The sequence below is a fragment of the Agaribacterium haliotis genome (assembly GCF_002312815.1).
Lineage (GTDB): Bacteria > Pseudomonadota > Gammaproteobacteria > Pseudomonadales > Cellvibrionaceae > Agaribacterium > Agaribacterium haliotis.
In genome coordinates this window covers 518,922-632,999 of record NZ_NKQJ01000001.1, presented here as the reverse complement: position 1 = coordinate 632,999, position 114,078 = coordinate 518,922, and the positions used below count along the sequence as shown (strand labels likewise).

At 52.6% G+C, this 114,078-nt stretch carries 106 protein-coding genes (2 of these 106 running past the window's edge); 55 read left to right on the top strand and 51 right to left on the bottom strand.

Going from position 1 to position 114,078, the window contains the following annotated elements; all coding sequences use genetic code 11:
• On the top strand, positions 1–375 hold the 3' portion of the coding sequence (locus CFK45_RS02835) for a DUF5946 family protein (RefSeq protein WP_143247460.1). The gene continues 138 nt to the left of window position 1, outside the view; only the last 375 of its 513 coding nucleotides appear in the window; its start codon lies off the left edge, out of view; the stop codon is at positions 373–375.
• 69 nt (positions 376–444) lie between these two features.
• Here the strand turns inward: CFK45_RS02835 and CFK45_RS02830 are convergent, their stop codons facing one another.
• The gene (locus tag CFK45_RS02830; RefSeq protein ID WP_096084865.1) at positions 445–1,206 is read right to left on the bottom strand and encodes an SDR family NAD(P)-dependent oxidoreductase; all 762 of its coding nucleotides are present in this window, start codon (positions 1,204–1,206) and stop codon (positions 445–447) included.
• A 100-nt stretch (positions 1,207–1,306) separates the two neighbouring features.
• On the opposite strand from CFK45_RS02830, the gene CFK45_RS02825 reads away from it, so the two are divergent.
• From CFK45_RS02825 to CFK45_RS02805, 4 genes are all read left to right on the top strand, one after another.
• Positions 1,307–1,654 carry a winged helix-turn-helix transcriptional regulator gene (locus tag CFK45_RS02825; RefSeq protein WP_204378397.1) on the top strand — a complete coding sequence of 116 codons (348 nt, stop codon included), beginning with the start codon at positions 1,307–1,309 and terminating at the stop codon, positions 1,652–1,654.
• Between the two features lie 190 nt (positions 1,655–1,844).
• Positions 1,845–2,297, top strand: coding sequence for a pyridoxamine 5'-phosphate oxidase family protein (locus tag CFK45_RS02820; RefSeq protein WP_096084863.1), 453 nt, complete (start codon positions 1,845–1,847; stop codon positions 2,295–2,297).
• A gap of 79 nt (positions 2,298–2,376) precedes the next feature.
• Positions 2,377–3,270 (top strand): hypothetical protein, encoded by an 894-nt coding sequence (locus tag CFK45_RS02815; RefSeq protein ID WP_143247458.1) that lies wholly within the window; start codon positions 2,377–2,379, stop codon positions 3,268–3,270.
• A gap of 415 nt (positions 3,271–3,685) precedes the next feature.
• Positions 3,686–7,771 carry an Ig-like domain-containing protein gene (locus CFK45_RS02805; RefSeq protein ID WP_096084860.1) on the top strand — a complete coding sequence of 1,362 codons (4,086 nt, stop codon included), beginning with the start codon at positions 3,686–3,688 and terminating at the stop codon, positions 7,769–7,771.
• Between the two features lie 164 nt (positions 7,772–7,935).
• Here CFK45_RS02805 and CFK45_RS02800 read toward each other — a convergent pair whose 3' ends face one another.
• Positions 7,936–8,424, bottom strand: coding sequence for a TlpA disulfide reductase family protein (locus CFK45_RS02800; protein ID WP_096084859.1), 489 nt, complete (start codon positions 8,422–8,424; stop codon positions 7,936–7,938).
• 206 nt (positions 8,425–8,630) lie between these two features.
• Here CFK45_RS02800 and CFK45_RS02795 point away from each other — a divergent pair, with 206 nt between their 5' ends.
• From CFK45_RS02795 to CFK45_RS02760, 7 genes are all read left to right on the top strand, one after another.
• Positions 8,631–9,128 carry a TlpA disulfide reductase family protein gene (locus CFK45_RS02795; RefSeq protein WP_096084858.1) on the top strand — a complete coding sequence of 166 codons (498 nt, stop codon included), beginning with the start codon at positions 8,631–8,633 and terminating at the stop codon, positions 9,126–9,128.
• Positions 9,128–9,349 carry a DUF4266 domain-containing protein gene (locus tag CFK45_RS02790; protein ID WP_239923515.1) on the top strand — a complete coding sequence of 74 codons (222 nt, stop codon included), beginning with the start codon at positions 9,128–9,130 and terminating at the stop codon, positions 9,347–9,349. The genes CFK45_RS02795 and CFK45_RS02790 overlap by 1 nt, the downstream gene beginning before the upstream one ends.
• Before the next feature lie 11 nt (positions 9,350–9,360).
• Entirely contained in the window at positions 9,361–10,563 is a 1,203-nt protein-coding gene (locus tag CFK45_RS02785; protein WP_096084857.1) for a DUF3570 domain-containing protein, read from the top strand.
• Positions 10,564–10,576: 13 nt separating this feature from the next.
• A complete protein-coding gene (locus CFK45_RS02780; protein ID WP_096084856.1) occupies positions 10,577–11,488 on the top strand; it encodes an FAD:protein FMN transferase in 912 nt (303 codons plus the stop codon).
• A 155-nt stretch (positions 11,489–11,643) separates the two neighbouring features.
• Positions 11,644–14,592: an Ig-like domain-containing protein gene (locus CFK45_RS02770; protein ID WP_143247457.1), complete on the top strand. Its 2,949-nt coding sequence runs from the start codon at positions 11,644–11,646 to the stop codon at positions 14,590–14,592.
• A gap of 11 nt (positions 14,593–14,603) precedes the next feature.
• Positions 14,604–15,977, top strand: coding sequence for a DUF1501 domain-containing protein (locus tag CFK45_RS02765; RefSeq protein WP_096084853.1), 1,374 nt, complete (start codon positions 14,604–14,606; stop codon positions 15,975–15,977).
• A 112-nt stretch (positions 15,978–16,089) separates the two neighbouring features.
• On the top strand, positions 16,090–17,187 hold the full coding sequence (locus CFK45_RS02760) for a BamA/TamA family outer membrane protein (RefSeq protein ID WP_158224580.1): 1,098 nt from the start codon (positions 16,090–16,092) through the stop codon (positions 17,185–17,187).
• 79 nt (positions 17,188–17,266) lie between these two features.
• Here CFK45_RS02760 and CFK45_RS02755 read toward each other — a convergent pair whose 3' ends face one another.
• Entirely contained in the window at positions 17,267–17,839 is a 573-nt protein-coding gene (locus tag CFK45_RS02755) for a VC2662 family protein (protein ID WP_096084851.1), read from the bottom strand.
• Positions 17,840–18,047: 208 nt separating this feature from the next.
• Between CFK45_RS02755 and CFK45_RS02750 the strand changes: the two genes are divergently transcribed.
• A complete protein-coding gene (locus CFK45_RS02750; protein WP_096084850.1) occupies positions 18,048–19,094 on the top strand; it encodes an AraC family transcriptional regulator in 1,047 nt (348 codons plus the stop codon).
• A 34-nt stretch (positions 19,095–19,128) separates the two neighbouring features.
• Here the strand turns inward: CFK45_RS02750 and CFK45_RS02745 are convergent, their stop codons facing one another.
• Positions 19,129–20,247 (bottom strand): DUF481 domain-containing protein, encoded by a 1,119-nt coding sequence (locus CFK45_RS02745; protein WP_096084849.1) that lies wholly within the window; start codon positions 20,245–20,247, stop codon positions 19,129–19,131.
• 18 nt (positions 20,248–20,265) lie between these two features.
• Positions 20,266–20,874, bottom strand: a complete 609-nt coding sequence (locus tag CFK45_RS02740; RefSeq protein WP_096084848.1) for a hypothetical protein — start codon at positions 20,872–20,874, stop codon at positions 20,266–20,268.
• A 469-nt stretch (positions 20,875–21,343) separates the two neighbouring features.
• Between CFK45_RS02740 and CFK45_RS02735 the strand changes: the two genes are divergently transcribed.
• Positions 21,344–22,180, top strand: a complete 837-nt coding sequence (locus tag CFK45_RS02735; RefSeq protein ID WP_239923513.1) for a mechanosensitive ion channel family protein — start codon at positions 21,344–21,346, stop codon at positions 22,178–22,180.
• 87 nt (positions 22,181–22,267) lie between these two features.
• On the opposite strand, the gene CFK45_RS02730 is transcribed toward CFK45_RS02735, so the two are convergent.
• From CFK45_RS02730 to CFK45_RS02710, 5 genes are all read right to left on the bottom strand, one after another.
• Positions 22,268–22,486 carry a hypothetical protein gene (locus CFK45_RS02730; RefSeq protein ID WP_096084847.1) on the bottom strand — a complete coding sequence of 73 codons (219 nt, stop codon included), beginning with the start codon at positions 22,484–22,486 and terminating at the stop codon, positions 22,268–22,270.
• A gap of 75 nt (positions 22,487–22,561) precedes the next feature.
• On the bottom strand, positions 22,562–23,842 hold the full coding sequence (locus tag CFK45_RS02725) for a ribonucleotide-diphosphate reductase subunit beta (RefSeq protein ID WP_096084846.1): 1,281 nt from the start codon (positions 23,840–23,842) through the stop codon (positions 22,562–22,564).
• 174 nt (positions 23,843–24,016) lie between these two features.
• A complete protein-coding gene (locus CFK45_RS02720) occupies positions 24,017–26,950 on the bottom strand; it encodes a ribonucleoside-diphosphate reductase subunit alpha (protein WP_096084845.1) in 2,934 nt (977 codons plus the stop codon).
• Between the two features lie 556 nt (positions 26,951–27,506).
• Entirely contained in the window at positions 27,507–28,424 is a 918-nt protein-coding gene (gene argF / locus CFK45_RS02715; RefSeq protein ID WP_096084844.1) for an ornithine carbamoyltransferase, read from the bottom strand.
• 22 nt (positions 28,425–28,446) lie between these two features.
• On the bottom strand, positions 28,447–29,625 hold the full coding sequence (locus CFK45_RS02710; RefSeq protein ID WP_096084843.1) for an aspartate aminotransferase family protein: 1,179 nt from the start codon (positions 29,623–29,625) through the stop codon (positions 28,447–28,449).
• 348 nt (positions 29,626–29,973) lie between these two features.
• Here CFK45_RS02710 and grxD point away from each other — a divergent pair, with 348 nt between their 5' ends.
• The 6 genes from grxD to CFK45_RS02680 all read left to right on the top strand — a co-directional run bounded on the left by grxD (position 29,974) and on the right by CFK45_RS02680 (position 35,550).
• On the top strand, positions 29,974–30,297 hold the full coding sequence (gene grxD, locus CFK45_RS02705) for a Grx4 family monothiol glutaredoxin (RefSeq protein ID WP_096084842.1): 324 nt from the start codon (positions 29,974–29,976) through the stop codon (positions 30,295–30,297).
• Between the two features lie 157 nt (positions 30,298–30,454).
• Positions 30,455–31,630 carry a porin gene (locus tag CFK45_RS02700; protein WP_096084841.1) on the top strand — a complete coding sequence of 392 codons (1,176 nt, stop codon included), beginning with the start codon at positions 30,455–30,457 and terminating at the stop codon, positions 31,628–31,630.
• Positions 31,631–32,152: an FMN-binding protein gene (locus CFK45_RS02695; protein ID WP_096084840.1), complete on the top strand. Its 522-nt coding sequence runs from the start codon at positions 31,631–31,633 to the stop codon at positions 32,150–32,152.
• A complete protein-coding gene (locus CFK45_RS02690; RefSeq protein WP_096084839.1) occupies positions 32,153–32,926 on the top strand; it encodes a PepSY-associated TM helix domain-containing protein in 774 nt (257 codons plus the stop codon).
• Positions 32,927–33,044: 118 nt separating this feature from the next.
• Positions 33,045–34,199, top strand: a complete 1,155-nt coding sequence (locus CFK45_RS02685) for a serine/threonine-protein kinase (RefSeq protein WP_096084838.1) — start codon at positions 33,045–33,047, stop codon at positions 34,197–34,199.
• Positions 34,200–34,377: 178 nt separating this feature from the next.
• Positions 34,378–35,550, top strand: coding sequence for a cyclic di-GMP phosphodiesterase (locus CFK45_RS02680; protein WP_096084837.1), 1,173 nt, complete (start codon positions 34,378–34,380; stop codon positions 35,548–35,550).
• Positions 35,551–35,647: 97 nt separating this feature from the next.
• Here the strand turns inward: CFK45_RS02680 and CFK45_RS02675 are convergent, their stop codons facing one another.
• Both CFK45_RS02675 and CFK45_RS02670 read right to left on the bottom strand, forming a co-directional pair.
• Positions 35,648–36,226 carry a lytic transglycosylase domain-containing protein gene (locus CFK45_RS02675; RefSeq protein ID WP_096084836.1) on the bottom strand — a complete coding sequence of 193 codons (579 nt, stop codon included), beginning with the start codon at positions 36,224–36,226 and terminating at the stop codon, positions 35,648–35,650.
• Complete coding sequence (locus CFK45_RS02670) at positions 36,193–37,950, bottom strand: proline--tRNA ligase (RefSeq protein WP_096084910.1); 1,758 nt, start codon at positions 37,948–37,950, stop codon at positions 36,193–36,195. Before CFK45_RS02670 ends, CFK45_RS02675 begins: the two co-directional genes overlap by 34 nt.
• Positions 37,951–38,055: 105 nt before the next feature.
• Here CFK45_RS02670 and CFK45_RS02665 point away from each other — a divergent pair, with 105 nt between their 5' ends.
• Entirely contained in the window at positions 38,056–38,523 is a 468-nt protein-coding gene (locus tag CFK45_RS02665) for an HIT domain-containing protein (RefSeq protein WP_096084835.1), read from the top strand.
• Positions 38,524–38,617: 94 nt separating this feature from the next.
• Here CFK45_RS02665 and CFK45_RS02660 read toward each other — a convergent pair whose 3' ends face one another.
• Together CFK45_RS02660 and CFK45_RS18600 are read right to left on the bottom strand one after the other, a co-directional pair.
• The gene (locus CFK45_RS02660; protein ID WP_096084909.1) at positions 38,618–39,010 is read right to left on the bottom strand and encodes an HU family DNA-binding protein; all 393 of its coding nucleotides are present in this window, start codon (positions 39,008–39,010) and stop codon (positions 38,618–38,620) included.
• Between the two features lie 293 nt (positions 39,011–39,303).
• Entirely contained in the window at positions 39,304–40,134 is an 831-nt protein-coding gene (locus tag CFK45_RS18600; RefSeq protein WP_096084834.1) for an FHA domain-containing protein, read from the bottom strand.
• Positions 40,135–40,347: 213 nt separating this feature from the next.
• On the opposite strand from CFK45_RS18600, the gene CFK45_RS02650 reads away from it, so the two are divergent.
• Positions 40,348–40,596, top strand: coding sequence for an FmdB family zinc ribbon protein (locus tag CFK45_RS02650; protein WP_096084833.1), 249 nt, complete (start codon positions 40,348–40,350; stop codon positions 40,594–40,596).
• Between the two features lie 50 nt (positions 40,597–40,646).
• Positions 40,647–42,434, top strand: a complete 1,788-nt coding sequence (gene aspS, locus CFK45_RS02645) for an aspartate--tRNA ligase (RefSeq protein ID WP_096084832.1) — start codon at positions 40,647–40,649, stop codon at positions 42,432–42,434.
• A gap of 248 nt (positions 42,435–42,682) precedes the next feature.
• Here the strand turns inward: aspS and CFK45_RS02640 are convergent, their stop codons facing one another.
• Both CFK45_RS02640 and CFK45_RS02635 read right to left on the bottom strand, forming a co-directional pair.
• Positions 42,683–42,946: a DUF4404 family protein gene (locus CFK45_RS02640; protein WP_096084831.1), complete on the bottom strand. Its 264-nt coding sequence runs from the start codon at positions 42,944–42,946 to the stop codon at positions 42,683–42,685.
• A 146-nt stretch (positions 42,947–43,092) separates the two neighbouring features.
• Positions 43,093–43,296 carry a (2Fe-2S)-binding protein gene (locus CFK45_RS02635; RefSeq protein ID WP_096084830.1) on the bottom strand — a complete coding sequence of 68 codons (204 nt, stop codon included), beginning with the start codon at positions 43,294–43,296 and terminating at the stop codon, positions 43,093–43,095.
• Between the two features lie 168 nt (positions 43,297–43,464).
• Between CFK45_RS02635 and CFK45_RS02630 the strand changes: the two genes are divergently transcribed.
• Positions 43,465–43,791, top strand: a complete 327-nt coding sequence (locus CFK45_RS02630) for a cupin domain-containing protein (protein WP_204378396.1) — start codon at positions 43,465–43,467, stop codon at positions 43,789–43,791.
• 59 nt (positions 43,792–43,850) lie between these two features.
• Here CFK45_RS02630 and CFK45_RS02625 read toward each other — a convergent pair whose 3' ends face one another.
• Entirely contained in the window at positions 43,851–44,423 is a 573-nt protein-coding gene (locus CFK45_RS02625; RefSeq protein ID WP_158224579.1) for a DTW domain-containing protein, read from the bottom strand.
• 301 nt (positions 44,424–44,724) lie between these two features.
• On the opposite strand from CFK45_RS02625, the gene adk reads away from it, so the two are divergent.
• Genes adk through CFK45_RS02605 form a run of 4 tightly spaced genes read left to right on the top strand, consistent with a single transcriptional unit; the run spans position 44,725 to position 48,223 of the window.
• Positions 44,725–45,375, top strand: a complete 651-nt coding sequence (adk, locus tag CFK45_RS02620; protein ID WP_096084828.1) for an adenylate kinase — start codon at positions 44,725–44,727, stop codon at positions 45,373–45,375.
• A gap of 19 nt (positions 45,376–45,394) precedes the next feature.
• On the top strand, positions 45,395–46,108 hold the full coding sequence (gene tsaB / locus CFK45_RS02615) for a tRNA (adenosine(37)-N6)-threonylcarbamoyltransferase complex dimerization subunit type 1 TsaB (protein WP_096084827.1): 714 nt from the start codon (positions 45,395–45,397) through the stop codon (positions 46,106–46,108).
• A 16-nt stretch (positions 46,109–46,124) separates the two neighbouring features.
• A complete protein-coding gene (locus CFK45_RS02610) occupies positions 46,125–46,922 on the top strand; it encodes an undecaprenyl-diphosphate phosphatase (RefSeq protein WP_096084826.1) in 798 nt (265 codons plus the stop codon).
• The gene (locus CFK45_RS02605; RefSeq protein WP_096084825.1) at positions 46,922–48,223 is read left to right on the top strand and encodes a M18 family aminopeptidase; all 1,302 of its coding nucleotides are present in this window, start codon (positions 46,922–46,924) and stop codon (positions 48,221–48,223) included. The genes CFK45_RS02610 and CFK45_RS02605 overlap by 1 nt, the downstream gene beginning before the upstream one ends.
• 57 nt (positions 48,224–48,280) lie before the next feature.
• Here CFK45_RS02605 and CFK45_RS02600 read toward each other — a convergent pair whose 3' ends face one another.
• The 3 genes from CFK45_RS02600 to CFK45_RS02590 all read right to left on the bottom strand — a co-directional run bounded on the left by CFK45_RS02600 (position 48,281) and on the right by CFK45_RS02590 (position 51,044).
• Positions 48,281–49,306, bottom strand: coding sequence for a phospholipase A (locus CFK45_RS02600; RefSeq protein ID WP_096084824.1), 1,026 nt, complete (start codon positions 49,304–49,306; stop codon positions 48,281–48,283).
• Positions 49,307–49,397: 91 nt separating this feature from the next.
• A complete protein-coding gene (locus CFK45_RS02595; protein WP_096084907.1) occupies positions 49,398–50,366 on the bottom strand; it encodes an ion channel in 969 nt (322 codons plus the stop codon).
• A gap of 111 nt (positions 50,367–50,477) precedes the next feature.
• Positions 50,478–51,044 (bottom strand): heme-binding beta-barrel domain-containing protein, encoded by a 567-nt coding sequence (locus CFK45_RS02590; protein WP_096084823.1) that lies wholly within the window; start codon positions 51,042–51,044, stop codon positions 50,478–50,480.
• A gap of 86 nt (positions 51,045–51,130) precedes the next feature.
• Here CFK45_RS02590 and glpX point away from each other — a divergent pair, with 86 nt between their 5' ends.
• The 4 genes from glpX (at position 51,131) to CFK45_RS02570 (ending at position 56,073) form a co-directional block, all read left to right on the top strand.
• Positions 51,131–52,138 (top strand): class II fructose-bisphosphatase, encoded by a 1,008-nt coding sequence (gene glpX, locus CFK45_RS02585; RefSeq protein ID WP_096084822.1) that lies wholly within the window; start codon positions 51,131–51,133, stop codon positions 52,136–52,138.
• Between the two features lie 174 nt (positions 52,139–52,312).
• Positions 52,313–54,073 carry an FGGY family carbohydrate kinase gene (locus CFK45_RS02580; protein WP_158224578.1) on the top strand — a complete coding sequence of 587 codons (1,761 nt, stop codon included), beginning with the start codon at positions 52,313–52,315 and terminating at the stop codon, positions 54,071–54,073.
• A gap of 82 nt (positions 54,074–54,155) precedes the next feature.
• Positions 54,156–54,899, top strand: coding sequence for a glycerophosphodiester phosphodiesterase family protein (locus CFK45_RS02575; protein ID WP_096084820.1), 744 nt, complete (start codon positions 54,156–54,158; stop codon positions 54,897–54,899).
• Entirely contained in the window at positions 54,889–56,073 is a 1,185-nt protein-coding gene (locus tag CFK45_RS02570; RefSeq protein WP_096084819.1) for an FAD-dependent oxidoreductase, read from the top strand. Before CFK45_RS02575 ends, CFK45_RS02570 begins: the two co-directional genes overlap by 11 nt.
• Before the next feature lie 221 nt (positions 56,074–56,294).
• Here the strand turns inward: CFK45_RS02570 and uvrA are convergent, their stop codons facing one another.
• Together uvrA and CFK45_RS02560 are read right to left on the bottom strand one after the other, a co-directional pair.
• Positions 56,295–59,117, bottom strand: a complete 2,823-nt coding sequence (gene uvrA, locus CFK45_RS02565) for an excinuclease ABC subunit UvrA (protein WP_096084818.1) — start codon at positions 59,115–59,117, stop codon at positions 56,295–56,297.
• Positions 59,118–59,230: 113 nt separating this feature from the next.
• Complete coding sequence (locus CFK45_RS02560; protein ID WP_096084817.1) at positions 59,231–59,896, bottom strand: LuxR C-terminal-related transcriptional regulator; 666 nt, start codon at positions 59,894–59,896, stop codon at positions 59,231–59,233.
• A 322-nt stretch (positions 59,897–60,218) separates the two neighbouring features.
• On the opposite strand from CFK45_RS02560, the gene CFK45_RS02555 reads away from it, so the two are divergent.
• The 3 genes from CFK45_RS02555 to CFK45_RS02545 all read left to right on the top strand — a co-directional run bounded on the left by CFK45_RS02555 (position 60,219) and on the right by CFK45_RS02545 (position 63,067).
• Positions 60,219–61,520: an MFS transporter gene (locus tag CFK45_RS02555; RefSeq protein ID WP_275655670.1), complete on the top strand. Its 1,302-nt coding sequence runs from the start codon at positions 60,219–60,221 to the stop codon at positions 61,518–61,520.
• Between the two features lie 75 nt (positions 61,521–61,595).
• Positions 61,596–62,156, top strand: a complete 561-nt coding sequence (ssb, locus tag CFK45_RS02550; protein WP_096084816.1) for a single-stranded DNA-binding protein — start codon at positions 61,596–61,598, stop codon at positions 62,154–62,156.
• Between the two features lie 50 nt (positions 62,157–62,206).
• Positions 62,207–63,067, top strand: coding sequence for a sugar nucleotide-binding protein (locus tag CFK45_RS02545; RefSeq protein WP_143247455.1), 861 nt, complete (start codon positions 62,207–62,209; stop codon positions 63,065–63,067).
• A gap of 114 nt (positions 63,068–63,181) precedes the next feature.
• Here the strand turns inward: CFK45_RS02545 and fabB are convergent, their stop codons facing one another.
• Positions 63,182–64,396, bottom strand: a complete 1,215-nt coding sequence (fabB, locus tag CFK45_RS02540) for a beta-ketoacyl-ACP synthase I (RefSeq protein ID WP_096084814.1) — start codon at positions 64,394–64,396, stop codon at positions 63,182–63,184.
• Between the two features lie 99 nt (positions 64,397–64,495).
• Positions 64,496–65,023 (bottom strand): 3-hydroxyacyl-[acyl-carrier-protein] dehydratase FabA, encoded by a 528-nt coding sequence (gene fabA / locus CFK45_RS02535; protein ID WP_414630742.1) that lies wholly within the window; start codon positions 65,021–65,023, stop codon positions 64,496–64,498.
• A 198-nt stretch (positions 65,024–65,221) separates the two neighbouring features.
• Here fabA and galU point away from each other — a divergent pair, with 198 nt between their 5' ends.
• Together galU and CFK45_RS02525 are read left to right on the top strand one after the other, a co-directional pair.
• Positions 65,222–66,043 carry a UTP--glucose-1-phosphate uridylyltransferase GalU gene (gene galU, locus CFK45_RS02530; protein ID WP_096084904.1) on the top strand — a complete coding sequence of 274 codons (822 nt, stop codon included), beginning with the start codon at positions 65,222–65,224 and terminating at the stop codon, positions 66,041–66,043.
• A gap of 13 nt (positions 66,044–66,056) precedes the next feature.
• Positions 66,057–67,424: a phosphohexomutase domain-containing protein gene (locus CFK45_RS02525; RefSeq protein WP_096084813.1), complete on the top strand. Its 1,368-nt coding sequence runs from the start codon at positions 66,057–66,059 to the stop codon at positions 67,422–67,424.
• Between the two features lie 65 nt (positions 67,425–67,489).
• Here the strand turns inward: CFK45_RS02525 and CFK45_RS02520 are convergent, their stop codons facing one another.
• The 3 genes from CFK45_RS02520 to CFK45_RS02510 form a co-directional block, all read right to left on the bottom strand.
• Positions 67,490–68,437 carry a type 2 periplasmic-binding domain-containing protein gene (locus CFK45_RS02520; protein ID WP_096084812.1) on the bottom strand — a complete coding sequence of 316 codons (948 nt, stop codon included), beginning with the start codon at positions 68,435–68,437 and terminating at the stop codon, positions 67,490–67,492.
• A gap of 120 nt (positions 68,438–68,557) precedes the next feature.
• Entirely contained in the window at positions 68,558–70,195 is a 1,638-nt protein-coding gene (pgi, locus tag CFK45_RS02515) for a glucose-6-phosphate isomerase (protein WP_096084811.1), read from the bottom strand.
• Between the two features lie 53 nt (positions 70,196–70,248).
• Positions 70,249–71,223 carry a polyprenyl synthetase family protein gene (locus CFK45_RS02510; protein ID WP_096084810.1) on the bottom strand — a complete coding sequence of 325 codons (975 nt, stop codon included), beginning with the start codon at positions 71,221–71,223 and terminating at the stop codon, positions 70,249–70,251.
• Between the two features lie 523 nt (positions 71,224–71,746).
• Between CFK45_RS02510 and rplU the strand changes: the two genes are divergently transcribed.
• The 5 genes from rplU to CFK45_RS02485 all read left to right on the top strand — a co-directional run bounded on the left by rplU (position 71,747) and on the right by CFK45_RS02485 (position 76,121).
• The gene (gene rplU, locus CFK45_RS02505; RefSeq protein ID WP_096084809.1) at positions 71,747–72,058 is read left to right on the top strand and encodes a 50S ribosomal protein L21; all 312 of its coding nucleotides are present in this window, start codon (positions 71,747–71,749) and stop codon (positions 72,056–72,058) included.
• A 14-nt stretch (positions 72,059–72,072) separates the two neighbouring features.
• Positions 72,073–72,330, top strand: coding sequence for a 50S ribosomal protein L27 (gene rpmA / locus CFK45_RS02500; RefSeq protein ID WP_096084808.1), 258 nt, complete (start codon positions 72,073–72,075; stop codon positions 72,328–72,330).
• Positions 72,331–72,676: 346 nt separating this feature from the next.
• Positions 72,677–73,864, top strand: a complete 1,188-nt coding sequence (gene cgtA, locus CFK45_RS02495) for an Obg family GTPase CgtA (RefSeq protein WP_096084807.1) — start codon at positions 72,677–72,679, stop codon at positions 73,862–73,864.
• Between the two features lie 80 nt (positions 73,865–73,944).
• Entirely contained in the window at positions 73,945–75,066 is a 1,122-nt protein-coding gene (gene proB, locus CFK45_RS02490) for a glutamate 5-kinase (RefSeq protein WP_096084806.1), read from the top strand.
• Positions 75,066–76,121, top strand: coding sequence for a pyridoxal phosphate-dependent aminotransferase (locus CFK45_RS02485; RefSeq protein WP_096084805.1), 1,056 nt, complete (start codon positions 75,066–75,068; stop codon positions 76,119–76,121). The genes proB and CFK45_RS02485 overlap by 1 nt, the downstream gene beginning before the upstream one ends.
• Positions 76,122–76,197: 76 nt before the next feature.
• Here CFK45_RS02485 and rpsT read toward each other — a convergent pair whose 3' ends face one another.
• A complete protein-coding gene (gene rpsT / locus CFK45_RS02480) occupies positions 76,198–76,464 on the bottom strand; it encodes a 30S ribosomal protein S20 (RefSeq protein WP_096084804.1) in 267 nt (88 codons plus the stop codon).
• 250 nt (positions 76,465–76,714) lie between these two features.
• On the opposite strand from rpsT, the gene glk reads away from it, so the two are divergent.
• The 3 genes from glk (at position 76,715) to CFK45_RS02465 (ending at position 80,142) form a co-directional block, all read left to right on the top strand.
• Positions 76,715–77,686 carry a glucokinase gene (gene glk, locus CFK45_RS02475; RefSeq protein ID WP_096084803.1) on the top strand — a complete coding sequence of 324 codons (972 nt, stop codon included), beginning with the start codon at positions 76,715–76,717 and terminating at the stop codon, positions 77,684–77,686.
• A gap of 62 nt (positions 77,687–77,748) precedes the next feature.
• Positions 77,749–78,630 (top strand): DMT family transporter, encoded by an 882-nt coding sequence (locus tag CFK45_RS02470; RefSeq protein WP_096084802.1) that lies wholly within the window; start codon positions 77,749–77,751, stop codon positions 78,628–78,630.
• A gap of 156 nt (positions 78,631–78,786) precedes the next feature.
• The gene (locus tag CFK45_RS02465) at positions 78,787–80,142 is read left to right on the top strand and encodes a DegQ family serine endoprotease (RefSeq protein ID WP_096084801.1); all 1,356 of its coding nucleotides are present in this window, start codon (positions 78,787–78,789) and stop codon (positions 80,140–80,142) included.
• Positions 80,143–80,178: 36 nt separating this feature from the next.
• Here the strand turns inward: CFK45_RS02465 and CFK45_RS02460 are convergent, their stop codons facing one another.
• Positions 80,179–80,865 carry an SCO family protein gene (locus CFK45_RS02460; protein WP_096084800.1) on the bottom strand — a complete coding sequence of 229 codons (687 nt, stop codon included), beginning with the start codon at positions 80,863–80,865 and terminating at the stop codon, positions 80,179–80,181.
• Between the two features lie 13 nt (positions 80,866–80,878).
• Positions 80,879–81,766, bottom strand: a complete 888-nt coding sequence (gene cyoE, locus CFK45_RS02455; RefSeq protein ID WP_096084799.1) for a heme o synthase — start codon at positions 81,764–81,766, stop codon at positions 80,879–80,881.
• 165 nt (positions 81,767–81,931) lie between these two features.
• On the opposite strand from cyoE, the gene CFK45_RS18425 reads away from it, so the two are divergent.
• Positions 81,932–82,081 carry a hypothetical protein gene (locus CFK45_RS18425; protein ID WP_158224577.1) on the top strand — a complete coding sequence of 50 codons (150 nt, stop codon included), beginning with the start codon at positions 81,932–81,934 and terminating at the stop codon, positions 82,079–82,081.
• Between the two features lie 188 nt (positions 82,082–82,269).
• The gene (locus CFK45_RS02450) at positions 82,270–82,929 is read left to right on the top strand and encodes a substrate-binding periplasmic protein (RefSeq protein ID WP_158224576.1); all 660 of its coding nucleotides are present in this window, start codon (positions 82,270–82,272) and stop codon (positions 82,927–82,929) included.
• Positions 82,930–83,088: 159 nt separating this feature from the next.
• Here the strand turns inward: CFK45_RS02450 and CFK45_RS02445 are convergent, their stop codons facing one another.
• The 10 genes from CFK45_RS02445 to CFK45_RS02400 all read right to left on the bottom strand — a co-directional run bounded on the left by CFK45_RS02445 (position 83,089) and on the right by CFK45_RS02400 (position 96,166).
• Positions 83,089–86,898, bottom strand: coding sequence for a PKD domain-containing protein (locus CFK45_RS02445; protein ID WP_096084797.1), 3,810 nt, complete (start codon positions 86,896–86,898; stop codon positions 83,089–83,091).
• A 272-nt stretch (positions 86,899–87,170) separates the two neighbouring features.
• A complete protein-coding gene (locus tag CFK45_RS02440) occupies positions 87,171–88,115 on the bottom strand; it encodes an AgmX/PglI C-terminal domain-containing protein (RefSeq protein ID WP_096084796.1) in 945 nt (314 codons plus the stop codon).
• Positions 88,115–88,675: an ExbD/TolR family protein gene (locus CFK45_RS02435; protein WP_096084795.1), complete on the bottom strand. Its 561-nt coding sequence runs from the start codon at positions 88,673–88,675 to the stop codon at positions 88,115–88,117. Before CFK45_RS02435 ends, CFK45_RS02440 begins: the two co-directional genes overlap by 1 nt.
• Positions 88,672–89,169 carry an ExbD/TolR family protein gene (locus tag CFK45_RS02430; protein ID WP_096084794.1) on the bottom strand — a complete coding sequence of 166 codons (498 nt, stop codon included), beginning with the start codon at positions 89,167–89,169 and terminating at the stop codon, positions 88,672–88,674. Before CFK45_RS02430 ends, CFK45_RS02435 begins: the two co-directional genes overlap by 4 nt.
• A 14-nt stretch (positions 89,170–89,183) precedes the next feature.
• Positions 89,184–89,939, bottom strand: a complete 756-nt coding sequence (locus CFK45_RS02425; protein WP_096084793.1) for a MotA/TolQ/ExbB proton channel family protein — start codon at positions 89,937–89,939, stop codon at positions 89,184–89,186.
• 38 nt (positions 89,940–89,977) lie between these two features.
• The gene (locus CFK45_RS02420; protein ID WP_096084792.1) at positions 89,978–90,277 is read right to left on the bottom strand and encodes a hypothetical protein; all 300 of its coding nucleotides are present in this window, start codon (positions 90,275–90,277) and stop codon (positions 89,978–89,980) included.
• Positions 90,270–91,031, bottom strand: coding sequence for a tetratricopeptide repeat protein (locus CFK45_RS02415; RefSeq protein WP_143247454.1), 762 nt, complete (start codon positions 91,029–91,031; stop codon positions 90,270–90,272). The genes CFK45_RS02420 and CFK45_RS02415 overlap by 8 nt, the downstream gene beginning before the upstream one ends.
• Positions 91,012–93,849 carry a tetratricopeptide repeat protein gene (locus CFK45_RS02410; protein ID WP_096084790.1) on the bottom strand — a complete coding sequence of 946 codons (2,838 nt, stop codon included), beginning with the start codon at positions 93,847–93,849 and terminating at the stop codon, positions 91,012–91,014. Before CFK45_RS02410 ends, CFK45_RS02415 begins: the two co-directional genes overlap by 20 nt.
• Positions 93,849–95,579: a tetratricopeptide repeat protein gene (locus tag CFK45_RS02405; protein ID WP_143247453.1), complete on the bottom strand. Its 1,731-nt coding sequence runs from the start codon at positions 95,577–95,579 to the stop codon at positions 93,849–93,851. Before CFK45_RS02405 ends, CFK45_RS02410 begins: the two co-directional genes overlap by 1 nt.
• A gap of 14 nt (positions 95,580–95,593) precedes the next feature.
• Complete coding sequence (locus CFK45_RS02400) at positions 95,594–96,166, bottom strand: AraC family transcriptional regulator (RefSeq protein ID WP_096084788.1); 573 nt, start codon at positions 96,164–96,166, stop codon at positions 95,594–95,596.
• A 374-nt stretch (positions 96,167–96,540) separates the two neighbouring features.
• On the opposite strand from CFK45_RS02400, the gene CFK45_RS02395 reads away from it, so the two are divergent.
• Complete coding sequence (locus tag CFK45_RS02395; protein ID WP_096084787.1) at positions 96,541–97,185, top strand: outer membrane beta-barrel domain-containing protein; 645 nt, start codon at positions 96,541–96,543, stop codon at positions 97,183–97,185.
• A gap of 176 nt (positions 97,186–97,361) precedes the next feature.
• Here CFK45_RS02395 and CFK45_RS02390 read toward each other — a convergent pair whose 3' ends face one another.
• The 3 genes from CFK45_RS02390 to fusA all read right to left on the bottom strand — a co-directional run bounded on the left by CFK45_RS02390 (position 97,362) and on the right by fusA (position 101,014).
• Complete coding sequence (locus tag CFK45_RS02390; RefSeq protein WP_096084786.1) at positions 97,362–97,940, bottom strand: outer membrane beta-barrel domain-containing protein; 579 nt, start codon at positions 97,938–97,940, stop codon at positions 97,362–97,364.
• A complete protein-coding gene (locus tag CFK45_RS02385) occupies positions 97,910–98,701 on the bottom strand; it encodes an SH3 domain-containing protein (protein ID WP_096084785.1) in 792 nt (263 codons plus the stop codon). Before CFK45_RS02385 ends, CFK45_RS02390 begins: the two co-directional genes overlap by 31 nt.
• A gap of 225 nt (positions 98,702–98,926) precedes the next feature.
• Positions 98,927–101,014 carry an elongation factor G gene (fusA, locus tag CFK45_RS02380; RefSeq protein WP_096084784.1) on the bottom strand — a complete coding sequence of 696 codons (2,088 nt, stop codon included), beginning with the start codon at positions 101,012–101,014 and terminating at the stop codon, positions 98,927–98,929.
• A 320-nt stretch (positions 101,015–101,334) separates the two neighbouring features.
• Here fusA and CFK45_RS02375 point away from each other — a divergent pair, with 320 nt between their 5' ends.
• Complete coding sequence (locus tag CFK45_RS02375; protein WP_096084783.1) at positions 101,335–102,573, top strand: ABC transporter substrate-binding protein; 1,239 nt, start codon at positions 101,335–101,337, stop codon at positions 102,571–102,573.
• A gap of 3 nt (positions 102,574–102,576) precedes the next feature.
• On the top strand, positions 102,577–103,809 hold the full coding sequence (locus CFK45_RS02370; protein WP_096084782.1) for an ABC transporter substrate-binding protein: 1,233 nt from the start codon (positions 102,577–102,579) through the stop codon (positions 103,807–103,809).
• Between the two features lie 43 nt (positions 103,810–103,852).
• Here the strand turns inward: CFK45_RS02370 and CFK45_RS02365 are convergent, their stop codons facing one another.
• Together CFK45_RS02365 and CFK45_RS02360 are read right to left on the bottom strand one after the other, a co-directional pair.
• Positions 103,853–104,587, bottom strand: coding sequence for an oxygen-binding di-iron domain-containing protein (locus tag CFK45_RS02365; RefSeq protein WP_096084781.1), 735 nt, complete (start codon positions 104,585–104,587; stop codon positions 103,853–103,855).
• A gap of 12 nt (positions 104,588–104,599) precedes the next feature.
• Positions 104,600–105,214, bottom strand: a complete 615-nt coding sequence (locus CFK45_RS02360) for a chemotaxis protein (RefSeq protein WP_143247452.1) — start codon at positions 105,212–105,214, stop codon at positions 104,600–104,602.
• A 145-nt stretch (positions 105,215–105,359) separates the two neighbouring features.
• Here CFK45_RS02360 and CFK45_RS02355 point away from each other — a divergent pair, with 145 nt between their 5' ends.
• The 4 genes from CFK45_RS02355 (at position 105,360) to CFK45_RS02340 (ending at position 109,450) form a co-directional block, all read left to right on the top strand.
• Complete coding sequence (locus tag CFK45_RS02355) at positions 105,360–106,514, top strand: mandelate racemase/muconate lactonizing enzyme family protein (protein ID WP_096084779.1); 1,155 nt, start codon at positions 105,360–105,362, stop codon at positions 106,512–106,514.
• A 99-nt stretch (positions 106,515–106,613) separates the two neighbouring features.
• Positions 106,614–107,867, top strand: coding sequence for an MFS transporter (locus CFK45_RS02350; RefSeq protein ID WP_096084778.1), 1,254 nt, complete (start codon positions 106,614–106,616; stop codon positions 107,865–107,867).
• Positions 107,868–107,962: 95 nt separating this feature from the next.
• Positions 107,963–108,319 (top strand): PA2779 family protein, encoded by a 357-nt coding sequence (locus CFK45_RS02345; protein ID WP_143247451.1) that lies wholly within the window; start codon positions 107,963–107,965, stop codon positions 108,317–108,319.
• 183 nt (positions 108,320–108,502) lie between these two features.
• Entirely contained in the window at positions 108,503–109,450 is a 948-nt protein-coding gene (locus tag CFK45_RS02340; protein ID WP_158224575.1) for a PA2778 family cysteine peptidase, read from the top strand.
• 241 nt (positions 109,451–109,691) lie between these two features.
• On the opposite strand, the gene CFK45_RS02335 is transcribed toward CFK45_RS02340, so the two are convergent.
• The 6 genes from CFK45_RS02335 to CFK45_RS02310 all read right to left on the bottom strand — a co-directional run bounded on the left by CFK45_RS02335 (position 109,692) and on the right by CFK45_RS02310 (position 113,823).
• Complete coding sequence (locus CFK45_RS02335; protein WP_096084775.1) at positions 109,692–110,753, bottom strand: magnesium transporter; 1,062 nt, start codon at positions 110,751–110,753, stop codon at positions 109,692–109,694.
• Positions 110,754–110,913: 160 nt separating this feature from the next.
• On the bottom strand, positions 110,914–111,570 hold the full coding sequence (locus CFK45_RS02330; protein WP_096084774.1) for a hypothetical protein: 657 nt from the start codon (positions 111,568–111,570) through the stop codon (positions 110,914–110,916).
• Positions 111,570–112,046 (bottom strand): RNA polymerase sigma factor, encoded by a 477-nt coding sequence (locus CFK45_RS02325; protein ID WP_096084773.1) that lies wholly within the window; start codon positions 112,044–112,046, stop codon positions 111,570–111,572. The genes CFK45_RS02330 and CFK45_RS02325 overlap by 1 nt, the downstream gene beginning before the upstream one ends.
• 2 nt (positions 112,047–112,048) lie before the next feature.
• Entirely contained in the window at positions 112,049–112,660 is a 612-nt protein-coding gene (locus CFK45_RS02320; protein WP_096084772.1) for an HvfC/BufC family peptide modification chaperone, read from the bottom strand.
• Positions 112,650–113,516 carry an MbnB/TglH/ChrH family RiPP precursor modification enzyme gene (locus tag CFK45_RS02315; RefSeq protein ID WP_096084771.1) on the bottom strand — a complete coding sequence of 289 codons (867 nt, stop codon included), beginning with the start codon at positions 113,514–113,516 and terminating at the stop codon, positions 112,650–112,652. Before CFK45_RS02315 ends, CFK45_RS02320 begins: the two co-directional genes overlap by 11 nt.
• 4 nt (positions 113,517–113,520) lie before the next feature.
• Positions 113,521–113,823, bottom strand: a complete 303-nt coding sequence (locus CFK45_RS02310) for a BufA1 family periplasmic bufferin-type metallophore (protein ID WP_096084770.1) — start codon at positions 113,821–113,823, stop codon at positions 113,521–113,523.
• 126 nt (positions 113,824–113,949) lie between these two features.
• Here CFK45_RS02310 and ald point away from each other — a divergent pair, with 126 nt between their 5' ends.
• On the top strand, positions 113,950–114,078 hold the beginning of the coding sequence (gene ald, locus CFK45_RS02305; RefSeq protein WP_096084769.1) for an alanine dehydrogenase. The gene runs 987 nt beyond the window's last position; only the first 129 of its 1,116 coding nucleotides appear in the window; it begins with the start codon at positions 113,950–113,952; the stop codon falls past the right edge of the window.

Genomic DNA, 114,078 nt, shown 5'->3' with positions numbered 1-114,078 from the left:
TATTTTGATGTGCATCGTTTGAGCGTAGATGCCTACGCTGTGCAGCACCCAGGTTCAGATGATCGCCAGAGTATACAGTCGGTTGCTGTGCACCTGATCCGGCTATGTCTGTTCTTAGAGCATGGGCTAGCGGCGGAGCATGCCAATACCGCCATGCTTGAAGCCGGAAAGGATAAACATTCGTTTATTTATCTTGAGCCCCCAACAAGCTTTGGTTTAATTACTGCCGCTGATGTTTATCGGGCTAAATCAGTCAAAGCGCATAAAGCAGTTGTCAAAGAATGGGCCCGAACTGCATGGGATGCGTGGTCAATGCATCACAATACAATCAGGGCATGGTTGCCGAGCAATGCATTCGGCCGGATAAATCGGTGAAGGCAATGTTGTGGGCGCTCTGCTAGGAGCGCCTCTTTTATACCGGTGCCTCTTTTGTTCTTTTTTGCTTTAGTTTCTTCCCGCTATTACACCGCCGTCGACGTCCCAGATGGCTCCTGTTACCCAGCTTGATTTTTCACTTAATAAAAAGCTCACGCTGTTGGCGATGTCGTCGACGCTGCCTATGCGCCCTATCGGGTGGAAATCGTTAAATCCTTGCAGGGCTTGCTCGACGTCTTCCGGTTTAATAAAGGCCTCGTAAATCGGTGTTTTAACTACCGCTGGAGAAACCGCATTCACACGGATATTAAAATCGGCAAGCTCCATGGCCATATGTTGGGTCAATGCGTGCAGGCCGGCTTTGGCCATGGAGTAGGCGGATGAGGGCGTGGCTTTGATGGCCTGTTTGGCCCACATGGAGCCGATGTGTACGATGGCGCCGCCGCCGTTTTCTTTCATGTTTTGTGCTACGGCTTGTGTAATAAAAAAGGCGGCGCGGTTGAGCTGGGCGTATTTGTCGTAGTCCTGCTTGCTGTGCTCTAAAAATGCTTTGGGGTTAAAATAACCTGCGGCGTTGACCAGGTATTTTATGTGCCTATTATCGCTGTGTATTAAATCGACAACCCGGTCTACGTCTTTTTCTTCATAGAGATCGGCCTGCAGGGTTTCAAGCTTGGCTGGGCTTTGTTGTTTTTGTTTGGCCTGTTCGAGTTTTTGCTTGTTGCTGCCAAGTACGATGCAGTCGATGCCTTGCTGGTTGAGCTGTTCTGCACATGCTAGGCCTATTCCGCTGGAGCCACCAATAATCAGCGCTGTGATACTTTTGTTCATTTTCTTCCTCTCGGGTGTGTTAACGTTGAGCGCTAAGTTAACGAACAGTAGGTGGGCGAAAAAGTAAGTACTTTTACGTACGCTAGGTACTTTTTGGTACATGTTGATGAAAACACAGGAAAAAAAAGTTTCGAGAAAAATTGCGCCCGATAAAAGTACGCGCATGCTTGAGACGATCTATGGCTGTAAGTGGTCGCTGACGGTCTATCAATTGCTGGCCAGAGGTATTAATCGGCCAGGTGAAATGGTGCGCAATGTCGAAGGCTTGAGCACAAAGGTGCTCAATGAGTGTCTGCGTAAAAACACCCGCTTTGGTATTTTAGAGCGCCTTTCATACAATGAGGTGCCGCCGCGTGTGGAATATCGTGTGACGGAATTTGGGACAAAGTTTATGCGTGTGCTCGATGAGCTTGAAAAGCTGCAAGCCGAGATCGACGATGAACTCTAAGCTTGTCGGGCAGGTTTAGCGGCGCGGCCGGCTTGAAGTAAACTTCTGTCTTAGCTCAAATTTTACTGAGTTTTGTTGTTGTTAGCCGCCATCTATGTTGCCTCTGCGCGCAGTTGTTGAGGTATAGCAAGCTTGCCTACGGGCCGCTGCGCTAAGTTCGCTTTTTGTAAATAGGGGCGGCTTGCTAACGATGATATTGGGCTTTAGGGAAAAATCCGCTATTAAGGCCAGCCGCTTGTGCTGGTTGGTGACGGTGGATGAGCACGGGGCGCAGCACTGCCTGCCAAAAGCGCGCTTTAGTTATTTTGGCGACAACCAATTGTTGATTGCGGATTTGGCAATTTCTGAATGTGTCGACAACCTTGCTGATAATCCGCGGGTTTGCGTCAGCTTTGCCGATGTGCATAAACGCCACGGTTATAAATTCACCGGCCTTGCCGAATTTGTAATGTTTGGCAGCGAACGTTTGCGCAGACAGCAGCGTGTTTTTGCTGCCAGCCTTGGTTCGAGTATCGCTCGCATGGGCTTGATTGTTGTGACGCTGGATTCGGCTACCGAGATTCAAGCGCCGTCTTACTTGTTGTATCCCGAAACACTGGAAACCGAGAAAATCGCCGAGATTCTGCGCAGCTATGGGCTTTAGCTGAGTCTTGGGCTTGGGCGCTTTTGCTTTTGTTTGGCGCTCGTTATGATGACGTGCCCTGATTATTACATGGATGTTTATGCTGTCCGATACCTTTCTTGCCGCGGCATTTGCCGAAACGCCAAATAGCGAGCGACCGAGCCTGCATTTAAAAGCGGGGGAGACTCTCGAGCTGGCCGCGCGCGCTTATCATTTTCAAAATGTGTTGATTGAGCCCGGCGCGGCGCTTGTGCTTTTGCCTGAGGCCTGCGATTGGCTGTCACTAAAAGTTGATAACAACTGCATTGTGCACGGCGATTTAATCTGCCGGCAGTTTATGGATGTGATGCAGGCGCCGACGCTGGATATCGATGCTGGCTTGACCTTGTCTTATGCCTACAACCTTCGCCTTCGCAGCGGCGCTGGTGGTGGCGGTGGTGCTTTACAGGCGCCAAGCGGTGAGCTCGCCGGTGGTCGCGGGGCGCCGGGTTCGCGCTACGCCGGCGGTGGCGGAGGAGCGGGGGCTTTTGTTCGCGGTGCGCAGCACCAAGTCGGCGCCAGCGCAACGGCTGCTCGCGGCGCGCGCAGTCAGCAGAGTTTGGCAGGCCACGGTGGTGATGGCGCTTCGCAAGTTCGCGCAATGAACGGCGCGTTGCTGTATCTGCAGGTGGGAGCTGTGCTCGATATGTCACTCGGGCGCATTGTTGCCTCGGGCCTTAATGGGCAAGCCGGTGCCAGCGGCGCCGATGTCAGCAACGCCTTTCACGATGCGCCCGGTGGCGGCGGTGGTGGTGCGGTCGGTGGCAATGGCGGCTGTGTGGTGATTCGCGCCGCCCAGCACAACTGCAGGCCGGAGCGTATTGATGTCAGCGGCGGCCAAGGCGGTGCCGGCGGCGCGGGCGGGCGCTGTCTGGGCCGAGCCGGCAGCGCAGCTGCGGGGCAGGGCGGTGACAATGGCGACGAAGGTTTTGTCGACTTTTTGAGTTGCTCCTAGCTTATCGCCTGTTATTTTGTCAGTGGGCACTGGCGCATAATTCATTTTGTGACATGTCGCACATTTTTCCTTTTTGGCACTTTTGCATGGTCTTCAGCAATTTCTGTATGTTTTGTGTGTAAAATCGCGCCACTATTCACTTTTTTATGCGGGATTCGCGCAGATCATACCCGCGCTTAATATCTGGGCTCATACTTTTGTGTTGAAATTGTACAGACTGTGGTAATGTGTGCCAGCCGCTATTTATAAGTTTGCCGTTATGAGCAAACAGTCTATCGGTCGCGCAATCTGCTGCTAGTGCATCGTTTTGCCGCGTTTGGGGGTTCCGCTTTTTTGACAGTTTTCTGTGCTTCACAGTGTCTCGTCGGTGCCTTTACTCAGTGCTTTACAAATCAACAATATGTAGGACGTAGCTATGAGGCCATCAACCTTCGTACAGTCGCTGTTTGCTGTATGCTCGTTTGCCCTTCCGCTTACCTTACAGGCTCAGACTGAAACACAAATCAACCTCAACGTACGACACGATGTCGGTGGGGTCTCTGAGTTTGATCGTAAGAAATTCATCACTTTGCACTCTGCAGCCACTGAAAATGAGTGGAACGGTGATGAAGAAAAATTAACCTATTTGATGAATGACCTGGATGTGTATCTCGGCCGCGACAACGGTGGCATGGGTTATTACATGAATCAGGCCGAGCAGGATCCAGAGCGCCCGGGTTATGCCGACCCCGCCTGGGTAGCGAGCTACGGCGGCTATGTGCGCGAGACGGTCTACGGTGTCAACGAGGCCTGGGCTCACGAATTTGATCACAAAAGTGATGTAATGATTGGCGGCCAGGTGCACACCTTCTGGCCCGGTCACGTGACCAACCCCTGCTGTGGCGGCACAGGCTGGGAGATTGCCGGCGCCGATGCGATGGGCGAATTTATGGGGCTCTACCTACAGGAGTTCTACCGCAATGACGGCGAGCCTGTGACCAAAGGTCACCCGCGTCCAAAACTGCTTGAGATATTAAATGAGCCGCTCTATGAGCTGGTCACGGTTGGCGACACGCAGCCGATCGAAGTTTTTAATTTCCACAACGATGTTGCCGAAGCGGTGCGCCGCGTAAACAGCGATGTGATGATTGGTGGCTACACCACTGCCTTCCCGATTTTTGAAGAGCGTGAGTTCGCGCGCTGGGAAGAGCGCATGCAGCTGTTTATCGATACCTCTGGCGACAACATGGATTTCTTTTCCATTCACCTCTACGACTTCAACCAGTTTTGGAGCCAGGATGCCGGCGGTTATATCGGCCCGGTTGACTTCAAAGGCGCACGTATTGAAGCCACGCTGGATATGATGGAGCAGTACAGTGTGCTCAAGCTCGGTGAGGTGAAACCGTATGTGCTTTCTGAGTACGGTGGTCGCGACCATCAGCTCGAGCAGCAGGCGTGGTCGCCACTGCGCGACTGGCAGTTTATGAAAAGCTTCAGCCCAATGCTGATGCAATTTATGGCGCGCCCGGATCAAATGCTCAAAACCATTCCATTTATGGTGACTAAGGGCGAATGGGGCCGCGAAGATGGCAACCCGTACCCGTGGCGTTTGCTGCGCCAGGCCTTTGAGGCCGAAGGCGAAAGCGGTGAGCAGTGGGTCTACACCGACATGGTCAAGTTTTATGAGCTGTGGTCGGATGTCAACGGTACCCGCGTCGACTCGCGTTCAACCAATGCCAACGTCATGATCGATACCTATGTCGACGGCAACAAAGCTTATGTCATTCTTTCCAACCTTTCGCCAACGGCTGAAAGTGTTGCGCTTAACTTCTTTGGCAGTGAGAGTGTTGCGGTTGAATCCGTGCGCACCAAGCACTTGCACTTGGTTGGCAGCGCGCCAGAGTTGACGGTTGAGACCCTGGCGGTGGCGCCCGAGAGTTTTGTGCTCGACGGTGAGGCGACAGCGATTCTCGAGTACAGCTTTGATGCGCCAATCGCCATTAGCGAGCAAGTCAGCCAAGCTAAGTACTATGCGGCGAGCTACTACCAGCCGATCGTCGCCGGTGTTGCCTCAAATTTTGATATCAGTGGTGTACAGGTATCTGAGTTTGGCGAGGCGGTGCTGCGCGTCAGTGTTGGTCGCGATCAAGGCGCTTCATTGAAGCCGAGTGTGCTGGTCAATGGCACTGCTGTCGATGTGCCCGATGCCTTATTTGGCAGTGATCAAAGTGTGCGCGAGCGTTTCTTTGGCACCATTGAAATTCCCGTGCCTATGTCGCTGCTTAAAGCGAGCAACAGCGTCAGTGTGAGTTTTGCTGACGACGGCGGCCGAATTTCCAGTGTGACCCTGGAAGTCTATCAATTTAGTGCCGATATCCGCAGCAAAAATGCGCCGGTAGATGGCGTGCGCATCAGCCCGGCTTCAGCCATTTTGGCGGTCGGCGACAGCATTCAGCTTGAGGCTTCAGTGACGCCGTATTACGCCGCGAACACCGGGCTTAGCTTCAGCTCCGACAACCCAGCTATCGCCACGGTTGATGCCAGTGGTTTGGTGTCGACCTTTGCCGCGGGCACGGTCGTTATTACTGCCAGCTCGGACGAGGGCAATTTCAGCGCCCAGAGTGTGCTCACCGTCGAAGTGCCGGTAGCGCCGTCGCTGAGCATTGACGACGCCAGCAACTACACCTCGGCGCCGTTTATGAGCGGCACCAGCATGCAAATCAGTACCAACTTTGAAGCGGGTACCGGCGAAGCTGTAACGGGTAATGGTGTGACTTATATGCTGCGCCAGATGAACGCAAACTGGGGTGTAGAAAAAGACTATATCCAGTTTGACTCGTCGGTTGTCGGCCAGCAGCGCGGAACATCGACCATCGATTTCTCCCTGCTTGGCGTCACGCCCAATGAGCAGTTGCCTGAAGGCCACTTCTACTTCCTGTTTGCACAGTTTGATTCGAGTGCCGGTTCAACGCAGAGCATCGCCGGTGTCACCGGAGTGGTGATTGAGCCGAATGATGCGGTCATACCGTTATCGATTTCTATCGAAAACCCGGATGCTGTGCGCGACACACTCTACGAGGCTGGCAGCAGCATCGATGTAAGTGTTAACTACCACATGGGCACGGGCAACACCGTCGTCGATAACTGGGGCGAGGGTGCAGTTGCCGCTTATCTGCGCTTGATGAACCCGGACTGGACAGTAGTTAGCGATACGATTGCCGCAGACAACAGCGCGCTTGGCCAGGAAAGTGGTACTGCTCTGATCAGCATTCCGACAGCAGGGCTGACGCCGAGTGACGAGCTTGCCGACGGCCAGTTCTACATGCTGTTGATTGTGGTGGAGAGCAGTGACGGCGGTTTCTACAACAATGTTGAAGGCGGTATTGCGCCGATTACCATTGTGCCCGGCGCACCTGCTGAGCCCGGTATCAGCTTTGACGACCGCGACAAGTACCTGGTGCCTGTCGAAGTGGGCACGCCGCTGGAAGTCAGCGTGAATTACGAAGCGGGCGACGGTCACACGGTCAACGCCTACAACGACGGTGTGCGCTTTGCTCTGCGTCAGTTGGATGCCAGTTGGGCCCCGGTCAGCGATGTGTTTGTCAGCGATGCCAGCACCGTTGATACACAAAATGGTGTTGCCACTGTGCAGTTCGACACATCTGCGCTCGCGGCCAGTGAAGACTTGCCAGAGGGGCACTTCTACTATCTGTTTGCCGAGTTCTTTGATGAAGCCGGAACCTACTATTACGTCAATGGCATTGCGCCGATCACCCTGACCAAGCCTGTTGTGCCCGCTTCGCTGGCGCTGGATGACGACGGCAAGTACCTGAGCACCGAGTATGTTGAAGGCGGTGTGATGGAGCTGGCGGCAAACTTTGATGCAGGTACCGGTCAGCTGGTCTCTGACACGGTTGGTGGTGTGCAGTTTATGCTGCGTGAGATGGACGCCGGTTGGTCGGTGATCAATGACTATCTTGTCGCCGATGCCGATGCCATTGGTTTGCAAAGTGGCGAAGCCAAAGCGCTGTTAAGCCTCGATGGCGTGACGCCAAGCGATGAACTGCCAGAAGGGAATTTCTACTTCCTGTTTGCGCGTTTTGTTGATGATGCCGGTGTTGAAACTGCAATTGGCGGCCTGTTCCCGATTACCATTTTGGCCGACTTTGACGGTGATGGCATTGCCGATGCGTACGACAACGACGACGACAATGACGGTGTTGACGATACTATCGACGATTTCCCGCTTGACCCAAGCATTGGTGTCTTAGGTGATTTCGACTGGGATCAGGATATTGATCGCCGCGATTTACTGTCGTTTGTTTGGCTGCTCTATACCGGCCAGGCTAAGCCGGAATATGACTTTGACGGCAACGGCAAGGTAGAGCACCGAGATGTTCGCGCGCTGCGCAAAATGTGTACGCGTGCTCACTGTGCGGTTTATACCCGCCAGCAGCGCCAGGATAAAATTAACGCGCTGCTTGAGCATTTAAAATCAAAGGCCGAGAAGTATCACTTCTAAAGTGAGCTTGCCGGTTTTTATAAAGCCACCTTCGGGTGGCTTTTTTTATGCTTCGATTTTTTGCTGTTAAGTTTTTACGCCCGCTGTGGTTTTATCGGTGTGTAGAAAAACCGGAACGATATGTGATTGGCGTTAATAATTAACAAAGAAAGGCTGAAGGTTTTTTACAAATTTTCTTCAATTAATAATTGCAGCTGTTTGTAATGTTTTTTGCGAAAGCCTTTGTGGCGGAGAATAATTTCGCCTTCGCGGCTGATAAGAAACGACGTGGGCAGGGCTTGCACGCCGTAGTCGATAGCTACCGTGCCTGCACTATCACGTGCAACAAGAAAATTGGGTGAATATTTTTTTAAAAATCTATGTGCCTGCTTTTCATCCTGATCCATATTAATGGCAATGACTTGCAAGCCCTGTTCGCCGTATTCGGCTTGAAGCTGTTTCATAAATGGGAAGGAGCGTATACAGGTGCGACACCAAGATGCCCAAAAATCGAGAAAAATAATATTTCCTCTGTAATCGCTAAGCGTCAAAGAATTGTCGCTTTGCATGTTGGGCAGAGTAAAGTCTGCCGCTTCCAGTAATAGACTATTGGCGTGGCTACTCAGGCCGACACTTAATAAACAGCTGAAGGCAATAGGCTTGAGAAATTTCATGACTGAGTTTTGGGATGAGGTGTAGTAATGAGTTTAAGTGCTTTGGCCTAGGCTTGCTATAGTCCTAAAGGCTTAAGCCATGATATCACTTATAACGGAGTGTGCACTGCGTCCAATTCTTAAACTCTCGCGCTTAACAGGATCTGATCTTGCGCTTAGCATACCCGAATCCAAATTAACTAACCCGTTCTTGGAGAGATGGAAGTATGAGCAGAATTTTAGTAGCTCTGTTGTTTTGTGTTAGCGCCCAGGCTTTTGCAGCTGTAAGCGAAGGTAACCTTGCCCCTAACTTTAAGTTACCTGGCCTTAAGAATACTGAAACTGGTGCGATGGTCAGCTTGTCTGACTATAAAGGTAAAGTTGTCTACCTGGACTTTTGGGCGTCTTGGTGTGGTCCTTGCCGAGTGTCTCTGCCTTTGTTAAACGACATGTACAAAGAGCTTGCTCCTAAAGGTTTTGAAGTTGTAGCTGTAAACATCGATGAAACTCAAGCGGATGCAGTTAATTTTCTGACTGAATATCCTGTTGATTACCCTGTACTTGCCGATCCTGAAGGCAGTGTACCGGCTGTTTACGAGCCCAAAGGTATGCCTACTTCTTACCTGATCGATCGCAGTGGCCGTGTTCAAATCGTTCACACTGGCTTCAAGAAAGGCGATCTTCCTGCTATTCGTTCAAAGATTGAAACTCTATTGGCCCAGTAATGTTTAAATCGCTGTCTATGACCGCGATCGCAGCGCTCTTGCTTGTTAGCTTGAGCGCTTGTGAGAGCGTAAAACCCTGGCACAAAGACAAGCTCGCTAAAGCCGAGATGGGCTTTGTTGTGGATCCACTCGAAGCAAAAATGTCTGACCACGTGTACTTCGCTAAAGAGGCAACGGCCTCCGGTGCCGAGGTGGCAGGTGGCGGTTGCGGTTGTAACTGAGGTTTAAGTTAATGCATAAAGACAAAAACAAGGCTCTCAAAGCCTTAACTTGTGCTGCAATGGCTTTGCCTGGTATGGCAACGTCAACGGCAAACGCTGCAGCAGTACCGGATACGCATCTATTCTCTGCGCGCTTTAATAAATACGGTGAAGCTGCGTTACCAAGTGCCAGCCCAGGTGCTCCCGAGCAGTCCCGCTACGATATTAATGTGGCACAATTTTTAGTTGCCGGCCCCATGTCTGATACTGAAGCCTATAAAGGTGTGCTGACAGTTGAAAGCATGAGTGGTGCATCACCAATGTTTGTTACCCCTGGTGCAAATGGCCCCAATGTTGTTATGAGTGGGGCGACGATTGAAGAGAAACGTCTCGCCGGTAATGGCGGTATCGATTTTTACTCTAAGTCGTCAAAGCTGGGCATGAACTTAGGTTTCTCTTTGGAGAATGACTACAGCTCGGTGAGCTTAGGTGCAGCGCACAGTTCCTTTTATAACGGTAATAATACTACGGTTGATTTTGGTGCGGGTTTCTCTCTCGATGAGCTGACGCCAACTGATGCCGGCCCTGCCTACCCAACCCGCCCCGAGCACGAGAACAAGCAGAGCATTAATGCCAGCTTGGGTGTTTCTCAGGTGATGAATAAAAACTGGGTGCTCGGTACCAATATCAGTACAGCGATTTACACCGGCTTTTTATCCGACCCGTATAAACTGGCTTGGATTGATAGCTTGGGGCAGGCTGTTGCCGACTCCAGGCCGGAGACACGCACGCAGTTTGCGTGGAATTTACAGTCTCGATTTTTTGTTGATAAAATGAATGCAGCTGTGCATTCAGACTATCGCTTTTATTTTACTGACTGGGGTACTGAGTCCCATACAGTTAGCCTTGCCTGGTATCAAAATATCGGCAAGTGGCAAATTGCTCCGCGTCTGCGTTATTACAACCAGGGTGCAGCTAATTTCTGGCGAAACTATTATGTTGGCGAGCGCGCTGATGGTTATTATTCCAGTGATTATCGCCTTTCTGCATTTAGCTCGGTAAGTATGCGTTTTGGGGTGAGCCGAGAAATCGGTAACTGGCGAGTTAAAGCCTCTTATGAAAATTATACATCGACAGGTCGCGCTGCAGACCCCACCTATGTCTATGGTCGCGAAGCCAGCCCGGCATTGGTTGATTTTTCCTACGTTACGCTTGGTCTCGATGTTAAATGGTAGGGTTTTGTAGTCCATGCAGCTTTTTAACTTTCGTTTTAAAGCGATGGGCTGCCCTTGCGAATTTAATTTTTTCGCCAATTCCGCTTCGGCTGCAGAGTCTCACCGCGAGGTGCTGCACGCCGAAGTTTTGCGTTTAGAGCATAAGTATTCGCGCTATCGCGATGACAGTGTACTTTCTCAAATAAATGCCGCTGCTGGTTCGGGGCGCCCGGTAGCTATCGACAACGAAACCGCTGCGTTATTAAGCTATGCCGAGCAGCTGTATCAGCAAAGCAACGGTTTGTTTGATCCAACCTCTGGTGTGTTGCGCCGCTGTTGGGATTTTAAAAGCCAGAAGCTGCCAAGTAAAAAACAGCTCAAACAAATTTTGCCATTTGTTTCCTGGCCTAGTGTTCAGTTTGACGCTGAGTCTGTCTATTTACCGCGACGAGGCATGCAGCTGGATTTTGGCGGTTGGGTAAAAGAGTTTGCCTGCGATGTTGTCGCCAATATTGCACTGCAGCGCGGTATTCAGCACGGTTATATTAACCTCGGTGGCGATATTCGTGTATTAGGCCCTATGCTTGACGGAGGTGGCTGGCGCATTGGTGTACAGCATCCGCGTATTGCCGATGCGGCCATTGCTTTTGTTGAGTTGCAGTTTGGCGCAATTGCGACCAGCGGCGACTACGAGCGTTTTATGATGGTTTCCGGCAAGCGCTATTGCCATCTGCTCAACCCAAAGACTGGTATGAGCATTCAGCCGGCCTTTGCCAGTGTCAGTATTCTTGCAGATTCCTGCCTTATTGCCGGCAGTTTTTCCACACTTGCCATGCTCAACAGCGAAAAAAACAGTGCGTGGTTACACGATGCGGGTTTGCCGTGGTTGGCGGTTGATCAGCAGCTCTGTGTTAGCGGCAGCATTCAGTTTCAAGGCGGTAGTTAAGCGCTTTATATGCACGGCCTGTCGGCTTTTGTATGCTCCATACAGTACGCTGATAATTTGTTCACGGATTTTATGGCTTCCCTCAACTAAAGTTGCAGCCGTTTATTTGTTGCGTCAGCACAAGTGCTAGTGCGGCAGCATATCGGGGGGAGAAAGTGCAAAAAAATATTTACGTGGGCTTGCGCCAGCTGTTGTTCGGTACGGGATTTTTCACATTAACAGCCTGTGGTGGCGGTGTTGGCTTGGAGAGCCCCGCAGCTTCTGTTTCTCCAACGCTTGCGCCGAGCCCATCGGTCACCTCGACGCCAAACGTTAGTCCTGAGCCACGCCCGAGTGCACAGCCCTCGCCGTTGCCGTCTTTATTGCCCAGCCCCGCCGCGAGCGCGCGGCCGAGCATGCAGCCTGAACCCAGTATTAGCCCGGTACCGGGGCTCAGTCCGGCGCCGTCCATGGCACCTTCTGTTCCACCTAATCCATTTCCTAGTGTCGCGCCGTCGCCGGCAGTGCCGAGCCCCGTGCCGAGCCCGATTCCTTCGGCGCTGCCGAGCCCCGAGCCCTCGCAGGCACCGAGCCCACTAGCCAGCAGCAGTCCGAGCCCTGAGCCCAGCGCCTCGCCTAGCCCTGCTGTATCGCCTTCGCCGGTTTTTTCGCCGACGCCCGTGCCGGCGCTACCGCAAATCAGCGGGATCAGCGATGGCGCCAGTCTCGATGAGGGGGCCTCGATTGAAATTACAGTGGAAACGGGTAACGACGCAGATGTGTTAAATGTTGAGTTGTTTTTAAATGACGCACTGGTGCGCCGCGAAAACCTGGCTCCTTTTACCTGGAATGTTTCGAGTAAAAACCAGGTGGATGAGGCGCTGCAAAACTTAAGTGCCGGCGATTACACCCTGAAAGCGGTGCTCACGCGCCTCGATGGCACTATGCCCGAGCAGCTTATTCGTTTTCGGGTAGCCGCTGCGCTCGATATTAACAGTGAAATACAACAGCTGATGACCCAAGCCGGTGTCAGCTGCGCCAATTCAAGTTGTCACGATGCAACGCCCGGCCAGGCCCGAATCGACTTGGTTAGCGGTTCACTCGAAGACATTGCTGCGCGCATGGTTGGCCATAAGTCGGGTAATTCAGCTTGTGGTGACGAGCTTATTATCGACCCAATGGACAGGGATAATTCCCTGTTCCTAAGGTTAATCAATGTGAACTCTGGTGATCAGTGCATGGCCAAAATGCCCTTTGGTCAGCAAGGGGTGAGCGAAGAGCACTATGAGCGTTTTGTCGCTTGGGTCGATAAATTAATTGAGCTTGCACCGCCTATTAATATTGAGCCGGAGGTGCCGAGTGAAATTATTCCTCAGGCGCTAAATAAAAGTGATGCGTTTAGCATTGCCAACTACGTTAAAACCTTAATGCTCGGTTCTGCCGTGACGGCTGAAGAATACAGCGCTTTAACGGCAGGTGGGGCCTTTGATCAGACGGAATACGAGTTGTTACTCGATAAATGGATGAGCGATGCGGCGTTTCAGCAAAAACTGATGCGCATGCTCAGATTGTTGCTGCAGCAGAATGAAATTCCGATAGAAAACACCAATTATTATCGTCAAAACGGCGGCCTGGGTTATGCGCCGGATGCTCCGGTTGATACTAGTCGTGCCAAGGCCAACCTCGATTTAATGTTTGTGCGTACAGCGCTTCGCATTATCAATGACGACGACGACTTCCGCGAAATTATTACCACCCGGGAATGGGAAGTAACAACAATGGCGTTGGCGGCAATGGCCCGAGCTGACCGGGGCGACATTTGGGAAAACAACAAAGAATTTTGGCTTCGTTCCATGCCCGGTGTTGTCGACAGTGACTACGATGACTGGCGCACGGTGACGATGGTTCAGTCTGATAGCATGGCAGCGTACGAGCTCAGTGAGAGCTTTATTGGCAGCATGCGCTCAATACCCGAAGGCGGGGAGTTTCATTCGCTTGCTCCGCGGGTTGGCTTTTTTAATTCGCCGGCCTTTATTTTTGGTTGGCAAACAAACACCAGTAACCAGTTCCGCCTGCCGACCAACCAGGCGCTTATCGTTGCAACGGCGAAGAGTTTTGAAGCCGGTGATGTAACACCGGTCAATCACCGCGAGGGTATTGCTGCTGAACATGCGCTGCCCGGCACAGACTGTTACAGCTGTCATGAGCGCATGGACCCAATGCGCAATATTTATATGAAGTACTACAAAGACAGGGATACGCGCGCTCGAGAAAACATTGGTGATGACAAGCCCGACTTTGCCTTTCACGGTTTGAGCCAGCAGATATCGACGATGGATGAGTTTGCGCAAACGCTGGCCACTCACCAGGATTTTGCTTTTGCGTGGGCAGCTAAGGTGTGCCAGTACTTTACTTCGGTTGAGTGTGATCAGCGCTACCCTGTGCATGTACAAGAGCTTGCCGATGCGTTTGTGGCTTCGGGTTACAGCTTTAAGACCTTGCTGATGGGTTTATTTCGCTCTCCTTTGGTGCTCTACGGAGTAACGGATAACAGTACGATGTTGATCAGCGTGATGCGCCGCGATCACTACTGTTTTGCGATGGACAAACGCCTCGAGGACATTCGCGGCTTGCGCAATATCGACAATAGTCAAAAGCTCTGTGAAAACACGCGCTACTTACCCAAACAAATGATGGCGCTGATACCGAATGATACTTACAGCCGCGGCCGTATCTCGCTGCTGCAGCCGGCCCTGCTGGACCCGTTTTATTTAAAATCTATTGAGGCTTTGTGTGCAGAGCAAGACTGGCGATTAATAGGCAATACTTCGAACGGCCGAACCTTTAATCGCGATCAAGTTGAGCAGACCCTCGATGACTTTACGCAGCACATACTCGGTGTGCCGGGCAGCCATGAAAATTATCAGGCCGCGCGCGATGCGTTGCAGCGAAGTTACCAGTTAGCGCGTGCGACACCAGAGTGCGCAAGCCCGGCGGATGTCGATATTAATCACGGCGGTAATCCAAGTTGCGGCATGGCATTAAATGCTCAGCAATCTATGGAGGTGCTGTGGCGCATGGTTTGTTCTGCTCCGGCCAATGTCGGTGTGGGTATGGGTTTTTAAGGGGCTGAGCAATGAAAAGACGCAATTTTTTACGCAACAGTTTTTACGGCGCGCTCAGTACCTCGCTGCGCGCCAGTGTTGTCGGTGTGCCGACAAGCTTTTTATTAAGCGGGCGCGTGCACGCGGCAACCGGCAATGAAAAAGTAACGATTTTGTCGCAGTCCAAGCAGGGCGAGTCGATCAATGTTAATGGCCCCGGTGCGTTTGCCAGCGCGGCAAATAATTTGGCCGCTGCAATCGAGCACCCGATGGCTGCCCAGTTGGGCGCCGATGTGCTCGGCTCAGTGAATGGCGTTGATCACAATGCCGCTGACCTGGAAACAGCCGTCGATCTGCAGCTTGGCGCCCAGCAAGTAAAGGCCTCTCGCCCGTGGGCGAGCTTACCGCAAGCATTGCGCGAGAATCTCGCCTGCCTCTGGCTTAGAACGGGGGCCAATGCGCACCCTGAAATGGCATCGGTGCGCAGGCTGAAAGAAGCGCTGCGCGACGATGAAAACTCGAGCCGCAGCGAAGAGTTGGCGTCGGCGATTTGTTTGGAAAATGCCAGTGCAATGGGTACGGCACTAAACACTCCGCTGCTGCTCGACGACGAAGGTTTTTCCAAAGGCAACCCCATTGCGGTTTATCGGCCGACAAATTTGCAGAGTTTGTTTGGCGATGGCGCAAGCTCTGGCATCAGTGTTGAAAACTTTGCCGCGCTCTATAGCCAGACAATGGATGAGCTGTACAAAGGTTTAAAACAAAATGGCAGCGCCAAACAGCGAGCGTTTTTGGACAATCACGCCTTGACTCGTACCCAGGCCAGAGATCTTGGCGATAGTTTGGGTGATGCCCTGAGCTTAATCGACGGCAACGATTTTGTTAATCAGCTGCGCACTGCGATTGCTTTTGCCAAAATCAAGCTCAGCCCGGTGATTGTAGTCAAGCACGATTTTGGTCGCGACAACCACAGCGATACGGAATTAAGAGATGAAGCGGTTGAAAGCTTGGCTTCACTCGATGCGTTAACGAAGTACTGGGCCATGCTCAATGAGCAGGGCATGGTTGACCAAGTCAACTTAATTACCCTCGACTGTTTTGGTCGTACACCGCTGCGCAATGACAGTGGTGGGCGCGATCACTACGGCAAAATGACCTTGGGCCTAATGCACGGCAGTGGTTTTAAAGGCGGGCTTTACGGCGATCTACAGCTTGATCAAAAAGACGAACTCGCGGCGACGGGTATCAATTCAGCCAACGGCTCCGCTGAGAATGCCGATATTGACGCTGAGTCAACGTTGGCGGCCTATGGCAAAACCATTATGAAAGCCGCGGGTATCGCCGATGACAGGCTGGATATTCGTGTGCCTTCCGGCAAAGTTATCTCCGCTGTATTTACGAGCTAGGCCAACGCCAACCTAAGTGCGATGTTTGTCTGAGCCTATGTATAATGAGCTTCGGACTTTGGCATAGTGTTTTCTCATGGGTTGCATGTTTCGCGCTGTAGGATTGTTTTTTTTGTTGGGGCCTTTCATTTCTGCCAATGCGGCAGAGGGGCACGGGGATTATCGCAAGGCGACAGAGTCGACCAGCAGTAGCCGGGCGCTGGCCAAAGACAAAGTGCAAGAAAGTAAGGGTGCGTGGATGGCGGTACCCATCCCCTTTGCCAACCCAACTATCGGCGCTGGTTTGCAAGCTGCGCTTTTATATATGCACGCAAAAAAAGACCCGGATACACCCAATGCGACATCCGGTGTTGGCGGCATGTACTCCGATACCGATAGTTATTTTGTTGGTGCTTTTCACGATGATTACTGGGATAAAGACCGCTATCGTTTTACCTTTTTGTACGGCTACGGCAATCTGAATCTAAATTATTACGGTTCGGGAAACGAGCCGATTTTGGAAAAGCACCCCATTGAATATAACCTCGAAGCCAACGGGCTCTATACCAAGTTCTTGATGCGTATAGGTGGTACCGAGCACTGGTACGGTGGGCTTAAATATGTCGGTAGCGAATCGACCGTTTCGTTTGACCTTAGCCAGTTTATTAAAGGCCTGCCTGTGCTCAAGGACGATCTGAGAACATCCGGTTTGGGCTGGATGCTCAGCTTTGACTCTAAAGACGATAACTACTACCCAACAACTGGGCAGAGTTTTAATTTCAGCCAAACGGCGGATAGCTCAGAGTTTGGCAGCGACTTTAGCTTTCGGCGCCTGGAAACGGACTATCGCAACTATTTAAGCTTAAACCCGGCCCATGTGCTTGCGCTTAAAGCGCAGTTAAAAGCGGCAGATGGCCATGTGCCATTTTTTATGGAGCCGACCTTAAGCATGCGTGGTTTTGATACGTCTCGCTATCGCGATATGACCACCCTTTCTTTGCACGCCGAGTGGCGCTGGCGTTTCTTGTCGCGCTGGGGCATGGTGGCCTTTACCGAAGGCGGGGCAACCGCTAAAGACTTTGACGCGTTGCACGACGGCCGCAAAGTTAGCAGCGCCGGCCTGGGTTTGCGCTGGCGAGCAACAAAAGCCAAACAGATTAATTTAGGAATCGACCTTGCGTTTAGCAAGGGGCAAGGCGAAATATACATCCGCGCCGGCGAGGCTTTTTAACTGCACAGGCAAAAGATAAATGCCTGAACGTGCTGCACAGCAAAAGTGGCAAGTTGCGCCCGGGGGCGGGCGCAGGTATTTACTTTTTAACGGCAAAGTTAATAATTGGAAAACAGGGTAAAAAGCCGTTTTTAGCACAGTTGATTAGGCCAAACTGAAAGGTTTTTACTTCGTCTGTTTTATTAAAAATACCTAATTGAACATTGGACGACTTAGAGATATTCGCCGCTGACCAGTCAAATACCGTGTGGCCGGTACTGTAGTTTACCAGGCCTAAGTTGGCGCCATGAACATCATTGGTGACGTTTACGGTGCCAAAGTGTACGCCCTTGGCAGTGCCTTTGTTCCAGTTCCACAGGCCAAACGCCGCACCGGTCATGCTTTCATTGACGTGATTTGCACCAACAATCAAAAGCGGAAACTGCACACCTTTGAAGTTATCGGTTTCACCGATGGCAAGCAGGTGTAAGTCCGCGCCAACTACATTGCTGGTTTTCCCGTAAAGTGCAGGGAAACGCACACCCTTGACGTTTTGAGTATCCGGTGCGTTAAAGCCGTCGAGCGACGAGAACTGTACTGCAGCTTCGTCGGCAAAACTTGTGGACGCGGCGATTGAAACCGTCAAGGCGATTGTGGTGCAGAGGTTTTTCATAGTTACTCCATTAAGTATGTACGGGCAGGCCTAGCGCTTGCTCCTAAAATTCAATTGCAGCTTTAGTGTACCTCTTTTTTATCAACAGACAATTACGCGCTTGTTTTAACCTTTGCAGGTTTTCTGTTTTGTGCGCGGGATAAAAGATGCAATTGTAATCGCTGCGTATACGTACAACTTTTGTTTGTGCGTATACGTATGCATAGCCATGGCGTACAAAATTGTTTTGTGGTATTTGTTGTCAACACTGATCACTACTTATGCTTTTATGGCTGCAATACCTTTACTTCGCATGCGTTACGCGGATGCATTTGCCTGTGTGTTAAAACACTCGGGGGCACCGCTTGAGTTACTTTTAGCTAAAGTCGGTTTAAATGAGTCGCTGTTGTTAAAGCGCGATGCTTTTGTTCCGTTTACGCTGGTTTCTCGCCTGGCGAGTTTGGCGGTGTCTTACACGGATAACCCGGGCTTTTCGGCGCTGGCCGGAGCCACGCCCCTGGATAAACACAGTGACTTTGGCCACAACCTTGTTGTTGCGCCGACCTTAATGCAGGCTTTGCAGCGTTTTTCTCTGACGGCTAAATCTGAGCTCACGTGTGCATCGTTTGTGCTCAAGCGCGATGTTGAGGGCTGCTGGTTTTCGTTTGGTGTGATCGATGGCACGGCGATGGAAGTACAGCAACACGAGCTTTACCGCATTGCGATGCTTGTGCAGATTGTTCGCTGGGTTGGACAGCACAGCTGGTTGCCCACAAAAATTCGCCTGCAGTCAAAGCTGCTTGTCGATCGCAACACGATAGGCCTGCTTGAGCAAAGTGAACTTGTCTTTGCCGCAAACGAGACTGCGGTGCTGATTCCCGATAGTTTGCTATACAAGCGCACCCCGCCAAAAAAACATTGCGCCGCACCGGTCTATCGCGCTGATTTAACGGGGTTTGATTTTCGCCAAAGCCTGGCGCAGGTAATGGCGAGTTTTGCACCGGAGTATTTTTTTCAGCCTCAAGCGATGGCTGAGCTGCTCGGTATGGAATGGGCACAGTTTAAGCGCCTTCTGGCTCGCCACGGTATTAATTACCGTCATATGCTTGAACAGCTGCGCATTGATGCCGCGCAGCAATTATTAGAGCAGCGCGCCATTAACGAAGTGGCGACCGAGCTCGGTTATTCAAGCACGGCTCAATTTAGCCGCTCGTTTAAACGCATCTGTGGTGTCAGCCCGGCAAATTACTTAAAAATTGAATTTGAAAGTGCTTAGAGCCCGTTAGTAGTTTTTGGGGCTTATCGATCATTTAATTAAATTCATAACTGATGCTAAACATAAGACGGTTGTCGTCGCTCTTGGGCTGTACGCCATCTTCGCCGGCTTTGGGGTTTTGGATGTAGTCCCAGACGTAGGTGATGTCGATATCTATGGAGCCTGTTAATTCGTACTCAAGGGTGCTGAGCATATGGTGGGTGTAGCCGCCGTTTTCCATATCGGCCCACTGAATACGGTAGTTGTAGATAAAATCGACGCTGTCGCTGAGCTCTTTATCAAGGTTCATTGACGCAATGCCGACCACAGAGTCTTCTTGGCGCTGTTCGCCTTCTTGCACTTCGTCAAAGTGAGAAAACTGCCAGCCCGGGCCGATGAAAAAATCGAGTTCGGTCTCGCTAGTGTTGTATGCGGTGCGACCAATACCGGCACCGAGTGTGCCCCGCGCTTTGATGTTCTGAAAGGTGTCTTGATAAAGGTCGAGATAAAATGGGCGGTAAAATACCTGGTCGGTGGCAAAGATATCAAAGGCCGAACTGATACGGTTGTTGTTGGCGGTTTCGACTTCTTGGGCTTCGCTGTACACACCGAGATAGTCGAGGGTAAAACGCGACAGTGTTGTGCGCCGCTTAGCATTAAACTTGCCGTTAAACTCGGTGCTCGGAGAGTTACCCGTGCGGTAGTTGGTACCGACTGAGGCGCGAATACGCCAGTAATTACTCGCCTTGGGCGCGCCGCTGACCATGGCGATAATACTGTCTTTGGGGTAGCGCTGGGTGTCGCCCTGATAGCTGATGATTAATTCATCGCCCTCGATGCTGACATAACCAATAAGCCGGTTTTTGTGGCCCATTACCCGCACGGCTTGAATATGGCTAGTTTTGAGGTAGGCGACGTCTTCAAGGTCAAAGCTGTTTAGGCCCATCTCGTCGCTGTCAAATTCGAGGCTGTCAGAGTAGAGCACTTTGACATCGCCTTTGAGCCACTCACCGCTGGTCAGCTGCAGCCAATCCCACTGCCTAGCTGGCGGCAAGCTCTGTTGCTGTTCGTTAACGGCCTGGCTGACGTAGTCGGGCACGGCCACTTGGGCCTGGCTAGTTAAAGCCCAGGTGCCGCTAAGGGCGAGGGCTGCGCAGAGTGTTTGTGATTTCATATCGTTACGGCTTAGCGATTAAGAATACGGTTTGTTTGCTGTCTGTTTTGAGCAGCTTGAAAGCTGTGAGATGTTCTGATTATTTGCATATAAGCTGTCAAAGTACTCGCCAAGTTTGAAGCAAAGTTCGATATATTTCAGTGCTTCACTTAGGCTGATTTGAAAACTTTTTGCGTGAGCGGCGCGATTTCTAAGTTGTCGCAATTCGTGATAAAGCGCAGCTTTGTTGTTGTCGACAATGTTGTCGCCGCCGAGAATCTGGCCGAGCATTTTATAGCGAGTGCTGTGATCGAGCTCGGCGTCGACATCACTGCGCTCTAGCAAAGCTAAAGCTTTGTCAAAGAGAAGTTCCCAGGCCGCCATCACCGCGAGTTTGGGATTGTTTTCGGCTTTGAGCTGCAGCTCGCCGCGGCGGTCTTGCTTGAGTTCGGGAAATGCGCCTTCGGCGTGCTGGCTGGCTTGCTGCAGTGAATCGCCAAATTCCAACTCCAGGTCTTTGTATTTGAAGCTGCGAGTTTGCGGCAGCAATAAATGCAGCGGTTTTCTTAAGCTAAACAATACCAGCAAGGTGATCGCCGGCCACAATAAACGATCTAATAATTCAAGGCTAAACTGCATCCAGCTCATTTGTGCTTCCTGCCAATTGTTAATTGTCGCCGTTAGTTCTGTCTCTTAACTTGCCACGCCCAGGTGGCACTTTTTTGAAGCTGTTTATTGTAGCGCGAAGCGCTTTTGGCTGTGAATGCCCTTTATTTATTGCGTTGTGTTTTTATTTACCGTTTAACATTGGTGGACTTTTGCGCCAAATCTGCGTTCGGGTATTTTGCTATTAAACAATAAAGTCCAAGTGCAATCATTCTGCACCAGCGCATTCATTGACCGCAGGGCTAAAGTCGCGCTAAGGTCGCTGTGTTTCGGCGCCAGTGATGATGTCGATGTGGTGCTTGGAGGTCTTAGTGGTGCTTGGAGTTTTTGGTGGCGCTGGGTGTCGCTAGCCGGGCGCGTTAATTAGCCTTGTTTTGATACATCAAGTTAAATAACTGAGGCCAAATAAACAAAGCTAAATAAACAAGTTGTTAAAATCAGGGAGATTTTTGTGGAAGAGATAGAAGTTCAAGGTACTCAACTTGCTCAGCAGGCGATGGACTTGGTCAAAGAGCACGGCCCGTCATTTATAACCGCGCTGCTTGTTTTGATGCTCGGCTTGTGGATTATTGGCCGCATCAGCAAGGCTGTGCGCCACTACTCGGTCAGAGCTCTGCCCGATGAGACCCTGGCGAAGTTCCTTGCCAATGTCACCGACATACTGTTAAAGGTGCTGTTGATTATCAGTGTTGCGTCGATGGTCGGTATTGAGACAACCTCGTTTATTGCCGTGCTCGGCGCTGCAGGTTTGGCGGTGGGTTTGGCGCTGCAGGGCAGTCTCAGCAACTTTGCCGGCGGAGTGATGATATTGATCTTTCGGCCGTTTAAGGTCGGTGATTACATTGATGTCCAGAATGTCGAAGGCATCGTCACGGATATCGGTATTTTTGTCACGACATTGCAGACCTTTGATAAGCGCACCTTGATTGTTCCCAATGGCCCCATCGTCGGTGGCAATATTATTAACTACACCACAAGCCCGGTGCGGGCGGTGGAGATATCCATCGGTATTAGTTATTCCGATAATATCGCCGATGCCAAAACAGCGATGGAGCAGGTCTTAGCCAAGGATTCGCGTATTTTGCAAGACGAAGCCAATGTGGTGGCCGTGGTGGATTTAGGCAATAGCTCGGTTGATTTTTTAGTGCGTGCCTTTGTTAAAACCGATGACTACTGGGCCTTTTTCTTTGATGCGCGCCCGGCCTTAAAAGCGGCTGTTGAAAGTGTTGGCTGCACCATTCCATTCCCGCAGCGCGATGTACATTTGTACCAACAGGCCGAGGCTTAATTAACTTGGTTTGATGCAACAATAAAAAAGCCGCCTGGTTAGGGCGGCTTTTAGTACTTTGCTCAGTAGCTTATTTATCGCTACGGTTTAATGCAGGACTTTTTTAAAGCTCAGCTGGGCAGCAAATTCGGCATCGAGACGGTTCTCGATATCTTCCTGGAACGAACCATCCTGTTGTTGTGCCAGGCTTTTAATCATTTTCTGCAGACTCATCACACTTAGGTTCAGGTCGAGCAGGCACTCGGTGAGTTTTTCTATATCTGTTGATGAGGTCATCACCAGTACTTCGTCGTCGCGGTAATCCATCTAGCTAACTCCGATTTTGCTGCCCCGTCAACGCGGGGGGTTATTTTTTGAAAAAGTCTGTTGTGCCGCTGGGTTTTAATCCCACTTTAATGCGCCGCCGGTTTGATATTCAATCACGCGTGTTTCAAAGAAGTTTTTCTCTTTGCGCAGATCCATGATTTCACTCATCCACGGGAAGGGGTTCTCCGCGCCGGGGTAGGCCGGCTCCAAGCCGAGCTGGCTTAAGCGGCGATTAGCGATAAAGTGCAGGTACTCCTCCATCATTGCGGCGTTCATACCGAGCACTCCGCGCGGCATGGTGTCGCGGGCGTAGGCGATTTCTAGCTCGGTGCCCTCGAGTATCATTTGACGCACCTCTTGCTGGAAGTCTTCGCTCCACAGGTGCGGGTTTTCGAGTTTGATCTGGTTGATCACGTCGATGCCGAAGTTCAGGTGCATGCTCTCATCGCGCAAAATATATTGGAACTGCTCGGCGACACCCGTCATTTTATTGCGGCGACCCATCGAAAGAATTTGGGTAAAACCGCAGTAGAAGAAAATACCTTCAGTGATGACATAAAAGCCGATCAGGTTGCGCAGTAGCTCTTGATCTGTTTCCGGCGTGCCGGTGTGGAAGCTCGGGCTGCTGATATCGGAGGTGTGGGCAATGCTCCACGCAGCTTTGGCGGCGACACTTGGCACTTCGCGATACATGTTAAAAACTTCGGCTTCGTCCATGCCCAGCGATTCCACACAGTACTGGTAGGCGTGGGTGTGAATGGCTTCTTCAAACGCCTGGCGCAGCAGATACTGGCGCGCTTCCGGGTTGGTAATATGGCGGTAGATGGCCAGTACCAGATTGTTTGCTACCAGGGAGTCGGCGGTAGAAAAATAGCCGAGCGAGCGCATAACAATGGTGCGCTCGTCGTCGGTGAGGCCGTCGGCACTTTTCCACAGGGCGACGTCGGCGGTCATATTGACCTCTTGCGGCATCCAGTGATTGGCGCAGCCGTCGAGGTACTTTTGCCAGGCCCAGTCGTATTTAAATGGCACCAGCTGGTTTAAGTCGGCGCGGCAGTTGATCATGCGTTTGTCGTCGACCTGAATGCGCTTGGCACCCATTTCGAGATCTTCAAGGCCGGGGGCAACATCAATATTTTCGATGGCTTTTTTGGCGCGTTCAACTTCATCGCCTGCGGCCGCGGCTGACGGTGCGGCTTTGAATTCTACTTGAGGCTCTTCTTTGGCCTCGGCGGCAGCGCTTTGTGGCTGTGCTTGTTGGCTGTCTTTAGTTTCTTGTTGAATGGCTTCGCTGCGCGCGGCGGCGGCCGGTGCCGCGTCGCTGCTTTCTTCTTGGTAATCGTCCCAGCTGAGCATTGTTCTCACCTTAATCTGTTGTTTGCCTGCGTTGGCAAATAGCTTCTTTGTATTGTCTTTGCTGTTATTTGAGCTCTGCCGGGCCCTGGGCCCGGCTGGCTCTGGTCTGCGAACTGCGTGCGAGCAGTTTTGTTGTTGTTTGTTAGCTCGCTCGCAAACCCCTCCCCCTGATGATTATTGGCAGGCTTCGCAGTCTGGATCGTCGAGCGAGCAGGCCTTGGGCACAGCGGCAGGGCCGGCTTCTGTGCTCGCCTGCGCTGAGTCGGCTTGGGCTGCACTGCTGCTGGAGCCTGTGGCGCCGGCACTAACCGCGTTCAGCGCGCCGGTATCAATGGTGCTCTTTTCGGTAGTGGTGGCGGCGAGGGCGCGCAAGTAGTAGGTGGTTTTGAGGCCGCGATACCAGGCCATGCGGTAGGTGATATCGAGCTTTTTGCCGTTGGCACCGGCGATGTAGAGGTTCAGGCTCTGGGCCTGATCTATCCACTTCTGACGGCGGCTGGCGGCGTCGACTATCCAGCGCGGCTCAACTTCAAAGGCGGTGGCATAAAGGGCTTTTAAGTCGGCCGGCACGCGGTCGATCTTGGCCAGCGAACCCTCGTAGTATTTGAGATCGTTAACCATGACCTGATCCCACAAGCCGCGCTCTTTTAGGTCGTGAATCAGGTGCGGGTTGACGACGGTAAACTCGCCGCTGAGGTTCGACTTCACATAGAGGTTTTGATAGGTCGGCTCGATGCTCTGGCTAACGCCGGTAATGTTGGCGATGGTCGCGGTCGGTGCAATTGCCATAACATTGGAGTTGCGCATGCCCTGGCTTTTGACTTTGTTGCGCACGCTGTCCCAGTCGAGAGTTGTGCTCTGGTCGACTTCAATAAACTCTTCGCCGCGATTCTTTTTCAGAATCTCGATGCTGTCGATAGGCAAAATGCCCTGGCTCCACAGCGAGCCGTCAAAGGTGCTGTAGGCGCCGCGCTCGGCGGCCAGATCGCTGGAGGCGTTAATGGCGTAGTAGCTGATCAGCTCCATGGAGCGGTCGGCAAAGTCGACCGCTTCTTTGGAGCTGTAGGCCATGCGCATTTTGTACAGCGCATCTTGAAAACCCATCAAGCCAAGGCCGACGGGGCGGTGGCGCAAGTTGGAGTTTTTGGCGGTATCGACGCTGTAGTAGTTAATGTCGATAACATTGTCGAGCATGCGCACGGCAGTATTAATAGTTTTTTCGAGCTTGCTCTCATCGAGCTTGCCGTCGACGATGTGCTGGGCGAGGTTGACCGAACCCAAGTTACACACGGCGATTTCTTCACCAGGTTTGGTATTGAGTGTGATCTCGGTACACAGGTTGGAGCTGTGTACAACACCCGCGTGCTGCTGGGGGCTGCGCAGGTTACACGGGTCTTTAAAGGTGACCCACGGGTGGCCTGTTTCAAACAGCATGCCGAGCATCTTGCGCCACAAGTCGAGCGCTTTGACTTTTTTGCTGAGCTTGATTTCGCCGTTGGCCGCCATGGTTTCGTAGGCCTGGTAGCGCTCTTCAAAAGCCTGGCCGTAAAGATCGTGCAGGTCGGGGGTGTCGGCGGGTGAGAACAAAGTCCAGTCGGCGTCGGTGAATACACGCTTCATAAACAGGTCGGGCACCCAGTTGGCGGTATTCATATCGTGGGTGCGGCGGCGGTCATCGCCGGTGTTTTTGCGAAGCTCAAGAAACTCTTCTATATCGAGGTGCCAAGTTTCAAGGTAGGCACAAACGGCGCCTTTGCGCTTGCCGCCCTGATTGACGGCGACGGCGGTGTCGTTGGCAACCTTGAGAAAAGGCACAACCCCCTGCGACTTGCCATTGGTGCCTTTAATGTGCGAACCGAGTGAGCGCACGGGTGTCCAGTCGTTGCCGAGGCCGCCGGCAAATTTGCTGAGCATGGCGTTGTCTTGCATGGCGCCGTAGATGCCGTGCAGGTCGTCGGGCACCGAGGTTAAATAACAAGAGCTCAACTGCGGGCGCAGCGTGCCGGCGTTAAACAGGGTCGGGGTTGAGCTCATATAGTCAAACGAGCTTAACAGGCGATAAAACTCAATGGCGCGTTCGTTGCGCTGCTCTTCTTCGATGGCAAGGCCCATCGCGACACGCATAAAAAACACCTGCGGCAGTTCAATGCGGTTTTCTTCGTGGTGAATAAAGTAGCGGTCGTAGAGGGTTTGCAGGCCGAGGTAGCTAAATTGCAAGTCGCGCTCGGGCAAGATGGCGGCGCCGAGCTTTTCAAGATCAAAGTTCAGAAGCTCGGGGTCGACCAGTTCTTTTTCGACACCGAAGTTCAAAAATGCACTGAGGGCTTTGGCGTAGTAATCGCTCATCTCTGCCTGGGTCGCTTGTTCGGCAACACTTAAATAACTCAGCGCTTCGGCGCGCAGTTTGTCGAGCAGCAGGCGGGCGGTGGCAAAACTGTAATTGGGCTCTTTCTCAACCAGGGTGCGGGCGGAGATGACCAGGGAGGTGTTGACATCGTCGAGACTTACGCCGTCGTAGAGGTTGCGCAAGGCTTCTTTGAGAATGCTCTCGCCGTCGACATCGGTGAGATCGGCACAGGCTTCGGCGACGACGGTTTTAATGCGCTTGCCGTCTAAAGGCTGCACGGAGCCGTCGCGGGCGGTGACGTTGATGGCCGGAATTTCCAGCTTCATGCCGTCTAGCTCTTGCTCGTCTTCATCGCGGGCGCGGGCGCGTTCTTCGCGGTAGAGCACGTAAGAGCGCGCCACTTTTTGCTCGCCTGAGCGCATCAGCACCAGCTCAACCTGATCCTGGATTTCTTCGATATGGATGGTGCCACCGGAAGGCATGCGGCGCTTGAAGGTTGCTGCGATCTGGTCGGTCAGGTTCTCGACCGTTTCGTGGATGCGCGATGATGCCGCGGCGGTGCCACCTTCGACAGCCAAAAAGGCTTTGGTCATGGCAACGGCGATTTTATCGCTGGTATAGGGCACAACTTTACCGTTGCGCTTGATAACTCTGATTTGGCCGGGTGCAGTGGCGGCGATGGCGGAACTTCCAGTTTCCAGGGCAGAAGCCTCCGGGCTATGAGGGTTCTTAGCGGAGGCGTCTGTTTCAGTCGTCTGCATAATCCTAACTCGTGTCTCTTATGTTTATACCTAAAGACCTGCCGCAGGCTCAGCCAGGGCAGGTGCAATGAAATCTGTAATCTCTGTTTAGTGCGGGGCCTGTCCTCAGGCCCATCCCCTGTTGGGGCCCCAAACTGCTCGGTGTGATGAACTAGCACCATGCCTTGTGCATAAGCTGCGCAAACGATCTATTGCGCTTGGGGCTCGAGTTGAGCCAAACACCATATATTGGGGGTGGGTGGAGCTTGCGTAACAAGATAATGCGCTTAGCGCCTTATTGCAAGTTTGCTAAGAAGAGGAAAAGCTGTGGATAAATTGTTGGTTTTTTGTGGCTGCAGTGGTTACTAACCGTCGAATCAGCGTGGTTAGTACGGCTGGGTTTATGCACTAGGTCACAGTTTGAACTAGAAGAAGTTATTATGGCACGAGAGGTTTCTTATGCGTAAAGTGACTAAGACTTTAGGGCGGTATCATGACATTTGAGTGATCTGGCAGCGCAGACCACAAAACAGGCGCGCGCATATGAATTACGGCGCGCCCGAGCAAATGAATGTATTTATTGGCCGCTGTGTTGGCTCAAAAATAACATCAGCGCTTTTTGTGAGTGCAGGCGGTTTTCGGCTTCGTCCCAAACCACAGAAAGCTGTTGGTCTTCGATCAGTTCTGCACTGACTTCCTCACCGCGGTGGGCGGGCAGGCAGTGCATAAAGACGGCGCCGCTATTGGCGTGGCTCATCAGCTCGTGATCGACCATGTAGCCGGCAAACGCTTGCTCGCGCTCTTTTTGTTCGGCTTCCTGGCCCATGCTCGCCCAGACGTCGGTGCTGACCCAGTCGGCACCGCGAATGGCTTCGATGGGGTCGTGTACCAGTTTAATGCGCTCTTTGTTGGCTTGCATAAGCTCGGCGTTGGGCTCAAAACCTTTGGGGCAGGCGATGTTTAGTTGGAAGTCCCACTGGCGCGCAGCATTGATGTAGCTCTGGCACATATTGTTGCCGTCGCCTATCCAGGCCACGGTTTTTCCGCTCGGCTGGCCGCGGTGTTCGACATAGGTTTGCACATCGGCGAGCAGCTGGCAGGGGTGAAAATCGTCGGTCAGGGCGTTGATCACCGGCACTGAACTGTATTTCGCAAAGCGCTCAACGATGTTGTGGCCAAAGGTGCGAATCATTACCTGGTCGACCATGCTCGATAACACCCGCGCGCTGTCTTCGATGGGTTCGCCGCGACCGAGTTGGGTGTCGCGCGGGCTGAGGAACAGAGCGCTGCCGCCGAGCTGGGTCATGCCGGCTTCAAAGCTGACGCGGGTGCGGGTTGAGCTTTTTTCAAAGATCATGCCGAGCACACGATTTTTGAAGCTGTCGTTGATTTCGCCGTGCTTGAGTTGCTTCTTGAGCTCAATCGCGTTGGCGATGACTTCTTTAAGTTCTGTTGGGCTCAAGTCCAGCAGGGTTAGAAAGTGTCTGGGTTTCATGCTTTGCTCCTTCGCTGCGCACTCAGGCGCCGGTGTTCAACGCTTCGTGCACCAGTCTTACAACAGCCCCAACCAAGTGCAGAGCTTCGTCGTCACTCATAATAAACGGCGGCAACAGGCGCACGACATTGCCGCTGGTGACGTTAATTAAGTAGCCGGCCTGCTTGGCTTTTTCGACCAGTTGGCTGCAGTCGCAGTCGAGCTCGATGCCTATCATCAGCCCTTTGCCGCGGATATCGAGCACGCCGGCAACATTGCTAAGCTGCTCTTGAAAGCCGGTCATGAGCAGCTTGTTCAAGTGGGCAACTTGTTTGTAAGTTGCCTCTTGGTTGAGCTCGTTAACGACAGCCAGGGCCGTGGCCGTGGCCAGCGGGTTGCCACCAAAGGTTGAGCCGTGGTTGCCCGGTTGCAGTACTTCGGCCGCCTTGCCGCGCGCCAGGCAGGCACCGATGGGCACGCCGTTGCCGAGGCCCTTGGCGGTGGTGACAACATCGGGAGCGACGTCGTTTAGCTGGTAAGCAAAATAGGCACCGCAGCGAGCGTTGCCGGTTTGGATTTCATCGAGTATCAGCAGCCAGCCTTGTTGGTCACACAGTTCGCGCAACTTGTTCAGGTAGTCATTGGCGGGGACACGCACACCGCCTTCGCCTTGCACAGGCTCAACCATAACGGCCACGGTATTGGCCGATGCGGCGTTGGCAACGGCTGCGACGTCGTCGTAGGCGACGTGTTTAAAACCGCTGACTAAGGGGGCAAAACCCTCTTGTACTTTTGCGTTGCCGGTGGCGCTGAGTGTCGCCATGGTGCGGCCGTGAAAGCTGCGGTCGGCAACAATAATTTCAGGTTCGCTAATGCCTTGCGACTGCGCGTATTTACGTGCGATTTTAATGGCGGCTTCATTTGCCTCCGCACCTGAATTTGAGAAAAACACCCGGTCCATGCCACTGGCGTTGATCAGGGCTTCGCCAAGCTGTCGTTGAGGTTCAATATTGTACAGGTTGGAGCAGTGGATCAAGGTTTGGGCCTGTTTGCACAGGGCTTCGGTTACCGCCGGATGGCTGTAGCCCAGGCCGCAAACCGCGATGCCGGAGATCGCGTCGAGGTAGCGGCGGCCGTCGGCATCCACAAGGTAGGGGCCTTCGCCCTTAACGATGGTGGTGGACCTGGTTCCATAGGTGTTCATAAGTGCCGACTCCGACATAAAGCTCTACCCCTAAAAGCAAAAAAGGCAGCGAAAGGCTGCCTGATCAAAAAAACGATAATACCTACAAAATGTGAACAGTGACAAGCGCTTCAAGGCGTTTTTATAACTAAATTCGGCTATTTTCAGCGCAATACGCCCAGATCATGTGGCTTTTGTGTTTGTTGTTGTTTTGTTTTTTGCTGTGCGCAGTACAGAGCGCTTGCAATCGCCGGGGTTACGATGCCCCTTACTTATTGAGAAGTACTTGAGTAAAATACTCAGGTTTACAGAGTGATCTGCTCGCTCTTTTGAATTGCGTCACTGTTACGTATTTGTTAACGCTCACTACTTATATAGGTCTTACTGATGTCCACTGTGGAAACCATCAAAAAGCAAATTGCTGAAAATGACATCCTTCTTTATATGAAGGGCTCACCAAACGCACCTCAGTGTGGTTTCTCTCAGCGCGCATCTCAGGCGATTATGGCCTGTGGTCAGCGCTTTGCTTTTGTCGATATTCTCAGCAACCCAGATATTCGCGCCGAGCTGCCCAAATATGCTAATTGGCCAACCTTTCCCCAGCTTTGGGTAAAAGGTGAGCTCGTCGGCGGCTGTGACATTATCACTGAGATGTATGAAAACGGTGAATTAAAAGAGTTGATCGACGAGGCCGCTCCCGCCTCCGAATAACTTTTGCCCGCTTCGCTATTTTAAAAACCTCCCTTGTGGAGGTTTTTTTATATTTGATCTCCATCAATAAATACTAAAAAAGAGGCTGTTGATAATCATTATCATTGCGTTGTAGAATGCGCCACGATCATTTTTACGACTGTTCTTTGGGGGAACAATGAAAAAGACTGTATTGGCGATTGCCGTCAGTGCCATGGCGGCCAATGCCGTTGCTGACACCACACTGGAAGAATTGCAAAAGCGCATCGATGCGCAAGATAAAGAAATTGCCGAATTGAAAAAAGCTCAGTCGGCCACTGACGCCAAAGTTGAAGCGACGGCCGACGCCGTTGAGAGCAGCTCGGGCTCGGTGGATAAGAGCCTGGACTGGGCCGCGCGCACCAAAATCGGTGGTTACGGCGAGCTGCACTACAACAATTTTGAGGGCAAGGATGACAAGATCGATGCCCACCGTTTTGTGTTGTACATCGGCCATGAATTTAATGAGAAAGTGCGCTTTTTCTCCGAGCTTGAACTCGAGCACGGCCTCGCTGGCGACGGCAAACCGGGCGAAGTTGAGCTGGAGCAGGCCTACGTTGAATGGGATTACGCGGAAAACCACCGTTTAGTGGCCGGTCAGTTCCTGATTCCTGTGGGCATCCTCAATGAGACACACGAGCCTGAGACCTTCTACGGTACCGAGCGCAACCCGGTTGAGAAAAACATTATTCCTGTGACGTGGTGGGAAGCGGGCGCTCAGCTTCGCGGTGAGATTGCTGCCGGTTTGAGCTACGACTTTGCTATGCACAGTGGTCTGAAGGCCGCCGACGATGAGGGCAACTTAAGCTCAATTCGCAGCGGTCGCCAGAAGGTTGCCAACGCGTACGCCAACGACTTTGCCTACACTGGCCGTATTAAGTACACCGGTGTACCCGGGCTTGAGCTTGCTGCGACAGCCCAGTATCAGGAAAACTTAACTCAGGGCGCCATCAGCGATGCGAGCGCAACCCTGTTTGAGACCCACGTGATCTACAACGTTGCCGGTTTTGGCCTGCGCGCCCTGGCAGCTCAGTGGAACATTGACGGCGACGCGGCAAAAGATGCGGGCATGGACGTACAAAACGGCTGGTATATTGAGCCTTCGTACAAAGTAACGTCTAAGCTCGGTTTCTTTGCTCGCTACAACGAGTGGGACAACACTGCCGGCGCCGATGACAGCGAAGCTGAAGAAGTGATCGACTACGGTTTGAACTTCTGGCTGGTGCCCAATGTTGTCTTTAAAGCAGACTGGTCAGACGATCAAAACAATGACAAGAATGACAGCTTTAACCTAGGTGTGGGCTGGTCTTTCTAAGTGTCTGTTAAGCCCATTGTTTATGTGCTCACAAGCTGGTTGCTGCTTTGCAGCGGCCAGCTTGTCGCGGATGAACAAAAATTTCAGCGTTTTCTCGACTCTGTTTACAGTGCGCCGCCGAGCGCTAAGTCGCTGTGGCTGAGCGCCGATGACAAAGCTGAAATCTATCAGCGCTTCAACTACCGCCTTAACCGTTTGCGCCAGCGCTATTGGTTTGCCGATGAGGCTTCGGTGTGGGTGCTTGAAGAGGTGGGTAAAGAAAAGCCTATTACCATGGCCGTTGCGGTCAAAGATCAGAAGGTCAGCGCCATTGAAGTGCTCGCCTATCGCGAAAGTCGCGGCGGTGAAATTCGCCATAATTTCTTCCGCAAGCAGTTTATTGACGCCAGCTTGACGGAAAAAAATGAGCTCAGCCAAAACATCGATGGCATTACCGGTGCAACACTCAGTGTGCGAGCCATGCAAAAAGTTGCTAAAGTCGCTCTTTTCCTCGATCAGAAGGCCGGCGCAACCGCGCAGTAAATGAGCAAACAACATCTTCGCCGCGCTTTTCGGCGCTGGCACAAACGGGCGGGTTTATTCTGCGCGTTTTTTGTCTTAATTCTCAGTTTAACCGGCATTGCGCTTAATCACAGTGATGCATTTAAGCTCGCACAGAAGCCGGTGAGCGCAGCGTGGTTATTAAAAGCCTACGGCATTGAGTTGCCCGAGGCGCAGTCTTTCAGCTTGGCGCCTGCCGGGCAAACCATGCTGGTAACCGCTTTTGGCAAGCAATTATTTGTTGATCACGCACCAATTTATGAGTGTGAGCAGGAATTTGTCGGTGTCAGCGCAACAGCCAGTACCCTGGCTATTGCCTGTGTGACGTCGGTCGCACTATTTGACGCGCAATTAAACATGATTGACATCAGCGATCGCTACAGTGGTTTGCCTGCGCAGTTAGAGCGTTTTGGTGTTTGTCGGGCTCAGCACTGCGCAAGCGCTGCCGGGAAAAACTACGTGCTCGATGAGCAAACAATGCATTGGCTGCCGAGCGCGGAGGCTCCGCGGGCCGCACTTGTACAATCGACGCCGACGCATATTTTTGACGCAATCGTTAGTAATTTCAGCGGCGCCGATTTAACGTGGGAGCGGGTTGTACTCGACTTGCACGCTGGGCGTTTTCTCGGCGCCTGGGGGCCTTGGCTGATGGACTTGGTTGCGCTGTTTTTTATTTTTCTGGTTGTAAGTGGCGTCTATCTGTGGAGCCGGGAGTCGAAGAAAAAACCTAAACAGCACCCTGCAAATCGACATTAATTACCGTTATATTAGCTTTTTTCGGGCTTTTGCTTGAGCTGGCCGGCAAATGTGCCTCGCTTGCCCTATAAGAATAAGAGCTGCCGTAACACTGCCGCTACTAGGACTATTAAAGTTCATGACTATCACCATTCCTGGCTACAAGTTGGAGCGCACCCTCGGTAAGGGCGGCATGGCCACGGTGTATCTTGCCAAGCAGGCGTTGTTGGGGCGCACAGTCGCGTTAAAAGTCATGCACCCGAATGCGGCTTCGGATCCAAATTTCAACAAGCGCTTTATGCGCGAAGCGCGCATAGTCAGCCAGCTGGTTCATCCGAATATCGTTACGGTGCACGAGGTCGGTGAGCACGACGGCCACTATTTTCTGTCGATGGAATATATCGACGGCAAAGATTTGAGCTCGGTGCGCGGCAAACTTTCGCTCAAGCGCAAAATTCGCATGATTGCAGATATAGCTAAAGCGCTGAATTACGCCGGGGCTAAAGGTTATGTGCACCGCGATATCAAACCCGAGAACATTATGTTTCGCAGTGTTGACGGCAGTGCGGTGTTGACAGACTTTGGCATTGCCAAGGCTCAAAAAAGTGACTTGGCGATGACGCAGGCGGGCACCGCCATAGGCACACCGCACTATATGAGCCCCGAGCAGGCCAAGGGCGCTGATGTCGACGGGCGCAGCGACCTGTACAGTCTTGGCGTGGTCTTTTATTTGATGTTGACCGGTCAGGTTCCCTACGACGGGGAATCGGCAGTTGAGATCGGCATTAAGCATATCACTGCGGCGCTGCCTGAATTACCGTATGAGCTGCGTGAATTGCAGCCTATCTTAGATGGCCTGCTTGCGAAAAAGCCCGAGCAGCGCTTTCAAACAGGGCAGGCTCTGTTAGATGAGTTGGCGCGGCTCGATGTGAAGCGCATCGTTCAGCAGCAAAAGCTGAGTGCCTCACAGCCGACGGTACTCACTGAGGTACCAACGGCCGTGGCCGAGGCGAGTGTGGCCGATGAAAGCGCAACCGAGCAGGGCCATGCTTCCGACAGCCAGCGCTTTACCATTGAGTTTGAAAACACCGAGATTGCTGAAGCTCAGCCGGGTTCGTTTTTACCGGTGTTTTTTGCGTCGAGCTTTGTTTTGTTTTCGCTCTGCTTTTTTATTTATATGGCCAGGCCGGCAGCGCTGGAGCCATTGATTGAGCGCTCTGAGCAGCGTGTTGCCGAGGTCTATCAGAGCTTAAAAGGCAGGCTCGGGGCTGAAGGGCAAAACAACCCCGATTAAGCACTTCCGTTAGTCTCGCGGGGGCGTTTGTTTGTAACCTATCTGTGTTTATTGAATAGTTCTTGCCCACTGTGCGCGGCCGAGAATCTAACAGTCGATACTGACAAAATTCTTTGTTCTAAGTCTCCTGCCTAGCCTGCGCTGACTATACTGCAAAAGTAGTCAGAGGTAGCGAAACGTGACATCTATTCATCGAATTCCAACGGGCCATGTCGAGCTCGGTATGTTTGTTTCAGAGCAGACTCCAAACTTAGAACAAAGCGGATTAAATAGCCGCGGTTTGATTAGCAGAAAAGAGACGCTGGCCAAGTTAAAAGCGTCTGGCATTGCTGAAATTTATATTGATACCAATCGCGGCAAAGCCTCGAGCTATTCCGAGCCTGTGCAAAGTGCGAACGTCGCGCAAAAACCTGAGCTAAGTCTTGCTGAAGAGTGGCAGCGTGCCGACAAGGTTTACGGCGAGGCGCGCTCGTTAGTTGGCAATATTGTCAAAGACGTAAAAATGGGCAAGGCCATTGAGGTCGGCCCCGTTGAAGAGCTCGCCGACGAGATGTGTAACTCTGTGCTGGCCAACGCCAATGCACTTTTATGCCTGAGCCAAATTCGCGAAAAAGATCAGTACCTGCTTGAGCACAGCATTAACGTCGGCATATTGATGGGGGTGTTTTGTCGCTACTTAGGTTACGAGCGCGAGCAGCTTCACCAGGCGGTTACAGGGGCGATTTTGCACGATGTCGGCAAAATCCGGGTGCCTTACCATATCTTAAATAAGGAGGGTAAGCTCACCGATGACGAGTGGGTTGAAATGCGCAATCACGTACTCTATGGCGAAGAGGTGCTGCTTAAATCCGAGGGCATCAGCGATATCGCGTTGTCAATTTGTGCTCAGCACCACGAAAAAGTAGCCGGTGGCGGCTACCCTCGCGGCATTGATCACGCCCAAATCACCACTTACGGCAAGCTTGCGTCTATCGTTGATATCTATGATGCAATTACTGCGGAGCGCTGTTATAAAAAAGGTAAAAGCCCCTTTGAAACCATGCGCATACTGTCGAGTCTGGCTGGTGACAGCCTGGATAAGGCGCTGGTGTATCAGTTTATTCGCTGTATGAGTGTCTACCCAGTCGGCACCTTGGTACAGCTGAGCAACGGTCGCCTCGGGGTGGTGGTGCAGCCTCACGACAGGCAGCCCGACAGGCCCCAGGTCAAAACTTTTTTTAATTTAAAATTGCGCCAGTATGAGGCCGATAGGATTGTCGATTTGAGCAATCTTGAGTTGGGGATAAAGATCGTCAAAGCGCACGATGCCGAAGCGCTGAAAATTAAGGTTAGGGACTATATTTCGCTGTAGTTGTATTTGCCCACTAGGTGCACATCTGTGCATTCACGGTGCTAATAGCAAACCAAACCAAACACCAAACCAAGCACCAAACCATATCAACACCAGACTAACGCCAGTGTTTTTGCCAGGCTGTCATCACCAGGTCTGGATACCAGAGTTTGCCATAGCTGCCGTTATAGCGGGCGAGGGCTTCTACCCAGCTGCCTTTGGCTCTATCGTGATAGTACTTGAGTATCGTGCAACCGTAGCGCAGGTTGGTGACCGGGTCGATAAGGTTGTCCTGCTCGCGGCCAATTTCATTTTTCCAGAACGGCATTACCTGCATTAGCCCTTGCGCGCCGACACGGCTAACAGCGTAGGGGTCGAAGCGGCTCTCGACTTCGATAACTGCTAGGACAAACTCCGGCGGCACATCGGCGCGCTTGGCGGCGGCGTGAATTTCTTTGAGCAGATTAATGCGCTCGTCGGCATCTTTAATAAACTTTTCGAGCACGGTGCTTTTTTGCAGCAGCCAGACTTCGGCGTCAAAGCGGTCAACAAAGCTGTCCGCTGTGCTAGCCGCGTGCAGCAGCAACTGCTTGAGTTCTGGATCGACGTCCGGGTCTGGCTTGTCGGCGGCACAAAGACCGCCGCCATAACTCAAGCAGAGGCTTAGCAGCAGCTGGGCTGGGAATCTGCACAGCATGCAGCGTCTCCACCAATACGTTGTTTAAGTGCCTCGAGCAGTTGTTCGGTGCTGAGCATGGTGTTGTCGCTATCGCGGCGGCCGCGATATTCGACTTCCGCCTTGGCCAGGCCCTTCTCGCCAACAACGATGCGGTGCGGTATGCCCATCAGTTCAACATCGGCAAGCATCACGCCTAAGCGAGCTTTGTTTTCGTCCATATACAAGGTGTCGATGCCGGCGGCGCTGAGCTCGCTGTAGAGCTTTTCACAGTAAGCTTCTAACTCTGCGCTTTTGTGTTTGTTGATTGGCACAATTGCAAGCTGGAAAGGCGCGATCGCACTTGGCCAAATAATGCCGTTGTCATCGTGATTCTGCTCAATTGCCGAAGCGACGACGCGGGTAACGCCGATACCGTAGCAGCCCATGGTCATGGTAGCGTCTTTGCCGTTGGGGTCTTGTACTGTTGCGCCCATCGCTTCGCTGTATTTGGTGCCGAGCTGGAAAATATGGCCGACTTCAATGCCGCGCTTGATGTCGAGTGTGCCCTGGCCGCAGGGGCTCGGATCGCCCACGACAACATTGCGAAGATCGGCTACTTCAAGTTCATTCTGCCAGCTGGCATTGAGAAGGTGCTTGTCGTTTTGGTTGGCGCCGCAGACAAAATTGCCCATCGCCGCGGCGGCGCGGTCAACAATGCAGCGTATGTCGAGGCCGATCGGGCCGAGAGAGCCAACTTCAGCGCCAATTTCTTTGGCGATACGCTCTTCTGGCGCAAAGCAAAGTGGTGCGGCGAGGCCGGCAATCTTTTCCGCTTTAATGTCATTGAGCTCGTGATCGCCCCGCAATACCAGTGCGATCAGTGCTTGTTCGCCGCTTTGTTCGTCTTTTTCTCCGAGCACGATAAGTGTTTTAACGCAGTCACTCGCTTGTTTGCCCAGCAGTTTGGCTACGTCGCTAATGCTTTTGGCGCCGGGGGTGGCGACTTCTTCAGCGGCTTGGCCGTTGGCGGCTTGTTTTTCCGGGGCCAGCGCTTCGGCGAGTTCGACGTTGGCGGCAAAAGCGCTGTCGGTACTCACGGCGATAGCGTCTTCACCGGAGCTTGCCAGCACGTGAAATTCGTGTGAACTGGAGCCGCCGATGGAGCCGGTATCAGCGAGCACGGGGCGAAAGTCCAGGCCTATGCGTGAAAAAATCTTGCTGTAAGTTGCGTGCATAAGGTCGTAAGTTTGCTGCAGGCTTGGCTGATCAATATGAAAACTGTAGGCGTCTTTCATTATAAATTCTCGCGAGCGCATCACACCGAAGCGAGGGCGCACTTCGTCGCGGAATTTAGTCTGAATTTGGTAGAAATTACAGGGCAGTTGTTTGTAGCTACTGAGCTGCCCGCGGGCGAGCTCGGTGATCACTTCTTCGTGAGTGGGGCCGAGGCAGAACGGGCGCTCGTGCCGATCTTGAATGCGCAGCAGCTCGGGCCCGTACTGCTGCCAGCGGCCGCTTTCCTGCCAGAGTTCTGACGGCTGCACAACCGGCATCATGACTTCCTGGGCACCGGCTTTGTCCATCTCTTCGCGCACGATGTTTTCGACTTTGCGCAGTACCCGAAGGCCCAGTGGCAACCAGGTGTAAAGGCCTGAGGCCAATTTGCGGATCATGCCCGCGCGCAACATCAACTGATGGCTAATCACTTCGGCATCAGACGGGGTTTCTTTGGTGGTGGCGATTAGGAAGTTGCTGGCGCGCATGGGGCTCCTCAGGCTTTGAGCTAAAATTAAAAAGGTCGCAAGGACGCTTGTCATCATTGCTTTTGGTCGCGTATTGTAATCGGCGACAGCAGCGAGGAATAGCATATGTTTGAATTGCATGCCCAACTGGCCGCCGATACGGTGGCGCTAGGTCAGTTTCGCTTGTCTTTGGTGCTTTTGCACAAGGACGCTAACTACCCTTGGGTGATATTGGTACCAAAACGTGAAGCCATCAGAGAGATTTATCATCTCGACGACGACGATCAGCTGCAATTGATTCGCGAAAGCTCACACTTGAGTGAGGTGATGACATCGATTTATGCCCCGACAAAAATGAATGTTGCCACGCTCGGCAACCGCGTACCGCAGCTGCACTTACATCACGTTGCTCGCTTTGACAGCGATCCGGCCTGGCCCGGTGCGGTATGGGGGGCGACCGAGCCTTTGGCTTATGAACCTGAGCTGCTGGATAAGCGTGTAAGCCGCCTGAGAGCGTCGCTTGTTGGGCAGGACTTTGAAGCGGCGACAGATGTTGCTATTAGCAGCGAATCGAGCGCAGGTTTTACTCCATAAAAACCTTTGTTTTGATAAGAAAGATACAAAAAAGCCCGCATAGTGCGGGCTTTTTTGTGTTTAAGCACAAGCTAAGCGCATGGCTTTAGCTATTTTATTCAGCCATTTCTTTAAGCTTTTTCAGCGGGCGCAGTTTGACCTGAGTGCTGGCAGGCTTGGCCGCAAACGTGGTTTCTTCACCAGTGAAAGGGTTGATACCTTTGCGCGCTTTGCGGGCAGGCTTTTTAACGGTAACGATTTTAAATAGGCCGGGCATAACAAACTCGCCGCAAGAGCGCTTTTTGATATGGCCTTCGATAATATCGCTTAACTCCTCGAGTACGGCGCTAACTTCTTTGCGGCTAAGCTCGGTGCTCTCAGCGATCTGGTTCAAGATTTGAGTTTTAGAGTAACGTTCGCGAATGGCTTTGATTTTTTTTTCTGCAGGCGCTTTGGCTGATGCTTTGCGTGCGGGTGCTTTTTTAGCTGGAGCTTTACGAGCGGCCATGATTTCCCCTGTTTGGTGTTGTTTTGCTGTTGTTGTCGATTTGGAGCGATAGCAGGGGCGCTGAAATGCGAGCTTCCCTGCGTGGATGGTCATGGACGATGAGCCACCTCACAAATTAAAGTTTGCCTGCTGGCAAACAAGGCTAAACATAGATGAATTGCCGGACGCTGGCAATAAGAAAAAGCAAAAACCAGCTGTTTTATAGGCTCAAACGACTTTTAAGCTTTGCTGTCAAGACGTCGATATTGTTTTATTTAGCGCGCTGTTACGCATCGTCACATTTTATTGTGGGCTCAGCTCGCAAAAATAAACAGAAGTAGCAAGGTGATGGCAATTAGGCTAATCGCTGCCGTTAGCAGCCAACTTATGCCTGCACTAAGCTCGGAGCGCTTTTCTCGGGCGCCGGGCCTGGCATCGTCGTTAGTGTAGAGCTTTAGCTGGCTTTGCCCGAGGCGAATTTCGTCGCCGCTACGCAGTTCCGACTGGCTGCGTCGCACGCCGTTTATTAGCAGCGGGCGTTGGCGGCTCAGTGTTTCAATGTAATAACCTGTTTCGCTTAACCTGAGTCTCGCATGTTCGCGCGATATACTGGCATCGTCAATTTGAATGTCGGCAGCGGCTGAGCGGCCAATTAACCAGTTTTTTTTGTCGGCATCGAGCTTAACCTCGTAGGCAGCTGCGCTCGGGTTGTGAACGAGTAGTTTCGCGGCCGTCACCGGTTGCAGATAGATGGTGGCATCTTGCTCGTAGGCGACCTTCGGCGAAGGGCGAGTGAGCATAGCTGTTGCATCGCAGTTACCGGACTCGGGGCTGGTCAAGCGAAAGCGCTGAGTTTCAAAGCACAGTTCGTCGCCAATACTGACGGCGGTTATATCGCGGATCCGGCGACCGTTGACAAAAGTACCATTGGCGGAGTTCAGGTCTTCAACTAAGACCCCCCGCTCGGAGATGCTCAGCTTGGCGTGGTAGCGGCTGATCAGTGGCGAGTCCAGCAGTACTTTGCACTCGACCTCTCGGCCGACAAGGGTTTCACTGCCGAGCTCAAAGCGTGAGCCGTCTTTGGTGGAGATAAGGCACAGCGGTTGGACTTGAGTTTTTTCTTGTTTGGGGCTGCTGGTGTTCACGCTAAATTTGCTTGCTTGGGCTCTTTTAAAAGCATAGACATTTGCGACCAGATCGAAAGCCCAGGCAGTGAGGCTGGCTCACAGCGTTCGGCGGTGCTTTTTCCTCGGCCGTGCGTGGGCTATAATGCCGCGCCTTTTCTGCCGCCGAAGTGCTAAAGCCGGGCAGAATAGCTGTAGTCAGTTCAGTATAGAAAGCTGCGGAAGTATAGATAGATGCCCATATACGAATATCAGTGCAAAGCGTGTTCTCACGAATTTGAAGCTTTGCAAAAAATCAGTGATAAAGCGCTGGTTGACTGCCCGAAGTGCGCCAAGCCCGAGCTGCGTAAAAAAGTCAGCGCCGCGGGTTTTCGCCTAAAGGGCGGTGGTTGGTATGAGACCGACTTTAAGTCGGGCAAGAAAAAAAATCTTGCCGGTGACGCCGGTAAACCCAAGAGCTCGGGTGAAAGTAAATCAGCCTAAGACACTGATTTACGCAAACTAATTAACTTTATTTTTATTGGAATATCAGCATGCGCAGTGTATACGGCGGAACCTTAACCAAAGCCAATCTCGATCAGGAAGTCACCCTTTGCGGTTGGGTGGACCGCCGCCGAGATCACGGCGGTGTGATCTTTATCGACCTTCGCGATCGTGAAGGCATTGTTCAGGTGGTATTCGATCCGGATGCAGCCGACAAATTTGCCCTGGCTGATAAAGTGCGCTCTGAGTACGTGCTGCAGGTTAAAGGTAAGGTCCGTGCGCGCAGCGAAGCGACGGTTAACCCGAATATGAAGACCGGTGAGATCGAAGTTTACGGTCTCGACCTCGAGATTCTGAATGCCGCTGAAACTGTTCCGTTCCAGCTCGATGGCCACACCAATGTCGGTGAAGAAGTTCGCCTGAAGTATCGCTACCTCGATCTGCGTCGTCAGGCCATGCAGGACAACTTGCGTCTGCGTTCCAAGGTGACTAACGCGATTCGCAACTACCTCGACGATAACGGCTTTCTCGATATCGAAACCCCGATTTTGACCCGTGCGACCCCTGAAGGTGCCCGCGACTACCTCGTGCCTTCGCGCACGCACGAAGGTCAGTTCTTTGCTCTGCCTCAGTCGCCTCAGCTGTTTAAACAGCTGCTGATGGTCAGTGGTTTTGATCGTTATTACCAAATCGCCAAGTGTTTCCGCGACGAAGATCTGCGTGCAGACCGTCAGCCAGAATTCACCCAGATCGACCTCGAAACCAGCTTTATGGACGAAGAGCAGATCATGAGCGTGACCGAAGGCATGATCACCAAGCTGTTTAGCGAAATCAAAGGCATTGAGCTCGGCGAGTTCCCGCGCATGCCTTACGCCGAAGCGATGGAAAAATACGGTTCTGACAAGCCCGACCTGCGTATTCCGCTGGAGATGGTTGAAGTTAAAGACCTGCTCAAAGACGTTGAATTCAAAGTATTCGCCGCGCCTGCGAACGATCCCAAGTGCCGCGTAACCGCGATGAACGTGCCCAACGGTGCCTCTATTCCGCGTAAGAAAGTCGACGCTTACACCAAGTTTGTTAGCGAGTACGGCGCGAAAGGTCTGGCTTACATCAAGATCAACGATATCGACGATCTCGAAAACGGCCTGCAGAGCCCAATTGTTAAGTTCCTGCCGCTCGACGTGGTTAAGTCCATCCTCGAGCGCGTAGGCGCCAAAACTGGTGACCTCGTATTCTTCGGCGCTGACAGCCATAAAGTGGTTAGCGACGCTCTCGGCGCACTGCGCTGCAAACTCGGCGAAGACCTCGACCTGTACACCTGTGAGTGGGCGCCTCTGTGGGTTGTCGACTTCCCGATGTTTGAAGAGATCGATGGCGGTGCCTTCACTGCGCTGCACCATCCGTTCACCGCGCCTTCATGCTCGCCTGAAGAGCTGGCTGCTAACCCGGGCACTGCCCTGAGCCGCGCTTACGACATGGTACTGAACGGTACTGAGCTTGGCGGTGGTTCTGTTCGTATTCACGATCAAGCCATGCAGGAGACTGTATTCGGTATTCTTGGCATTGAAAAAGAGGAGCAAGAAGAGAAGTTTGGCTTCCTGCTAGACGCTCTGAAGTACGGTGCACCTCCGCACGGTGGTCTGGCCTTCGGTCTCGATCGCCTGATCATGTTGATGACTGGCGCCGAAAGCATCCGTGACGTGATTGCCTTCCCTAAAACCCAGACGGCGGCTTGTGTAATGACCGACGCCCCGGGTGTTGTCGACACCAAGCAGTTAAACGAGTTGAATATTCGTTTGAAGGCAAAAGCTAAGCCTGAAGAGAAGAAAGAAGGCTAAGCGCAGCCCCTTCTTCGTTCTTACTGGAAATCCCCGGCCTTGGCTGGGGATTTTTGTATCCGAGGTGCGTAGTGGGTGCTTCACATTCCGCATCAGAGAGAAGGCAAGGTGAATCCATCCCTGGAGACTTAGCCGCCGCATCCCTGCGGCGGATACCCGCTTAACCTTGCCTTCTCTCTGGTGCTACCTAGTGTGCAATTCTCTTTGCGTAACAACCCCTTAAGGCGACGCACTCGAGTAGCAACTGGCTAAATCCCCATATTCGACAGCGTCACCATCACCCGGTTGATGCTATCGGTCAGTTGAGGGTGCTCAGTTTCAAACTTCTCGAGCATTTTTGGAAGATCACGCAAGTCGTGCTGTTCGGGAATTTCGTCGGGGTGCTGCAATTCGTAGTTCAAGTCATCAATCAGGTGATCGATTTTATCTTGTACGTGTTGCTCAGCCGCTTGCAGGCAGGCGAGTTCTTCTTGAAGCTGTTTAAGCTGGCGACCGAGTTCTTCAATATGCATGTGCTGCCTCGACTGGTGTATCTGTAGTAAGTCTAGAACAGGCTCAGAAAGACGAGCGACGGCATGGCCTGTAAGCGTCTTCAGCTTAGCACGGCGCTGGTGGGCAAAACAGTGAGTTGTGTGGGCTGCTTGTCGGAGAGGGGGTTTTAGGCCGGTTGATAAAATAAGCTGTTGTCGGATAGTTGCTTGCGCGCGGAGGCTTTGACTAACTTCTTGGCTTCACATGCACACGAGCCACATACGGTGCCCACGCCCAGGCTCTCGCGCACGGAGCGAAAGCAGCCATTGCTCTGTTCGGCGGCGCTTTTGATTTGGCTGTCGGTGACAGCTTTGCAGAGGCAGACGTACATAAAGAAGAAGTTAGCTCAAGTAATAATGCGAATGATTCTTGGTTAGTTTAGGTTTTGTCTGTGCTGTAGTCAAGAGTAATTCTCATTTGGTTTCGCGTTGTGACTTAGGTCAAACTTGGTCGACTTAGAGTGATCGACGGCGGCTGACTTGTCTGATGGAGGTTTAAGGTGTCGAGTGTAAACAATGTATTTGATGTGTTGGGTGATGGCAGCGAGGAGGTTGCAGGTACGCTGCTTAAAACAGAGGCTTTTACACTGGAGCGTATCGTCTCTTATGGGCAGTCGAGCCCGGAGGGCTTCTGGTATGAACAGGAGCGCGATGAGTGGGTGTGCTTGCTGCGCGGCAGTGCGCGCTTAGTATTTGCTGATGGCAGGCAGTTAGAGCTGGCAGCGGGGGACTACCTGCATATCGCCGCGGCTTGCCGGCATCGGGTAGAGAACTGCAGTAGCGATGCTCACTGGTTGGCTCTGCATTATTGTGATGCCAAAGCTTAAGGTTTAAGCATTATTCAGCATGTAACGTGATTTTTGGGCTTTTTGCCTGTTACATCTAGTTAGCCCGGCGCACGCAATTGCTGCTGGCGTGCAGCAAAAACATGATCCAGGGCGCTGAGCTCTAGCTCCGGTTCTAACAGTGCCAAGGCGTGCCTGACACATTCTAAGCTTGAGAGCGCATTGGCAATGCTGGTTTTTCTTTCGTAGTTAGAGTCGATACCGCACAGCTCGTAGCGCGGCAGAGTGTGCAGCCACGGGTTTAGTTGCCACATTTTATAGGCCTTGCGCCAGGTCGCATCAATTAGCAATAAACGAAGTGGCGCCTGCTGTTGGCTCGAATGAGTCAGCGCGCTAAGTGGAGCTGCGCTGTCGCCAGGGTATAACAAGGCGGTGTTTGCAGCGCTGCCAAGCTCGTTTTGCAGGGTTTTAAAATCATCGGCGTTTTCCCCCGGCCAAATGCGCAACTGCTGTTTAAGGCAGAGTTTTAACAGGCGCACGCTGTTTTTGGCAGCTTTTGCTTCTCGTGGGTGCTGTAAGACGTCGATTTGGGTACGGCATACAACCGGGTGCACGGCTGCGCAGAGGCAGTTTGTTAACGGGTAGGCGCATGTGGGGCAATGGCGGCGGCTCATGGGGCTTCGGCTGTTCGTACTTGGGTAATGGTGGATGAGTATAAAAACATTGATCTGGCACTGGGGGCAAAACTTGTCTAAGTGCATGCGCATGTGTATCGTTACGCCCTCAATTTTAGGGGGCAAAGCGCCAGTCCTGCTAGCTTTGGCTGTAGAGCGCTCAGTTACAACAAGACCCTAGTTGCTATCTTATCTTTGTGGTTATTGCCGTCGGTGCCAGCTGCCGGCGGTCGGCCTCTATTGTGGGGCACATATAGCTGGCTGCAGATGCTGCAGGCATACAAGTGGAGGAAGTCCAAACATGCGAGTAATTTTGTTGGGTGCGCCAGGCGCAGGTAAAGGAACTCAGGCTAAATTTATTATGGAAGAGTTCGGTATACCTCAGATTTCCACAGGCGATATGCTGCGCGCTGCGGTGAAGGCGGGCAGCCCTCTGGGCTTAAAAGTTAAAGATATAATGAGCAGTGGCGGCCTGGTCAGCGACGATATCATTATTGATTTAGTCAAAGAGCGCATCACTCAAGATGATTGCCAGAACGGTTTTTTGTTTGACGGCTTCCCGCGCACCATTCCTCAGGCCGAAGCACTGCAAGCTTCCGGCGTAGAAATTGAGCATATTCTCGATATCAATGTTGAAGACGAAGAAATCGTCAAACGCCTTAGCGGTCGCCGTGTACACGAAAGCTCCGGCCGCGTGTATCACGTTGTGTACAACCCGCCAAAAGACGAGGGCGTTGACGATGAAACTGGCGAGCCGCTGATTCAGCGCGACGACGACAAAGAAGAAACCGTGCGCAAGCGCCTGGCGGTATATCACGATCAGACCGAGCCATTGGTTGAGTTTTACAGCAAACTCTCTGCTGAGGGGGCAAGCTGCCAGTACCACCGCGTTGAAGGTGTCGGTGCACTCGACGATATCAAACAGGCCGCGTTTGCTGCGCTGCGCTCCTAATTCAGTCAGGATTTAGGTGATGGACCAGACGCTACTCGCTATCGATAGCTCGTCACAGGGCTGCTCCGTTGCCTTAAATTATCGCGGTCAGCGTATAGCGTTGGCCAGCGATGAGCCGCGATCTCACGCGCGCTCGTTACTTCCCCTTATCGACCAGCTATTAAGCCAGGCTGGTATTGAGCTTCAGCAGCTCGATGCCATCGCGCTGGTGCACGGCCCAGGTTCCTTTACTGGAATTCGCATCGCCCTGAGTGTGGCTCAGGGCCTTGCCTACGGTGCTAACTTGCCGCTGATTGGCGTCAGTTCTCTGCGCTGTCTGGCTGAACGGGCTCTGCCATTAGCGAGTGAACCCTGCACGCTTGTCTGTGCCATCGATGCGCGCATGCAAGAGCTGTACTGGGCGGCGTTTCACTTTGATGGCAAGCAGATCAAACCCGCCGGTTCTGAAGGCGTGATGGGCTATGCCGAGTTTAATCACGCGCTGCGCCAGTTTGACACTGAACTTGTCGGCGTGGGCTCGGGTTTTAAATTAGATGAACTAGAGCTTGAGCGTTTCCACTGCTTTCATCAGAATATAGAGCCGAGCGCCGAAGCGGTGCTTGAGGTGCTCAGTAAAGAAGCTAGCCTCGATAAACTCAAAGTTGCGGCTGATAAGCTTGAGCCCCTTTATCTTCGCAACGAAGTTGCCTGGCAAAAACGCCAGCGTATTCGCAGCGAGGCCCCTTTACTCTAGCTGTAGACTCCCGCATATGGATATCGTTCATGCGCTGGTCCTGGCGCTTATTCAGGGCATTACCGAGTTTTTACCTATTTCTAGTTCTGGTCACCTGATTTTACCCAAAGAGGTACTCGGCTGGCCGGATCAGGGTTTGGCTTTTGATGTCGCTGTGCACGTCGGCACCCTAAGTGCGGTTGTGCTGTATTTTCACAAAGATCTTGCCGCCTTGCTTAAAGGTGGCGTGCAGAGCTTAACGGGTAACTTTAGCGACCCCTACGCTCACCTTGCGTGGATGCTGGTTGCGGCAACGGTACCGGCCGGGCTTGCCGGTTTATTGTTTAACGATTTTATAGAAGCGAACTTGCGTTCGGCTGCGGTTATCGCCGCGACGACCATCATTTTTGCTTTGCTGCTGGCTTATGCCGATAAAAAAGCGTCGTTTAATAAAGAGCTATTTGATATTGGCTTAAAAGCGGCGCTGATTATTGGTTGTGCTCAGGCCCTGGCCTTGGTGCCCGGTACTTCGCGCTCGGGCATTACCATTACCGCGGCGCTGCTACTGGGTTTTAATCGCGAATCCGCGGCGAAGTTTTCGTTTTTTATGTCGGTGCCTATTATCGTGCTTTCCGGTGCTTTTAAAGGGCTGGAGTTGCTAGATGGTCACGATGTTGACTGGGCGGCGATTGCGGTAGGAGTAGTGGTATCGGCCATCAGCGCCTATCTTTGTATTCACTACTTTCTAAGTTTTATTAACCGTATCGGCATGATGCCTTTTGTCTGGTATCGATTAGCTTTAGGTGCGGTGCTTATTGCGATGATGGTGTTTTAATGACTGTGAACTCGACAACCGATATCGACGGCCTGCTCGGTTTTATCAACGCTTCTCCGAGCCCCTACCACGCGGCTGAAAACCTGGCGCAGATGATGGAAAGCGAAGGTTTTTTGCGCCTCGACGAAAAACAAACCTGGCAGCTTAAAAAGGGGGGGCGTTATTTTTACACGCGCTCCGATGCGAGTTTTGTTGCTTTTATTGTTGGTCAGGATATGGCTGAGCGAGGTTTGCGCCTGCTGGGAGCTCACACCGATAGCCCCTGTTTAAAGGTCAAACCGAGCCCTGAGTTAAATAACAAAGGTTATAGTCGCCTCGGCATTGAAGTGTACGGCGGTGCTTTATTAAACCCGTGGTTTGACCGGGACTTGAGCCTTGCGGGCAAAGTTTCTGGCGTGGATGAAGACGGCAAGCTGGTGTCGGCGCTGATCAATTTTGAAAAAGCCATTGCGACCATTCCGAGCCTGGCTATTCATCTGAACCGAGAGGCCAATAAAAATAAGAGCGTCAACGCGCAAAAAGAAATGAATGCACTGTTGTCGGGTTTGCGCGAGGACTTTAGTTTTCGAGACCTGCTGCTGGCTGAAGTGAAGGTTGAACACCCCGAGCTCAACTTTGTCGAGGTGCTCGATTTTAATCTTAGTTTTTACGATGTGCAGGCGCCGGCGACCATTGGTCTTCACGATGAGTTTATTGCCAGTGCCCGCCTCGACAACCTGCTCAGTTGCTGGCTGGCGGCCGATGCAATTCGCCATGCCGGTGTTGAGCAGACGACTGTATTGATGTGTAACGACCACGAAGAAATCGGCTCGCGCACCGAGGCTGGCGCTCAGGGCACGCTGTTGAACGATTTACTTGCGCGCCTTGTGCCCGAAGCGGCGCAGCGCCAACAGCTCGTGCGCAATTCAATGATGCTCAGCATCGACAATAGCCACGGCGTACACCCGAATTACAGTGACAAGCACGATGATAATCACGGCCCGCTGATCAATGCCGGCCCGGTGATTAAGTTTGATGCCGACCAGAGTTACGCCACCAGCAGTGATACAGCGGCCTTTGTGCGTTGGCTGGCAGCGAAAGAGCCGGCGCTCGCACTGCAGAGTTTTGTCACCCGCGCGGATATGCGCTGCGGTTCAACCATTGGCCCACTGACGGCGAGCAACAGCGGTATCAAGGCGGTGGATATCGGCAATGCTCAGTTTGCTATGCACAGTTGTCGCGAGCTCGCCGGGGTCGACGATGCGCATACGATGCGGGCCTTGCTCGATCGTTTTATCGCCTGTGAAAAAATCCCATTTTAGTTTAGCGATTAAAGTTCAAAACCTTTAACAGAGGGCGCTTGCCCTCTGTTAAGTCATTCAGAGCCAGTCGGCGACAACAAAACCCAGTGAATAGCGCTCTGAGCGGTGGTCGTAATTCAGCATGGTCTCACCGTAACCATTAAAATATTTAACATAGGCTTTGACCTTCTCGCCCATCGGTATTGACCAACTCAGCTCGACTGCGCCTTTGTTTTCTCTGCGCAAATTATTGCGCAGCATCATCGACACTGTGTGTTCGCCAAAACGGCGAGCAGTTAAAAATTCAAAGTTGCCGAGATATTGCTCAATATCTGGATTATCGTCTTCATCTTCCGGCTCGGGCAGGCGGTACCAAGGTTTCAGGCTGAACATATAGTTGCGCCAATCGACGGCGGCTTCGGCAAAAATACGGTTCCAGCTGCGCGAGATGCCACCGGCTTGGCCATTGCTCTGGTGTACAAAGCCGCCGCGCAGCCAGCGCAGCTTGGCTGAACCTAGGGCGTAGTCGTTCGGGTGCCACTCCAGCCAGGCTTCGGGTTCGTAATTGGTGTCGCGAAACAAGCGGCTAAAGTCGCTGTTGTAGGCCTGCCAAAATGAGCGTGCGCTGTAGGCAGCTAAAAAACTGAAGTCTTTGCCGTAAATATTGCTCCACAGCGGGAATTTAACGCTGACTTGAAACTGCATTTCGACATCTTGAATCGGAAACTCTTCGAAGCTGTCATAGTGCTCACTGTTGTGATTGGCGTTGTAAGAGAGCGGCAGCACGTAGTTGGGTTTGTGTGCGGTAAGTGAAAATGGATCGTAGAGGCTGGTTTTTTCATCGACGATGCGTTCGGCCATCGTACTTTCTCGCTGCTGAGGCTCGAGCTCATTTACGTCGGTGCAGATGCTGGTTATTTTCTCTGCGCTTAGATGAGCGTGCTCGTCGACAAGGGTTAAAATGCAGTTGTTATAGCTTGCATCAGTTTGCTGCTTATTATTTTGAAACGCACCGGTGTTTTGCGCGTGTGCAGTTAGGCTGAAGTTAAGTAGGGGGATTGCAAAACAAGTGGTGAAAATAGTGCGGTAGCGAAAGCAAAGCATTGGGTTTGAGCCGTAAGGTACAATTAAAGGCTCCAGCCTAGCATTTATCGTTGACACAGAACCAGTGCGCAGCCTGTATCCAGGGCTTAAACTAACGGGTCATCTTTTTGACAAATACCACCACAAACAAGGCCAGTGTAAAGCTGCCAATAAATGCCTCGATAGCGGCAAAGGCGCGGGTAATACCCACCGGGCTGAGATCGCCATAACCCAAGGTTGTGAAGGTGACAACACTAAAATAGAGCATATGTAAAAACTGCTCGAGGTTGTGGCGCAGGCCGGCGCTTGGGCTAATTTTTATCAAGGTATCGCCGTCGTTGACGCCTGCACAAAAATACAACAGGGCAAACGAGAAAATAATAACTAATGAGAACGCGACCACTCGCATGGGCTCTTCACCGTAGCCGCAAAATAAATCGACGATTTTTGAGTAGATGCGCTTTAAACTAAAACGCGGCAGTTGATAGCGGCGTACCACCATTTCACGCTTAAAAAAGTAGCCGGCATTTTCAAACAGGCCCTGGCTTTCCATAGTGCGGCGCAAGTTGCGATAAATTTCTTCGGCCTGTTCAAAAAAGTCTTGCTGCTCGTCGCTGCCAGGCTTGGCGCGCAGCGCCAGTTGCTCTTGGTAAACACTATCGTGCCACTGAACATTGTCTAATTTGGCTCCGTCGAGCATCACCCCGAGTAAATTGCAGTGGCTTAAATTAGCGCGGTTTAAGTTGCTGTGGCTGACATTGGCTTTCATTAGTGAGCTGGAGCTGAGGTCAAGTTGAAACAGGTGGGCGCGATCGAGCTGGCAGCGGTACAGGTCGCAGTGTTGCAACTTAAAGCCTTGGCTGTGGCCGTGGTTCACTAGGTCAATACCACTTAAATTCGCTCGGCGTAAATTAAAGCCAACCATGGCTTTACCGCTGCGTGCGCGTTTTTCTAGGCGCTCAGCCAGATCGCTGTCGGTTTTGGTTTTGCTGCTGTGCCAGTAACACAAGCCGTCGTGTTCGGCGTTGTCATCACAGCGTTCACCATTCGGGCCTTTGTAGTTGCACGGAACTTGAGTCATGAGCCCTCCTATTGCTTCCCGGTGCTTGCCGCGCGGGTCTGAAATAAGTTCGAGCAAAGCTAAGTGTAGACCTTGTTCGGACGGGCTCATTGAGTTTTTGTAAGTGTAGGTTTAAGCGTAAATCAAGCGTGTTAACACACTGCTGTCTTTGTGTTCAAAATCTTTGCCGTAAATAAACAGCGAGGTGATTTGCTGATAACGAAGTTCGTTATCACTTAGCTGCATTTCGATTTCAAAGGCTTTGGTTTGGGCTTTTTCCAGCATAAACGGGCTCTGGGCGATGCCAAAGTCCTGGTTGTCGGCCGAGGCCCGGGCTTTAAATTGCCAGCTTTGGCCCTGTTGTTCTGCGACGCCGCCAGCGAGCAGGGTGACGCCTCTGGGAATGCTCAGCGAGTGCATCAGCAGCGCGGTGGCGGGTTCGTAAATCCAGTGGCCGATTTGCTCGTGAAAGATTTGTCCGTTTTTCTTTTTGCGCACAACGTGGTGATAACGCAAGCTGACCAGCGCCTGTTCTTCGGCATTTTCGGCCGGGCCTGACGGGACAAAGGTCAGTTCGTCACAATAGGGGTTCTCATCGGGGCCATCGCGCTCAGGGGCAATGTCCATGCCTCGCTCGCCGTACCATTTACCTATTAGTGCGGCCAGGGGGCCGTAGTCGATGCCGTTGATCTCGCTCATAGATGCTCCTTCGGGTTAATACTGCATGGCGGGGCTTATGCTACCATGCCGGCCCAAATCGGCCCCGTTTTAACAGTGAAACTCTTATGAATCCTGATCTCGCTCTACATTTTTCTCGTGTTACCGAAGAGGCAGCTCTCGCGGCCTACAAATGGCTCGGTCGCGGTGACAAGCACACCGCTGATGCCGCAGCGGTTGAGACGATGCGGCTGTTGTTAAACCAGGCGCATATGCAAGGTGAGATCGTGATCGGCGAAGGGGAAATTGACGATGCGCCGATGCTGTATATCGGTGAAAAACTCGGTTTAGGCGGTGAGGCAATTGACATTGCCGTCGACCCCATCGACGGCACTCGTATGACGGCCATGGGGCAGAGCGGTGCCGTGGCGGTATTGGCCGCAGCCGACAAAGGTGGGTTGTTAGCCGCGCCCGATATGTATATGGAAAAACTCTGCGCAGGCCCTTCTGGCCGTGGAGTCATTGACCTGAACTTAGACATTGTCAGCAACGTAAAAAATGTAGCGACAGCAGCGGGCAAAGCGCTGCAGGATATGACTTTAATCACGCTTGCCAAGCCCCGGCATCAAGCGCAAATCGACGCTTTGCACAGTCTCGGAGTGCGTGTATTTGCAATACCCGACGGCGATGTGGCGGCGTCGCTGCTGTGCTGCTTTGATCAGAGTGATGTCGACATGATGTATTGCATGGGCGGCGCGCCTGAAGGTGTGATTAGCGCCGCAGCAATGCGTGCGCTTGGCGGCGATATGCAAGCTAGGCTGGTGCCGCGAACGCAGGCCAAAGGCGAAAGTGACGAGACTAGGCGCATAGAGCAGCAAGAGCGTTTACGCTGTGAGGCGATGGGGGTGCAAATCGATAGTGTTTTAGATTTGCAGAGCCTGGTGTCGACCGATCAGGTGGTCTTCTCAATGACTGGCATTACTAAAGGTGAGTTGGTCGACGGTGTGCAGCGCAATGGCGATCTTGCCAGCACCGAGACCCTGGTTGTCAGCGGCGCTTCGGGGACAGTGAGGCAAATTCGCTCGCGCCATCATCTCGAGCGCAAAGCCCGTGAGGTTCAAGCGCTTGTGCGTTAATCAGGCTGTATATGGCCGCAACACTGTTCACTTAATGATGAAACGAGATGGTAGGGGCGAAAAAGCTGCTGCCTCTGATTGATCGCTCGGGTTTGCATTCGCTTCGATGCAATAAAACTCCTAGGCTCTATTTATAGGGTTAAAGCTCGCGTTTGTGTTGCGCGTGGAGGGGCTGTGCCTGGGCAAGTTGTTATTAACAACGTTGTTAAAGACGTTATTGGAAAACAAGCACCGGCGTGCACGCTGGTCTTTGATGTCGGAACCCAGTCCGTCAGGGCGGCGGCCGTTTGCAACAACCGTATTGTCGCAATTGAACAGCACGGCATTGCCCTTCGGCACGGTGAGCGCGGCTCGGGGCGGGTTGAGCAGGATGCCCGGCAAGTTCGAGATGCTCTATTTGCCTGCCTGTACAAAATATCCAAGGTTTATGTGTTTACCCGGGCGGCTTTGGTTTGTCAGCGCTCGAGTGTGCTCGCTTGGCAGCGCGATTCACTGCAGCCCCGAAGCCCGATTCTCAGTTGGATGGATACTCGAGCGGCGGGCTCGCTTGAGCAGCTTAGCGCGGATCAATTATCACAGCTCAAGCAGCGAAGTGGGCTTTGGCCAAATGCGCATTGTGCCGCCCTCAAACTGGCCTTTTTGCAACAGAGCGTGTTGCAAGAGAACCTGTTGCAAGAGAACCTGTTGCAAGAGAACCTGGAACAAGAAGGCCTGCTACAACAAAGCTTGCTACAACAAGGCTTGCTACAAAAAAGGCACCGTGCAGCGGGCGACGATATATTAAGCCCGTTTTGTTTTGGTCCTTTAGCCTGCTGGCTACAATCGCTGTTAACCGATAAACACCAAGATTTTTTCTGTGACGAGAGCCACGCTGCTCGCAGCTTGTTGTGGAATCGCTCAGAGGCAAATTGGGATGTCGAACTTGCCGCTATCTTTAATGTGTCGCTGGCACCGCTGCCGAAGCCACTTCCTGTTCTGCGCAAGTGGGGGCGTATTAAAAATACCGTATCAAGCAATGTCGATGTTAAGCATGCAGCTTCCACGGCGACGACAAAAGCGCCCGTTAATAATATCCGGCCTACAAACAAAGCACCTGAGTTATCCGTTGTGATTGGCGACCAGAACGCGGCTTTTTTTGCTTTGCAGCAGATTTTGCCCGAGTCTCTTCAGCGCGATTCGGCGCTACTTAATTTGGGCACCGGGGCCTTTATTCTAAAAGCATTAACGACGACACAAAAAGCGCACAAGCGTTTACTTCAGACTCTGATCGTCAGCGATAAGGTTCGGCGGTATGAGGCCGAGGAAGCCTGCATTAACGGCTGTGGCAGTGCTTTGGCGCGCTGGCTTGAGTTAAGCGGAGCCTATGACAGCCAGCGGGATTTAATTTGCGATGTTGACGACACACAAGGGGAGGGCGAACTAGATTACTGCTGCTTAAATCAGTGTGGTGGCCTCGCTTCACCTTGGTGGCAGGTCGAGCGTGGCGAGCCGCTGCGCTTTTTTAATCTGCGCGGGGCTGAATTGCCCTGCCAGTGCCCAAGTGCCGAGCTTAGGTTTAGAGCGCAAGCCCTGCTGGAGAGTATTGTTTTTATGTTGCTTTGCAATACTAACTTGATGCAGTTGCAGCGGCTCTATCTCAGCGGAGGTTTGGCGCGAAGCCGCTTTTTAACAGATAGGCTCTGTGTTTTATCCGGCTTGAAAATTTACCTATTAACACAGACAGAACTGTCGGTTTCGGGTGGCGCCGCCCTTGCTGGTGAAACGCTGACAGCAGAGGCGTTAAAGCCCAAGCGACTAAGGCCGGCGCTACATAAGCAATGCCTACAAAAGCAATGCCTACAAAAGGCAGCTATTAATGTGCCGGCTTTGAAACGGCGCTTTGCCTGTTGGCGAGCGTTAATGCGGCGTGAGCTCGGAGCCAGCTGTGAGCTTTAATCCGTTTTTGCCTTTGGCTAGCAGCGTTTGTTGGTTTTTGTCCGTGCCAAATACCGGCGCCTTTGGGCTTGAGTGAAATATTATGAAATTTGTTGCGCATCGCGGTCTTGCGGCTCTGTATCCAGAAAACACCCTGCTGGCACTTGCCCGCGCTTTGCAGCGCGGCGCGGATGCAGTGGAGTGTGACTTACAATTTAGCGCCGATAAACACGCTTTTCTTCTGCACGATGTGTGTTTGAGCCGCACCTCGCGCAGTCGCAGTAAATTAGTTGAGCTCGATTCGGCTCAACTGAAGCATATCAGTGTGCACGAACCCGAGCGTTTTGCTGAAAAGTATTTTCCCTGTCGTATTAGCCGCTTTACTGATGCTTTAAGTCTGATGCGTAATTACCCAGGGAAATTGTTCTTTGCAGAAATTAAAAGAGAGGTCTTTCATCACTTCACTTATACCGAGGTGTTTGCGTCACTTCTGAATGAAGCTCAATCGGTACTGGCTGAAAAGTGGTGTGAGCGAGTGGTGTTTATCAGCTACGACGAGCAATTTTTGGCGGAATTTAAAGCGTGCTGCTCGAAGCTTCGCTGCGGTTGGGTATTGAGCACTTACGATAATCACAGTTTAAATATCGCCAGTGAGTTACAGCCTGATTTTCTTATTTGCAACAAAAACAAGATTAACGAGCCGTTGTTTACGGGCCCCTGGCAGTGGATGCTATATGACATAAGTGGCGCCCGAGAATTAAAGCTCTGGCAGCAGCGCGGCTTATATTGGGTGGAAAGTTGGGATGTCGATAAATTAATGAGAGATTGGCGTTCTTATGAGCTCTAGTGATGAATATGATGTTGCCATCATTGGCGCCGGCATTCAGGGCCTTGGCCTGGCGCAAGCGTGTTCGTTGCAGGGCTGGAAGGTGGCCGTTGTTGAAAAAATGCCCGAGCCGCTCACGCAAACGTCGAGCCGCAGCACTAAGCTTATTCACGGCGGCTTGCGTTATTTAGAGCAGGGTAAATTTGCACTGGTGCGTCAGTGCTTAAAGGAGCGGCGCTTGTTGTGCAAGCTGGCGCCGGATTTGGTTCGCCTGCAGCCTTTTTACCTTCCGGTTTATAAACACAGTGTTCGTAGCTTTTGGTGTATTGCTTTGGGTTTATTGTGTTACTGGGCCCTGGCTGGTTTTTGTCGCGATGGCGCATTTTCTGTGTTCTGGGGCAAGCGTGCGCAAAAAAAAGCATCTGAAGCGGGGCTTAATTGTGACCGGTTAAGTGCGTTGTTTATTTATAACGACGCACAAACAGACGATAGGGCGCTCGGTTTAGCGGTATTAAAAAGCGCAAAAGCTCTGGGTGCCAAGCTGTTTTTTTGCACCGAGGTCGACAGAATTTGCAAGACTGAGCAGGGTTTTGAATTGCGAGGTTCGGCGTTTAATATGCGTTCGCGAGTTGTAATTAATGCGGCGGGTCCCTGGGTTGATCGTGTACACGGGGCATTGCAGCCTTTGCCCAAGGCGTTGAATATCAGTAAGCTTGCCGGCAGCCATGTACTCTTTTCTTTAAAGGCTGATTACCGTCACTGTTATCTCGAGTCCCCGGAGGACGGTCGGCCAGTTTTTGTTTTACCGTGGCAGGGCAAGCTGTTAATCGGGACGACTGAAAAACAGCTGCAAGACGACGGTGAGCTGGAAACGCTCGCGTGCAGTGAGCAAGAACTGCACTATTTAATTGCCGTTCACAATTATTATTTTCCCGCTCGGTCACTTTCTGCAGATGAGTTAGTGGCGAGCTTTTGTGGCTCCCGTGTGCTTGCCGCGTGCAAAGAAAAAATGCACGCCGCAGGTCGCGAGCATGTTGTTTGGCACGAGAGTGATTTTGGCGCGTACTGGGCAATTTGTGGTGGCAAGTTAACGACCTACCGGCTCTATGCTGAGCAATTGCTTCCGGCATTGGCCCGGGCTTTGGGTTATAAAGCCAGCTTGCGTTCGACTCGCACGCTTTTTTTGCAAAAATAATTTTCTGCTAGTTTGAGAGTAGCTTTTTGTTGGCTCCTAGGGTAACCAGGCGCCCACGCCGCGCTCAAGAGCCGCCAAGCAGTGCAGCCTCTGTTTATCGTGGCTGCACTGCTTGGTTTCCGGCTTGATAATATCGAGGGCGGAGTGAATAGCCTCGATAAAATAGCTGTTGTAACGCGGCTGGTTTGCGCCAATAGCTCAAACGTTTCTTTTATTGCCTTCTAACTGAGCATCGGAGCTAAAAATCGGCCTGTATGGCTCTTTTTATTGCGACTAACTTGCTCCGGAGTGCCTTCAGCGATAATCAGGCCGCCACCCGAACCACCTTCGGGGCCAAGATCGACGATCCAGTCAGCGGTTTTGATAACATCGAGGTTGTGCTCAATAACAACAATGGTGTTGCCGTGATCGCGCAGGCGGTGCAGCACCGCCAGCAATTGTTGAATATCGTGAAAGTGCAGGCCTGTGGTTGGCTCGTCGAGAATATAGAGGGTTTGGCCGGTGTCGCGCTTGCTTAACTCTTTGGCGAGTTTGACGCGCTGGGCTTCACCACCACTTAAGGTCGTGGCCGCCTGGCCGAGGCGAATGTAACTTAAGCCAACATCGATAAGTGTCTGCAATTTTTTAGCGATGGCGGGAATGGCATCAAAAAATTCGCGCGCGTCCTCGACGGTCAGGTCGAGTACCTCGTGGATATTTTTGCCTTTGTATTTAATTTCCAGGGTTTCTCGGTTATAGCGCTTGCCCTTACAGACGTCGCAGGGCACGTAAATATCGGGCAAAAAGTGCATCTCAACTTTAACTACTCCGTCGCCTTGGCAGGCTTCGCAGCGCCCACCTTTAACATTAAAGCTAAAGCGACCCGGCTTATAGCCGCGTGAGCGGGCTTCTTGGGTGCCGGCAAACAGCTCGCGCACCGGTGTAAAAATGCCGGTGTAGGTTGCCGGGTTGGAGCGCGGAGTGCGGCCAATCGGGCTCTGGTCGATGTCGACACATTTATCGAGCAGTTGCAGGCCGTCAATTTTTTTGTGGGCGGCGGCTTTTAGTGTTGTCGCTTTATTCAGAGCCGTCGCTGCCAGTGGGTATAGCGTGCGATTGATCAGGGTACTTTTGCCCGAACCGCTGACTCCGGTGATGCAGGTCATCACTCCCAGAGGAATGCTCAAGTCGACATTTTGCAGGTTGTTGCCCGAGGCGCCGCTGATGTGCAGCATTTTGTCTTGCTCGAAGCTTGTGCGCACTGCTGGAACTTCAATCTTTTTACGGCCGCTAAGATAGTCGGCTGTCAGGCTCTTTTTATTTTTGACGACCTGTTTATAGCTGCCCTGAGCAATGACTTCTCCACCGTGTACACCGGCGCCGGGGCCGATGTCGAGGATGTAGTCGGCGCTGCGAATAGCATCTTCGTCGTGCTCAACAACAATAACGGTGTTGCCGAGGTCGCGCAGATGGGTCAGCGTTTTTAGCAGCCTGTCGTTATCGCGCTGGTGCAAGCCAATCGATGGTTCGTCGAGAATGTACATAACACCGACAAGGCCGGCGCCGATTTGGCTTGCCAGGCGGATTCGCTGAGCTTCGCCGCCGCTTAAGGTTTCAGCGCTGCGGTTCAAGGTTAGGTAGTTCAGGCCAACATCCACCAAAAAGCGCAGCCTGTCCTGCAGCTCTTTGATAATCTTTTCAGCAATTTCGTGTTTGGCGCCGCTGAAGCTCAGTTGGTTAAAATAATCAAAGGCTTCGCCGATGGGCAGGGTTGTCAGCTCGGGTAGGTTTTGTTCGTTGATAAAAACGTGGCGAGCTTCCTCGCGCAAACGCGCGCCGCCGCAGCTTGGACATTCGCTGGTTGATAAAAACTTGGCCAGCTCTTCGCGCACCGAATTACTCTCCGTGTCGCGAAAACGGCGTTCAAAGTTGGGGATAACACCTTCGAAGCTGTGGCTGCGCTCGTAAACATTGCCGCGGTCGTTGACGTAGCGAAAGTCAATTTCCTCGCTGCCTGAACCGTATAAAACCGCTTCTCTATGTTTTTTACGCAGTTTTTTCCACGGTGTTTCTATGTCAAAGCCGTAGTGTTCGCCAAGGCTTTTCAGCATGTGAAAATAATAAAGGTTGCGTCTATCCCAGCCGCGGATGGCGCCATCGGCGAGCGAGGCCTCGGGGAACTGCACAATCAGCTCTTCGCTAAAATACTGTTTAACGCCGAGACCGTCGCAGCTTGAGCAGGCCCCTGCTGGATTGTTAAACGAGAACAGGCGCGGCTCTAATTCGCCGAGAGCGTAATCGCAGTGCGGGCAGCTGTGGCGGGCGGAAAATAGCTGGTCTTCGCGCTCGCCGTCCATATCGGCTGCGATAACAATGCCGTCGCTAAGCGCAATCGCAGTTTCGATGCTCTCTGCGAGACGCACACTGATGTCGTCGCGAATCTTAAAGCGATCAATCACTACATCAATGCTGTGCTTTTTGCGTTTGTCGAGTTTGGGCGCGTCGTCGAGATCGACGACGAGGCCGTCGATACGCGCGCGAATATAGCCGTCGCGACGCAGGTTTTCGAGCACGTGTAAGTGCTCGCCTTTGCGCTCTTTAATGATCGGTGCTAATAACATCAATTTGCTGCCCTCGGGCAGGGCCAGCAGTTGATCGACCATTTGCGACACAGTTTGTGCAGCCAGTGGTTCGTTGTGTATCGGGCAGCGCGGTTCGCCAACACGCGCAAACAACAAGCGCAGGTAGTCGTATATTTCGGTAATGGTTCCGACTGTGGAGCGGGGGTTGTGCGAGGTACTTTTTTGCTCGATGGAGATCGCCGGGCTCAGGCCTTCGATATGGTCGACATCGGGTTTTTCCATCATCGACAGAAACTGCCGGGCGTAAGTAGACAGTGACTCAACGTAGCGTCGCTGCCCCTCTGCATAGAGCGTATCAAAGGCCAGAGAGCTCTTGCCCGAGCCGCTCAAGCCGGTAATGACGATCAGTTGGTCACGGGGAATGCTTACATTGATGTTTTTGAGATTGTGCGTGCGCGCACCCTCAACGACGATTTTTTCCACGCCTGAGCCCTTGTTTAGCTGATGTTTGTGGTGGGTTGCACCGGAGGGATGCAACAAAGCACTGGGATTATATCCAGTGCTTTGCTCAGTGTCACTTGCTTGTGAGGAGGGAGTTAACTCAGTTCACTTTCGGGCATGTTGCGTGCCCAGTTACTGGCTTCAAGGCGGTTGCGCACGCCGATTTTTTTGTACACGTTGTACAGGTGGCTTTTGACGGTGTGCTCACTAACGGTGAGTGCGCCGGCGATGTCGGCATTGGTGGCGCCGTCATTAATTAGTTTCAGTATTTGGCGCTCGCGCTTGGTGAGTTTGACGTCAGGCTGGCTCGCCATCGATGGAACTTTGCGGTTTTTATCCAGGAAGTGGTGCAGCAGGCGCCGCGGTACCCAGTAGTCACCGTCGAGCAAAGAGCGCAGGCCGCGCAGAAGTTGGTCCTGGTCGGAATCGGCATAAAACAGGCCGCTGATGCAGGGCCAGTCGAGCAGGTTTTCGTGCTCGCTGTCGTATTCGGCGTTAAGTAGTGCGGCGTTAGCGCCACTGCAATGCTCGTTAATATCGCGAGCAATTTGATTCAGACTGTCGAGGTTTTCGCCTTGACAGTCGATAAGTAAAAGGGATATTTCACTTGGAACGGCGCTAAATTCGCGGTAGACGTTACAATTTAGCTCGAGCTCCTGGGAGATTAACTTGGCGAGCAGCCCTGTTTGCAAGCTGTTGTTTACTGAGTACAGGGCAACGTTGGCTGTCGCTTTGTTCGATATCGCTTCGGGTGCAATCACAGTATGGCCTTGGGGAATGACTTCCGAGTAATAAATAGTAGTTGTTTTTACGCGTCTGCTTGGGACAAGTCTGAGTTTTTCTGGAACCTAGTGTAACTGAGCTGCTGAAAAAGTACCAACTGACATGACAAAGTTGGGCACTGATCAACATTTTTTTTCACTGCATTCCCTTGTTGAATATTGCGCCACTGCTTTTGCGGGCTGAGTTGCTAGGCCAGGGGGCGCTACATTGCTACAATCCGCGGCCTTTGTCACCTATGTTTTGGAGTTTCTTGTTGTGAAGCACGAGCTGCGCGCTGTCCTGTCTCTCGCCTCCTTATATATGGTCCGTATGTTAGGGCTGTTCATGGTTTTACCGGTCATGTTTATTTATGGCCAGGATTATTGTGGGGCAAGTGCTACGACTTTAGGCTTAGCTTTGGGCATTTATGGGCTTAGTCAGGCTTTGCTGCAAATTCCGTTGGGGCTGCTTTCGGATTTGATTGGCCGCAAGCTTGTTATTGTGCTCGGTTTATTGGTTTTTATTATCGGTAGTATTGTTGCTGCCTGCGCCGAATCGGTGTGGGGCTTGATCCTCGGTCGCGCGCTGCAGGGCTGTGGGGCCATCGCAAGCACCGTGATGGCTCTGCTGGCAGATCTAACCACAGATAAGAATCGCTCAAAGGCGATGGCTGCCATTGGCGCATCGATCGGTTTTAGTTTTGTGTTGGCGATGGTGCTTGGGCCGGTGTTGGCTGCAAAGGGTGGTTTGAGCACGATCTTTGTCGTGACCGCCGGGCTCGGTTCGGTGGCGCTGATACTGGCGCTGTGTTTGGTGCCGCAAGTCAAGCAGCTAAATTCGCCGCGTCGAGACAGTATGGCGGTGCCGGCGCTGTTTTTAAGTAGCTTTTTAAATCCGGCGCTGGCGCGCTTAAATGTCGGTATTTTTGTTCTTCACGCCGTGATGACCGCGGTGTTTGTAGTGGTGCCCTCACTGCTGGTGTCGTCGCTCGGCTTGCCGGCCAAAGAGCACTGGCAGTTGTATTTGCCGTTGATGCTTGTTGCGTTTGTGTTGGCGGTGGCTCTGATGATGAGGGCGGAAAAGGCAGGCCGAGCTAAATTTGCTTTTATTGGCGCGGTTGCTTGCCTGGCGCTGAGTTTGTTTGCGTTTGCTTTTGGCTACGCATCCACGGTGTTTGTTCTGCTGAGTTTGTCGGTGTTTTTTGTGGCTTTTAACCTGCTTGAAGCCATGTTACCTTCTCTGGTTAGCAAGATGTGTCCGGCCGGCGGTCGCGGCACGGCGATGGGTATATATAGTAGCAGCCAGTTTCTCGGTGCCTTTTGTGGCGGTGTGGCTGGTGGTTATTTGTTTGATAGTGGTGCCGAAGTGGCGGTCTTTGTTGTGGCCGGGCTGTGTGTGGTGCTTTGGTTGTTGTTGGCTTTGCCGATGAAGGCCCCTGAGGCTGCACACAGTTTGAGTTACGCGGTATCTAACTCCATTGTCGATGTCGATTTATTGGCTCTGGACGGTGTCAGCGATGTTATTTATGTCGAAGATGAAGCGCAGCTTTATTTAAAGGTCGACAAAAGTCGTTTAGATATGTCCCTGCTAGAGCAGCACTTGGCTGCTCATTTAAAGGCTTGATCGTAGCGCTCAAGTCAGTAATAGATAAATAAATAGCAATCGTTAAGTTTAAAAGAGTACTAGGTAGGTAAGAATATGGCGTCACGCGGAGTGAACAAGGTCATCTTGGTTGGCAATTGCGGGCAGGATCCCGAAACAAAATTTACAGCGAGTGGTGCGGCAGTGACCAATGTTAGCCTGGCGACCTCGGAGACCTGGAAGGACAAGCAGACCGGTCAAAATCAAGAGCGAACGGAATGGCACCGCGTCGTGTTTTTTAATCGCCTGGCGGAAATTGTTGGCGAATACGTGCGCAAGGGCAGCAAGCTTTATATCGAGGGCAGTTTGCGTACCCGCAAGTGGCAAGATCAAAGCGGTCAGGATCGCTACACCACTGAAATTGTCGCCAGCGAGATGCAGATGCTCGACAGTCGTGCAGAGCAGGGCGGCGCCTATGCTCAGGCTCCAATGGGTGGGGCAATGGCGGCAGGTGGGGCGGCTCAGCAGCCGGCTTATGCACCGCAGGCGCAACAGCCGATGCAGCAGGCACCTCAGCAAGCGGCGCCGCAGGCAGCTCCTCAGCAAGCTCCGTCGCAAGCACCGGTACCACCAGCGCCACCGGCGATGGATGCTTTTGATGACGATATTCCTTTTTAAGCCCTTTGCGCTAACCTGCTTGCTTTGAGTTGCTTGATGAGGGCCTGAGCGTGAGTTATCGCGTTGTTGTACTGCATGCCGGAGGGCATGTCGCCGCATCGTTTTTGGCGTTGCTTGAAGATGGCCCGTGGCGCGTGCAGGAGCTAGATTGTCGGCAGGCAGTATTGCCGGAGTTTGATCGGCTGCATGTGAGCGCTGTGCTTGATCTTGTTGACGAGCCTCCGTTGCAAGGCTGTTACGATTCAGCGCTGTCGAGCTTGGTTGGACTAAGTGCCGAGCTGGCTTGCCCGCTGCTGCAGTTGGGCTCCTATCGTATTGCCGGTGAATCTTTTCAGGGTGAGTTTAATGAATCGCTTTCAGCTCGGGACGTCGAAGCAAGTTTCTGGTCGGAGCGTGAGCTCAAGGTTTGTTCCCTGGTTAAGCATATTCGTTTGCGCTGCAGCTGGATGCTTGATGCCGGTGATGAGGCGCTGCTCGCACTGATGGTGCCGCGTTTACTGAGTGGCGATCAGGGGCTCTTGGTTAGTGATCACCACTTTGGCGCGCCGTTGTCTTCGGCTTATGTGGCTGGGGTGCTGCAGGCTCTATTGCAGCAGATTTTTTGTGGCGCTGAAAACTGGGGTGTTTTTAATCTGCACAGTGCCGATACCTGTTCTGAAGCCGAGTTTTGTGATCACTTGCTTCGCCAGTTAAGTAAGGAGCTCGACAGGCCTTTTGATTTGCCTGCTGTTGCCGGTGTCGACGATGAGCGAGTGTTGCTTCGCGGTGAGGCTGCTTTACAGGGGCGGCGTATCACCGATGATTTTGGTATTCAGTTACCGACTTGGCGGCGGGGGTTTGGTCGTCTGCTGAGGGCCTGGATGCAAGACCGGGCTCTAATACCGGTGATTGAGGTGCAGGTCTCCGGTTAACTTGATTTGTTTTTGTCATGCTTTTTCTTTTGCGTGCAATCGCAAATACATACACAAAAAAAGGCGCCTTCCGGCGCCTTTTTTGTGTCGGGCTCAGGGCCCTTGATATTGGCCTTAGCCTTCGTATTTTTTCATAATCAGTGTGGCATTTGTGCCGCCGAAACCAAAGCTGTTGCTCATGGCGAGCTTGATATCGGCCTCGCGCTTCTCGGTAACAATATTGCAGTCAGCAGCGGCTTCGTCGAGTTCTTCAACGTTGGCGGAGGCTGCAATAAAGTTGTTTTCCATCATCAGCAGGGTGTAGATGGCTTCCTGAACACCCGTTGCGCCAAGGCTGTGGCCGGTCAGAGACTTGGTAGAAGCGGTTGGCGGTATATTGTCGCCAAAGACTTCTTTCACCGCGCCGAGTTCGGCAACATCGCCAACAGGGGTTGAGGTGCCGTGGCTGTTGATGTAGTCGATGTCGCCGTCGATATCCTGCATGGCCATGCGCATACAGCGCGCAGCGCCTTCGCCTGAGGGGGCAACCATGTCGTAACCGTCGGAGGTCGCGCCATAACCGACAAGCTCGCCGTAGATTTTTGCGCCGCGTGCCTGGGCGTGCTCGAGACTTTCAAGCACAACACAGCCGCCGCCGCCGGCGATAACAAAGCCGTCGCGGTTGGCGTCGTAGGGGCGAGAAGCTTTCTCGGGGGTGTCGTTGTATTTGGTTGATAGGGCACCCATCGCATCAAATAAACCGGTGAGCGTCCAGTGTTCTTCTTCGCCGCCGCCGGCAAAGACAACATCTTGTTTGCCGAGCTGGATCAGTTCCATTGCGTTGCCGATGCAGTGGGCAGAGGTCGCACATGCCGAGCTGATGCTGTAGTTAACGCCTTTGATTTTAAATGGTGTGGCCAGGCAGGCAGAGGCGGTTGAGCCCATGGTTTGGGTAACGCGGTAGGGCCCGGCGCGTTTAACGCCACGGTTGCGGATGATGTCGGCGCTTTCAACGACGCTGGCGGTGCTAGCGCCGCCGGAGCCCATGATGATGCCCGTGCGCTCGTTGCTGACTTGTTCGTCGCTGAGGCCGCTGTCTTCGATGGCTTGTTTCATCGAAATGTAGGCAAATGCGGCAGCATCGCCCATAAAGCGAGCGACTTTGCGGTCAATGTGCTCGCTGATGTCAATATCTACGGAGCCTGCAATGTGGCTGCGAAAGCCGTGCTCAACGTAGTCGGGATTGACTTTAATGCCGGATTTGCCTTCTTTTAGTGCGTTCAGCACGGTATCTTTGTCGTTGCCGATGCACGATACGATGCCAAGGCCTGTAATAACGACACGTTTCATAGTATGCCTCTGTCTAAGTCTTGCTCGCTGGAGCTGGGGGCGACAGCCTCTATTATTGCACAGAGCGCCGCCAAGCTAGGCCTTGCAGGCCAAATTTTATTAGAAGGTTTCGGTGTTGCCAAAGAGGCCGACACGCAGGTCCTTCGCAAAGTAGATTTCTTTGCCGTCAACGGCGACGCGGCCATCGGCAATACCCATTACCAGTTTACGTTCAATCACGCGTTTTAAGTGAATGTGATAGGTGACCTTTTTGGCGCTGGGTAGTACCTGGCCGGTAAATTTAAGGTCGCCGGTACCGAGGGCGCGGCCGCGGCCGGGGTTGCCTTTCCACGCCAGGAAAAAGCCGACCAGTTGCCACATGGCGTCGAGGCCCAGGCAGCCAGGCATGACCGGATCGCCAGGGAAGTGGCAATCAAAGAACCACAGATCTTCGCTGATATCGAGTTCGGCGATAATCTCGCCTTTGCCAAACTCACCGCCGGTGCTGGCGATGTGAGTAATGCGGTCGACCATAAGCATGTTGGGCATAGGCAGCTGAGCATTGCCAGGGCCAAAGAGTTCGCCGCGACCACATTGAAGCAGTTCTTCACGGTTGTAAGAAGACTGGGGCTTGAAGTTTTCAATCATGGGAATTGATCTGTGATTATAGGGTTAATGGCCGCTCTCGCGACGGATGCGACATTCTAACGGCTTCGCAGCGCTTGTCCAGTTGACCCGATACAGCTCATCTTATTGTAAACACGGGTTTTTTTATATTGCTGTGGTATATTCCGTGCATCTGATTCGTCTTGGACTTACTTTGCTCAACTACTAAGGATGTACGATATGATCAAGAAATGCCTTTTTCCTGTTGCTGGTTACGGTACTCGTTTTTTGCCTGCGACTAAGTCAATGCCTAAAGAGATGCTGCCTATTGTGAATAAGCCGCTTGTTCAATACGGTGTTGAAGAGGCTATTGAGGCCGGCTTGACCGAAATTGGCTTTGTGACCGGCCGCGGCAAGCGAGCCATTGCCGATCACTTTGATGTCAGTTACGAGCTTGAGCACCAGATTGCCGGCTCTTCTAAAGAAGAGTATCTGGCCTCCATTCGCGATGTGATGTCCAAAGGCTCGTTTTCGTTTACGCGTCAGCCATCTATGGCCGGCCTCGGCGATGCGATTTTGCAGGGTAAGCGCTTGATCGGCAACGAGCCTTTTGGGGTGGTATTGTCGGATGACTTATGTGTTGCCGATGACGGAGTGCTCAGCCAGATGGTGCGTCTGTACAAGCAGTTCCGCTGCAGTATTGTTGCTGTGCAGGAAGTGCCTCAGGAAGATATCAGCAAGTTTGGTGTAATTGCCGGCGAGCAAATGAAAGACGGCATCTATCAGGTGAATGACATGGTTGAAAAACCGGCGCCGGAAGATGCACCGAGCAACCTCGCGATTATCGGCCGCTACATTCTGACCCCAGATATTTTTGATATTATCGAAAATACCGCGCCCGGTAAGAATGATGAAGTGCAGTTAACCGATGCGCTTTTACAGCAGGCCAAAGATGGCTGTGTGCTGGCTTACAAGTTTAAAGGTCAGCGTTTTGACTGCGGTGCGGTCAGTGGTTTTGTCGATGCGACAAATTATGTTTATGAAAATGTCTACGGAAAATAAGCAGTATTAATTAATGAATAACGAGCCTATAACTTGTTTTAAGGCTTACGACATACGCGGTAAGGTGCCTTCTCAGTTAAATGAGGATGTTGCTTACCGCGTTGGTCGTTCTACAGCCGAGTTTTTAAATGCATCGACGATAGTAGTCGGGCACGATGTGCGTTTAACCAGTGAAAGCCTGTGTGAGGCGCTGATTGACGGCATTACTGATGCCGGAGCTAATGTTATTCACATTGGCATGGGCGGCACCGAAGAGGTTTATTTCGCTACTTTTCATTTTGAGGCCGACGGCGGCATCTGTGTGACGGCCAGTCACAACCCAATGGATTACAACGGTATGAAGTTGGTGCGCGAAAACTCTAAGCCAATTTCGGGCGATACGGGCTTAAATGAAATTAAGGCGATGGCCGAGGCGGCAGAGTTTAAGCCTGCCGAGATTAAAGGTTCGGTTGAGCGCGTAGATAACCGCCCGGCCTATATTCAGCACTTGCTTTCATATGTCGATACCTCCGCGCTCAAGCCATTAAAGGCGGTGGTGAACGCCGGCAACGGCGGTGTTGGTGCTGTTGTAGACGGGCTTGAGCCGCATCTGCCTTTTGAGTTGGTCAAGGTGCATCACCAGGCCGACGGTAACTTCCCCAATGGTATTCCCAATCCGCTGTTGCCGGAAATGCGTCAAGATACAATCGATGCGGTGCGCCAGCACGGCGCAGATGTTGGCATCGCCTGGGACGGAGATTTTGATCGCTGTTTTTTCTTTGATGAAAACGGCGATTTTATCGAAGGTTATTACGTTGTTGGTTTGCTGGCCGAGTCGTTTTTGGCTAAATATCCCGGGGCCAAAATTGTGCACGACCCGCGTCTGACCTGGAATACCGTTGATATTGTCACGCGCGCAGGCGGTCAGCCTGTCGAGAGTAAAACCGGTCACGCCTTTATCAAAGAGCGCATGCGCCTTGAAGATGCGCCCTACGGCGGAGAAATGAGCGCACATCATTATTTTCGTGACTTTGCCTACTGCGACAACGGCAATATTCCGTGGTTGCTGGTGCTTGAGTTGATGAGCCGCAGCGGTAAAAGTTTGAGTGAATTGGTCGGCGAGCGCATGAAGGCTTTCCCTTGTAGCGGCGAGATAAACGACACGGTTGGCGATGCGGCGGCGATTATTGAAAAAATGGAAGCGCACTTTGCCACAGAGGCAAAAACGGTTGAAAAGGTCGATGGCCTGTCGATGAGTTTTGATGCTTGGCGTTTTAATTTGCGTATGTCCAGCACTGAGCCTGTGCTGCGGTTGAATGTTGAGTCGCGCGCGGATGAGGCGCTGATGAAGCAGAAGACCGAGCAAATGCTCGAATTGATCAAGGCTTTTGACGTTTGTTAGCTTGCGTTGTGAATATCCTTTTTAACCTATTTTTCTAAGCCCGCTAACGCGGGCTTTGTTTTCGTTTATTGGTTTTGCTCTGCTTTTTTGTCGAGGCGCTCTTGGTGGCGAAGGTGAAGTTTTTTTGCCTGCTCAAATGATGTTTTGTTGAGTATTTTCCAGTCTCTTGTTTGTTTGATATTCACGCCGGCGTGGGTCAATAGCCGTTGTAGCTCGCCGTTTTGTTTGAGCTTCTCCAGGCCGAGGTTAAGCAGGTTTTGCAGTTTTTTCCCCTTGCTGCTTTGGCGGCTGGTGACATAGTGGCGTGCGCCCGGCAGCTTCACTTTAACTCCGGGGATGGGTTTCATTTTCACGTCCGCGCGCACCACGGCCAGATCTTTTCTATTGCTAAAATTCATCAGGATGAAATCCGCTCGTCCGGCCTCAAGCATTTTAAATGGTGAGTCATGTCGCGTAGCGCTATATATTTGAGCGGTAATGGCGCTAAGTGCCTGCCAATCTGAGTGCCAGCCGCGAATGGTGACGCCGCGATACTGGCTGATGTCCAATTTGTCGATGGGGGTGTTTAGCAGGGGGTGGTCAAGTCTGGTGTAGAGGCCTTTTTCGAAGCCTCCCCACGCGATGAGCTCGTTGCTTTTGTGCAGTAGGTCTTCATGGATGTCGAAAATCCACGCTGTTTCAGCGCTCATATCAACTTCGCCGATCTCTGTCATACGCAGCGCGCGGCCGTAGTTGGGGCTAGGTACGACGTGGAGTAAGGCTCTGCTGCCCGCGGCTTTTAGGGCTCGACAGATAAGGACAAGCTCTATCGTGCCGCGGGTAAAGTTGTGTTTGTCGAGCAGTTTGTCGTCGCCGCAGCGCTTTTTTTTACTCAGCAGGTTAAATTCGCTGGCGATATTGCCCGATGCGGCGATGCGTACCTCGCGCAGGCTGTTGTCTTCTGCGTTGCTGCTGTGCATTACGCAGAGTATTAGCGGCAGTGCGAGGGCGACAATAAACGGGTGTGTTTGCATGGTACTTTTTGAATATTAAGGCTCAAAAAGTATAGTTTGTTCTGCAGGGGGTGGTGCTTGCTTGTTGCAACCACTTAAACCCGCGTAAGCGGGCTTAAGCAGTTCGTGATTTAAATCGTATTAGGCGTTGTTTGCCTGCAAAAAACGCTTGATTAGTTTTTGGGTTGAGCTGTCCCAGTCTGCGGGCACATCCGTGGTCTCCATGGCGTTGGCGACATTAGTGCCGAGCAGCTTGCCGAGTTCAACGCCCCACTGGTCAAAGCTGTTAATGTTCCAAAGCACACCGAGGGTGTAGACCTTGTGTTCGTAAGCGGCAATCAGTGCGCCGAGGGTCTCCGGACTGAGTTCTTCGACAACAATGGTGCTGCTCGGGCGGTTGCCCGGGTGAACTTTGTGCTCGGCCAGAGCATCGATTTCACTTTCGGCGACACCCTGGGCGCGAAGTTCGGCCTTCGAGGCCTCGAGGTCGCGCCCCTCCATCAGTGCCTGACTCTGGGCGATGCAGTTGGCAATCAGGTATTTTTGCTGGTGGGCAAGATCGTGTTGGGCTTTCATTGGGGCGATAAAGTCAATTGGCGTCAGCACATTGCCCTGGTGTAGCAGCTGGTGAAAACTGTGCTGGCCGTTGGTGCCTTCGGTGCCCCAGACGACGGAGCCGGTCTGGTAGTTAATGCGCTGGCCGCTTTTGTTGACACTCTTGCCGTTACTTTCCATTTCGAGCTGCTGCAGATAGTTTGGCAGCAGTTGCAGGTGGTTGGCGTAAGGTAATACGGCCTGGTTGTCTGCGCCGAGCACGCTGCTGTACCAGAACATCAATAGCCCCATCAGCGCGGGAATGTTTTTGTCGAGCGGGGCTTCGGCGAAATGGCTGTCGAGGCGGGCGGCGCCGGCGCGGAGCTTGTTAAAGTTGTCCATGCCCACGGCAAAGGCGATCGGCATGCCAATCGCCGACCACAGGCTGTAGCGGCCGCCGACCCAGTCCCACATCGGGAATACGTTGTCTGCGTCCATGCCAAACTCGATGGCTTTGTCGACCTTGGAAGAAATCGCCACAAAGTGCTTGGGCAGATCGCCTTCGGCGCAGCCTTGCGCCAGCATCCAGCGGCGGGCAGTCAGGGCGTTTTCGAGGGTCTCGAGGGTGGAGAAGGATTTAGAGGCGACAATCCACAGGGTGCTTTCAGCATTGACCTGGCTGAAAAGGTCGTTGATTTCGGCACCGTCGATATTGGCAACGAAGTGAACCTTTACATCACCAGTGTGATAAGGCGTCAGGGCTTTGGTCACCATGCGCGGGCCGAGGTCGGAGCCGCCGATGCCGATATTGACAACGTCGGTGATGCGTTTGCCTGTGTGGCCGAGCCACTCACCACTGTGCACACGCTGTACAAGTTTGCCCATTTTTTCGAGTGCGGCGGCGACTTCTTTTTGTTCGTTGCTTTGTGCTTCGCCTTCAAAGCGCAGTGCGCTGTGCAGGGCGGGGCGGTCTTCGGTGTTGTTGACGTGATCGCCGCGCAAAAGGCGTTTAATGGCGCCTTGCAGGTCGGCTTTTTCGGCCAGCCCAAGCAGCAGCTCCAGGGTTTTGTCGTCGATGTGGTTTTTGCTGTAGTCGAACTCAAGGCCTGCAGCGGCGGTGCTGTAACGCTCGGCGCGATTGCTGTCTTCGGCAAAGGCTTGTTTCAGGCTGCGGCTTTTCCATTGCTCGGCGTGTTGTGTGAGTTCGGCCCAGTTATCGTAAAGGTCAGTGATCTGTACAGACATATATATGCATTCCTGAAGTGGGGTTTCCGTTGCGCCTGCTAACTTAAATGCTGTTAATAGGCGCGCTCCACAGCAAAGCGGGTGAGTTCAATAAGGCTTTGGCGCCAGTTGGACTCGGGCACTTGCTGCAAGTGTTCAATAGCTTGCTCTGCGTGATGGCAGGCTGCGCGACGAGTGTAGTCGAGGCCACCGCTTTGTTTGACCAGCTTGATGATGTCGTCGAGTTTGCTGAGATCGGCGCTGCTAATGGCTTCGCGAATCAGTTGAGCATCCGCTTCGCCACTGTGCGCAAGGGCGTATATCACCGGCAGAGTGCTTTTGCCCTCGGCGAGATCGTCGCCTACGTTTTTGCCCAGAGCTTCGGCGTCGCCATCGTAATCAAGCAGGTCGTCCATCAGCTGGAAAGCTAGGCCGAGATGATAGCCAAACTGCTTTAAAGAATTGCGATATGCATCAACTTCAGCATTTTCGTCAGCGGCAACACTGGCGCCACATTCGCAGGCGGCCTCGAAGAGTGCGGCGGTCTTCTTGTAGATAACCTTGCGGTAAGCTTCTTCGCTTAAATCTGACTTGCGAGCGTTGGCGAGCTGCTGCACTTCGCCTTCGGCAATGGTATTGGTCGTGTTGGAGAGGGTATTCATAATATCCATGCTGCCAACTGCAACCATCATTTGAAAGGCCCGGCTGTAGAGAAAGTCGCCGACTAAAACACTCGGGGCATTGCCCCACTTTGCGTTGGCCGTTGGCCTGCCCCGGCGCAACTCGCTGACATCAACAACGTCGTCGTGAAGTAGGGTGGCGCTGTGAATAAACTCGATAACGGCTGCTAGTTCATAGTGTTTGTCGCCGCTGTAGCCGAGTGCGCGGGCACACATTAAAACCAGTATTGGGCGAAGGCGCTTGCCGCCGGCATTAATGAGGTGATTGCCGATATCTTCAACGAGAGGTTCTTCGGAGTAGAGGCGCTTAAGAATGGTTTGGTTGACGCGCTCCAGTTCTGGCTGCACGGCTTCCAGGAAGGGCAACATAGATGGCCTTATCTTGATGGGTCCCAAAATTGAGCATGGATGCTAGGGGGCAGTGGGCTGTAAGTCAAGAACAGCCTTGGTTTGGTGCTTCTATTTCCGCTTTTCACTGCGGAGGTGGGCATCGCGGGGCGCTGTGAACCCATCCTTGGGCGCTTAGCCGCCGCATCCCTGCGGCAGATACCCGCTCAACCCTCCTGCGCAGTGAAAAGCTACCAATGAGCCATTCCTCGGTTTTCTTGATAGGTGGGAGGGAATTGGAGCTTCGATTGTTTAATCTTACGAGCTGAATATCCGGGAGCTTCGAATAAAGAACGTATATTGGTTGTCGGCTGACTCCTCAAATACAGGCTTGCGACAAAGCTTGCGCAAAAAACGGGCTTTTAGTAGAATGCGCGCCCCTTGGCCTCATTGGCTCGGGATTGAACAACGCCGCAAGCGAGCACAAGCTCAAAAATGGCATAGAACCTAACGGGTTCGCCTGCTTCGTGTCGTCCATTCGCGTTTTGCATTGGAGCATACTTAAATGTACGCAGTATTTGTAAGCGGTGGCAAGCAGCACCGCGTAGAAGAAGGCGAAGTCCTTCGTCTGGAAAAGATTGAAGAAGAAACTGGTAAGACTATCGCTTTTGACCAAGTGTTGATGGTGGGTGCCGGTGCCGACGTTAAAATTGGTGCCCCAGTTGTTGAAGGCGCTACGGTAGAAGCCGAAGTTGTTAAGCACGGTCGTGCGGAAAAGGTAACGATTATCAAGTTCCGTCGTCGCAAGCACAGCATGAAGCGTCAAGGTCATCGTCAGTGGTTCACTGAAGTGAAAATCACTGGTATCAAAGGTTAATTTGGAGATAAGTCATGGCTCACAAAAAAGCTGGTGGTAGTACTCGTAACGGCCGCGATTCGGAAAGTAAACGCCTTGGTGTTAAGCGTTTTGGCGGTCAGGAAGTAGCGGCTGGTAGCATCATCGTTCGTCAGCGCGGCACTAAATTCCACGCTGGTGAAAATGTAGGTATCGGCAAAGACCATACCTTGTTTGCCAAAGCAGGCGGTGTTGTAAAATTTGAAGAAAAAGGTCTTCCTAAGCGCAAGTTTGTAAGCATTGTTGCTGCCTAATTTGCCCTAGCCCTTCTTTCTGAAAAGCCCCTCTGCTTCGGTCGAGGGGCTTTTTTTATGCACAGGATGTGCGGTATAGCGCGGTCGCAAGGAAGCGAAGGAGTGCATATGCACAGGATGCGGCCGAAGCTTTTTGCTCCTGCAGCGTCGGCATTCGCGTCATCCCTGGCGCTCGTATAGCGCGGTCGCAAGGAAGCGAAGGAGTGCATATGCACAGGATGTGGCAGAAGTTTTTTGCTCCTGCGGGGTCGACTTTGCGCCACCCGTGGTGGTCGTGTTAAGGGTTCGTTAGTATGTTCGGGTGTGTTGCCTGACATTTGGCTCCGGTGGGAGCGAGGTAGATTAAATGAAGTTCGTTGATGAAGCACCGATTACTGTGCGTGCGGGCAATGGTGGCAACGGCTGCTGTAGCTTTCGCCGTGAGAAATTTATTGCTAAAGGCGGTCCGGACGGCGGTGACGGCGGTGACGGCGGCAGTGTCTACCTCGAGGCGGATGAAAACCTCAACACTCTGATCGATTACCGCTATCAGCGTGGTTATTCAGCTGAAAGCGGAAAAAAAGGCGGCAGTCGTAACTGTACTGGCCCGAAGGGGGCTGATCTGGTGTTGAAGGTGCCTGTCGGCACATCAGCTATTGATCTTGAGAGCGGCGAAACCGTGGCTGACTTGACGGCGCACGGCGAAAAGATGCTTGTTGCTCAGGGCGGTTTTCACGGCCTTGGCAATACTCGCTTTAAAAGCTCGGTGAATCGCGCGCCGCGGCAGACAACTGAAGGCTCTGAGGGTGAAGTCAAAGAGCTGAAATTAGAGCTTAAGCTACTTGCCGATGCCGGCATGCTCGGTTTGCCCAATGCCGGTAAATCAACGTTTATTCGCGCAGTAACCGCCGCCCAGCCTAAAGTGGCCGACTATCCGTTCACAACCCTGGTGCCAAGCCTGGGTGTGGTTAAGGTTCAAAAGCACCGCAGCTTTACTGTTGCTGATATTCCCGGCCTTATCGAGGGCGCGGCGCATGGTGCAGGGCTTGGGGTGCGTTTTTTAAAGCACTTAACACGCTGTCGTGTGCTGCTGCACTTGGTTGATATAAAGCCCGTTGATGGCAGTTCGGCGCTTGAGAGTGCGCAAAGTATTATCAGTGAAATTGAAGAATTTAGTCCGACCTTGGCGCAGCGTGAGCGCTGGTTGGTGATAAATAAAAGTGACCTGTTGCCCGAGCACGAATTGCAGCAGGCGGTTGATGTCCTGCTTGAGGGGCTGGCGTGGTCGGGGCCGGTATACGTTGTCAGTGCTCTGGCGAAACAGGGAACGGAGCAGCTTTGCGCAGACTTGCTTGCTTATCTTGAGAGTTGTTGGCTGCGCGAGCGTGAAGACCCAGAGGCGGCCGAGCGTGAGCACGATACTCAGCTGGCAATGCAGGCCGAGGCTCGCGCGCGAATTGAGGCCTTGCGCAATAAGCGCAAGCAAACGTCTGACGACGCAGAAGATGATGATGACGACGATGATGATGACGTCGAAATCGTTTATGCTCGCTAGCGTTTTTGTCGCCGGCTGGTGCCGGCGCCTTCAGGTGTGTTTTTCGAATTGATACAGCAGTACATGGAATAGCTGGGCGAATGTCTAGACGCAATCAAATTAAACAGAGCCGCCGCTGGGTGGTGAAAATTGGCAGCGCGCTGCTGACCAACGATGGCAAGGGGCTCGATAGTAGTGCTATTACCGAGTGGGTAAGGCAGGTGGCCGCACTGACAAAGCGCGGTTATGAGGTGGTGATTGTCAGCTCTGGCGCTGTAGCCGCTGGTATGACTCGCCTTGGTTTTGACACTCGACCCAAAACAATTCACGAGCAGCAAGCGTGTGCGGCGGTGGGGCAGAGTGTGTTGGTGCAGGCTTACGAGCAGGCGTTTGCGCGCTACAACTTAAAAACCGCGCAGATCTTGTTAGATCACGATGATCTTGGCAGTCGTCAGCGCTATTTAAATGCGCGCTCTACCATCCGCACACTGTGTTCGATGGGCGTTGTGCCGATCATTAATGAGAATGACACGGTGGTGACTGACGAAATTCGCTTTGGTGACAACGATACGCTCGGTGCGCTGGTGGCCAACTTGCTTGAGGCCGATACACTGTGCATTCTGACGGACCAGGAGGCGATGTACGACAGTGATCCGCGCCAAAATGCCTTGGCGCAGATTATATATGAGCGCTCGGCTCACGATCCTGAGTTGGATCAGATGGCCGGTTCGAGCTCATTGCTCGGGCGCGGGGGCATGGTCAGTAAGGTGCGTGCTGCGCGCCTGGCAGCTCGCTCCGGCGCCGATACCATTATTGTCGGCGGCCGCGTCGACAACGCAATCTTAGAGCTTGCGCAGGGCGCCATGATCGGCACCTTGCTATATGCGTCACAACAACCGCTGGCTGCGCGCAAGCGCTGGCTGGCGGGTCAGCTGCAAAGTCGCGGGGTGTTGATTCTCGACGATGGCGCTGTCCGCGTGCTCAGAGATAAGGGCCGCAGCTTGTTGCCGGTCGGAGTCAAAACCGTTGTCGGGTATTTTACTCGCGGTGAGCTGGTGGTGTGCCGCGATGCCGAGGGCAACGAGGTTGCTCGCGGCTTGGTGAATTACAGCAGTGACGACGCTCGAAAGATTGTCGGTCATGCAAGTGGTGAAATAGAAAAGTTGCTTGGTTATAGCGATTATGACGAGCTTATTCACCGCGATAACCTGGTATTGAGCTAATGGCTTTATTTAAGCAGCACATCTACAAGATGGGTACGTACAAGCCGCCACTCGATGGCCGCGATCCCGAGCGTTTTACCTTGCTTGATTTTAATGAGCGCACCGTGCCTGTCGCCGATGAGATTGCTCGCGATATTGCCGAGTGGGTGCTTGCCGGGCGTTTGCAGATGTATCCGAGCTACGGTGATATTTGTGATCAGATTGCCGACTACTGTCAAGTTGCGGCGGCCCAGGTGATGATCACTAACGGCTCCGATCAAGGTATCGACCTGGTGTTTCGCTGCTGTTGCGAGCCCGGCTCAGAGGTTATTGTGCCGGGGCCAAGTTTTCCGATGTATTTGCAGTCTGCGGCAATTGAGGCGGCGCAGGTGCACCAGCCTCAATACAGCCGAGACCGGGGTTATCCGCTTGATAAGGTACTGGGGCTAATCAATGCTAAGACGCGGGTTGTGGTGGTGTCGAACCCAAATAACCCGAGTGCCACCAGTGTCTCGCGTGAGGCGATTGTGCGGTTGGCTAAAGCTGCACCTCGTGCCGCTATCTTGGTTGATGAGTGTTATTTTGAATACTGTGGTATTTCGGTTGTCGACTTGGTTGAGCAATATCCAAATATCATTGTCACGCGCACGTTTAGCAAGACCTGGGGTTTGCCTTCATTGCGCTTGGGTTACGTGGTTAGTGCGAAGGCCAATATCGACGAGCTGCTCAAAGTTCGCGGCCCTTACGATGTCAATCAGTTGGCAATTGTTGCGCTGAACTCGGCGTTTAAGCACAGGCAGACAATCGAAGCGTATATTGATGAGGTCATGCAAAAGAGCAAGCCCGAATTTGAGGCTTTTCTTGATCGTCATGGGCTCGATTACTGGCCGAGCTCGGCCAACTTTATCTGGGTCTTTTTTGACGATGCAGAGGCCGTTGAACACGCTTTGAGGGCGGCGGGCATATTGGTAAGGCCAAAGGACGATGCTTCGGGGCGCAAGGGTTTGCGTATTACGCTCGGCACCTTGTCGCAAACTCAAGCGCTGATGCAGGTGCTGGCATCTGTGTTGCCTTAATTGTTGTTGTGGGTAAATCTCAAGCATAAAAAAACCGGCCAAGGCCGGTTTTTTTATGCTTGAAGCTGCAAATCAATTAAGCTGCCAGAGCTTTGATTTGAGCGTTCAGGCGGCTCTTATGGCGAGCGGCTTTGTTCTTGTGAAAGACGCCCTTATCGGCCACGCGATCGAGAACGGGAACGGCCGCTGCATAAGCTGCTTTGGCTGCTTCGGCGTCGCCGGCTTCAATTGCCGCCACTACTTTTTTGAGGTAGGTGCGAACCATAGAGCGCAAGCTGGCATTGTGCTGACGAGCTTTGTCGTTTTGACGAGCGCGTTTACGTGCTTGAGGTGAGTTTGCCACCGCGTAGCTCCTGTAAAATTACCTGTGAATTGCTTTGCGCTGCTGACTTGTAACCAGCGAAGCTGGCCGAGTCGGTGCGCAAGGTCGCGGTATTATCCGTATTTTGTTGTGCTTGTCAACTTTTATCTAAAGGGCGTTGACACGCATACGTATGGCGTAAATTCATTGGCTCTGGGGCGACGTAATCGCTTGACTGGGCATTGGGCCCTTTGCAGAATCGAGCTTAGGACAACTAACAGAAGGATGGGTTATGTACCCCTTTATTGTCGCCGATGTCGGTGGCACCAACGCTCGTTTTGCGCTTGTCACGGATAAATTGGACGGCGAGTTTCAACTTAAGTGCACTCGCATCTACAAAGGCTCTGAGTTCGCTAATTTTGACTTGGTCATGGAGGATTATCTCGCCCAGCTCGACGGCGTCAAACCTCACGCGGCTTGCGTGGCGATTGCAGGGCCTATTGATGGTGACGCAGTCAAAATGACCAACCTACCGTGGCATTTCTCTCAGCGGGAATTAAAGCAGCGTTTCGATTTGCAAGCGTTTAATGCCATTAATGATTTTACCGCGATGGCGATGGCGAGCTCCATTCTCAAGGGTGAGAGCTTAAACTACGTGCTCCCCGGTTCGCGCCAGAAACACGGCAACAAGGCCATTTGTGGCGCTGGTACCGGGCTCGGTGTCGCCGGACTCTGTCACGATGGGCGCTATTGGTTGCCGATCCCGTCTGAAGGCGGGCACGTGACTTTGGGGCCGGCAACAATTGAAGAAGCCGAACTGTTAAAGCTAATGCTGCGACAACACGCCTATGTCTCAGCTGAGATGTGCCTGAGCGGCCCGGGCTTGATTAACCTTTATAAGGCATTTGCCGAACTCGAAGGTCAGTCGGCCGAAGCCCTCGCCGCACATGAAATCAGTCAGCGAGGCCTCGACAACAGTGATGTACTGTGTCGCAAGGCGCTTGATCAGTTTTGCGCGTTTATGGGCACCGTTGCCTCGAACTTAGCGCTGACTTACGGGGCCAAGGGCGGTGTATATCTTTGTGGGGGCATCGTGCCAAGGTTTGTTGACTATCTGCGTAAAAGCCTCTTTAAGGAACGCTTTTTAAATAAAGGGGTGATGAGCCACTACCTCGCCGATATTCCCGTCGATGTTATGGTGCACGAGCTACCGGCTTTTCACGGTGCGGCCGCGTGGATGGAGCAGACGCTCAACAGCCAATAACTTAGCTGCGCCGCGTACTTTACTTTGTCACGCTATTAAATCTTCCCTAATGGAGGCGGTATATGCGCAGCCACTCTGCGCTTTTGTTGTTGTACCTGGCGAACCTGCTGATGGCCGGCGCCGGTGTTTTCTCCAAGTTATTACCTGCCGATGCGCTGTCAATCACTCAGTTGCGCTGTGTTTTTGCAGCGCTTTTTTTATTGCTTATTGTTAAGTTGCTAAAGGTTTCTCTGCGTTTGCGCGGCTTGCGGCAAGTCTTCGGTGTGCTGCTGTTGGGACTGTTGATGGGCTGCCACTGGGCAAGTTATTTTAAAGCAATGCAATCGAGTACGGTGGCCGTCGGGACCCTGGCTATTTTTGTCTATCCGATGATGACGGTTTTGCTCGAGCCGCTGTGGGGGCGGCACAAGCTTTTGTTTCGGGATTTAGTGCTAGCGCTGGTTGTACTGTTTGGTGTCGCGCTACTGCTTGTCGATAACGTCAGTGAACTGTTGCAACTGAAGGCAAACGACTACCTTTACGGGGTACTCTGGGGTTTGCTGTCTGCGTTTTTGCTCAGTCTTCGCAATCTCGGCCAAAAATATTATTTCGCCGACTTAAACTCGGCCACACTCATGTTTTATCAGGTGTGTGTGGTTGCTCTTGTCTTCACGCCGCTGCTTTCGTGGCAGCAGCTTGCAGCGTTTGAGTCGCGCGATTGGTTAAATTTACTCATTCTGGCGCTACTGGTCACGGCGGTTGGCCACACTCTTTTTGTACAGAGTTTTAAATCGCTGCCGGCTAAGTCGGTATCCATGATTAGCTGTGTGCAGCCGCTAATTGTTGTTGTGATTGCCTGGTGGGTTCTCGGCGAGCTACCGGCGGGGCCGGTGTATTTAGGTGGTGCGCTGATTGTCGGTGTGGCCTTTTATGAGAGTTGGCTGCAGCGCCGAGCGGCCGGCTGAGCTTAATGTCGGGTTGAGATGGCCGCAAACAAGGCGGTGGGGCTGTGGCCATTAAAGTGGCAAATGCCGTAGCCGGAAGATGGAACTTAAAGCGTCAATACAAAGTCCAAAGCCAAACCTTAGAAAAACAAACTTCAAAAAACAGGAGAAGTTCCAATGCGTAAAGCAATTGTTGCGCTTGTACTTGGTCTATTTGCAAGTTCGGCCTTTGCCGCGTTGCCGTCGCACACCGGTGACGGCCAGTCCCTGCCAACGTTGGCACCGATGTTAAAGCAGGTAAATCCTGCGGTGGTGAATATTGCCACGTATTCAACGCGCAAGCAGGCCTATAACCCGCTAATGAACGACCCGTATTTTCGCCATTTTTTTGGTGAGCCGCGCCAGCCCCAGCAAGATAATCGCCCTCAGCGCAGGCAGCAAAGCGCTGGATCCGGTGTTATTGTCGATGCTAAAGACGGGGTTGTCATGACCAACTATCACGTAATCAAAGACGCTGACGAAATTCAGGTGCACCTGATAGATGGCCGCACTTACGAAGCTGAGCTTGCCGGTTCTGATCCCGAGCTCGATATTGCCATATTAAAAATTGACGCCTCTAAACTTACTGATGTAAAGCTCAGCGACTCTGATGTGCTTGAGGTTGGGGATTTTGTGGTGGCAATTGGCAACCCCTTTGGTCTCGGCCAAACGGTGACCACAGGTATCGTCTCGGCGCTCGGCCGCAGCGGTCTGGGCATAGAGGGCTATGAGAGCTTTATTCAGACCGATGCGTCGATCAACCCGGGGAACAGCGGCGGTGCGCTGGTGAACTTGCGCGGTGAGCTGGTCGGTATTAACACGGCAATTATTTCTCCTGCCGGGGGCAATGTCGGAATTGGTTTTGCCATTCCGGTCAATATGGCCAAGGCCAGTATGGAGCAAATTCTCGAAAGTGGAGAAGTGAAGCGCGGTGTGATTGGTGTTGGCATTCAGGATATCAGCGCGGATTTGCAAAAGGCTTTTGACCTGAAAAATGGTCAGCAAGGCGTGTTAATTACCGGTGTATTTGACGATACTCCAGCGCAAAAAGCGGGTCTTGAGCCCGGCGATATTATTATTGCGGTGAACGGTGAAGCGACTGCCTCGACCTCTCAGCTTCGCAGCCAGATCGGCATGCGCAAAATCGGCGACAGTGTGAAAGTTACGGTGTTGCGCGATGGCAAAGAAAAGACCTACAAGGTTAAAATTGGCGAGCCCGGTGAAAGCATGTCGGTCAGCGGCAAAACCAACCCCCTGTTTGAGGGTGCGGTGCTTGAAAACGCCAACGATGGCAACGGTGTGGTTGTGGTCAGATTGGCACCGAGTTCCCCAATGAGCTACGCCGGCCTGCGCCCCGGCGACGTGATTTACAGCGTTAACAGAAAGTCGGTAGCATCGGTTGAGCAACTCAAGCAGTTGGTTGGCTCAAACGATGAGCAAATACTGCTGCGTATCGCCCGCAACGGCCGCTCGTTTTTTGTTGTCTTAAAATAATCTTTTTACGCCCTTTGTATGCACCAGTAGCTCTGGCTACTGGTGCATTTGCGCATTTATTGAAGGAAAAGCTCTGGCTAAGAACTCCGGCTCCAGCGGCGCTTTGATAAAACCCGCATAGTCGCCGTGCTTGTTTAGAATAACCACCTGAGCGCTGTGGTCGATGGTGTAGCCATCTGCGAGCGCAACCTTGTTGAAGGCAATATTTACATTGCGACTGAATTTCATTAGTTCGGTAAAATCGCCGCTCAAAGCTTTAAAACTCGTTTCAAAATACGCAACATAAGGCTTTAATACGGCCGGTGTATCGCGCTCGGGATCAAGGCTTACAAATAGCAACTGTGTTTGTAGCTGCTGTTCGGTATTTAGCTTTTTGTAAAAGCGGGCGAGTTCGCTGAGGCTTGTTGGGCATATGTCGGGACAGTGGGTAAAGCCAAAAAAGATAAAGCTTGTTTTCCCTAGTAGCTGATCCTTTGAAAACTCGTGTTGATTTTCGTCTATCAGGGTGAAGCTTTTTACCTGTCTTGCCTGTTCAAATACAAGCACCCCGTTTTGGCGTAAACTCTGTTTGTCAAACTGCTCTGCTCTCAAGGCTTTGTTTAAAAACAGGCCTAAAAATAAGGCCATTAGTGCGATAACGGCGACGACGGTCAGCCAGATGTTTTTTTGTTGCTGTTGTTTTGCTGCTGAATTTAACTCGCTGCGTTCGGCCTCGATATGCATTTTATTTCTCTTATTAATTTAGTAAGCGTAAATAGTGATCGACCAGCATGAAAACAAACAGTAAACCGAGGTAGATGATTGAGTACCAAAACGCATCGAGGCTGTGTTGCCGCTTGTGACTTGCGCACATTCGGATGACCACGACTAAATAGATAAAACCCAGAATCGAAGCGGTAACAAGATAAAGCAGGCCCTGCATCTGGCAAAGGTAAGGCAGCAGTGAGCAGATAATCAGGATCAGCGTATAGAGAAGAACCTGTAACTTGGTATAGCGCTCACCGTGAGTCACCGGCAACATTGGTATTTTTGCGTGAGCGTACTCTTCTTTTCGGTGGATGGCCAAAGCCCAAAAATGCGGTGGTGTCCACGCGCAGATAATTAACACTAGCAGCAGTGCCTGAGGCTCAACGCTGTTGCTGACAGCCGTCCAGCCGAGCAGCGGGGGCGCCGCGCCAGCTAGACCACCGATAACAATATTCTGAGGCGTGGCGCGTTTTAAAAACAAGCTGTACACCACGGCATAGCCAATGGAGGCGGTGAGTGTTAACCAGGCGCAAAGTGCATTGACCAAGGTGTACAGTAGGGTAAAACCCAGAGCGGCGAGCACAGCGGCAAACGCCGCAGCGTGTTGGTCTTGAATGCGGCCCTGGGCAATGGGGCGACTAAAGGTTCTACCCATATGCTGATCAACACGCTTATCGACGAGGTGGTTGATAGCTGCCGCGGATGCTGCGAGCAAAGCGATACCCAGGTTGCCAAATATAAGGGCATTGAGAGCGACCCAACCGTCGCTGGCTAACAGCATGCCAATGGCAGAGGTTAGCAGCATTAATGCGAGTACCCTGGGTTTGCACAGCTCGAGGTAGTCGGCCAGACGTTGTTGACTGAGAATATCATTCATTATTGTTGTTCTTTGATTGTTGTTCGCCAGTTTTTGGCACAGCGCCCCGCTGTAAATATGGCCTTGGGCGCCGCCCAGGCTTGACTCTGATCAAAAGTCGCTTGCCCCTGTTTAGTAGTATAGAAAACGAGCAATAATTTGTAGTGCTAATACATAGGAGGGGATATGTATATCGACTGGGTAATTACTTTAAGCCTGATCATTGTTGTTTTGACCTGCGTTTTTCTCGGGTATGCCGTGCGTTACGCCATGCAAAAGATCAACGAAGTGCCGACCGACTTTGATACAACCCAGGAAGCGGCAAACGCTCGTTAGCTAGCAGCGGCTAGATTGTTTAAGCGCTGGTTTTCACGCCTGAGCGCGCGGTAAAGGGGCGGGGCCAGACTGCGTCTATACTGGGGGCATCAATTTGCCAAAAAGTGGTTTGAGCCCAGGGTCCTATGTTCGCTCGTCTGCTCCCCAAGCGTTATTTACTCTCAGCGGTTTTAATCTGTACTTCTCACGTGGCTTCGGTATCAGCCGAAACTTTGCGCCTGGTTTTTGCCGAATTTGCTCCGTACCAATATATGCACGAAGGGCAAGCGACGGGCCGCGGCGTTACTGCCATCAGGGAAATTATTGAACGCGATTTGGGGCTCGAGCTGAGTTTGGATATGTACCCGAATTATGGTCGGGCGGTCAAAGCGACTGAGCAGGGCAAGGCCGACGGTTTTTTCCTCGCGTCACAAAATTCAGAGCGCGATGCGATTGCCGAATTCTCCCTGCCGGTGATGTTCAATAACTGGAGCTGGTTTTTTCATCGGCGCAATGTGCTTGATAATACTCAGCCGCAGTTTCATAGAATGGTTAGGGTGGCGACTCTGCTGCACACCAATACCCACAAGTGGCTCGAGAAAAATAGTTTTCGCCACATTATGCCGGTTATGAAACCTTCGCTGCTGCCAACCCTGCTTGAACTGGAGCGGGTCGATGCGGTTTTCCTTGCCGAAGTGGTGTTCAGTGCTGAGGTTGAAGCCTTAGGTTTACAGGCCGATGACTTTGTCCAGGTTGTTGAGGTGGCAAAGCCGTTTGGAATTTACATCTCTAAGCGCTATTTGGCTGAGCACCCCGATTTTATGTCCAAGCTAAATGCCGCGATCGCGCGCTACAACAACACTCCCTAACTGTCACCGTTCTTATCTGGTTGATTACTGCTGGTGCAGCCTTGGTGAGCCGCGGCAGGAATTGAATTGGGCCGGGGCAATCTAGATCGTGAGCTTCATACAGCCATAAAAAAGGGCTCTAAAAAGAGCCCTTGAATTTGCTATGGTTTTTCTCAAATTTTATTTTTTTACACATTCCAGGTTGATGCTGGTCTGGAACTTAAACTGGCTTTGAGTGGTATGGCGTTCAGCAAAGAATAAGTCAAAGCTATAGGTTTCGCCGATCACCAGGCCGAGCTCATGGGCGACCGCGTCGATGTCGACGCTGGCGTGTTCAGCACTGTGTACACCACCCAGATCGATTACACGGTGCCCATTGATGTAGACCCAGAGGTCGTCATCGCCGGTAAAGCTAAACTGTTCGCCGCCGTTATAGTCGAACTGCAGGTGGGCTTCGAGTGTGAACCAGAAGTTGTGGCTCTGACCCTGGTTGCCCCAACCCTCGCTGTCTAGAGGGAAAAAGTCGTTGTCTTCATAAGTCCAGATGCTGGAGCCCTGTTGGCGTTTTAAGGTCAGGTTGCGCTCAATGGGGATATTGACGCGATTGACGTTGTTAAACCACTGATCGAAGTTGGCTTGGCCGGTTGTGGTATCGGTGTAGCTGCCCGGGTGAGCGTAGACCGGCTTGCCGTCGGCGCCCAGGTATTCGGTAACAATGCCGGGGTCAGAGCCAATGGCGTATTCAAAGTCGGGGTGGCTGGCTTTGAAGTCGCGCAGAGTCACCGGCAGCAGTCGGCGTGTTTCATCGCTGATATCACAGGCAATCGGGTCGCTGGTGGCCTCAAAGCTGATGGTTGTTGGCACACTGTCGACTTTGCCGTCGCTAACAATCAGCTGAACAACATAGTCGCCGTCGGTGCCAAGACTTAAGCTCGGCGCGTTGCTGTTGCTGTCGTTAAGGGCCGCAGAGGAGCCCTGGGGCTTGCTCAGCAAGCTCCAGCGATAGCTCAATGCGTCGCCATCTTCATCGTAGCTGTTGCCACCGTTTAGCTGCACCGTGTTCTCCGATTTGATCTGGTCGTTGATATCGTCAATAACGGCAACGGGGCGACTGTTAAGGGTGCTTAATACAACTTGGTCCGCTTCACTATCGAGCTTGCCGTCGCTGACGATCAGCTGCAGCACGTAGCTTCCAGCGGCATCAATGGCCAGCGTTGGCATGGCCAGCTGCGCATCGAGCAGGTTGGCGCTGCTGCTTGCGGGGCGGCTGACAAGCTGCCAGCTGTAGCTCAAGGCATCGCCATCGGCGTCGCTGCTCGCACTGCCGTCGAGCATAACTTCAGTGTGCAGAGCGACACTTTGGTCCGGGCCGGCGTTGGCAACCGGGCGCTGATTTGGATCTTCACTGGTAATCAGCACTTCATCTGCAACACTATCGAGCTCGCCGTCGTTGACGACGAGGCTAAATACATAGATGCCCGGGGCGTCAATATCAAAGCTGGGGCTGACTGCGCCGCTGTTATTAAGCTGAGCGCTGCTGCCCGCTGGGCGGCTAACCACGCTCCAGTGATAGCTCAGCGTATCGCCATCGGCGTCCGAGCTCGCGCTGCCATCTAGATTTACACTTTGATTAAGTACTGCCGTTTGGTCGGCGCCGGCGTTCGCGACGGGGGCGCGATTTGGCTCCGGGCTGGCGCTGGGCGATGGGCTCGCAACAGGGCTTGGGCTTGGCACAGGGCTGGCAGACGGGCTGGCACTTGGCGATGGGCTCGGTTCTGGACTAGCAGATGGGCTCGCTTCCGGGCTGGCACTCGGTGACGGGTTCGCGCTCGGGCTGTGACTCGGCACTGGGCTAGCACTTGCTAGTGGGCTTGAAACCGGGCTGGGGCTAAGGCTAGGCACAGGGCTGGCGCTAGGTAGCGGGCTCGCAACTGGACTTACCGCAGGGCTGGGGTTTGTCGAAGGCATGCTGCTGGGCACTGCACTTGGCGTTGAGCTCGGTACAGGGCTAGCTATAGGGCTAGCGCTGGGTAAAGCACTCGGTGCGGCACTTGGCTCGTAGCTGGGCGTTGGGCTCGGTATCGCGCTTGGCTCTGGGCTGGCAATGGGGCTGATCACAGGCGAGGGCAAAACACTCGGCACTGGTGTTGGCATAGTGCTTGTTGCCGGCGATGGTACTGGGCTCGGCGCTGAGCTAACGCTCGGGCTGGGCACAACGACAGGGCTAGCGCTTGTGATCGGGCGCGGTGTGCTGCTCGGCATCGGGCTGAGCACCGGGCTTGGGCTAGATGTGGCTACCGGGCTGCTCGTTGGCACAGGGCTGCTCGTTGGCTGAGGGCTACTTGTTGGCTGAGGGCTCGCCATCGGGCTGGCACTTGGGCTCGGCTGAGGGTCAACACTCGGGTTGTCGCAGACCAAGCGCGCACCTTCGTCGTTGTCGACATAATTGTGTTTGACCGGGGCGTAAGGCCATTCGGCGCCGAGGTGGGGGCGGCTGATCGCTAAGTCGCTATATACCGTATTGTTTTTTGCTGCGAGTAGGGGCAGCTGGCTGTCGGTGTTGGCATCGTATACCCACAGGCCGTACTTGCTGACAAGTTGGCTGGCATCGCCGCCGGTATTACAAAAGCTGCTGATGCCGTCGTCGTTGAGCGTACAGCTCGACCAGCTGACGACACTGCGATTTGAGCCGTCGCGATAGGGCCAGACGGCGCTGTACCAGCCGGGGTTACTCAGTTGGCCTGGATAGAGATTTACCTCCGCGTCAATAAATGCTTCCGGCGCGAGCTCGCCAAACAGGCCGTCATCACGGCTGCGTTCCGGGGCGTGAAACTCAAGAATATTGCCGCCTTGGGGAGAGCTAAAACCGTGGCTTAACAAGCCTAATAGGTGGCCGTTCTCTGCCTGAACAAGTTTGTCGATGCTGAGAAAACCCTCTGCACTGGCATTGAGACTGACAGTCTCGTAGAGCTGATCAAGCTTGCCGGTTTCGGCGTCGATACGCAGAACTGTGTAGTGGTTGCGCGCAATTGCTGCGCCGACAGGGGTATCAATGCTGTAGTTGCAAAGCTGTTCGGTGCTCCAGGCGTCCGGCTTGTCGAGCCCAGAAGGGTAGCTGGCAGAGAAAGCCTGCTGCAAATCGCTGGTTTTTCTAAACGGTGCAGAATAGCTCTTGCCGCACTCTTCAACCAGTTCATAACTCTGAGACCAGCGCACAAAAGCGACGGCGCCGCCCTTCAGGGCCGTGGTCGTTAAATCGTGATTGTTGCCGTAGGTCAGCTGCACGATATCGGAGCCATCTGCTTGCATTTTGTGCAGCAGCGAGGGCTTTTCAGAGGGGCCAACTTTAACGCAGTGGTCGTTCTCTGCGACAAAACGCTCGATCTCACTATCGGGGTCGCCAGCGGCGCGATCTGAGGAGAATACAATCAAGCCGTTGGCGGCAAAGCTTGGCGCTGTATCGTGGCCGGCATTTGCGATGCTGTCGTCTTCGATAATACGTGTGATTTCACCGCTTACAAAGTCGAGAGTGTAGATATTCCAGCTGTGGTGGCTCTGGCTATCCGCTGGGCCGTGGGCAGCAAAAATCAAGGTCGAGCCGTCGTGGCTGACATTCAGGTCTTTGACATCGTAGTCGTCAGAGCCAAAGTAGTTGTTGAGAAGATCGCTGATATTGGCGTCGACATCGATGCTGGTTTGCAGCAGCAGGCTCGCACCGGGTTTGCGGCGGTACGGGGAATTTAAATCCTGAGGTGCAAAGCGATCGCTCTCGACACTGGCTTTAAAGAATTCAGCGCTGCTTTTACTGTTGGCGCTGAGATCTCGTTGTACATAAACAAGTGGGGTATCTGCGGTGATGTCTCCACTTAAGCTGGCATCGGGGCCGTTGTTTTGATTGTCTGTGCTGCCTGCGCCGCCACAGGCGACCAATAATTGCAGGCTAGCGGCCGTGCTTACAACTGACAGAAAGCGACGTGTTTGCGTATTCATGTTCAGATCCAGGAACTAATGCTTAAGTGGGTTCTATTACGGGGGAGAATTTTGACAGAAACTACGACGAATTACTGAGATTCAGTTCCATTACGCGCCGCGCAGCGACAGGCGGCACGCGGCTTTCAGAGTTTTGTGATGCTCTTCTCATTTCCGTATAGGCGCTTGTGGCAAGCAAAAAAAGGGGGTATTAGCCCCTTGATTTTGTCGCCGTTGACGAAATTTTGTTCGTTTTTTAAGGTGTTTTCTAGGAAGTTATTTTAACAGTTTGATTAGCTTGGTAAAAACACAAAAGTGTATTCTACCTTAGTGGTGATGACATCTTCTTCACCAAAACTGACCTGCTTTATTTGCCCGAGAATTTCACGCTCGAGGCTGTTCAAGCCGAGTTCGCTCGATAAGAGCGACAGTGAACTGATTTGGCCGCTCGGCTCGATGACGAGCTGAAAGCGAAACTTGCCGGCCAGTTCCGGGTTCTCGTTGAGGGCCCGCTGGTAGCGTGCATATACTCGGCTCTTGGCGGCCTCTAATGCGCGCCGAACACTTTCCATATCTCTAACACCGCTGCGGATTTCACCGTAGGCGTCGCTGGTGCTGACCAAGCCGGAACTCAGGTCGAGACCATCAACTTCAGTGGCTTGGTGAGAGGCCAGTTGTGCGGCGTCGCTGCGCATGCTTTTGTCGTCGATAACCACACCGCCGCTGCGGCGGGTGACACTGTCGGCGCCGAGTTTAGAGCTGGCGCTTTGTGCCTTGGTGCCGTTGCTCGAGCTACTGACATTTTTGCGGCGCAGTTTCTGCAGGTCGACGGCGGAGCTGAGCGAGGCCAGTTGGCTGCTAAGCGTGTCGAGGCCCTGAGCTTGAACCACGGTTTGGTTCTGCTGTTTTTTTTCGGCCGGCGCAGCTTTGCTCGTGGTCGCGAGCTTTTGCACAGGCTTAGGCGCTTCTACCGGGGCGGGCTCCGGTTCGGGCTCAGCTTGTTCGGGCAGAGGCTCGGGCTCGAGCATCAGCACCGTGCGAACAACGCTCTCGTCCTGCTCGGGCTCGGTGAGTACGGGTAAAAACTGCAGTACGCTGACAAATACGATTACCGCCGCGCTGGCGCGTTTGATATTGCGCTTTAGCTTTTGTTCGCGCTCAAGGTCGGCCACCCAGGGCAGCTCGAGCTCCAGCGCAAGCGGCTCATAGGGCGAGTTGGGCATGGGGATGGTGCTCATTAGCCTTCGCCCTCCGTCGTTACACTGATGCTTGCAACGCTGGCTGCGGCGCTCTCAGGGCTGCCCAGCGGTATCTCTTGCACGCGGTTGACCGCGAGGCTGATATTGCGGAAATTCTCGAGCTGGCAGGTTTCCATGACCACTTTGAGCAGCTCGTAGTCGACGTCTTTGTCAGCCTGAATGGTGATGGCGTGACCGATTTTTTCCTGCAGTTTTACCTCGTCTTCACCCATTAACTCTTTCTGGGCTTTGAGCACGCTTTGCAGGGCTTCAATCGGGTCTTCAGGTGTTTCCAATACCTCTGCTACCTGCGCGATCTCTCGCTCGTCGAAGATAATGTGTTCTTCGCTAACATAGACGGTTAAGTCTGTGTGTGGGCTTTTGCCCGACGATGAGTTCGGCAGGTCGACCGCTTTAACGGTTTCAATGTTTTGAGTTTCACCAGAGTTGAGCATGAGGAAAAACACCAAGATGGTGAAAATATCCATCAGTGAAATCAAACTGAGTTTGGCGACAAGCTCGTCTTTGCGGCGCTTCAGCAGCAAACTATTCTGAATCATTGTGCATCCCCCAGCGAAATATCGGGAAAAAGCTCAAACTCGACAACGGAGGCAACAACCAAATCTTGGTAGCTGCTGACGGCATCCATAATCTCAACGATGTTCTGGTAGTCGATGTTTTTTGCCAGCTTGACGACAACGTCTTTTTTATCCGGGTGCTCTTGTTTCACTGCCTTTAACACCAGCGACAAGGTCGCGAGGTCGTAACTGTGCTCATCGCCTTGCTGTAAAGCGTCGACTTGGCGAAGCAGTTGGCCCTCGGGAAAATACACGTTGATACCTTCGCTTTTGACCTCAACTTCGAGCTTGCTCTGGGCGGTGGTGCTGACCGCCTGGCCGCCGGTAAGTTCGGGCAGGCGCAGCTCAAGCACAGTGACATTGGCAAAGCTCATACTGAGAAGTAGCACCGGTACCAGCACGATCATCAAATTGAGAAAGGCGGTCACGTCCAGTTCAGCGTCGTCGGTGGCTTGCACGGGTTTCTTTAAAGCCATGACTGCAGCCTCAGTTACGCGGGAGCTTCAGCTTGGTTGGCGCCGAGATTGAGAGGCTCGCCGCGAATTTTTTCAAGCTCCGGGGGGATGGAGCTCTGCGGCTCGCCAAGCACGCGCGGGCTGTTGCTCTGAATCATGCGGTGCACAGTCATCAGGTTCAGAAATTTAACCGCGGCCATTTCCAGGCTGTTGGTAATTTTTGCAGTTTTATTTTTGAGGATGGCGTGCATAACCAGCAGCGGGATGGCTGCGATCAGGCCAAAGGCGGTGGTGTTCATCGCAACTGAAATCGACTCTGAAAGAATGCGGCTTTTTTCGGCGGGGTCGGCGCTGGCAACGGCGGTAAAGGCGCCAATCAGGCCGATAATTGTCCCGAGCAGGCCGAGCAGAGTGGCGACGTTGGCCAGCACGGCGAGGTAGCCGGTGCGCTGCTCGAGGCGCGGCAGGGTTTCAAGTATGCCCTCGCTCATTGCGTTTTCGATGTCGGCGCGCTGATCGCTGACTTTCATCATGTCGAGGCCGCAGCCGAGGATGCGGCTGACCGGCGCGGTGCTCTCGCGGCTGAAGTGCAGCATCTTTTCGAGATCGGTTGTGCGCAGCAGGGGCAGCCACTGTTCAAAGGCTTTGGCGTTGCGAATTTTTTCGGCGGCGAGGAAAACCCAGCGCTCGATGCAAATAACGATGCCGATCGCCAGAACGACACCAATAGGGATGAGGAAAAATCCACCATCTTGAAAGAATTTTACGATCAGACTGTAAGTGTCGGTCATGATTTGGGCTCCCGGTGTTATCACCTAATACTTCTCGCTCAGTTTTGAGACTGAGGTTTTTCAATGTTCATTTGTTCGTAAATACGCGTGGAACGCAGCATGATGTCTCGATCAGCTTTGTTGAGCGTGTCGTCGTATTTTTCATCCATTTGCCACTGCAGTTTGTCGGGGGTTCCGACTTCCTGCCAGGGCACAAAATAACTGACGGCGGGCTGCTCTTTATCGCCAGTAATCGTAGATTCTATTTTTAACAGATGCTCCGCCTCATCGTCTGAGGCGCTGCTCACAAGTGGAGCAAAAAGTATGAGAAAAGTGCTAATAGTGCGAACTTTATTCATCTTCAAGCTCCAGTTCGGGGCGCTGGTCCATGCCCACCTCCAACTTGCTTGCCAGGCCGGTACGGCTCTGAACTTCCGCCAGCCACTTGTTTGCCTCGGCGTCTTTGCCATGGCTTAGAAACTGGTAGGCCTCGTAGTGACGCTGAGCCCGGATCGGGTGGTTCAGATAGATGTCGTAGAGCACGGCAATGTTTAAGTGCGCCTCGGGAAAGTCCGGCCAGGTCTCAAGGGCTCGCACCAGGGTGTTCTGCGCGAGTAAATACTCACCCGAGCGCCGCTGAGTCAGGGCCAGGCGCAGATAGGCGTTGACATTTTTAGCGTTAGTATCGATGGCGCTGCTGTAGGCCTGTTGCGCTTTGTCGAGCTGTTCTCGCTCGGCGGCTACATTGCCAATGATCAACCACGGGCCACTGAGCTTGGGCTCAGTTTCGGTCAAAGCCTGAGCCTGGCTCAGAGCCAGATCGAGTTTGCCTGCGTCAAATTGGCGCTGGGCATCAATAAATTGCACGATGGCTTGTTTGTCGATGCGCCCTTGTTGGCGGCTATAAGGGTTGGCCTCGGCTTCGTAGGGCAGCGGCAGATTCTGCTTGTCGTATTGAATCTGCGGGATAAATTGCTCGCTGGCAAGCAAGTTAAGTTGCGCAGTTTCGCCATTGGCTGCGAGCTCAGCTTGTTTTGTCGGCGTGCTAGTACAGGCGACCATGCTTGACGCGGCGAGCGCGACAAGCATGGTTTTAACGGATTTCTTCACCATAGTTTGTCAGGCGCTCTTGTTTGTTAAAACGGTCGGGGTTGAGTTCTTGCAGCACGTCAAAGCTCTTTTGAATCCATTCGTTGTACAGGCCTTGCCAGGCGCGCTCGACGTTGGCGCTATAGAGCTCGGCGGCAAGCTGTTTAAGCGGGGCGCTCTGCTGCTCGATAACCTGGTTGTAAGTTTGCAAGTCGGTCGCGCTCAAACCTTGCGGGCGCGGGCTGTTGTGCAGTGCGCTGGCGAGCTCGTTATACAGGCCGGCAATTTTGTAGCTGCTCTGGGTGGTAAATTCTAAAAAGCCGAGTTCGGCACTTTGTTCATAGCGCGAAATGGCGTCGCCCATAAATTTCTGTTTTTTGGCAAGGCTGGTAGGCAGAGGCTGGCGCAGGCGGCTGCGCTCAAACTCGCCGGCAAAATAATCGCCGTATTGCATATGGGCCCAGGCGCCGAGCCAGCGGCTGCGCTCGGTGCGCTGGCTGCCCGCCTTGCGATCGCCGTCGACGATGCGGCGCAGCCAGTACTGTGATTTACCGACGTCGCCGGTCTGCGCGTAAATGCTGGCCAGCTTGTAGCGCGCTTCCATACGAACTTCAAAGGGTTGTTCGTAGGCGTAGGCGTAGCGGCGGAAGTGCTCAATGGCAGCCTCGTAGTCTTTGTTTTGCTCAAACATTTCTGCGGCACTGAACAGCGCCTCGCGACGAATTTCCGGATCGGCGTCGTTTTGATAGAGCCAAAGGTAGGCGTTTGAGGCCTCGCTCCACTGCTCATCGGCGCGGTAGGCGTAGGCGAGCTTGCGCGGGAATTCAGGCGCAAGTTCGTGCTCCGGGTACAGGGTTTTTAACTCTTGCAGCTCGGTAATGGCGTCGTGCCAGCGCTGGTGCTCGAGCATTAAACTGGCGGCGTCGTACTGGGCGACAACCCGGACCGGTGAGTCCGGCGTCCAAACTTTAATGTTCAGCAGTTGCTCGATGGCTTCGTCGACTTTGTCTTCGCTGAGCTGGGCCTCGGAGAGTTTGTAAGTGCTGTTTGCCAGGCGCTCGGAGATTGCGCGGTATTCTTCGCTGCCATCGGCCGTGAGTGCGCGCTGCTGTTGATAATACTTCTGAGCCTGCGCGTAATCTTCAAGCTTGAACCAGGAGTGCGCAACAATGCCGAGTGCGGTTTTGCTCAGCTCTGGGTCGAGCTTGTCGTTGCCATCGAGCAGGGCGACACCGGTTTCAATCGCGCGCTCGTATTCATTTAAGCCAAACATATATTCCGCCGCGTTGGTGAGCACGCCCGGTGAGCGCTGATCGGCGTGGTAAAACTTGGCAAAGCGCAGCATGGAGTCGACGGCCTGGGCTTGCCATTGTTTGGCCGTGTCGCTGGCCTGGGCTAAACCGTCGATTTGTTTCTGATAGGCAAGAATGGCGGCGTAGCCGGCGTCGGCGGCGTGCGCTTTTGCGCTGCTGCCCTTGGGGCTGTAGGCGACAAATTCATAGCCTTTGATGGCCGCTTCGTAGTTGCCGGCAATAAACCAGGCTTCAGCTTGCAAGAAGGTGATTTCGTCGTAGCGCTCGTCGTTCGGGAAGCTGGCGAGGTATTGACCGTAAAACTCGGCGGCTTTTGCAAAGCTGCTTTTTTGTTTGTTTTTAAGTTTGTCGAGTTCGCCTTTATCGCCGTTGCCGGTGATTAAACTGTCGATTTCCTCGCCGTAGGCCAGGCCTTCGGCGTAGTTGTGGCGGGCCAGTTCGTCGAGGTAGGTTTTCAGCCTAGCCAGGGTTGCGTTGTCGGCGCCGAGTTTTTTGTAATAGCGCGAATAGATGCCGTAGCTGTCGACAAATTTATATTTTTCTTCAAGGGCCTGGCGTGGAAAACCACCATCGACATAGGTTTGAATAATTTGTTGATGAAAGCTCGGTGCGCGCGCGTGCATAGGGTTGGCGGTGAGAAAGGCGCGATAGCTGTGCGCAGCTTGCTCGTAGAGCTCTTTATCAAAATAAAACTGGCCGAGTTTTTCGTAGATCAGCCAGGCATAGGGTTTTTGATCGAGCTTATCGAGGCTGGCGACGGCGTCGGCACCGCCAATTTTATCGATCGCAAGGCTCAGTGAATGCAGGGCGTCATCGGCAACCGCAGCTTGCTTTTTGTCGAGCTGATCGGTGTTGTCGGTGGTGCCGAGCAGGGAGTCGAGCACAAACGCAAAACTCGTTGCCGCGGTGCGAAACTGCGAGCGTTTGTACTGGGCCCAACCGAGCATGTAGTGCGCGTTGAGCTTGAGCTTGCTATCGCCGAGCTCGGTGACCGCTTGGTAGGCGTTGGCAGCCTTGCTGTAATGCTGCTGGCCAAAATAGATATCGCCGAGGCGGAAATAAGCTTCGGCGTTGTTGGCGTAGCTCGGGTGTAAGTTGACCAGTTCTTCGAGCATGGCTTGAGCTTCATCTTGCTCGCCTTCCATGTCGTAGGCTTTGGCGAGTTGATACAGCACCTCGGCGTTGTCGGGGCTGTTTGGGTAGCGCTCAAGTATGTTGCGATACGCCTTAATGGCATCGACATAATAACTTGAATCTTCATTCGAGTTGGCTTGCTCTTGCGTGCCTTCGATCATGTACACGTCGGCGATGCGACGCTCGATATTTTCTTTGAGCTGCTCGTCTTCAAAAACATCGAGCAGCTCTTTGTATTCCTGGCGCACTTGTTCGTGGCTGAGCTTTTCAAACTCGACGTTCTCCTCTTGCTCCGGCTCGTACTCAAGCTGGCCGAGAGTTTTGGTATTGCCGCCGCAGGCGCTGAGGCCGAGGCTGAGCAAACTGAGATAAATAAGTTGATGGCGGTACTTCATTAATTCTTAGCTCCGGGTGCGTTTTTTTGCACTCGTTTTTTGGCCTTGTTTAAATCTTGCAAGGTGGCGTCGTAGAGTCTGGCTTTGGCCAGGCGCGCCTGGGCTTGGTAATAGGTCATGCGCGAACGGTGACGGCCGAGTTCGTGTTTGACCTGGGCGCGCACAATGACTTCCAGGCGCTCGACCAATTCATTTGTTTCGCTGAGTTTTTGCAGCAGCTGTTCTCGCTTTTGTTCTATGTCGGGGGCGAGGTTCGCCGGTGGTCGGTAGGGCTCGTCAATGCTTTTGATAAAGTTGAGGCGATTGTCGCTCTTGCGCAGTTCTGCGCGGGTCGATTCGAGTAAACTGTCGAAGCGCTGCTGATCTTGCTGTTCTAACGACAACAATAACAGTCGCTGTTCTTTTTCAAGGCGAGCCAGCTGTGCGGCGAGCTGGTCGCGGCTTTGAATATGGGCGCGGGTCGCATCATCGTAGGTTTTGCGCTGAGCTTCGTCGAGGATAAGCAGGTGCTGGTCTTGTTGCAGCAGCCAAAACTCGATGTTTTCGCGAATTGAATACAGGTCGCCGAGCTCGCGCAGGGCTTCGTTAAAATTGTTGGCCGCCAGAAGGTCGATCAAAAATGGCGTAAGCTGGCGGTAGTCTACTTCCGGGCGTTCTCCATACCAGTCGGTTTCGCGCACAACATTATTTAAGTTGGCAATAAATTCTTTGGGCACGTCTTTCATATCGATGATGCGTTCGGCTTCATCGAGCATGGCCAGGCCCTTATCAAACTCTTTTTCAGCAACAATGTTTTGCTTAAGCGCTTTGCGAGGCAGCTGATCTTGTTCGTAGAGGTGAGCTAAAAGTACTTTCGCTTCTTGCACTTCCGGCAGCGCAATGGCGCGCTCGTCGAGAATCTGCAGGGCCGGAATAGCGGCTTTATATTGTTTCAGCTTGATTGCGGTCCAGGCGTAAGAAAGCAGAGCGCGGTTTGAGTAAAGCCCAGTGGTGCGTATGCTGGAAAGCTCTTGCCAGGCGGCGAGTAAGTTGCCCTCTTTGCTGGCGATAATGCTTAAGCCGTGTTTGCTGCGGTCGGCGAGTACTTCGTATTCTTCGCCGAGGTAGGCATAACTTTGTACCTCTTTCATCAGTGCCCGGGCCTCATCGGTGCGACCCTGTTCGAGCGCTCTAACAGCAAAGTTAAATAAATAATATGGGTATTCGGGCAGGTCACCTTTGAGTTTGTCGAGTGTTTCCCGGCTGGCCTGAGTATGTTTGCCATCACTACCGATTAGTGAGCTCAGGTAGTGATAGTCAATATGCAAATCGTGGCGAATGGCTCCGCGAATATGATCGAGTGCCTCTTTCGCGGCGGGGCTATTTGATTTTGCGTAATACAGTTTCGCCAGGTAATACCAGGCGGCATTGCGGACCGTTGTTTTATCACTGTTGTGCAGTGTGTCTTCAAACAGTTGTTTCGCAGCTTCGGGTAAACCGTAGTTTAACTGCATGCCGCCTTTTAATAATTGGCCGTCATCGACCAGAGCAAAGCGATTTTGCTGAGTTTCAACATAGGCGTTGTTCACCAGCGCATTAAAAAAGTCGCGCTGGTAAAATTCATATAAAACGGTGCCGTACTGTAATTCTTCTCTTTTTTTCTCAGCTTTTTTACTAATGGCGTGGGCCAGTGGCGACAAAGCGAGTAAGCAGCTAAGGCTCAGAACGGTGTAGCGGATATAACGATGCAAGGTGGGCTCCAGAATTACCACTGCCGAAGTTTAAATTCGGCCTCCTGTGAGGCGCCTTTATCTTCGATGGCCAGCTCGAGGAAACCTTGCCCTGGGCCTTTTTCAAAACTGAGTTCAGCGGCGCGTTTATAGGGCGTGGCGTTGGGGCCAAGGCCTGTAAAAAAGACGGTGGCTGTGTGCTCGCCTTCGCTCAGATTGGTAACAAAAAGCTTGTGTATGCCCCCGCGGGCGAGTGCGTCGCGTTTTTGTTGATCATAAAGTTGGGTAACAACAAGTTTGCCGTCGAGTTTTAGCTTGACACTTTCCAGGCTAAAAAACTGGCCGCCTTTAATTGAGACAAATACGCTGTATTTTGTACTCGATGGATACAACAGTTGCTCTTCGAGTTCGAGTAGCTCTTTGTTCAGATCAATCATGCTCAATTTAAGCGCCTGGATATCACTGCTGAGCTTCTCTATTTCTTCTAAGTTTTTGCTGTCGTTAGCGGGGGTGCCAAGTACTTCGGCCTGTTCGGTACTCTGCGCGAGTGCTGAACTAAGCATAATAAATGCGCTTAGGCAGTAAGAGGCTGTTTTTTTAAACATCATAGTGTGCTTCTTTGTCTCAAACGGTCGAGCAGTTTTTAAGCTTTGGGCGGCTGGAGCCGGAGGTCAAGCTGTGGGCAAACGTCAATTTATACACAGATATTTGAGCTTGCTATTTAGGGCGGAACTATAAAGCATGTTCTGTGATCAAGTGTGATTTTCATCACGCTATTCCCGCTCAAAAGTCGCGGTTGTGATTTAGAGCGAATCTAATACTTCTGATTGGTACTTGTGTCACTATTGTTTCATTCGTCTGCGGTCGAATCTTAAGCCTTTTGTTATAGTTGAGCTAAGAGTTTTTTGGCGACAGCCAAGTTGCGCCAAAAAAATGGCGCCTATTTCTTTTTATTGGAATTTAATTTTTCTCGAGGCGAAAAGTGAAAAAAACGATTACTGCGCTGGCGCTTATGTTTTCTACTACTTCAGTGTATGCGCAGACCATAGGTCAGGCCGTTGATGACGATAAAGAAGTAACGGTTGTTGAGCCGGTGAAAAAAGTCCCGGAAATAAAATCGGCGGCGATCGATGATGAATCGTTTGAGCTGGGGGCGTACGTTGGTTTTATTTCCCTTGAAGATTTCGACACGGTGTCGATTGTCGGGGCGAGCGGGAACTACCATTTGAACGATCGCTGGTTGCTTGCTCTTGCCTATGGAAAGTCATCCGCACCGGAGGCTTCTTTTGAGGATGTTGTCGGCGGTGATTTTGTAAAAGACCGGGACTCGGGCTTTCAATATCTTTCACTGCTCGGCGCTTATGAATTTTTGGAGGGGCGAAGTTTTTGGGGGCAGGGGCGCAAGCTTAGTACGCACCTCTATGCCGACTTCGGTTTAGAAAATGTCAATTTTGCTGGTGAAAGCGATATCGGTTTGGTTTTTGGTGCGACTTATAAACTAGTGTTGAACGACTGGTTGACCGCGGATTTACGTATGCGCGATCACGTTGTCAGCCGCAGTTTTCTCGGCGAAGAAAAAACCACTCAGAATTTAGAGTTGGTATTTGGGCTTAGCGCTTTGTTTTAAAAACTTAAGCTTGTTGTTGCTGGGCCGGGGTTGAGTATGGCTGGGCTGGAGTAGAGTTAAGCCGGGCCGTCAACAGCGGGCATGCTGTCGACGAGCCTACATGGAAGTATTTACCGCGTGTCCCGAGGGTCTTTGCCGAACTCTGGCTCCGGTGCGATCTGAAATTTGGAGTCTACTTAAAGCAGATAACCCACACCCAAAGTAAACTGCATATTGTGGCTGGTGCTGTCTTCGGCAATCAGGTTGCTTTGATATATGTGATCGCGAAAGTCTAAGCGCAGGTTTAAGCGGCGGCTTAACCCCAACTTGTAACCGATACCGGCTGTAGCGCTAAAGCTTTCTTCTCCACCAAAACTGATATTGCCGACACCGCCAACGATATACAGGTTGCTCAGTGTGCTGTTGGCTTCGCTGACATAGAGCTCGCCGGCTAAGAGGTTGTAGCCAAGCAGTAAATCGTAGTGAATAAAGTCTCTGTCTCCACCCTCGAAGTAGGCGCCCTGGCTATTTTCAAAGGCGCTGTAACTTGCCTCGGCAGCGAGGTAGTTAAACTGGATAAAAAAATCCTCTGAGCCGTGAAAAGTCGCGTTAAAACCGAGGCCGATCTCGGTATTAAAATCCTGGATCGCGAGCAAACCTGCATCGATGCCAAATTCAAACAATTCGTTGTCGAGATCCGGTCTTTTTTGCTCTGCTTCGACGGTGGCGGCGAAGGGAAGTAGGCTTAAAAGAAGGTGGTGAAGCCTAAGAGCCATGTGTCGAATTCCTCTTGATCATCTGTATCTAATGTAAGTGTGCGGTATTCGCCGCGCATAATAAAATTGCGCCCGAGGTAGTAGTTCAGGCGCGCGCCAATCAGGCTGTGATCGGCGGATTCGAGATCGCCGACAATTTGCCGTGGTTGGACTTGAAAATCGGTTTTGCCGAGGCCGTAAATGAGCGCCGGCGACAGCCTAAAACCGGCTGTGGCATCAAAAAGTGGAAAGGGCTCAAAGACAAAATTGAACGCGATCTGGCTGCCGCGCGCTTCGTCACCATAAAACTTCCCGGCTTCGAGTTCGCCGCCGAGAAAGCTCCACGGGTGATAACTTAAGCTGGCGCTAAAGGTTTCGGCGTCGGCGAGCTCTTCGGCGCTAAAGCTGCCGGCACTCATGCCGATGCGCCAGCGATTAACTGAATAGTTGCCGTAGCCAACGGAGGGGAGGTCGGCCGGCTCGCCCGAGGCCTGCAGGGTGCGGCCGAGCTGCGCGGCTTTGACCCAGCCAACCTTGTTGTCCTGAGTGCGCACTTCGTACCAATCTGGCCGGCGAGTGAGCACGTCGATATGATCGCCTTGCTCAACAACATTAAATACCGGATAGCCGCGCCCGGGGCCAGTGTGTAGTTCGAGGTAGGAGTCGATGACTTCTAGGGCAAGGGGCTCGGGTTTGTAAAGCCAGCTGGTATCGTCGTCCGCTAGTGTGGTGAGACTGCTGAAGCACAGTGCGAGGGATGCAAATAGGCGTGTCTTGATCATTGTTCGTTCAATTCGCTGGAATTTTGCAAGTTTACTGTAATCGCCGGTAGGCGTGCTGAGTGAGCCTTCACATTTATTTTGTTAACTAAGACTATAGTTGCAGGTTTGTGTCGCCAAACACCCACTAAGTATGCATTTTTATCCGGGCGCCGTTTGTGAAGGGCATGAAAAAACCCTGCGGGCTTGCGCCGGCAGGGTTTTTGATCTGGCTTGATAAAGCTGGGCTTATTTAGCTTCGTCGCGCTCTTTGGCAGCTGCGATAACAGTTTCAGCAACCTGTTGCGGACAAGGCAGGTAGTGGCTGAATTCCATTGAGAACTGACCGCGGCCAGAAGTAATGGTACGCAGGTGGCCGATGTAACCGAACATTTCTGCAAGAGGAACGTCAGCTTTAATGCGAACACCAGTAGCGCCAGCTTCCTGATCTTTGATCATGCCGCGACGACGGTTCAGGTCACCAATAACGTCACCAACGTGATCGTCTGGAGTGAACACGTCAACCTTCATGATGGGCTCGATCAGCTGAGGGCCGGCTTTAGGCATGGATTGACGGTAAGCGCCTTTAGCGGCGATTTCGAAGGCTACGGCCGAGGAGTCAACTGCGTGGAAACCACCGTCGAACAGCTCAACGTGAACGTCCAGCATTGGGAACTTGGCCAGAGGACCTTCTTCCATCATGCCTTTGAAGCCCTTCTCAATAGCCGGGAAGAATTCCTTAGGAACGTTACCACCAACAACGGTAGACTCGAAGGTAAAGCCAGTGCCAGGCTCGTTCGGGCTGATGCGGTAATCGATCTTACCGAACTGACCAGAACCACCAGACTGCTTCTTGTGGGTGTAGCTGTCTTCGATCTTCTGAGTAATGGTCTCGCGGTAGGCAACCTGAGGCTGACCAACATTCAGCTCAACGCCGTAGGTACGCTTCAGAATGTCTACTTTAATGTCGAGGTGAAGCTCACCCATACCTTTCAGGATGGTTTCGCCGCTGTCTTCGTCGGTTTCAACAACGAAAGTTGGATCTTCTGCAACCATCTTGCCGATAGCAACACCCATCTTCTCGGCGCCACCTTTTTCTTTAGGTGATACCGCGATAGAGATTACCGGCTCAGGGAATACCATGGGTTCCAGAGTACATTCGTGCTTAGGATCACACAGAGTGTGACCAGTTTGAACGTTCTTCATGCCAACAATGGCGATGATGTCACCCGCTTGAGCGCTGCTCAGCTCGGTACGCTCATCGGCGTGCATCTCAACCATACGGCCAACACGCTCAGTTTTGCCGGTGAAACTGTTAAGGATGGTGTCACCCTTGTTCAGTACGCCAGAGTAGATGCGGATAAAGGTCAGGGCGCCAAAACGGTCGTCCATGATCTTAAATGCCAGCGCGCGCAGAGGCTCGTCAGCGCTAACGATGGCTTTCTCGCCGGTAGGAGTACCTTCGGCGTCAGTCAGATCTTGCGGGTCAACTTCGGTCGGTGCAGGCAGGTAGTCAACAACGGCGTCCAGCATCAGCTGAATACCTTTGTTCTTAAATGCGGAACCACAGTAAGTCGGGAAGAAAGCCAGCTCGCGGGTACCTTTGCGGATACAGCGCTTGATGTCTTCAACAGAAGGTACTTCACCTTCCATGTAGGCCATCATCAGATCGTCGTCCTGCTCAACGGCGGTTTCGATCAGTTGCTCGTGGTACATGTCAACGTCGTCAACCATATCGGCTGGAACGTCAGTGATTTCGAAGTTTTCTGGCAGACCGGAGTCGTCCCAAACGTAGGCTTTTTTGCTCAGTACGTCGACAACACCAACAAAGTCGTCTTCGCGGCCGATGGGCAGGGTCATAACCAGTGGGTTGGCGCCCAATACGTTTTTGACCTGGTCGACAACGCGGTAGAAGTCGGCACCTAGGCGGTCGAGTTTGTTAACGAAGATCAGACGGGATACTTCTGATTCGTTTGCGTAGCGCCAGTTAGTCTCTGACTGAGGCTCAACGCCGCCGGAACCACAGAATACACCGACACCACCGTCGAGTACCTTCAGTGAGCGGTAAACTTCTACGGTGAAGTCAACGTGCCCTGGGGTATCGATGATGTTTAAGCGGTGGTCATTCCAGAAACAGGTGGTAGCTGCTGATTGAATGGTAATACCACGCTCAGCTTCCTGCTCCATGAAGTCAGTGGTGGATTCACCATCGTGTACTTCACCAGTTTTGTGGATTTTACCGGTCAGCTTAAGGATACGCTCAGTAGAGGTCGTTTTACCCGCATCAACGTGGGCAAAAATACCGATATTGCGGTATTTGGAAAGATCAACAGCCATTTCGTTTCTCTAAGGTTTAATTGTATTGGGTCAAAAATTGCGCGGTAGTATACAGGAAATGCCGAGGGGTTTGGCAACTATCGCTTTGATATGCTTTGCAATCGCTCTAGCCCAGGCGCGGCGGGCCCTGCAGCTGCGATACCTGCTGTAGAAACACGTGCAGATAGCGATGCCGGCGAGCTTATACACTAAATATCTGCCCTGCCTGGCCGTTTTTATTTTGATTTGGGGGCTGCGTATCGCCTGGCGGCCTTTTATGATTGTGTGTTTGGGGCCCAGGGTTGGGCCCCTATGCTTAGGCTTGAGGGAGTAGAGCAGCGATGCGATGGATTGGCGTAAGTTTATTGTTATGGTTTTGCGGCGGTGGGCTAAGCGCAGAGGAACTGACCCTGGCTCAGCAGATTTTCGACGGCGATCACCGCCGCCAGGTCAGTGCCGCGTTTAAGCTTTTTCATAAGCAAAACCCCGATATCAAACTTAAACTGCGCTATTTTCGCAACGATGGTTATGAGCAGCGCGTGGCCGATTGGTTGGCGTCGGGACAGGGGCCGGATGTGTTGTTTTGGTACGGTGGCCAGCACACAGCCCAGTTTGCGCGATCTGCAAAAATTCACGATTTAACTTCGGTGCTGAGCCGGGCGCAATTGCAGCGAGACTTTGCCCATATCGCCGTCGATGCCGTCAGTGTGGATGAGCGCGTATATGCGGTGCCGGGTGTGATCAACCTTTGGGCTGTTTATTATCGCCCTTCGATTTTTCAGAAATACGGTTTAAAGCCCCCGCAAACGTGGCCGGAGGTGCTCAACCAGTGTCGCCTGCTGCGCAAACAGGGCGTCGATCTTTTTGCCTTTGGCAGTCGCAGTGCCTGGGCGACTCATGCCTGGTTTGATTATTTAAACCTGCGCTTAAATGGGCTCGCTTTTTATCGTCGCCTACTTGCAGGTGAAATAGCCTTTACCGACCCGCGGGTGATTAACGCGCTTGAACACTGGCGCAGCTTGTTAGATCAGCAGTGCATGACCGCAAATCACGCCCACTACACGGTCGACGATGCACTGCCGAGATTAATGCACGGCATGTCTGCTGCGATCCTAAGTTACGGTCGTGTGGAAATGTCGTCACTGGCTGAGCACGATATTGCGGTTATGCCATTTCCCGAGATAAAACCGGGCTTAAAAGCGTGGACGGTTGCACCGGTGGATGTATACCTTGTTCCCGCCTACACTCAAATAAATTCGACGCTGGTGCGCGTGCTTAAATTTTTGGCTTCTGAAACGTTTCAATTGGCTAATTCGCGCCACTCTTCTCGGCATCCTGCTCGTTTGCTTGATGAAGACAGTGTTAGAATGGTAGAGAGCCAAGCCCGCGCGTTGATTCAGTCTAGCCCGGGCGGCATTCAGTACTTTGACCGGGATGTGCCTTTAGCAGTTGCGCGTTTTACCCCTGAGGTATTTGTGAAATTTTTGCAGCACCGCGATGTCGAGCGCTGCGCTAAAGAGTTAGAAAGCTTGCGTCAGCAGGCCCTGCGCGCTGGCGCTTGGGGGCCTGGGCCCCACTAAATTATGCGAATATTTTTTTCTGTTTTACTGCTTAGCCTTGCGCTTACGGCGCGGGCCGAGGAGCTGATCCAGCTCGCGCTGCAAATCTCCGACGGTTATCACCGGGCTCAAGTTAAAGAGAGCCTAAAGGATTTTGAACAGCAGCACCCCGGTGTCAAAGTCGAGCTTCTAAGTTACCGCGACGGTTCTTATATCAGTTTGGTTGAGCGTTGGCTGGAAGCGGATGCCGGGCCGGATGTGATTTATTGGTACGGTGGCTCCCGCGTTCGTCACTATGCGCAAAAAGGTTTGATTCAACCGCTTAACTCCGTTTGGAGTAGCGAGAACTACCGCAAGCGTTTTTCCAAAGTCGCCGTTGATGCGGTGATGCTTGACGATGTTCCGTACGCCATTCCCAATGCTATTTTTTTGTGGGCGTTCTACGTTCGGCCCTCTGTGCTTGATAAGTACGGTTTAACAACCCCGGCGAACTGGCAGCAGGTGCTGCATGCTTGTCAGGTATTGCACCAAAATAATCACGAACTCTTTGCGCTCGGCTCCAAAACACCGTGGGTCACGCACGCTTGGTTTGATTATTTGAATTTGCGTTTGCACGGGCTCGATTTTTACCGCGACCTGCTCGACGGCAATGTTGCCTACACCGATAACAAAGTGCTTGAAACCTTGCAGCACTGGAAGCGTTTACTCGATGCCAACTGTTTTACTGAAAAGCATCGCAGCTACAGCCACGGTCAGGTGCTGCCGCGCATGTATCACGGCTTGGCGGCGATGTCGCTGGCATCGGCTCATGTAGAAATGGAACTGCCAGATTCAGTGATAGAAGATCTGGATGTCGCGGCCTTCCCTGAAATTCGCCCGGGTATTCCCGCCTATACTGTCGCGCCTGTCGATGTTTATGTTGTGCCGAGTCACGCAAAAATGACTCAGGGCCTGAAGAGCTTTTTGAGTTATCTGGCGGAAAATGAACTGCGAGCTCCGGATAATATGTACAGCGAGCGCGATTTAAAGCGCGATACTTTAAGGCCGGGTGAAGCGGCTATATTGGCAAAAACAAAACAATTAATTGCCGAGTCTCCGGGCAGTATTCAATATTTTGATCGCGATACGCCAATAGGTCTGGCGCACAATACGCCGGACGTGTTTATCGATTTTCTCGAGCATCGCGACGTTGAGCGCTGCGCGCGCGAGTTAGAGCAGCTCAGGCAGGGTGCAATAAAAGCGGGTTTGTTTGATTAAGGTATTCTCGTGGTTTTTACAGCGCCTTGGGGGGCTCGGCCTGTTATTGCGCAGCGATGCCAACTTCCAGTTTACTAAACCAGTCTAAAAAGCGTTTGACGTCGTCGCCGCGAAAAATACGACCGTGCTGTGGGCACATCATGTCGATGTCGAGCTTGCTGATCCTATCTATCCAGCGATCTTTAGCTTTGTTTGACGGCATCCAGCGCTGATGGAAATAGCGCATTTTGTGGGTATGTGCTTCGAAGTCTTCAATTTCCATTGCCGCGCCCGGCGCTTCCAGTGCGGCGCCGATATCTCCGCTCATCAAAATTTTTGCCTGGGCGTCGTAGACGTGAAAGTTGGCCGATGAGTGCAGGTAGTGGGCGGGAATAAATTCGACGCTGCATGCGCCTAAACTGAGGCTGCCGCCCTCGTCGGCAATCGCTTGATACTCGATGTTGTCCATGCCGAAGTGGCGAATAAACCCTTCCCAAAGGCCCGATGCATGCAAACTGGCCTTGCTTAGCGTGCGGTCCCACAGGCCGAGCGACGAAATAATGTCTGGGTCCTGGTGAGAGGCAAACAGGTGGGTGATTTGATCAACCGGAATATGTTTGACTATCGATGCGAGCATCGAGGCAAACAGCTCGATGCCTCCCGGGTCCATTAGCAGCGCCTGGTCGCCGCAACTAATCATATATTGGTTGGTGTCGATAATGCCGTCGGGCTTATCCGGGTCGCGCCCAAATACGTACCAAGTGTGCTGGTTGTCGCGGTAGATTTCTTTGCTGAGCATATTGAGTGTTCCCTAGTGAATATGGGCAAAGCATTTTTGTGAGGTTTCTATATGCAGGCGAATGCTCTCGGTCGCTTCGGCCACTTTATTGGCGATAACCTGCAAAGATATGGCGTGATCTTCGCCGACCTGAGTTGCTTCAACACGCGACATTGCACTTAAAACAACGCCGGCCCTCAGCTCGCGGGCGAGGTCATCAAGCTCCATTTTCAGCTGCCAGACTTGCGTGTCAAAACGCTTGAGCGACTCGCTGCGCTGGCGTTCGGCGGCGTCGAGTGCAGGTTTTAAGGTGCCTGCAAAATGTGCGTCCGTGGCCTTGGCTGTCGCGCGAACAAAGTGCTCGATGGCGTGTTGGGTGCGCGTCGCATCCGCCGCTTCACGGCTGATGTCGACGGCGAGCTTGTTGACGTGGCGGGCGGTGCTAATGGTCAAACGTGCGAGCTCGTCAATAAAGTCGGTCAAGGCGCGAAAGCCCCGCGCCGCATCGCCAGCGCGCAGTGCCAGCGCTTTGGCATTGCCGGCGGTGAGACTGATGTCGCGAGCAACCGAGGTGGCCTTGTGTAACTCGGCAGCGACGATGGATGCGGCGACAAAGTGATCGTTATTGGTCGAAGATAAACGGGGCATGGGCCTGGGTAAATTATTGCTTTTGCTTAAAAGTAATAGCACAACTGAGCCACTTGGGGCGCGAAGCCTCAATGCCATTGCAATGCGCGCTTGCATGTCGAGCTGCGGCCAGTAACATGGCACAAAAATAAATGGCGGCAGCATCATGAAGATTAAGGACATCAAAGCCTATGCGTTCTGGGCCGGCTTTAGAAATGTTTGTATTGTAAAAGTAGAACTGAGCAACGGCAGCTACGGTTGGGGTGAGTCGGGGCTGAGCGGTCGCGAGCTGGCCGTTGCCGGGGCGGTGAAGCACTTTCGCGAATTTTTACTCGGCAAAGATGCAAGAAATATTTCCGCTCTGTGGCAAGAGATGTACCGCGGCGCTTATTTTGAAGGTGGGCGCGTACTGAGCGCAGCCATATCGGCCATAGATATTGCTCTGTACGATGCACTCGGTAAAGAACTCGGTCTGCCTGTGTACCAACTGCTCGGCGGTCGTCAGCGCGATAAAATCCCGCTGTTTGCAACGTCGATAAAGGCCATGGGCCCGGAGTTGGTCGAGCACTTACTTGAATTAAAAGCCGAGGGCTGGCAATCGCTGCGCGTCACGACCGGTGAACACGGCGATGCAAACAAAGCGAGTGTGTTTGAACCGAGAGAGTCCATTGCCAACGCGGCGCACTGGTGCACAAACGCGCGCGCTGCACTTGGCCCTGAAGTCTTTTTGGGCATTGATTACCACCACCGGTTAAGTGTCGCAGAGTGTGCATCATTTGTTCAGCGCATGCCCGTAGGCACGTTAGATTATTTAGAAGAACCAATTCGCGATCAGAGCCCCGAGGCTTACAAGGCGCTGCGCAGCATGGTTGACGTGCCGTTTGCCATCGGTGAAGAGTTCGCCAGCAAGTGGGATTTTGCCCCGTACATTCAGCAAAATCTGAGTCAGTTTGGGCGCATAGACATCTGCAATGTCGGCGGTTTTACCGAGGCGATGAAAGTCGCGGCAATGTGCGAGACGCACTACATCGATATGATGCCTCACAACCCGCTGAGCCCCATTTGCACGGCGGCGTCGATCCATTTTTGCGCGGCGATACCCAATTTAACCGCGCTCGAGTTTTTGCCCTATAGCGGCGATACCTCAGATTTTGATCGCTATTTTGTCGGCGCTGCGCAAATGAAAAATTGCCAGTTTGACGTCGAGGCGAGTATCGGTTTGGGCATTGATGTCAATGAAGAGCTCATCAAAGATTTGGAGTTTCGTTATTGGGAAGCGCCGCGCTTGCAAAGGCGCGACGGTTCTTACACCAATTGGTAAGGTTTTTTACGCGCGCTGAACGACGCCCCTCTTATGACATCAGCGGCGGCCGTTTGGCTTGTTTTGTCGACACAATAATGAATAAACGAGGACTTCTACATGGAAGCTGTGGCAACGGCTGAACAGCGCTCTCCCGAGCGTTTTAAAATACTGGCGCTGATATTTATCAGTGTGGTTATCAACTATATGGATCGCAGTAACATGGCTGTTGCTGCACCACTTATCAGTGAGGAACTCGGTTTTACCTCGGTGCACATGGGCTGGATTTTCTCGGCTTTTGGTTTGACTTATGCGCTGTTCCAAATTCCAGGCGGAGTTGTGGTTGACTATGTCAAACCGCGAATTTTGTACCCGTTTATTTTGGTTGCCTGGTCACTGGCGACGCTTATTCAAGGTTTGGTTAGCTCGGTTGCCGCTTTGGTTGGCTGCCGCTTGGCCATCGGCGTATTTGAAGCGCCGTCTTATCCTGCCAACAATAAAATTGTTACCGCCTGGTTCAGCGAAGATCAGCGCGCCTCAGCCATTGCGGTTTATACCTCTGGCCAGTTTATAGGCTTGGCATTTCTAACGCCGGCGCTGATTTTTATTCAGGCGAGCGTGGGCTGGCGTGGGCTGTTTATTATTTCGGGTTTGATTGGTTTTGCTTGGGCGGCCATTTGGTATCTGTTGTACCGAGACCCCAAGGGGGCTGAAAATCGAGCGCAAGAAAAAGCCAAACAGGCCGAACAAGTGCAGCACTTTAAGCCGGCAGATGTGCTTGAGGCCTTTTCCTATCGCAAGTTGTGGGGTATTTATATCGGCCAGTTTTGCCTCGGCGCAACCTTAATTTTTTTCTTGACCTGGTTTCCAACTTATTTAATGGAGTATCGCGGGTTTTCAAATTTAAAAACGGGCCTGCTTGGTGCGCTGCCGTATATTGCCGCGTTTTTTGGTGTGTTAATCAGTGGCACCGTTTCGGACTACCTCGTACGCCGGGGCGTTAGCAAAGAGCTAAGTCGCAAGGCGCCTATTATTATCGGTTTGGCTCTGTCGACAACGGTGATCGGTGCCAACTATGTTGAATCCGAGCTGGCGGTCATCGGCTTTTTAGCGCTGGCTTTTTTTGGCAATGGTCTCGCTTCGATTGCCTGGGTATTTGTCAGCCTGTTGGCGCCGTCGCGCATGGTCGGCCTGGTCGGCGGCTGTTTTAATTTTGTTGGCGGTTTGTCGGCCATGACGGTGCCCGTTGTTATTGGCTATCTTGTCGAAGGCGGCGATTTTAGGCCCGCGTTATTTTTTATTGCCGCGCTGGCGGCCACCGGAGTGTGTAGTTATCTATTTTTAGTTGGCAAAGTTGAGCGAGTCGGCGATTGATGCTCAATCGCTTCGTTCAGTTTGTTTCTTGAAGTGCAGCTTAGTGCTGCCAAAATTTTTGTAGTATGCGTACCTGTCTTTATCGGAGTTTATTTATGAAAAAAATCAGTGTGATGTTCTTAGCTGCGCTTATGTTGTTTAGCCCGCTGTTTAGCCAAGCTGCAATGGTGAAAACCCAAGCGCTTGTTGACCCCGCGGCCGAGTGGCTAAATTCGCCGGCGCTTGTCGCTAAAATGCTGGACAAAGGCATTGACCCTGCGGAGGTTCAGGCGCGTGTGGATGCGATGACTGCCAGTGAGCGCGCCGAGCTCAATGCGGCTTTAGAAAATATGCCGGCCGGTCAGGGCGTACTGGAAATTGCTTTTTTGGTCTTTTTGGTTTTTGTGGTGACTGATTTACTTGGCGCGACCGATATTTTCCCGTTTATCAATAGCATCAATACCTCAAAATAGTAGGGCTTGCACGGCTGTATAGTTTTTTTCGATAAGGTTGGCTGCCCGCTTGGGCGGCCGCTTTTTATTTCTATCTTTTACACTATTCGCAACACTTTTTTAGCTTTGATTGAGCGTTTATTTAAGCCCTTACGCTTCGCTAGCTGTCTGTATTTGGCTTTTTTGTTAGCTGCATGCAGTTCTGTGCCGACGTTTCCACCTTTACCCTCGCAAACTGAGCGCAGTGTTTATCTTTCCGAGCTCGGCTTTTTTGCGCAAGAGGCCTATCAGTGTGGCCCGGCTAGCTTGGCGACGGTGATTGACTACTGGCAACCAGCGTTGATGCTACAGCCCAATGAGCTAGTGCCGAAAGTGTGGACACCGGCGGTCAAGGGCAGCTGGCAGCTGGAAATGCAGGCGAGCGTTCGACGCTACGGCCTTGTCGCCTACGCCCAGCCCATGGCCGCTGAGGCCTTATTCAAAGAGCTTAGTGCGGGGCATCCGGTGATTGTTTTGCTTGATCTTGGCACGCTCGGCATAGAGCAGTGGCACTACGCGGTACTGGCCGGCTTTGATAAAGACAGAGAGCTTGTGATTTTGCGCTCGGGCAAAACAAAAAAGCGTCTGATGCACTGGCGGCATTTTATTAAGGCGTGGCGCAAGGCCAATTACTGGGGGCTTGTGGCACTGCCAGCGAATCGTTTGCCCGCTTCTTTAACCTGGGCTCAAGTCTACAAAAGCTTAAGTGACTACGAGCAGGTCCGTGGGCAAGCGCAGTTGGCGAGCTGGCAGCTTGCCCAGCAGCACTGGCCCGACCAGTGGCAGTTTTTATTTGCCGCTGGCAACGCAGCTTATCAGTTAGAAGACAGTCGTTTGGCGCAACAATATTACCTTGGGGCCCTTGCGTTAAAGAGCGATCAAGCACAGCTTTGGAATAACCTGGCCTACAGCTTGGCACGGCAGCGCTGCAGTGTGAGCCTGGCAGCACTCGGCTGCGCACAAGCTCTCGAGCCGGCCAACACTGCATGGCGGCAAAGTGAAACTGAACTCTTGTTGCAAGCTGAGTTATTTGATCAGGCCTGTGGCACCTTGCCGAGCTGCCCCGTTAAACCTAAGCCTCGAAGTAAGGCCAATGAAGAAAGGCCCTTATAGAGACAACACAGTTCACTAAATGATGTAACGAGATGGTAGGAGCGAAGCTGAAGTGGGTTTGATTGGGTCTCTGCCACAAGGTCGCTACATGGATGTAGCTTATTAGGGCAATGCAGGAGCAATTGCCGGATGCGGCGGCGAAGCCCCCATGGACGGGCTTACGGCGTCCCAAGAAAGCCCTCTCAAGCTTCGTTCCGGGAAGCTTGCACTTAAGTGAACAACATTGCTTATAGAGAGGGTTTTAAAGCAGCAGTGCGCTCGCCAGCGAAAAATAGATTAACAAACCGCTGATATCGACAATGGTGGTAATGGCCGGGCTGGCAATCACCGCAGGATCGCGGCCGCAAGCGTGTACTGCGAGCGGCAGTGCTGCGCCAATTAAATTTGAACTCAACACTTGTATTGCCAGTGCCAGGCCGATGCAGAGCATAATGCGGTCGAGGCTGAGCTCAGCGGGCACGTGGTGCTCCGGGGTTAGCAGCCAGATTCTCATGCTGGCAATAAGTACAAGTACGGCGGCAAGGCCAAGCGCAATAATCAATTCTTTATAGAGTACGCGCCACAGGTCGCTAAGCCTCAGTTCGCCGAGTGCCAGTGCGCGGATAATAATCGACGCACTCTGGCCTCCGGCGTTGCCGCCAGTATCGGCTAACATCGGCAAGTAGATGGCGAGGATGACCAGCTCGTCGAGCGCGCTTTCGTAGCGCATTAATATCGAGCCAGAGACAAAACCAAGCAGGGCGAGGCCCACCAGCCAACCCAAACGGTTGCGAATATGATCGCCGACACTGAGTTCTCGATAGGTCAAGCTGCTGCCCGAACCCACGACCCCCATAATGCGGTCCATATCCTCCTGGTCTTCATCGACCAGAATTGCCAGTGCATCGCTGTGTTTGATCAGGCCAATCATGTGGCCTTGATCGTCGACAACAGGCAGGCTGAGAAGCGAGGGCTGTTGGCGAAACAACTGCGCAATGCGCTCTTTGTCGTCGCTGGCACCGACGCTTAAGAGCGTTGCTTGGCTCAACTGGGCAAGTTGCGTATTTTTATCGGCGCGGATCAGTGTGTTTAGTGATACTTTACCGCACAGCAACTGCTTGTTGTCACACAGATACACATCGTGTAAGTCGTATGGGTTATTTAACTGCCTGATCTGTTTAAGTGCCTCTGCAGCACTAGTTTCGGGTGCGGCGCTGAGCCAATTTGCTGTCATGTGGGTGGCGACGTGCTCCGGGTTTACGGGCTCGCTGTTTGTATCCGTGTCAACGCGGGATTTTTTTCGCTTTTGATTTGTATCTTGCACAAATTCTCCTCGGGCGCGGGCCTGCTAATAAACATGCGCTGAAGTTGTTGCAATTGAATGAATCGCTATTGAATTAAAAGCAGGGGCGAGCAACCGGTACTGCGCTGCTAATAGTTGAGTCATTGGTGCCAGCTTGTCGTGGAGTTGGCCGCGGCCGATCTTAGTTTTCTATGGTTTCGACCAAGACCATCAGCAGCGCGTTTTCCTGCCACATGCTGACTTGGAGCCCTCGCTCCTGTACAACTACGGCGTCACCGCGCTTAGGTATAGCGCCAAATAGCTGGCTGTCGTAGGCGGCTTGGTAAAGTGTGGCGACATTGGCTGAACTTGCATCGCTTTGATCGCTGCTATCTGCTGTGATATCTGCCGACTGTGTGTAGCGCAGCTGAGCCGCTTGTTCTCCTCGAATTGAACAGTAGCGGCCACCAAGCAGCTGCAAAGAGCTGCGCTGTTGAATATTTTTAGAGTTGCTAGGTGAAAAATCGAGCAGGGTGAAAAAGCCTCTAACTTTAGACCAGTCACTGCTTGTTAGATCGAGTGGTTTGAGTTTTAAGTGATTGCTGACTACTTCGCGGGCGATGGCTCGGTGTAGGTTTTCGGGTTGACTGTTGAGGTAAAAGAACAGGGCAAAAACGATAACAAAAACCGCGGCAGCGCCAAAAAACACGCGTTTGTGGCGCATAAACGTCGCGCCGTTGGCGTTTGCCTGCTTGCTTAGCAAGTGCTGCAGTTGCAGCAGTTGTTGATCGTCGAGCGTATGTTGCTCAACTTCGTTTTTCACCGCAGCGTCAAGTGCATGAGTCTGTTTAGAGTACATCAGTTCCGGCCCTCTTCAAGTTGACGCTTTTGCCAGAATTTGCGCAGCCTGTGCATGCGCGATAAAAAGCTGCCTCGTTTAATATTGAGCAGGGCGCAGGCTTCGTCGGTGGAGTAACCGAGTACCGCCCAGTGATAGAGAATGTCTCTGTCGATGGCGTGCAGTTCGGGCCACAGCTTGTGCAGCTCGTCTTGCTGTATATGTAGCTGTTCAAGGTCTAAAGGGCTGATGTCGTAATTGCTGTGTTCTTCGTAGCTCTGTGCAGGAAAACGCTGATGTTTTCGATATGCGTCGATAAATTGATTGCGAATAACTCGGCGCAGCCAGTGCATTTTTGCCGCTTGAGTCATGTTCTTATCGGCGCGCCCATCGAGCAGCTTTTCTAAGGCTTGCTGGAGTAAATCATAGGCGTCATCCCTGTCTTGCGCCAGAGTCATGGCGTACTGATAGAGGCTGTTTAATTCGGTTTCGGTCATGGTCACGGCTCGGACAGCTCGGCCTGCAGTGTGCGGTTTTTATAACAGCTTAACAAGAGGCGGTACCGGTAAGGGCGAAGCTCAAAATAACGTGCGCTTGCCGGCAGCTGCCCGACAAGCTCAACCAAGCTGTGCTCGTTCACAAGCCGCAAAAGCGTTGATGAGTCCAGTGCAGCGTAAGTGTTTGTACTGTGTAGATCCAAGCTCAGGCACTTAATATCGCCGCCGTAATACAAGCGGCAAAAAGCGTATTCAAGCTCGGCCAAACTGGCAAGCAGTGGCCAGTTTGCCACCGGCGCGGCGCGAGCTTGTTGCTGAGCGCTCAAAAAGCTCGCAAAGCTTTTGCCGTAGAGGTTTAAATCCCACTGCTGAGACGGAAACGACTCGGCGTAGACCCGGCACAAAACGTTAAAATAACGGCTGCCGAGTATTTTTTTTACCGCCGGGTAACTGTCGTTTAAGGCTTTGCACAGGCTGCTAAGCCGAAAGTTTTTATAGAGCTTTGCCGCCGGCTGGCGGCTGTCGTCGACGTAGTCTAAAAACTGTTGCAACTGTTTTTGAAGCGGCGTCAGTGCAGGGTGGGGCTGTTCAGCTTCGCTGCGATTAGGCTGCATGGTCTCTATCCCTATTTGCGTGCTTTGTCTGCACACAGTTCAATAATTGTTTGGCGCGCTGTTGCTCGGCGATCAGTTCGCTAAGCGGCGGCAGTTTGTTGTCCCACTCAATAAGTACGGGCGTGAGCGTGCGGTGTTTGTCTAGGCAGAATTCCAAATAGAGTTTGAGTAGGGCCCACAGCGCTTCGTCCACGGCGCTGTCGTGGCTGTCGACAAATAGCCCGTCCCTGTCGCTAAAGCCGCCGAGATGAATTTCCTGAACGTAGCCGGGTTTAAGTTCGGTGAAAAATTGGCTGAGATCGGCGTCTACATTAAACGCGTTGATATAGGCGTTGCTCAGGTCGAGAATTAATGCGCAACCGGTGCGCCGGCAAAGCTGGTTAAGAAAGTCGGCCTCGCTCATGTCCTGGTGTTTGTAGTCGACGTAGCGGCTGACGTTTTCGACCAAAATAGGGCGGCCGAGGCGCTCTTGAACCTGGCTAACACGGGTACAGATATTGTCGAGACTGGCCTTGGTAAATGGCAGCGGCAGCAGGTCGTGGTAGTAGTCGCCGCCATCGGCGCTAAAGCAGGCGTGACATGAAACCAGCGCCGGTTGCAGTGTTAGGCAAAGCGCATGCAGGCGCTTTAAGTAGTCTTGGTCAAGCGGCTGGTGGCCGCCTAGATTTAAACTGACACAGTGAAAACTCAGCGGGTAATGCGCAGCAATTTCGCTGAGTATTACCTGGTTGAACTCGCTGCGCAAAAAATTACAGCAGTGTATTTCCAGCCAGTCGATGTCGGGGCGCTGCTGCAAAAGTTCGCGGCAGTGTGGCAGGCGCAAGCCGAGGCCGGCACCGCGGACGAAGTTGTTCACGCGTTTAGCTCTCGATTTTGTTGACGGGACTGTTGTGAGTTTTAGCCGGCTTAATTTTGGCTACGCGTCCGCCAACAATTTTTTCACAGCTGCCCTCGGGCACATATACCCACTCGTAGTCGAGATTGTCACTTTGCGCCTGACCCGCGCAGTCGTGGCTGCCGTTGAGTGCGCCGCAATCGTTTTTTCCCGCCTTGGCAATACCGGCGCATTTTTCCCAGGCTTTGGGGCTGTCGGGAACGGCTAGCGCGCTTTGGCTAATAAGTCCTGCGCTAAGCGCCAAGCTTATTTTGTGGAATTTTTTCATTGCTTCGTCCTCTGATTACGTAATTAACAGGCGGGCTTACACAGCCTTGCTTAATCAACGAAGCGACAGCGCATTTGATTGCGCCTTTGCGTAAACTTAAGTCAACAGTCTTTGACGGAGGCGAGAATGAAAATAGGTGTTCCAAAAGAGGTTAAAGCGCAGGAGTACAGGGTTGCGCTGACCCCGGCAGTGGTAAAAGAGCTTTGTCAGCAGGGGCACGAGTTGTTCATTGAAAAAAACGCCGGCAGTGCCATT

Coding starts and splice junctions, on each gene's coding strand:
- CFK45_RS02830 (WP_096084865.1), bottom strand. CDS start 1,206: ATGAACAAAAGTATCACAGCGCTGATTATTGGTGGCTCCAGCGGAATA.
- CFK45_RS02825 (WP_204378397.1), top strand. CDS start 1,307: ATGTTGATGAAAACACAGGAAAAAAAAGTTTCGAGAAAAATTGCGCCC.
- CFK45_RS02820 (WP_096084863.1), top strand. CDS start 1,845: ATGATATTGGGCTTTAGGGAAAAATCCGCTATTAAGGCCAGCCGCTTG.
- CFK45_RS02815 (WP_143247458.1), top strand. CDS start 2,377: ATGCTGTCCGATACCTTTCTTGCCGCGGCATTTGCCGAAACGCCAAAT.
- CFK45_RS02805 (WP_096084860.1), top strand. CDS start 3,686: ATGAGGCCATCAACCTTCGTACAGTCGCTGTTTGCTGTATGCTCGTTT.
- CFK45_RS02800 (WP_096084859.1), bottom strand. CDS start 8,424: ATGAAATTTCTCAAGCCTATTGCCTTCAGCTGTTTATTAAGTGTCGGC.
- CFK45_RS02795 (WP_096084858.1), top strand. CDS start 8,631: ATGAGCAGAATTTTAGTAGCTCTGTTGTTTTGTGTTAGCGCCCAGGCT.
- CFK45_RS02790 (WP_239923515.1), top strand. CDS start 9,128: ATGTTTAAATCGCTGTCTATGACCGCGATCGCAGCGCTCTTGCTTGTT.
- CFK45_RS02785 (WP_096084857.1), top strand. CDS start 9,361: ATGCATAAAGACAAAAACAAGGCTCTCAAAGCCTTAACTTGTGCTGCA.
- CFK45_RS02780 (WP_096084856.1), top strand. CDS start 10,577: ATGCAGCTTTTTAACTTTCGTTTTAAAGCGATGGGCTGCCCTTGCGAA.
- CFK45_RS02765 (WP_096084853.1), top strand. CDS start 14,604: ATGAAAAGACGCAATTTTTTACGCAACAGTTTTTACGGCGCGCTCAGT.
- CFK45_RS02755 (WP_096084851.1), bottom strand. CDS start 17,839: ATGAAAAACCTCTGCACCACAATCGCCTTGACGGTTTCAATCGCCGCG.
- CFK45_RS02750 (WP_096084850.1), top strand. CDS start 18,048: ATGGCGTACAAAATTGTTTTGTGGTATTTGTTGTCAACACTGATCACT.
- CFK45_RS02745 (WP_096084849.1), bottom strand. CDS start 20,247: ATGAAATCACAAACACTCTGCGCAGCCCTCGCCCTTAGCGGCACCTGG.
- CFK45_RS02740 (WP_096084848.1), bottom strand. CDS start 20,874: ATGAGCTGGATGCAGTTTAGCCTTGAATTATTAGATCGTTTATTGTGG.
- CFK45_RS02730 (WP_096084847.1), bottom strand. CDS start 22,486: ATGGATTACCGCGACGACGAAGTACTGGTGATGACCTCATCAACAGAT.
- CFK45_RS02725 (WP_096084846.1), bottom strand. CDS start 23,842: ATGCTCAGCTGGGACGATTACCAAGAAGAAAGCAGCGACGCGGCACCG.
- CFK45_RS02720 (WP_096084845.1), bottom strand. CDS start 26,950: ATGCAGACGACTGAAACAGACGCCTCCGCTAAGAACCCTCATAGCCCG.
- argF (WP_096084844.1), bottom strand. CDS start 28,424: ATGAAACCCAGACACTTTCTAACCCTGCTGGACTTGAGCCCAACAGAA.
- CFK45_RS02710 (WP_096084843.1), bottom strand. CDS start 29,625: ATGTCGGAGTCGGCACTTATGAACACCTATGGAACCAGGTCCACCACC.
- grxD (WP_096084842.1), top strand. CDS start 29,974: ATGTCCACTGTGGAAACCATCAAAAAGCAAATTGCTGAAAATGACATC.
- CFK45_RS02700 (WP_096084841.1), top strand. CDS start 30,455: ATGAAAAAGACTGTATTGGCGATTGCCGTCAGTGCCATGGCGGCCAAT.
- CFK45_RS02690 (WP_096084839.1), top strand. CDS start 32,153: ATGAGCAAACAACATCTTCGCCGCGCTTTTCGGCGCTGGCACAAACGG.
- CFK45_RS02685 (WP_096084838.1), top strand. CDS start 33,045: ATGACTATCACCATTCCTGGCTACAAGTTGGAGCGCACCCTCGGTAAG.
- CFK45_RS02675 (WP_096084836.1), bottom strand. CDS start 36,226: ATGCTGTGCAGATTCCCAGCCCAGCTGCTGCTAAGCCTCTGCTTGAGT.
- CFK45_RS02670 (WP_096084910.1), bottom strand. CDS start 37,950: ATGCGCGCCAGCAACTTCCTAATCGCCACCACCAAAGAAACCCCGTCT.
- CFK45_RS02665 (WP_096084835.1), top strand. CDS start 38,056: ATGTTTGAATTGCATGCCCAACTGGCCGCCGATACGGTGGCGCTAGGT.
- CFK45_RS02660 (WP_096084909.1), bottom strand. CDS start 39,010: ATGGCCGCTCGTAAAGCTCCAGCTAAAAAAGCACCCGCACGCAAAGCA.
- CFK45_RS02650 (WP_096084833.1), top strand. CDS start 40,348: ATGCCCATATACGAATATCAGTGCAAAGCGTGTTCTCACGAATTTGAA.
- aspS (WP_096084832.1), top strand. CDS start 40,647: ATGCGCAGTGTATACGGCGGAACCTTAACCAAAGCCAATCTCGATCAG.
- CFK45_RS02640 (WP_096084831.1), bottom strand. CDS start 42,946: ATGCATATTGAAGAACTCGGTCGCCAGCTTAAACAGCTTCAAGAAGAA.
- CFK45_RS02635 (WP_096084830.1), bottom strand. CDS start 43,296: ATGTACGTCTGCCTCTGCAAAGCTGTCACCGACAGCCAAATCAAAAGC.
- CFK45_RS02625 (WP_158224579.1), bottom strand. CDS start 44,423: ATGAGCCGCCGCCATTGCCCCACATGCGCCTACCCGTTAACAAACTGC.
- adk (WP_096084828.1), top strand. CDS start 44,725: ATGCGAGTAATTTTGTTGGGTGCGCCAGGCGCAGGTAAAGGAACTCAG.
- tsaB (WP_096084827.1), top strand. CDS start 45,395: ATGGACCAGACGCTACTCGCTATCGATAGCTCGTCACAGGGCTGCTCC.
- CFK45_RS02610 (WP_096084826.1), top strand. CDS start 46,125: ATGGATATCGTTCATGCGCTGGTCCTGGCGCTTATTCAGGGCATTACC.
- CFK45_RS02605 (WP_096084825.1), top strand. CDS start 46,922: ATGACTGTGAACTCGACAACCGATATCGACGGCCTGCTCGGTTTTATC.
- CFK45_RS02600 (WP_096084824.1), bottom strand. CDS start 49,306: ATGCTTTGCTTTCGCTACCGCACTATTTTCACCACTTGTTTTGCAATC.
- CFK45_RS02595 (WP_096084907.1), bottom strand. CDS start 50,366: ATGACTCAAGTTCCGTGCAACTACAAAGGCCCGAATGGTGAACGCTGT.
- CFK45_RS02590 (WP_096084823.1), bottom strand. CDS start 51,044: ATGAGCGAGATCAACGGCATCGACTACGGCCCCCTGGCCGCACTAATA.
- glpX (WP_096084822.1), top strand. CDS start 51,131: ATGAATCCTGATCTCGCTCTACATTTTTCTCGTGTTACCGAAGAGGCA.
- CFK45_RS02575 (WP_096084820.1), top strand. CDS start 54,156: ATGAAATTTGTTGCGCATCGCGGTCTTGCGGCTCTGTATCCAGAAAAC.
- CFK45_RS02570 (WP_096084819.1), top strand. CDS start 54,889: ATGAGCTCTAGTGATGAATATGATGTTGCCATCATTGGCGCCGGCATT.
- CFK45_RS02555 (WP_275655670.1), top strand. CDS start 60,219: ATGGTCCGTATGTTAGGGCTGTTCATGGTTTTACCGGTCATGTTTATT.
- ssb (WP_096084816.1), top strand. CDS start 61,596: ATGGCGTCACGCGGAGTGAACAAGGTCATCTTGGTTGGCAATTGCGGG.
- fabB (WP_096084814.1), bottom strand. CDS start 64,396: ATGAAACGTGTCGTTATTACAGGCCTTGGCATCGTATCGTGCATCGGC.
- fabA (WP_414630742.1), bottom strand. CDS start 65,023: ATGATTGAAAACTTCAAGCCCCAGTCTTCTTACAACCGTGAAGAACTG.
- galU (WP_096084904.1), top strand. CDS start 65,222: ATGATCAAGAAATGCCTTTTTCCTGTTGCTGGTTACGGTACTCGTTTT.
- CFK45_RS02525 (WP_096084813.1), top strand. CDS start 66,057: ATGAATAACGAGCCTATAACTTGTTTTAAGGCTTACGACATACGCGGT.
- CFK45_RS02520 (WP_096084812.1), bottom strand. CDS start 68,437: ATGCAAACACACCCGTTTATTGTCGCCCTCGCACTGCCGCTAATACTC.
- pgi (WP_096084811.1), bottom strand. CDS start 70,195: ATGTCTGTACAGATCACTGACCTTTACGATAACTGGGCCGAACTCACA.
- CFK45_RS02510 (WP_096084810.1), bottom strand. CDS start 71,223: ATGTTGCCCTTCCTGGAAGCCGTGCAGCCAGAACTGGAGCGCGTCAAC.
- rplU (WP_096084809.1), top strand. CDS start 71,747: ATGTACGCAGTATTTGTAAGCGGTGGCAAGCAGCACCGCGTAGAAGAA.
- rpmA (WP_096084808.1), top strand. CDS start 72,073: ATGGCTCACAAAAAAGCTGGTGGTAGTACTCGTAACGGCCGCGATTCG.
- cgtA (WP_096084807.1), top strand. CDS start 72,677: ATGAAGTTCGTTGATGAAGCACCGATTACTGTGCGTGCGGGCAATGGT.
- proB (WP_096084806.1), top strand. CDS start 73,945: ATGTCTAGACGCAATCAAATTAAACAGAGCCGCCGCTGGGTGGTGAAA.
- CFK45_RS02485 (WP_096084805.1), top strand. CDS start 75,066: ATGGCTTTATTTAAGCAGCACATCTACAAGATGGGTACGTACAAGCCG.
- glk (WP_096084803.1), top strand. CDS start 76,715: ATGTACCCCTTTATTGTCGCCGATGTCGGTGGCACCAACGCTCGTTTT.
- CFK45_RS02470 (WP_096084802.1), top strand. CDS start 77,749: ATGCGCAGCCACTCTGCGCTTTTGTTGTTGTACCTGGCGAACCTGCTG.
- CFK45_RS02465 (WP_096084801.1), top strand. CDS start 78,787: ATGCGTAAAGCAATTGTTGCGCTTGTACTTGGTCTATTTGCAAGTTCG.
- CFK45_RS02460 (WP_096084800.1), bottom strand. CDS start 80,865: ATGCATATCGAGGCCGAACGCAGCGAGTTAAATTCAGCAGCAAAACAA.
- cyoE (WP_096084799.1), bottom strand. CDS start 81,766: ATGAATGATATTCTCAGTCAACAACGTCTGGCCGACTACCTCGAGCTG.
- CFK45_RS18425 (WP_158224577.1), top strand. CDS start 81,932: ATGTATATCGACTGGGTAATTACTTTAAGCCTGATCATTGTTGTTTTG.
- CFK45_RS02445 (WP_096084797.1), bottom strand. CDS start 86,898: ATGAATACGCAAACACGTCGCTTTCTGTCAGTTGTAAGCACGGCCGCT.
- CFK45_RS02440 (WP_096084796.1), bottom strand. CDS start 88,115: ATGAGCACCATCCCCATGCCCAACTCGCCCTATGAGCCGCTTGCGCTG.
- CFK45_RS02435 (WP_096084795.1), bottom strand. CDS start 88,675: ATGATTCAGAATAGTTTGCTGCTGAAGCGCCGCAAAGACGAGCTTGTC.
- CFK45_RS02430 (WP_096084794.1), bottom strand. CDS start 89,169: ATGGCTTTAAAGAAACCCGTGCAAGCCACCGACGACGCTGAACTGGAC.
- CFK45_RS02425 (WP_096084793.1), bottom strand. CDS start 89,939: ATGACCGACACTTACAGTCTGATCGTAAAATTCTTTCAAGATGGTGGA.
- CFK45_RS02420 (WP_096084792.1), bottom strand. CDS start 90,277: ATGAATAAAGTTCGCACTATTAGCACTTTTCTCATACTTTTTGCTCCA.
- CFK45_RS02415 (WP_143247454.1), bottom strand. CDS start 91,031: ATGGTGAAGAAATCCGTTAAAACCATGCTTGTCGCGCTCGCCGCGTCA.
- CFK45_RS02410 (WP_096084790.1), bottom strand. CDS start 93,849: ATGAAGTACCGCCATCAACTTATTTATCTCAGTTTGCTCAGCCTCGGC.
- CFK45_RS02400 (WP_096084788.1), bottom strand. CDS start 96,166: ATGATGTTTAAAAAAACAGCCTCTTACTGCCTAAGCGCATTTATTATG.
- CFK45_RS02390 (WP_096084786.1), bottom strand. CDS start 97,940: ATGGCTCTTAGGCTTCACCACCTTCTTTTAAGCCTACTTCCCTTCGCC.
- CFK45_RS02385 (WP_096084785.1), bottom strand. CDS start 98,701: ATGATCAAGACACGCCTATTTGCATCCCTCGCACTGTGCTTCAGCAGT.
- fusA (WP_096084784.1), bottom strand. CDS start 101,014: ATGGCTGTTGATCTTTCCAAATACCGCAATATCGGTATTTTTGCCCAC.
- CFK45_RS02375 (WP_096084783.1), top strand. CDS start 101,335: ATGCGATGGATTGGCGTAAGTTTATTGTTATGGTTTTGCGGCGGTGGG.
- CFK45_RS02370 (WP_096084782.1), top strand. CDS start 102,577: ATGCGAATATTTTTTTCTGTTTTACTGCTTAGCCTTGCGCTTACGGCG.
- CFK45_RS02365 (WP_096084781.1), bottom strand. CDS start 104,587: ATGCTCAGCAAAGAAATCTACCGCGACAACCAGCACACTTGGTACGTA.
- CFK45_RS02360 (WP_143247452.1), bottom strand. CDS start 105,214: ATGCCCCGTTTATCTTCGACCAATAACGATCACTTTGTCGCCGCATCC.
- CFK45_RS02355 (WP_096084779.1), top strand. CDS start 105,360: ATGAAGATTAAGGACATCAAAGCCTATGCGTTCTGGGCCGGCTTTAGA.
- CFK45_RS02350 (WP_096084778.1), top strand. CDS start 106,614: ATGGAAGCTGTGGCAACGGCTGAACAGCGCTCTCCCGAGCGTTTTAAA.
- CFK45_RS02345 (WP_143247451.1), top strand. CDS start 107,963: ATGAAAAAAATCAGTGTGATGTTCTTAGCTGCGCTTATGTTGTTTAGC.
- CFK45_RS02330 (WP_096084774.1), bottom strand. CDS start 111,570: ATGTACTCTAAACAGACTCATGCACTTGACGCTGCGGTGAAAAACGAA.
- CFK45_RS02325 (WP_096084773.1), bottom strand. CDS start 112,046: ATGACCGAAACCGAATTAAACAGCCTCTATCAGTACGCCATGACTCTG.
- CFK45_RS02320 (WP_096084772.1), bottom strand. CDS start 112,660: ATGCAGCCTAATCGCAGCGAAGCTGAACAGCCCCACCCTGCACTGACG.
- CFK45_RS02310 (WP_096084770.1), bottom strand. CDS start 113,823: ATGAAAAAATTCCACAAAATAAGCTTGGCGCTTAGCGCAGGACTTATT.